This window comes from Kitasatospora sp. NA04385, from assembly GCF_013364235.1.
Taxonomy (GTDB): Bacteria; Actinomycetota; Actinomycetes; order Streptomycetales; family Streptomycetaceae; genus Kitasatospora.
This window is the reverse complement of the sequence record NZ_CP054919.1, coordinates 2710172-2823221: the sequence shown is the minus strand read 5'-3', so window position 1 is coordinate 2823221 and position 113050 is coordinate 2710172. Positions and strand designations below refer to the sequence as shown.

Here is a 113050-nt window from a genome sequence, read left to right as displayed (position 1 = left end):
GGTCGGAACGCCGATCGGCCCCGGCTACGGGACGCCCGGCGGGGTCGGGACGCTGCCCGGGGTCGGCTCCGGCGGCGGCGGCACCGGCGGTGGCGGCGGGATCGGCGGCAGCGGTTACCTGCCCGGGATCGGCGGCAGCGGGTACGTGCCCGGTGGCGGCGGCCTCGGCGGTGGCGGCCGGGTCGCCGGCGGCGGGCTGGCCAGGGCCGGCGGTGCCGGTGGCGGTCGGACGGCGGGCCCGGCTCGACGGGCGCGGCGGGCCGCGGCGTCGCGGGCGGTGCCGGTGCGGCCGGGCCGGCGGCGCGGGTGCCGCGGGTGGCCGCGGAGCCGCGGGCGCCGGCGGATGGGCGGCGGCATGCACGGCGGTGCCGGTGGCGGCGCCCGGGGCGGCGCCGGCGGCAAGAGCGCCGGCAGCGGTCTGGTGCGCAAGGCCGGTGGCACGGTGGGCGGGGCCAAGGCCGGCGGTGCCGGCGGGCGGGCCTTCACCGAGGGCGGCTCGGGCATCGGGAAGGGACGTGCTGCCGGGCAGGCGGGCGCGTCCGGGATGCACGGCGGCACCGGCGGTGCGAACAGCAAGAAGAAGAACCAGGGCAACCGCCCCGACTACCTGGTCGAGGACGAGGAGACCTGGCGCGGAGGCGAGGCGAACCCCGGCGTCATCCAGTAGGCGGACGGGGTGGACGGCGGGCGCCGGCGGAGGTCCTCGGGGATCCCCGCCGGCGCCCGCCGCCGTGTGCGGCCGCGATTACCACCGCCGGCCGGGAATTGCGGCAACGGCGGCGGAAAAGGAAAAGGGCAGCGGAATTCACCGGGCGCCGCTCCCGGGGAGAAATCCGGGGGGAGCGGCGACCGGTGAATTCCGGGTGGAGACCATGACGGGAATTGAACCCGTGTAAACCGTTTTGCAGACGGTTCCCTGAACCACTCGGGCACATGGTCATGAGTGGGGCGAGGCGGGACGGCAGGCGCCGACGGGCCTACGGGGAGGGCGGTTGCGGATCAGGCGCAACAGCGACAGGAACACGCGCAGCCGGGACAGGGGGCACAGGTGCGGGGCGCTGCGAGGGCCACCGTCTTCCTGTTCATCGCCATCTCCTGTCGCGTTACGGGCTGCGCCGGTTCGTTCCGGTGAATTCACTATAGCGGGCGGGGGTGGGGCGGCGTCAATATTCTCCGGTGAATTCCGCGTGTCGGCGCTGTGCTACCTTCGGAGTGAGGCGGCCGTTCGCGGCTCCCCCGGACGAGGTGCGTCGTACCCGGCACGACAAGACGGCGCGGTAGGTGGTTCGACTACTGCGGAGGAGTCCGTCGTCATGGCCTGGGTGGTTCTGATCGTCGCCGGAGTGCTGGAGACCGGGTGGGCGGTGGCACTGGAGGCGTCCAAGGGGTTCTCCCGACTGGTGCCGAGCGTGGTGTTCGCGGTGGCGCTGGCGCTCTCGATGGGCGGCCTGGCGTACGCGATGCGGTCGATCCCGCTGGGCACGGGGTACGCCGTGTGGGTGGGCATCGGCGCGGTGGGCACCGCGGTGTACGGGATGGCGGCGATGGGGGACGCGGTGAGCGCGGCCCGGATCACCTGCCTGGTGCTGATCCTGTCCGGAGTGGTCGGGCTCAAGGTGCTGCACTGACGCGACCGCGCCGGCCGGGTGCGGGGACCGGGACCGGGCCCGGGCCCGGCGGGGCTCCGGTTCCCTCCGCAGGTCAGGATCAAAACGCGCCAACGGCACTTACCATGTCGTGGTGACCAGCACCTCCCCGGCCGAAACGGCGGCACCCGCGCATCCGCCCCTCCCCGACGACGGCACCGGCGGGGTGCTCAGCGGCCCCTGGCGGGCGCTGACCCTCGGCATCGTGTCGGTGGTGCTGCTGCTGGCCTTCGAGGCGACGGCGGTGAACACCGCGATGCCGACGGCCGCCCAGCAGTTCGACGGCATCGGCCTGTACGCCTTCGCCTTCTCCGGGTACTTCACCACCACGCTGCTGGCGATGGTGGTCTCCGGGCAGTGGTGCGACCGCAGCGGCCCGCTCGCACCGCTGTTCAGCGGCATCGCGGTGTTCGCCGCCGGGCTGGTGACGGCCGGCACGGCGGTGAACATGTGGATGTTCGTCGCGGGCCGGGCGGTCCAGGGCCTGGGCGGCGGCCTGGTGATCGTCGCGCTGTACGTGGTGGTCGGCCGGGCGTTCCCGGAACGGCTGCGGCCGTCCGTGTTCGCGGCGTTCTCGGCGGCCTGGGTGCTGCCCTCGATCCTCGGCCCGGTGATCTCCGGCGCGGTCACCCAGCACGTCGGCTGGCGCTGGGTGTTCCTCGCCGTGCCGGTGCTGGTGCTGCTGCCGCTGGCCGTGATGGGCCCGGCGCTGCGCCGCACCGAGAAGTCCCAGCCGCCGCTGCAGGCCGGCCCGTACGACTGGCGGCGCACCCGGGACGCGGCGATGGTCGCGGTCGGCGCGGCGCTGCTGCAGTACGCGGGCCAGCGGCTCGACCCCTGGGCGCCGCTGCCCGCCGCGGCGGGGCTGGCGCTGCTCGGCCCGGCGGTGCTGCGGCTGCTGCCGCGCGGCACGCTGCGGGCGGTGCGCGGGCTGCCGACGGTGATCCTGCTGCGCGGGGTCGCGGCGGGCGCGTTCTTCGCGGCCGAGCTGTTCATCCCGCTGATGATGCAGACCCAGCGCGGGCTGTCGGTGACGATGGCGGGCCTGACGCTGGCGCCGGGCGGGCTGTCCTGGGCGTTCGGCTCCTGGCTGCAGGGGCGGCCGGGCGCGGAACGCTACCGGGCGGCGATGATCCGGACCGGTTTCCTGGCGACGGCGGTGGCGATCGGCGGGGCGGCGCTGGTGCTGTTCCCGGCGGTGCCGGTGTGGGTGGCCGCCGTCTTCTGGGGGATCGGCGGCGCCGGGATGGGCCTGGCGATCGCCAGCATCAGCGTGCTGATGATGAAGCTGTCCAAGCCGGAGGAGACCGGCGGGAACTCGGCCGCCCTGCAGCTCAGCGACGCGCTGGGCAACGTGCTGCTGACCGGTCTGGCCGGGGTGCTGTTCGCGGCGCTGGGCGGCGGCGCGGTCGGCGCGGCGGACCACGGCGGGGCGGCGCTGCCGGCGGGGGCGTTCGCCGCGGTGTTCCTGACCATGCCGGTGGTGGCCCTGGTCGGCGCGGTGCTCTCCGGCCGGGCGGGCGCCGCGCGCGGCCGGGCCTGAGGGCCGACGGCCCGGAGCGCCGCGCGGCGGCACCGCGCGGCACGCGCAGCGACACCGCACCGCCCGGACCGCGCCGCCGGACCGCGTCGCACCGCCGCCGCACGGCGCTCCGGCCGGGCCGCGGCCCCGTGCGGAGCGCGACCCGGCCGGAGGCGCGGGGGAGGAGACAGGGAGGGGAGGGGCGGGGGAGCCGGGGCCTACTTGCCGCCCGCCACCACCGGCACGGACGGCGACGCGGCGCCGCCGGCCGGGATGCCGCTCCCGCCGAGGTAGGCGTTCCACCCCTCCTTCGGGGCCTGCCCGGGGGCGAGCGCCTGGAGCTTCTTGAGGACCGCCGGGTCCTGCGCCTCCAGCCACTCGACCAGTTGCCGGAAGGAGACCATCCGGACCTCGGGCTTGCCGGCGATCTGCTTGAGCGTCTCCTCCACGGCGTTCATGTAGATGCCGCCGTTCCACTGCTCGAAGTGGTTGCCGATGATGAACGGCGCCCGGTTGCCGTTGTAGGCGCGGTCGAAGCCGGCCAGGTACGAGTCGCGGGCCTGGGTCTGCCAGAAGGCCTGCTTGCCGGGGTCGCCCTTGGTGTTGTCGCCGGACTGGTTGTACATGATGTTGTAGTCCATCGAGAGCACCTGGAAGCTGTGCCCGGGGAACGGGATGGACTGCAGCGGCATGTCCCACAGCGCGCCGCCGGCGAACTTCTGCGGCCACATCTGCAGGCCGCCGGGGCCCGAGCTGTCGTACTTCCAGCCGCGCTTCACGGCGGTGGGGAGCAGCCCGCGCTGGCCCTCCAGACAGGGGGTGCGGCCGCCGATCAGCTCCTTGCGGTAGTCGAAGGGCAGCGCGGGCAGGTCGGTGTTGCCGGTGTTGGTGCGCCAGTTCATGACGAAGTCCATGGCCTGCTGGATCTCGCTGTCCCACTCCTCGGGGGACCACCGCCCGCCGCCGTTGGCGCCGCAGAAGTGGCCGTTGAAGTGGGTGCCGATCTCGTGCCCCTCCAGCCAGGCCGCGCTGACCTGCTCGATGGTGGAGCGGATGTGCTGGTCGCTGAGGTAGCCGATGTCGGAGGCGCCGACCGAGTGCTGCGGCGGGTGGTACAGCGACTTCTTCGACTCGGGCAGGGTGTAGATGCCGCTGAGGAAGAAGGTCATGGTGGCGTCGTGGTCCTTGGCGAGCTTCCGGAACCGGCTGAACAGCTGGTTGTCGAGCTCGCCGGCGCCGTCCCAGGAGAAGACCACGAACTGCGGGGGCCGCTGCCCGGCCTCCAGCGGGACGGCCTGCGGCTGGTTGGGCTGCGGGCCGGTGTCGGAGGTGGAGCCGTCGCCGATCAGGGTGGCGGGGGGCTTGGGAACGGCGCTGGGGCTGCCGTTCGAGGCGAGGCCGTCGGCCTGGGCGGGCGGGGCGGCGCCCCCGCTCCCGGAGGTGCTCGCGCAGCCCGCGGCGAGGGTCGCGGCGGTCGCCGCACCGGCGGCCAGCAGCGTCCTGCGGGAGAGGGCGTCCATGTCTCACATCCGTTCACCAGGGAGTCAGGGGAAGTCACCGGCCGGATGAACGGTCCATCAGATGAAATGGAGAGATGCGTCGTCCGGGGGAGTCGGCCTCAGCATGGCACGCGTCCGCTCGCCGCGCAGGTAAGCACGGCCCTGGTACGGATGACCGGGGGACGGCGCACCGAAACGCTCACCTGTTCGGAGCACCGGGCCGGGGTGGCGGCGGCCCGGGGGAGTTGACTTGACGTCAGATGGCACGACCCGCCGGTGCGCCGAGGCACCGCACCCGCTCCGCCCGTCCCGCCCGCCCCGTCCGCCCCGCAGACCCGGAGGTCGCACCCGACGATGTGGCAGCCGCTGATCGACGCCTACCGGGACCGGATCGTCGACACCGGGAGGGAGCCGCTGTTCCTGCTGCTGCTCGGCCTGGTGCTGTCGTTCCTGTTCATCCGGCTCAGCACCAGGATGATCCGGGCCCGGGTCCGCTGGTGGCCGGGCAACGTCACCCCGGGCGGGATGCACATCCACCACGTGGTGTTCGGCCAGGCCCTGCTGCTGGTGTGCGGGGTGGCGGCGTTCGCGCTGCGCGGCGACGGCGGCGGCTGGTGGAACCTGCTCGGCTTCGGGTTCGGCGTCGGCGCCGGCCTGGTGCTGGACGAGTTCGCGCTGGTCCTGCACCTCAAGGACGTCTACTGGTCCACCCAGGGCCGCACCTCGGTGGACGCCGTGATGTTCGCCGTCGCCATGATCGGGCTGCTGCTGGTCGGCGAACTCCCGCTCGGCGGCTTCGCCCGGCACCCCGACGGGCCGACCCTGGCCGGGGCGGCCGTGCTGCTGGCGCTGGTGGCGGTCAGCCTGCTCAAGGGCAAGACCTGGACGGGGCTGCTGGGCATCATGCTCTGGCCGCTCGCCCTGGTCGGCGCCGTCCGGCTGGCCCGGCCCGCCAGCCCGTGGGCCCGCTGGCGCTACCGCTCCCGCCCCCGCCGGCTGGCCCGGGCCGAACGCCGCGAGGACCGGATCCACCGCCGCCTGGTCGCCGCCAAGACCACCGCGTACGACCTGGTGGCCGGCACCCCCGACGCCGACCCGGAGACCGAGCAGACCGCCGCCGCGCCGACCCCGGCCGCGCCGACCCCCGCGCCGTCGAACCCGCGCCGCCCGCGCCGGTGCCCGAGCGGCCGCCCGCGCCCTGGCGGCTGCGCTGCGCCTCGGCGGCCCGCTGGTACCTGCGGGCCGCCACCCTGCTCAACCTGCTCGGCGCGCTGGTCGCCCCGTTCCGGGCCCAGGTGGAACGGGCCGACCGGGGCGAGTACTTCACCCCGGTGCTGGTCACCTCCGGCTTCACCACCGCGCTGCTGGCCGGGCTGCTCGCGGTGATGCTGCGCCGCCGCAAGCGGGCCGCCTGGATCACCGCCCTGGTGATCACCGCCGCGCACACCGCCGTCTACGCCCTCGCGCTGGCCTTCCCCGAGTACCGCGCGCACCCGTTCAACTGGGTCTCCGCCGCGCTCACCCTGGCGCTGCTGCTGGCCCTGCTGGCCGGCCGCCCGGTGTTCCGGGTCCGCGGCGGGCGCGGCAACCTGCCGCTGGCCGCCGCCGTGCTGCTGCTCGGCGGGGCGCTGCTGACCGGCCTGGGCGCCCTCGCCGTCCGGCTCTGGCACACCGGCGCGGTGCCCGGCTGGGACGAGGCCGCCCGGTACGCGGCGCTGCGGCTGGTCACCGTCTCCGGCGTGGTCGAGGCCACCGGCGTGGACGTGCCGCGCTGGCTCGACCTCGTCCTCAACCTGCTCGCCACCGCCCTGCTGCTGCTCACCCTGCGGATCCTGCTGCGCTCCCCGCACGGCACCGAGTGGCAGCGCCCCGAGGACGAGCTGGCGCTGCGCGCCCTGCTGGCGCGGCACGGCGGCCGCGACTCGCTGGGCTACTTCGCGCTGCGCCGCGACAAGTCGGTGTGCTTCTCGCCCAGCGGCAAGGCCGCCGTCGCCTACCGGGTGGTGGGCGGCGTGGCGCTGGCCTCCGGCGACCCGGTGGGCGACCCGGAGGCCTGGCCGCAGGCGATCGAGGAGTGGCACCGGCTGGCCCGGGCGCACGCCTGGATCCCCGCCGTCACCGGCGCCGGCGAGCGCGGCGGCACCGTCTACGTCCGGACGGCCGGGCTGCGCGCGCTGCACCTGGGCGACGAGGCGGTGGTCGACCCGGTCGGCTTCACCCTGGAGGGCCGGGAGATGCGCGGCCTGCGGCAGACCTGCCGCCGGGTCGAGCGGGCCGGGTACGCGGTGCTCCTGCGCCGCCACCGGGACGTCCCGCCGGAGGAGTTCGCCGACCTGGTCCGGCTGGCCGACGCCTGGCGGCACGGCCGCACCGAGCGCGGCTTCTCGATGGCGCTGGGCCGGCTCGGCGACCCGGCGGACGGCGACTGCCTGCTCGCCCAGTGCCTCGACGGGGCCGGGCGGACGGCCGCGCTGCTGTCCTTCGTCCCGTGGGGCGCCGACGGGCTGTCGCTCGACCTGATGCGCCGGGACCGGGAGTCCGACAACGGGCTGGTCGAGTACACCGTCGCCGCGCTGCTCGGCCGGGCCGCCGAGTTCCGGGTGGCCCGGGTGTCGCTGAACTTCGCGATGTTCCGCGAGGCGTTCGAACCGCGGCTGGGCGCCGGGCCGGTGCTGCGGCTGTGGCGCGGGGTGCTGCGCTTCCTGTCCCGGTGGTGGCAGCTGGAGTCGCTGTACCGGGCCAACGCCCGCTACCGGCCGGCCTGGGAGCCGCGCTACGTGCTGTACGAGAAGCCCTCCGAGCTGCCCGCGATCGGCCTGGCCAACGCGCTGGCGGAGGGCTTCCTGACCAGGCCCCGGCTGCGCCGCGGCGGCCGCCGGCCCTGACGGCGCGTCACCGGCCGCGTCACTCGGACAGAACCCACGGGGTGCTGCAACCTCGGGCGCCGGGTGAACTGGGCGGGTCGGGGTCAGGGTCGGCGGGCGGTCGGAGGGCGTGCGGTGGGCGAGCGGACGTGGACGGGGGCGGTGGCGGCCGCGACCGCCGTCGTCACGGGGGCGTGGATGCTGCACGGCGGGCTGGCCGGCACCCTGCCGCCGGCGCCGGTCGCGGCGCAGGCGTACGACGGCACCCCGGTGGGCCCGGCCGTCCCCGCGCTGCCGCCCTCGCCGCCGGTCCGGGTGCGGATCCCGGTGCTCGGGGTGGACGCCCCGGTGGCCCGGCTCGGCCTGGACGGCGAGGGCCGGCTGCAGCCGCCCCCGGAGGAGGACCGCAACCTGGCCGGCTGGTACCGGGACGGCGCCGCCCCCGGCTCCAGCGGGACGGCGGTGCTGGCCGGGCACGTGGACAACGCGCACGGCCCGGCGGTGTTCTACCGGCTGGGCGCGCTGCACAAGGGCGACCAGCTGGAGGTCTCCCGGGCGGACCGGGCCAGCGCCTGGTTCCAGGTCGACGGCGTGGAGGTCTACCCGAAGAGCGGGTTCCCGGACCGCAAGGTGTACGCGGCCACCCCGGACGCCCAGCTGCGCCTGATCACCTGCGGCGGCAGCTTCACCCGGGAGGGCGGCTACGACGGGAACGTGGTGGTGTACGCGCACCTGGTGCGCACCCAGCGGGCCTGAGCGGCCGCCGTCCGGACGGGGCGTGCGGGGCGTCCCGCCGGGACGGCGACCGCTCAGGCCAGCAGCTCGGCGAGCGCCCGGTCGCAGTCCAGGTGGCGCAGCTCCTGTCCCTCGGGCACCACCAGGTGGCTGTGCCACAGGAAGCGGCGCAGCTCGGCGCGGTCGAACTGGAGCAGCGCGACGCCCTCGGGGGAGCGCAGCTCGACGACGGTGCGCCGGCCGGACGCGGGGCGGATGTGCACGTCGCCCTCGCCGCTGGGCAGGTCGAGCCCGGAGGCGAGCAGCTGGCGGGCGAACACCCACTCCACCCCGTCCACCCCGTCGGCCCCGGCGGCTTCGCCGAACGGGTCGTCGGCCGGGTCGGGGAGGGCGCCCAGCGGGCCGTCGGACGCGCCGACCGCCTCCAGCGCGTACTCGGCGGGGAAGACCATCCGGACCGCCAGCGGGTCGTCGGCGCGGTACCGCAGGGTGACCCGCAGCAGCGCGGAGCGGTGGGTGCTGACGATCAGTCGGGCGTGGGTGGTCTGCTCGACCGGCGCGGGCGCTGCGGACACGGCGGTTCCTCCTGAGGGCGTGCTGGTGCGGATGCGACCGGTGTCGCCTCCCGCTGATGGAGAGTCACGAGGGACGGAAACCATTACGCCGGTTCCGAGCCCGATTCAAGTGACCTGCATCACACCCGAACGGGTCGGTCCGGGCGTTCCGGACCGCCGGGAACGGCCATTCCACGGGCGGCGGCCGGGCTGCCGGGCCGCCGCCCGGGCGCCGCGCGGCCTCCGGCGAATCACCCGTTCGGCCACATCGGGGGGAGCGCCGGCCCCGCCGTGTGAAGGTGCGGTGACAGTCGTACGAATCCGGTGGGACGCGCGCCACAGGGGCGTGCCGCGGCGGCCGGCGAGCCGCGGGAAGGGGCTAGGCTGGGCGGGTTCCACGACCGCCCGCCGACCGCGGGGGCAGGGCCTCGCACAGGCTCTGACCTGCGACGACCCCGTTCGGAGACCGTGACTACCGCCGCCTCCTCCTCGATGGCCCCGCTGTTCTCGCACGCCGACAGCACCCACCCCCGCCCGAGCGGCACCTCCGCCGCCGCGCACCTCTCCCCGGCCTTCCCGGGCCGCGCCCCCTGGGGCACCGCCGCCAGCCTGCGGGCCTGGCAGCAGGGCGCGCTGGACCTCTACATCGAGAAGCAGCCCCGGGACTTCCTGGCGGTCGCCACCCCGGGCGCCGGAAAGACCACCTTCGCCCTGACCCTGGCGTCCTACCTGCTGCACAACCACCTGGTGCAGCAGGTCACCGTGGTGGCGCCCACCGAGCACCTGAAGAAGCAGTGGGCCGAGGCCGCCGCCCGGATAGGGATCCGGCTCGACCCGGCGTACTCCTCGGGCCCGCTGTCCAAGGACTACCAGGGCATCGTGATCACGTACGCGGGCGTCGGCGTCAACCCGATGCTGCACCGCAACCGCACCGAGGCGCGCAAGACGCTGGTGATCATGGACGAGATCCACCACGCCGGCGACTCCAAGTCCTGGGGCGAGGCCTGCTTCGAGGCGTTCGAGCCGGCCACCCGCCGGCTCGCCCTCACCGGCACCCCGTTCCGCTCCGACACCAACCCGATCCCGTTCGTCCAGTACGAGGCGGGCGGCGACGGCATCCGCAAGTCGGTCGCCGACTACACCTACGGCTACGGGCACGCGCTGGCCGACCACGTGGTCCGCCCGGTGATCTTCCTCAGCTACTCCGGCAACATGCGCTGGCGCACCAAGGCCGGCGACGAGCTGGAGGCCCGGCTCGGCGAGCCGATGACCAAGGACCTGATCGCCCAGGCCTGGCGCACCGCGCTCGCCCCGCAGGGCGAGTGGATCCCGGCCGTGCTCCAGGCCGCCGACCGGCGGCTGACCGAGGTCCGCAAGGGCATCCCGGACGCCGGCGGCCTGGTGATCGCCACCGACCAGACGGTGGCCCGGGCGTACGCCAAGCTGCTGCGCGAGATCACCGGCGAGAAGGTCACCCTGGTGCTCTCCGACGAGACCGAGGCCTCCCGGCGGATCTCCGACTACGCCGAGGGCACCTCGCGCTGGATGGTCGCGGTCCGGATGGTCTCCGAGGGCGTCGACGTGCCCCGGCTGTGCGTCGGCGTGTACGCCACCTCGATCTCCACCCCGCTGTTCTTCGCCCAGGCCGTCGGCCGCTTCGTGCGCGCCCGCAAGCGCGGCGAGACCGCCTCGGTGTTCCTGCCGACCATCCCGATGCTGCTCGGCTTCGCCAACGAGATGGAGCTCCAGCGCGACCACGTCCTGGACCGGCCCAAGAAGGAGGGCGAGGGCCTCTTCGACGAGGAGGACCGGCTGCTCGCCGAGGCCGAGAAGGCCAACGACGGGGCGGACACCGGCACCGAGGAGTTCTCCTACGAGGCGCTGGGCAGCGACGCGGTCTTCGACCGGGTGCTGTACAACGCCATGGAGTTCGGCATGCAGGCGCACCCCGGCAGCGAGGAGGAGGAGGACTACCTCGGCATCCCGGGCCTGCTCGAACCCGACCAGGTGCAGATGCTGCTCCAGAAGCGCCAGCACCGGCAGATCCAGCGCTCCAAGGCCAGGCCCGCCGAGGAGGCCGACCTGCTGGAACTCCCCGCCGAGGAGCGCCCGGTGGTCACCCACCAGGAACTGCGCGAACTGCGCAAGGAGCTGAACGCGCTGGTCGCCGCCTGGCACCACCGCACCGAGCAGCCGCACGGCAGCATCCACAACGAGCTGCGCCGGCAGTGCGGCGGCCCGCTCACCGCGCAGGCCACCGCCAACCAGCTCAAGGCGCGGATCGCCCGGATCCGCGAGTGGGCCACCCAGGGCTGAGCCCCGCCCGGCCGTCGCGTCCGGCCGCCCCGCCGCCCCGACCGGGTGCCGACCGGTCGGGGCCGCGCCCAGATATCGGACACTCGTGCGTTCGCGCCGCGGGCTATGTGCCCCTTGTTCCGTTTTGTCATCACGACTTCCCATCGATGACGCCCGAATTTTGGACAACCACTTCCACCGGGCGCCCCCGTTCACTAGCGTCTCCCCACACTCATCCGGGCCCCACCCGCCGGCCCGGCCGGGTGTCGCGGAGTCCCATGCCCTGCCGATGTCGCCCGGGCCGGCCTCCCGCGCTGGAACACCCTCCCCGCGCGCGACCAATTCCGGTGCGGCCAAAGGCAGTTCTGCCGTAAGGTCGGACCTGCCGCGGAAAGGACCTGGCGCCTCGTGACTGCTGAGACTTCCCAGACCCTGGACAGGGGTGTCCGGGTACTGAAACTGCTCGCCGACTCCGAACGCGGGCTCACGGTGACCGAACTGGCGGCCCGGCTGGCCGTCAACCGCACGGTGGTCTACCGCCTGCTCGCCACCCTCGAACAGCACGGCCTGGTCCGCCGGGACATCGGCGGCCGGGCCCGGGTCGGCCTCGGCGTCCTCCGGCTCGCCCACCGCGTCCACCCGCTGCTGCGCGAGGCCGCGCTGCCCGCGCTGCGCTCGCTCGCCGAGGACCTGGGCGCCACCGCCCACCTCACCCTGGTCGACGGCAACGAGGCGCTCGCCGTCGCCGTGGTCGAACCGACCTGGACGGACTTCCACGTCGCCTACCGCACCGGCCTGCGCCACCCGCTCTCCGAGAGCGCGGCCGGCCGGGCCATCCTGGAGGCCCGCAGCTTCCCCGGCCAGCGCCGCCCCGAGCAGGGCTGCGTGATCACCCGGGCCGAGGAGCAGTCCGGGGCCAGCGGCGCGGCCGCCGCGCTGATCGGCCTCAGCGGCATCGAGGGCAGCGTCGGCGTGGTGATGCTCAACGGCCTCGTCCCGGAGCGGGTCGGCCCGCGGGTGATCGAGGCCGCCACCGAGGTCGCCGACGCGCTGCGCTGAGCCCGCCGCCGCACCGCGCCGGGCCCGCACGGGTACCGGGGTGTGTTTGGATGCGGGGGTGGCTTCCCAGAACCTGCCCCCGGTCCTGACCTCCCCGCGCTCCCGCGCCCTCGGGCTGTGCGCGCTGCCGGTGCTCGCGCTGTTCGCGGTGGCCGCGTTCGTGCCGCTGCCCTACACCCTGGAGTCGCCCGGCCAGACCGCCGACACCCTGGGCACGTACGAGGGCGCCCGGGTGATCACGATCAGCGGGGCGGAGCAGCGGCAGACCTCCGGGCAGCTGCGGGTGGTCACCGTCAGCGCCACCAACCCGGGCGTGCGCAACACCCTGTGGGACACGATGGCGGCCTGGGCCGACCCGGAGAAGGCCGTGGTGCCCACCGACGAGGTCTACCCGCAGGGCGACCCGGCGAAGGCGGACGAGGCGACCCAGCAGCAGATGACGCAGTCCCAGGACAGCGCCACCCTGGCCGCGCTGGGCTACCTGCACCTGTCGCCGGAGCAGGTCCGGGTGCGGATCGACCTCGGCCAGATCGGCGGGCCGAGCGGCGGGCAGATGCTGGCGCTGGGCATCATCGACAAGATCGCCGGGGACGGCAAGGGCGGCGACCTGACCGGCGGGCGGAACGTGGCCGGCACCGGCACGGTCGACGCGGACGGGCGGATCGGCCAGGTCGGCGGCATCCCGCTGAAGACGCAGGCGGCGCACGCGGCCGGGGCCACGGTGTTCCTGCTGCCGCGCAGCGAGTGCGCGCAGGGCAAGGTCAACACCCCCGACGGCCTGCAGCTGATCCCGGTGGACACCCTCTCCGACTCGGTCGCCGCGCTCCAGGCGCTGAACGGCGGCGGTGCGGTGCCGCACTGCTGACGGCCCGTCGCGTCCGGCGGGCCCGCCGGACGGATGGGACCGGGCGTGGCACCCCCGTGCGCCCGGCCCTCGTGCTCTTCTCTCTCTTCCCCCGGGGAGCGCGTCCGGGCTACAGCCCGAACGCGGCCGTCACCAGGTCGTCGCCGACCCGGGCGCGCAGTCGTGCGGCGATCTCCGGTAAGCGGTGGGCCTGGGTCATCGGCAGCGACACCGCGATCGCGGCCAGCCCGCTGCCCAGCACGATCGGGACCGCCGCCCCGGCCGTGCCCAGCGTGTACTCCTGGTACTGGGTGATCGGCGCGGCCCGCTGCGGCCCGTGCCGGGGCAGCAGCGGCAGGTGGGCGGGTTCGCGCAGGGTGTAGGGGGTGAACGGCACCATCGGGTAGCGGGTCAGGTGGCGCCGCCGCTCCTCGGCGGACATCAGGGCCAGCAGCGTCTTGCCGGCCGCGTGGGCGTGCGCCCCGGCCCGGAAGTGCCGCGGATCGGCGGTGGGCGCGCCGGGGGCGGGCGCCGCCGCGACCAGATCGACCTCGCCGTCCTTGTACCGGGCGAAGTGCACGGCGGCGGACAGCTGGTGGGCGATCCGGCCGAGCAGCCCGTCCAGCCGGGACCGGCCGGCGGCCGGGCTCTCCACCCGGTCCCGGGTCAGGCCGGAGACCGCCGGTCCGGTGCAGTAGAGCCCCGCGCGGCGCTCCAGGTAGCTGTCGTGCACCAGGGTGCGCAGCAGGTGGTAGGTGGTGCCGAGGGCCAGCCCGGTGTCCCGGGCGAGCTGCTTGGCGGTGGCGCCGGACGGGTGCCGGGCGGCGGCCTCCAGGAGCCGCAGGGCCCGTTGCGCGGACGCGATCAGGGTGGTCTGCGGCTCGGTGACCCGGCTCATCGCTGGGCCTCCCCCGGTCGAACGGCCCGCCGGGGGGCCGGTGCTGACGGTGGGACGGCTGGCGGGCACTCGGGGAGTGCGGTCCATGTGCTCATGGCTGCGATCTTCGCCTGCACGGGCAGGAGGCATATGCCAATGGATCCCCGGCAAGGGGAGGAGCGCCAGGACGGACGGGCACCGGCGCAGGGTCAGCGCCCGGCCCCCGGCTGCGTCCCCGGCTGCGCCTCCGTCCGGCCCCCCGTCCCGGCCGCCTGCTCCACCAGCGGCAGCACCCGGTACGGCACCGGGTTCTCCAGCGCGATCGCGGTGGACGCCCGGACGATCCCGTCGAACCCCACCACCCGGTCGATCACCCGCTGCAGGTCCGCGTTCGAACGGGCCACGATCCGCACCAGCATGTCCCCGTGGCCGGTGATGGTGTGCAGCTCCAGCACCTCCGGCACCGCCGCCAGGTGCGCCCGGACGTCCGCGCCCTGCCCCTGCGAGATCTCCAGCGTCGCGAACGCCGTCACCGGGTAGCCGAGCGCCGCCGGGTCCACCTGCGGGCCGAACCCGCCGATCACCCCGCGCGCCTGCAGCCGGTCCAGCCGGGCCTGCACCGTGCCGCGCGCCACCTGCAGGCGGCGCGAGCACTCCAGCACGCCGATCCGCGGCTCCTCGGCGAGCAGCCGGATCAGCCTGCCGTCCAGCGCGTCGATGGCGTCGGGCTGCGGGGGCACGGGCGGCTCCGGGGGAGTGGTGCGGACGGGTCGGGGCTCCGACCGACATTGTGCGGTCGGCGCGGCCCGTGCGTCAGCCCGGCGGACGGTCAGTTGCCGACGACGAAGGTCTGCACGTCGGGCTCGTGCCCGTTCCAGGACACGAACACCATCGAGGCCCGGTCGTCCTTGGAGAAGCTGACCTGCATCCACTGGTCGCCGTGCCAGACCTGCACCGACCAGCCCGGATCCGGCACCGCCGACACCAGCCTGGCCTCGGTGGGCCGCTGGTCGAGCGCCACCCGGCCGCCCAGCACCGGATAGCTGTGCACCGTGCTGGGCGGGCTGCTGCTCCGGCGGGCCGGGGTGGTGGGCCGAGCGGACACCGTCGCCCCCGCGCCGGACCCGCCCCCCGTCCCCGCGCCCGGCGTCGGGCTCGGGTCCGGGTCGGGCGTCGGGCTCGGGGCCGCCGCGGAGGGCGGCGGCGGACCGCTCGGGGAGACCGGCGGAGTCGTCCCCGCCGGCGGGGACGAGGCCACCGAGGGCAGCTGAACCGCCGCCGGCTGCTCGAAAACCGTGTCGACGAGCACCGCGTGCACGCCGAGCCAGGACAACGCCACCGCCGCTCCGGTGGCCGTCGTCCAGGCGCCCAGTTGAACCAGTCCGCTCCGCATCGCGGGCCCATCCTGCCGTACGAATGTCACGGCCAGGTCAGTGGGCCGGGATATCCGCAGAAACCTTGTGGAAAAAGAGCGCGCAGCTTCAGGGAAGCTCAAGGGACGGCCTCCCGCGGGGGTGGTCGGGGCCACCCGAGGTACAGACCACTGGGCCGCGATGCCGTACCGTGCAGCCCCATGGCAACAGTGCTTGTGGTCGAGGACGACCCCTTTGTGCGTTCCGCCCTGATCCGCCATCTGGCCGACACCGGCCACGCCGTGCGCTCCGTCGGCACCGCCCTGGAGGCCCTGCGCGAAGTCGCCCAGGTCGGCTGCGACCTGGTGGTCCTCGACCTGGGCCTGCCGGACCTGGACGGCAGCGAGGCGCTCAAGATGATCCGGGGCCTGACCAACGTCCCGGTGATCATCTCCACGGCGCGGGACGACGAGGCGGAGATCGTCCGGCTGCTGAACGACGGCGCCGACGACTACCTGGTGAAACCTTTCTCCGGTGAACACCTGACCGCCCGGATGGCCGCCGTCCTGCGCAGACTGGGCGGCGGCGCCCTGACGGCCCCGCAGATCCTGCGGGTCGGCGGCCTCGCCATCGACCCGCAGCGCCGCGAGGCCCTGCTCGACGGGCAGCGGCTCGACCTCACCCGCCGCGAGTTCGACCTGCTGGCCTTCCTCGCGGCCCGCCCCGGCGTGGTCGTCCCGCGCAAGGAGATCCTGGCCGAGGTGTGGCGGCAGACCTACGGCGGCGACCAGACCATCGACGTCCACCTGTCCTGGCTGCGCCGCAAGCTCGGCGAGACCGCCTCCAGCCCGCGCTACCTGCACACCGTGCGCGGCGTCGGCGTCCGCCTGGAGGCGCCCTCCGGACCGGCCGGGTGCACGACGTGAAGCGCATCCTCCGCTCGTTGCGCTGGGCGATGGTCAAGGCCGCCATCGCCGGCACCGTCATGGTCGCGCTCGCCTTCCTCATCCCGCTCGGCCTGATGGTCCAGCAGACCGCCCGGGACCGGGCGTTCACCGCCGCCGAACGGCAGGCCGCCGCGCTCGGACCGGCCCTCGCCATCACCACCGACCAGCAGGCCATCGCCAAGGCCATGGCCTCCACCGACGCCGGCACCCAGGACCGGCTCGCCGTCCACCTGCCCGGCGGCATCACGGTCGGCAACGCCCGCACCGAGAACGACCAGCTGCCCAGCACCGGCAACCAGGGCATCACCCGCACCGTCCGGGCCGGCACCGCCCGGGTCGACGGCGGCTACGTGCTGCTGCAGCCGGTCGCCGTCGACGGCGGCGGGATCGCCATGGTCGAGGTGTACGTCCCGGACGCCGACCTGTCGCGCGGCGTCGGCACCGCCTGGCTGGTGCTCTCCGGCGTCGCGCTCGCCCTGGTCGCGGTGTCCGTCGCGGTCGCCGACCGGATGGGCACCCGGATCATCCGCTCCGCCCGCCGCCTGGCCACCGCCGCCCGCTCGCTCGGCTCCGGCAACCTCACCGTCCGGGTCCCGGTCGAGGGGCGCGAGGCGGCGGGCGCGCCCGAGGAGCTCCGGGAGGCCGCCTACGCGTTCAACGCCATGGCCGACCGGGTGGTCCACCTGCTCGCCGCCGAACGCGAGCTCGCCGCCGACCTGTCGCACCGGCTGCGCACCCCGCTCACCGTGCTCCGGCTCAACGCCGCAGCCCTGGGCGAGGGCGACGCCGCCGACGCCACCCGGCACGCGGTCTCCCAGCTGGAGCGCGAGGTCGACCAGATCATCCGCACCGCCCGCCGCGACCCGGTGGACGCCCCGCCGGTCGCCCTCGGCTGCGACGCCGTCGAGGTGATCCGGGACCGGGTCGCGTTCTGGTCCGCGCTCGCCGAGGACGAGGGCCGCCCCTGGCAGCTGGCCGGAGACGAGGAGCCGACGCCCGTCCCGGTGCAGCGCGGCGACCTGGCCGCCGCCGTCGACGCGCTGCTCGGCAACGTCTTCCGGCACACCGCCGTCGGCACCCCCTTCGCCGTCGACGTGGTCGCCACCGCCGACGCGGTCACCGTCCTGGTGGGCGACGGCGGGCCCGGCATCACCGACCCGGCCACGGCGATCCGCCGCGGCGCCGGACACGGCGGCGAGGGCTCCACCGGCCTCGGCCTGGACATCGTCCGCAAGCTCGCCGAGGGCACCGGCGGCGAGGTCCTGGTCGGGCGCTCGGCCGTCCTCGGCGGCGCCGAGGTCTCGGTGCGGATCAACATCCGCACCGAAGTCGAACTGCCCCGGCAGCAACGCCGCCGGAGCGGCCGGCTGATCCGCAAGGACTAGCGGGCCCGGGGACGCGACGACGCCGGCACGGGAGCTGTTACCGCGGGGGCGACAGCTCGGTGCCGCGCCCCTCCCTTAAATATGTCCTAAGCGGCGGCCAATGCTGCCTCATGCCGCCCCGGTGCGGACGACCGGGCCCGCCGCCCCGACTAACGTCAGCCGGCACCGGGGTCGGCGACCCCGGACCACGTACGCGAACCGGGGTCCGTCCCACCCCGGGACCCGTACGCGCGCGACCGGGGCCGCTGCGCCCCGGACCGGACGGTGCGGCCACCGCACGTGACCGACACCACCGCGCGCACCGGCACCGCGGCCGCCGCGCCGCCGGAACCGCACCGCCGGCCGACCGCGCCGCGGCCCGTGCCGTTCCCGGCGGACCGGCCCCGAGCTGCGGCCGCCCCGGGCCGGGTCGCCGTCCGGCCGCTCTCCCCAGCGGCCGGGCGGCAGCCCCAGGAGGGGAGCCCGGGGCGACCGCGACCGGTGGCGCCCGCCGACCGTTCGGGTAGTGTCGGCTGCTGGCCCAGCGCAGGTCGACGGCGGACGGAGCAACACAGTGACCACGGTGCAAACGGAACGGGGCACGCCCCCCGGCGGCCCCGCCCGGCCGCCCGCCCCGGCCTGGCAGCGCGCCCTCACCGCCCCCGTCCGCCAGGGCGCCGCCGTCACCGCCGCCCTGCGCGCCGCCCCCCGGCGCCCGCTGCTGGCGGCCGCCGGGATCGCCCTGGTCTCGCTGCTCGGCTACGCCGTGGTGCGGCACCTCGCCGGCACCTCGATGGTCGACATGATCGTCTACCGGGCCGAGGGCGCCGCCGTCGCCGACGGCCACGACCTGTACGCGCTGCGGGTCACCGAGTGGAACCTGCCCGCCACCTACCCGCCGTTCGCCGCGATGCTGTTCGTGCCGACCACCTGGTTCGGCGTCCCGTTCCTGCGGCTGGCCGTCACCGGCGCCAACCTGCTGCTGCTGGCCACCCTGGCCCACCTGTCCTTCAAACTGGTCGGCTGGCCGCGCCGCGACCTGCGCCCGGTCGGCGTCCTGCTGGTCACCGGACTGGGCGTCTGGCTGGAACCGGTCTTCACCACCCTGCGCTACGGCCAGATCAACCTCGCGCTGGCCTGCCTGATCCTCTGGGACCTCACCCGCCCCGACTCCGCCCGCAGCAAGGGCGTGGCCATCGGCATCGCCGCCGGCATCAAGCTCACCCCCGGCCTGTTCGCCGTCTACCTGCTGATCACCGGCCGGGTCCGGGCCGCGCTCACGGCCGGCGCCACCTTCGTCGGCACCTTCCTGATCGGCGCGCTGGTGCTCCCCGACGCCACCCGCGGCTACTGGACGAAGTACATGTTCGACTCCAGCCGGGTCGGCAAGACCGTCATCGTCGACAACCAGTCGCTGCGCGGCACGGTCGCCCGGCTGCTGCACGTCGAGACCCCCGGCGTCGTGGCCACCCTGCCCACCGCCCTGGTCGCCGTCGCCGGGCTCTCCATCGCCGTCTGGGCGCACCGCAGCGCCCGCTGGTCGCCGCGCGCCGACGCCTGGAGCGTGTGCGTCGCCCTGGTCACCGCCGTGCTGGTCTCCCCGATCAGCTGGACCCACCACTGGGTGTGGTGCGTGCCCGTGCTCGTGCTGCTCGCCGCCGAGGCCGCGCACGAGCGCTCCCGCCCCGCCGCCGTCCGGCGGCTGCGCTGGCGGCCGATCTTCGGCCTGACGCTGCTCGGCTTCCTGTCCTTCGCCATGTGGATCGTCCCGCACAAGGGCGACCTCGACCTGCACCTGTCGGTGCTCAAGCAGTTCCCGGCGAGCGTCTACCCGCTGATGGGCCTGTGCTTCCTCGCCGTCGCCGCGCTCCGGGTCCGCTCCCGGCGACGCGCAGGCGGCGCCCCGCCGGTGCGCGTCCCCGCCCCGCGCACCGACCCGGACGGGCTCGACAGCTCCGGCGCGCAGAAGGCCCCCGCGGCCCGCTGAACCCCGGCGGCGGCGTCGTTGGCCTTCGCGCCGTTCGTTTCCCCGCCCTTCGCCTTCGGGCCGTTCGTTTCCGTGCCGTCCGGGCGGCTGTCCGTCTCCGGGCGTCCGGGGCCTCCCGACGGCGGGCGCTCCGGGGGACGGCCGGGCGGGCGGGTCGGACCGCACCGCGTCCGGACCTGCACCCGTACCCGCGCCCGTACCCGCGCCCGGACCGGCCGTGCGCGCCCCCTCACGCCAGCAGCTCCGCCAGTGAACCGTCCAGGTCCATCGCCTCCAGCTCCGCGCCCGGCGGCACCAGCCGGTGCGCCCGCTCCAGCCAGGCCGCCACCGTCGGCAGCGGCGCCTCCAGCAGCGCGTCCCCCGCCGGCGAGGTCAGCGCCATGCACAGCACGCTGCGCCGCCCCGACCGGGTCGGCCAGATCCGCACGTCGCCCTGACCGCACGGCCGGAACGTCCCCTCCACCAGCAGCTCCCGGGCGAACACCCAGGTCACCGGCGTCCCGCTGTCCAGGTGAAAGGTCACGTACACCGCGAACGGGTCGTGGCTCCCGTACGACAGCCGCGCCGCCACCGGGACGCTGCGCTCCGGCGACAGCACCAGTTCCAGCTCCAGTTCCTGCTCCACCACTCCGGTCGACTGCCCGGCCATCGTCCTCACCCTCTCCGCCTCGCGGGGCCGCCGTTCGACCCCCGCACCAGCCGAGAGCGCGGGCCGCGCGGACTCTTACACGGGTTCCGCGAGTTCCCGCGGAACTTTTTTCCGGCGGCCCCCCGCAGAACCTTTTCCGCCCCGCCCCGGTTGTTCCGGACGGGAACACCGGCACACCGGGGCCGCCCGACCGCGGCTCCGCCCCGCCCCCGGAACGGCCCCCGCCGCCCCGGGCGCACCCGCAGTACCACGTGTGCCCGCTCGTTTCACGAGTTCCGGTGAACCCGGGGGACGAGGTCGTTCGAGGTACTACCCTTTGTGACTGCCCGGCGACTCTCCGCCCGCGGCTCCCCCACGCACGTCCGCACACCCGCACGCCGCGGTGCCGGTACGAAGGAAGACGCAATGACGGACCGGCCCTCCACCACCGGCGCGACCCTCGCCGGGGACGCCGGAGCACCCGGCTACTACCCCGACCCCTCGGTGCCCGGCTTCCTCCGCTACTGGGCCGGCCACGCCTGGGTCCCCGGCACCAGCCGCCCCGCACCCGGCCCCGGCGAGCCGCTCGACCCGCCGCGCTTCGTCGCCCGCTACCTCAGCCCGCCCCCCTACAGCCTCCCGCCCGGCCTCACCTTCGCCGCCCCCGCGGACCCGGCCGCGCCGCTGGTCGAGACCGGCCCGATCTACTTCGACGAGACCGGCGCCCAGGCCGTCTTCACCATGCCCGCCCACCCCGAGCCCGGGGCCGGGGGACCGGGGGCGGGGGCCGCTCCGGGAGCCGTTCCGGGGGCGGTTCCGGGGCCGGGTGCGGCGGCCGAGCCCGGGCCGGGGGAGCTGGAGGTCCGGCCCCGCCACCAGGTGGAGTCGCTGCGGCCGGTCGGTCCCGCCGGTCCGCTCGGTCCCGCCGGTCCGGTCGCGGCCGGTTCTGCCGAGGTGACCCCGTGGGCGGTCGCCGGGAACGGGCTGCAGCCGGTCGCGGTCGAGTCCTGGGCCACCGCGGCCGCGCTGCGCCTCGGCAGCGAGGACGGTAGTGGCGGCCACCCGGGGCTGCCGGCCGGTGCGGTGGTCGCACCGCGGAAGGGGCGCGGTGCGCGGGTGGCCGGGGCGGGTGGCCCGGAGGCGCGCGAGGCGGAGTCCGTGGCTCGGCCGCTGGAACTGCCCGTGCAGGCAGAGCCGGAGCCGGTCGCGGGCGGGACGTCCGGGCCGCGGGCCGCCCGGCCGCTCGGCGGGACGCCCTGGCACGGAGGCGGCGCCGGGGACGAGGCCGGGGACGGTTCGGTCGGGATGGCGGCCTCGCCCGGGGCGCTGTTCGAACCGGTGCCGGTGCCGGTGCCCGCGCAGTCGCAGCAGTTCGCCGGGCGACCGGCGTCGGAGCCGGTGTCGGAACCGGAGCCGGTGTCGGAGTCGGCGGCGGAAGCGTTGCCGCAGCCGAGGTCGGCCGACTCCGGTTCGGGGTGGCGGGCCGATCCGCAGGCGCAGCGCGGACTGATGGAGACCGGCGGGGCGCCGCGCTGGGTGTCCTGGGGCGTCGACCCGGAGTCCGGCCAGACCGATGAGGCCGATGAGGCCGAGGTCGAGGCCGCCGCTCCGGTCGAGACCGGGCCCGCGGGCGGGGACGCGGACGGCGGCGGGCCGGAGGCCGAACGGCCCGGGCGGGAACCGCGGGCGGCGCACGTCACCAGTGAGCGGGTCCGCCCGCCGCGCCGCGCCGAGCAGACCCGTCCCGAGCAGACCCGTCCTGAACAGCCCCGTCCCGAGCAGGCCCGCGCGGAGCGGCCCCGTACCGGCTCCTCCGCCCGCCGTTCCGCTCCCGCCACTACTCCCGCTGCCGGGAAGCGGCGTCCGGCGGCTCCGGCGCAGGTGAGCGCGGGGGTCGGGGCGCGGACGTTCGCGTGGCTGGTGGACGCTGCGGTCACGGTGGTGGTCGGCGCGGCCGTCGCGGTGCCGCTGGCCGCGACCGTACGGGCGCACGTCCAGGCGAAGATCGACCAGGCGGCGCTGGCGGCCAGCATGACCGGCCGGCAGCGCCAGGTCTGGCTGCTGGACGGGACGGTGCTGGGCCGGGTGGGCGTGCTGCTCGGGGTGCTGCTGGTGTTCGGCCTGCTGTACCAGGTGCTGCCGATCGCCCGGACCGGCCAGACTTTCGGCAAGCGGATGGCCCGGGTCCGGGTGGTCGCCGCGGGCGGTACGGGCGCTCCCGGTTTCGGCCGGTCGCTGGTGCGCTGGCTGGTGCGCGGGCTGGGTACCGCCGTCCTGCTCGGCCCGGTCGCCGCGCTGCTGGACCGCCCGGCCCGGCGCGGCTGGCACGACCGGGCGGCCCGGACCAGGGTGGTGCGGGCCGAGCGCGGCTGACGCCGGGTCAACCGGCCGCCGTCGCCGCCGGGATGGCCCGACCGTCCGGAAGCCTGCAAAACGGACAGAAACGGATCAAATATCCCAACATCGTAGTATTCGCGGTGTTCTACTCGTGCCATGAGCACCAGCGACCCGTCCGGAACCGAGCCGGAGGAGGGCGGCCGGCCTTCCTTCGACAAGCAGCCCCCGTCGTCGGGCAGCCCGTACGACACCCCGCCCGGCTACGGCGGCCAGTACGGCGCGCCGACCGGCCCGGGCTCCCCGTACGACAACCCGCCCCCCGGCTACGGCCCCCCGCCCGGCGGCCCGGCCGGACCGGGCGGACCCGGTGACCCGTACGGCTCGCCCTACGGCGCGCCCGGCCCCGGCCCCGTCCCCGGGATGCCGCCGCTCGGCGGCTGGGGTTCGCGCATCCTCGCCCGGCTGGTCGACTACGTGATGGTGCAGGTGATCGCCATCGTGGTGCTGCTCCCGTTCCTGCACTTCAACGAGCAGAGCGGCTGGGTCGGCTCGTTCTGGCTCAGCGGCGCGCTCTACCTGGTGTACGAGGGGCTGATGCTCAGCCGGGACGGCCAGACGCTCGGCAAGAAGCTGATGAAGGTCCGGGTCGCCATGCTCGCCGACGGCTCCTCCCCCACCCCCTCGGCCGCCTGGACCCGCGCCGCCGTCTTCATCGTCCCCGCGCTGATCTGCTGCGGCGGCCTCTGGTGGGCGGTCGACGGCCTGTTCGGCGTCTTCGACAAGCCCTACCGGCAGTGCATCCACGACAAGGCGGCCAAGACGGTGGTGGTCTCGACCGCCTGACACCCGCGCACCACCTGGGCCCCGGGCCTGCGGCAGCCGTTGACCTGCCGCGGGCCCGGGAGTCTTTGCGCGTCCGGGCACCTTCGCGCGTCCGGGAGCCTTCGCGCGTCCGGTGTGATGCGTCCGGTGTGATGCGTCCGGTGTGTGTCGGTGTCTTCGTCTTCGGCCTGCGCCGCGGGCCCGGCTAGCGCGACTGGTGCGCGTACGCGCGCTGCCGGGTGGCGGTCGGTTCGGGCTGGGCCGGCTGCCCGCCCCCGGCCGATCGGGCGGGCGGGGCGGCCGGTGCGACGCGCTGCGCCCGGCGGCGGGCGGCGGTGGGGGACAGCAGCACGGCGGACAGCGTCCCGAGCGCGACGGCGAAGGCGACCAGCACTGTGATCCGCCACACCCCCGACTCCCCGGACACGGCGAGCAGCGCCACCGCGGCGACCACCGCGACCAGCGTGCCGACGCCCAATTGCACGGCACTGAAACGGCTTCCGGACACCAGCGCGGAAGCCCGGGACGCGGTGACGGCACGGGACGGAACAACGGGGCGCGGCATGGCGGTCGACCCTTCGCGCGGAGGGAGCAGGAGCAGGGGAGCAGTAAGTACAGCCTAACCGCCGGGAGTTGACCTACTCCGGGGCACGGGGGGCGCACGGACTCACACCCCGGCAGCGCGCCGCCCCGTCCACCACCCCCGGCACCGCCCCCGTCCGCCCGCTACCGTGCCTACGGGGAAACGCACCGAACGCCACGGACACCACCCACGGACACCACCCAGGGGCCCCTCCCCGTCCCCGACCACCGGGAGCCGCCATGACCGTCCCCGCCGACTGGCCCGCCACCGCGGAGGCCGCCCGCGCCGAACAGGAACGCCTGCGCCCCCTGGTCGTCCCCGAGGGCCCCGAACCCCCGCGCCGCCCCGGCACGTTGATCGCCGGTGTCGACGTCGCCTACGACGACGAGCGCGACGTGGTCGCCGCCGCGGCCGTCCTCCTCGACTACGCCACCCTCGACGTCGTCGAACAGGCCACCGCCGTCGGCCGGGTCGCCTTCCCCTACCTCCCCGGCCTCCTCGCCTTCCGCGAACTCCCCGCCGTCCTCGACGCCCTCGCCCGCCTCACCCGCACCCCCGACCTCGTCGTCTGCGACGGCTACGGCCTCGCCCACCCCCGCCGCCTCGGCCTCGCCAGCCACCTCGGCGTCCACACCGGCCTTCCCACCCTCGGCATCGCCAAGAACCCCTTCACCTTCACCCACCGACCCCCCGGCGACCACCGCGGCGACTGGACCCCCCTCCTCGACGGCCCCGACCCCGTCGGCCGGGCCCTGCGCACCCGGCAGGGCGTCAAGCCCGTCTTCCTCTCCGTCGGCCACCGCATCGGCCTCGACGAAGCCACCGCCGTCACCCTCGCCCTCACCCCCTCCTACCGCCTCCCCGAAACCACCCGCCGAGCCGACGCCCTCTGCCGCCAGGCCCTCGCCGCCACCACCCCCGCCCGCTGATCCCACCCACGCCCACCAGGGGGCGTGTTGACCGCCCGTCGTATGTGTTAGACATAGAGGTTGGAGCCAACTTTCTTTCAGGCCCCAGACGGTCGAGCGGGCAGTCGCGCGGGGCGGCAGGTACGGGGGAGGTACGAGACACATGAGTACGAGCGGCAACGGCTTCGAGGTCGAGGTCGACAACCTGCGGGCGTTCGCGGCCCAAGTGCGCGGCTTGCTCAGCGAGTTCGAGGGCAGTGCTGCGGGTTCGGCGGTGTACGGCTCGAGCGGGGTCAGCTCGGCGGCGTTCGGTAGTTTCGCGGAGGCGCAGGACTTGTACAAGCGGTACGAGAACGTGCGTACCGAGCTGAGCAAAACCCTGACGGACATCCAGAAGGCCATCGATATCGCGCAGCAGAACGCGGACCACACTGCGGCGAACTACGAGGAGCACGAGCAGGACACCCGTCAGCGCATGACACTGGCGCATGACGGATGGGCCACCACCTGGAACCAGGCCGATCTGGACGCGAGCCAGAAGGCCGCGGCCACGCCGCCTAATCGTCCCGCGAACACGGCGAGGCCGCAGTGGTGACAGGGCGTAAGACCAAGGAAGCGGACAGGGGACGGGGTGTTGCACGATGAGGATGATGGATCAAGGCGGTGGTGGCGGCGGCACCGATTTCTCCGCGCACAGCCACGGCGAAATGGTCTCCATGGTCAATTCGATGGATTCCGGTTCGATCATGGCTGCCGCCGATCCCTGGCGTCGCGCCCATGAAACGCTGACTCGCATCCAGGCGTCGCTGAAAACTGCCACGGGTGACGCCACCAGCGCTTGGCAAGGCGATACCAGCGATGCCTTTCACTCGCACATGACCACGCTGGCCAACAACGTCAGTGTTCTGGCCGCGTACGCGGACAACACGGCCACCGCTTTGCAGTTGATGTCTGCGGCGGTCGACCAGGCCAAGGCTGACATGCCTGAAGTTCCTGGTTTCTGGGACAAGGTCGGCGACGGCATCAGCGATGCTGCAAAAGAGTCGGTCGGGATCGACGACGAGGATACTCGGCAGACCATTGTCGAGTCGCGGAAGCAAGAAGCAGTCGGTGTCATGCAACTGCTCGCCGCTAGATACACGGCGGCTGCCGGCCAGTTGAGGTCTCCCGGTGGGATCATCGATGACCAGAAGAAGGAACTGACCCCGCCGGACAACGGCGGATCGGCAGCTGTCATCGCAGCGATCGCTGGTATCGGTACCGGCATCTCGCAGTCCAGCGGGCGAGTGAGCGGCTCTTCCGGGTCGCAGACCTCGCTCAAGAGCTCGTCCAGCCGGACGCCGCAGACCCCGAAGATCCAGCCCACTGTGGTCCGCCCGACCGATGCGGGGATTTCGGGCGGTACGGCCAACGCCCTTCCCCAGCCGAAGGGCCCGGGCACGGGCATCGACGGCATCCAGGGTGGTGCCCAGGGCGGCGTTCGCGGTGGCACTGTGACGGCCGGTAGCCCCGGTGGTCTGCAGGGTCCGGCCGGTGGCGGCGGGAGCGGACTGGGCGGCGGAGGCGGCACCGGTGGTGGCCTGATCGGCCACGGCGGGGGAACCCTGGCCGGTGGTACCGGTCTTGGCGGTGGCCGTGTCGGCTTCAACGGCAACAGTGTTTCGAAGTCCGGAACGTTCGGTGCCAGTGGCCTGGGCGGCAGCGGTGCGGGCGCGGGCGGTACCGCGGCCGGCGGCGTCGGCGCCGGTGGGCGTGCCGGTGGCATGGGTGCCGGGGGCCTCGGCGGTGGCGCCGGTGCCGGCGGTGCCGGTGGCGGCGGCCTGAAGGGGCGCTCCGGCGGCGGTCTGACCGGCAGGGCCGGCGGTGTCGTCGGTGAGGCCGCGCAGGGCGGTGCCGGCGGGCGGGCGTTCTCCCAGGGCGGGTCCGGCATCGGCCGGAGCCGTTTCGGACAGCAGGGCGCGGCCGGTGGTGCCGGGCAGGCCGGTGGCGCGGGTCAGGCCGGTGCGGCCGGGCACGGTGCCGGAATGGCCGGTCACGGCCAGGGCAGCAAGCGGGCCAAGAAGGCCACGTCGGACCGTCCGGACTACCTGGTGGAGGACGAGGAGACCTGGGCCTCCGGCGGGAACGCCAATCCGAACGTGGTGGAATGACGTTCGGTCAGTAGAACAGTCGGACATTACCTGGCCGCCCTGCAGATCCGAGGGTCTGCGGGGCGGCCGCTCAACGAGGGGTGACGAGGCTTGACGACCAGTCGATCCGTGCGCGGTCTGGCCGTGCTCGCTGCCGGAGCCCTGCTGTGGGGTGTGAGCGCAGGTCCTGCTGCAGCGGACCAGGACCGCGAATCGCAGTGGGTGTTGAAGAACTACAGTCCGGCCGAGAAGGTCTGGCCCATCAGTCAGGGCGAGGGGGTGATTGTCGCCGTCATCGATACTGGCGTCAATGCCAATCACCCGGACCTTGCTGGGCAGGTCCTCCCGGGCATCGATTTCACCGGTTCCAGCGGGGACGGCCGGACTGACACCAACGGTCATGGCACTGGCATGGCCAGCAATATTGCCGGGCACGGGCACGGTGACAACGCGGGAGTGATCGGACTCGCGCCCAAGGCCAAGATCCTTCCGATCAGGATTCAGACCGATCAATTCACCAATGTGAACGATCAGTCGCATGACGCCGAAGCCATCCGATTCGCGGTCGATCACGGCGCCAAGGTCATCAACATGTCCTACTCCGGTGCTGATCCATATGCCAAGGGCTACAAGGAAGCGATCGCCTACGCAGTCCAGAAGGACGTTGTCCTCGTAGCGGGTTCTGGAAACAGCCCGGGATTCCCGATCGGCTATCCGGCGGGATCTCCGGGTGTGGTCGCGGTCTCGGGAGTCGGGGAGGACGGCGAGATCTGGTCGGATTCGACTACGGGGCCGCAGGTTACGCTCGCGGCTCCGGCCGACAACATTCACAGCGCGGGCCTCAACCAGGAGTACCGGACCGCCTCGGGTACCTCCGACGCGGCTTCTTTCGTTTCGGCGATTGCCGCGTTGGTGCGTTCGAAGTATCCGAGTCTTTCCGCGGGTCAGGTCATCAACCGGCTGACCAGCAGCGCCGTTCAGCCGGAGGGCAAGGGCCCGTTCCCGAACGACAAGTACGGCTACGGCATCGCGTCTCCGTCCAAGGCGCTGGCCCCCAACTCCGCGGTGGACAACGGGCCGAAGGAGAACCCGTTGTTGAAGCGGGCGGAGCCCAACGGGGGTACGACTGGCGCCTCCGCCGCGCCGTCCTCTCCCGCGTCGAAGCCGGCGTCGGACGGTGCCAAGTCGCCGTCGGCCGGGGGTGGTTCGGCGGCGCCGCAGGCGAGTGGTGACTCGGGGGGCAAGGACAGCAACAGCGGGATGCTGATTGCGATCGGTGGCGGTGTCGTCGCTGTGATCGTGGTCGTGTTGATCGTCGTCATGGTGCGCCGTTCCAAGAACGGCAACGGCGGTGGTGGTTCCGGCGGGTCCGGTGGTTCGGGTGGGCCGGGGGCGTCCGGTGGGCCCGGTGGGGCGGGGTACGGGTACCAGCAGGGGGTGCCGCAGTCGGCGGGGTATGGGTATCCGCAGGGGCAGCAGCAGGCGCCAGGGTATCCGCCGCAGCAGGGTGGGCAGCCGGGGTATCCGGTGCAGCCGCCGGCGGGTGGGAATCCGTACCAGAGCTGAGCTGGTCGGGAAGTGGGGACGGCCCTTCGCGGGGTTGCCGGGCTGGGGGAGCCGGTGGTTCTGCGGGGGCCGTTCCGCGTGTAGGGGGTGAGATGGGGGACACGCCCTCGGATGGGGGAGGGTGTTCGGGCGGGGTGGGGGTGGTGGGGTAGGAGATGGCGGAAGTGTGGTCGTCGATGCCCGGAGGTGGGTGCTGTGGTGCGGTGGAAGCGTGCGGTGGCGGGGTTGGCCGTGGTGGTGGCGGGAGTGGTGGGGGCGCCGGGGGCGGCGGTGGCCGAGGGGGTGCAGAACGAGCAGCAGCAGGTGGTGTGTTCGCAGCTGTTGGACGGGTTCCTGCCGGGGCTGGTGCCGACCTCCGCGCTGTGTGCGGTGACCGTGCCCGGGCAAGGCTGAGCCCGCCGGGGGGGGGGGGGGGGAACGTAGGGTTGGTCGGCATGGACGAGTGCTACGCGTGCGCCCGGGAGGGCGAGTTCGAGCGGTTGCCGGCGTACGAGCGGATCGCGGTGGACGAGCACTGGCGGGTGGTGCACGCGGTGGACTGCGCGCTGCCGGGGTGGCTGGTGCTGCTGCCCCGGCGGCACCTGGAGTCGGTGGCGGAGCTGACGGAGGCGGAGGCGGCGTCGCTGGGGGTGTGGCAGGTGCGGTTGGCGCGGGCGCTGGAGGCGGTGACGGGGTGCCGGAAGGCGTACGTCGCGCAGTTCGGGGAGGCGGCCGGGTTCGCGCACGTGCACTTCCACGTGGTGCCGCGCGGGGCCGACCTGCCGGTGGAGCTGCGGGGGCCCCGGGTGTTCGGGTTGCTGAAGGCGGGGGAGCGGGCGGTGCCGGCGGAGCGGATGGACGAGCTGGCCGGGAGGCTGGCGGCCGCGCTGGCGGGGTGAGCAGTGGCGGGGTGAGCGCTGGCGGGACGGGCGGTGGCGGGATCTCGATGGTCGGCGGCGGTCGTGCCGCTGGTGGGGCGGTCGGCGGGTCGGCCATCCTGGGGGGCATGATCACTCCTGACACCAAGGACTGGACCTGGGTCCTCGAACGTCCCTGCGCCGACTGCGGCCTGGACACCCCGGCGGTGGCCTTCGAGGCGGTGCCGGGCATGATCCGGGCCAACGCGGCGGCCTGGGTCGCCCTGCTGGACGGCGGCGGCGGCAGCAGCGGCGGCCGTGACGGTGACGGCGCCGGGACGGGGCTGCGCGAGCGTCCGGCGCCGGAGGTGTGGTCGCCGCTCGAGTACGCCTGCCACGTCCGGGACGTGTTCCGGCTGTTCGACGTGCGGCTGCGGCTGATGCTGGCCGAGGACGACCCGCTGTTCGCCAACTGGGACCAGGACGCCACCGCCGTCGAGGAGCGCTACGCGGAGCAGGACCCGGCCGTGGTGTCCGCCGAACTCGCTGCGGCGGCCGAGCAGTTGGCGCTCTCCTTCGGCTCGGTGTCGCCCGCCGCCCGGCAGCGCACCGGCAGCCGCAGCGACGGGGCCCGGTTCACCGTGGAGTCGTTCTCCCGCTACCTGATCCACGATCCGGTGCACCACCGCTACGACGTCACGGGGGAGCGGCACCGGGCGGGTTGAGCCGGATTCAGGGGTGGAGGGCGGGGTCGTCCTTCGCCAGGGTCCACGCGGGCAGGCCGTGCGGCCTGGCCTCGGCGAGCACCTCCTGCGGGCCGGTGCCGAGCCGGGCGGTGAGCAGGAAGCGGTGCGCGCTGCCGACCCGGCGCGGTTCGAAGGCGAGGTGGAGGAACGGCGCGGACGGGCCGGAGGCGGCCGCGAGACGCGCCAACTCGCCCTCCACGGTGCGCCACTCCTCGGCGGGAACGTACTGCCGCATGACCGAGTGCCAGACCACGGTCAGCGTGCCCGCGGCCGGTTCGACGCCGCGCAGGAACGCGGCCGCGCCGAGCGCGTCGACCGGGGCGGGCGTCTCGGCGGCGAGCGCGAGCGCGCCGTTCAGCCGCTGCACGCGCGGGAGTTGGTCCGCCCAGAGGTAGGAGCGCAGGGCCAGCGCGCCCTCGGCGGAGCGCGGGTCGATCGGGGCCGGGTCGCAGCCGCGCCGGTCCGTCACCCGCTGGAGCGGGGCGTCGCGCAGCCAGGCAGGCGGCTCGCCCCGCCAGGCGTCGGCGAGGACGACGGGGGAGTCCGCCGGGCCGTACGAGAAGCCCTCCGAGGTGCAGCGGAACCGGTCGGCGAGGAGGTTGAGGCCCGCGCTGGAGCCCAGTTCGCGCAGCCGCACCGGCAGGGGGCCGACGGGGGAGGCGAGTTCCCGCTGGGCCCAGGCGAGGCCGGTGAGCAGCAGGTTGGCCCGGCCGACCTCGTTGGTCTGCGGCGGGCGGGTCAGCCACTCGCGGACGAACGGCAGGTGGGCGGCGACCGCGGCGCGGAAGGCCGGCCAGGGGGCGTCCGGGTCGGCGGGGTCGAAGCGGCCGCCGACGCCGGGGTAGTGCGCGGCGAGGTCGGGGGCCAGGCCGGACAGCACCAGGGCGTGGACGGCGCCGAGCAGGCGCAGGGCGATGGCGTCCGGGCCGGGGGCGTCCTCGTGGCCCGCGATCGCCGCCGCGCACGGCCCGCCCGCGGCGAGGTCCCCGGCGGCCCGGCGCAGCAGCGCGGCGGACAGCGGGGAGCCCAACTCGGCGCAGGCGTCCGCCTGGTGGTGGAACATGGCCACGGCGTGGTCGAAAGGCATCGCGGATCTCCGTCCTCGGCGGCTGTGGCGGGCCGTGCCGGCTGTGGGCTGTGGGCTGTGGCGGCCGGGACCGGCCGTCCGGGCGGGGGCGCTTGGTCGGTGGGACGCCCGGTCGGTGGGGGTGCCCGGTCGGTGGGGGCGCCCGCGGGCCGGCCCGGCCGGGGCGGCCGTGATGCGGTGGGCCTCCTCCTTCACCGACATCCTTCGCCGACCGGAGGGGCCCGGGTAGTGCGCCACGCGTGATCTTGCTCACCGGTGCTTCGGGTGCGGCCGGTCCCGGCGGGAGCGCCCCGCTCGCGGGGGTGCGCCACGGGCGGGCGGGGCGCCGGTGGGGCGTGCGGCCAGGCCCGTACGCTCCCGAAAGCACCGGGGGCAGGCGCCGCGGGCCGGTCTCCGGTGGCGGTTCACCGGTCGGCGGAGCGCCTGCGGTGGGTCTGGCGGAGCTGGCTGGTGATGCTGGCGGTGTCGCCGCCCACCACGTCCGCGATCTCGGGGGTGGCCAGGCCGACCACGTAGTGCAGGATCGCCAGGTCCTCGTCGCCGTCCACGTCCGGCCGCAGGCCCTCGGCCCCGGCGGTGCCGTGCTGCTCGGTGACGGTGTCGCGCAGGATCTGCCAGGCCTCGGCGGCCGGATTCGGGCTCTCCAGGACGGTGGGCCACACCGAGGCGATCGCGTGCAGGGCGAGCCGGACCACCCGGTGGGCGGCGCCGGGCTCCTGGAACCAGACCCGGGCGTAGCTCTGGTAGCGGGGTTCGTGCAGCTCGCAGAAGGCGGCGAACTCGACGGACACGCGCGGAAGTTCGGTGGACCGATCAGCGGATGCCGAGTCTGCGGCCGGGACATGACGGTCAGTCACATCAGCTGCCTCTCGATCTGGGTCCGGACGGGGAGCGTCAGCGCTCACTCTAGGCCCTCGGGCGGCTGCTGTGGGTGACAAGTCTGCTGAGATGCCCGGAGCCGGACCCGATTCGGGCCGTTGTGTGACGGCACGTCAGCAAATGCCGCGCGCCGGGCGCAGTTGCGAGGGCATCGCACCTGGTCAGAGGTGGTACATCGACAGTGGCTGCAGGGGAGTTGGTGTGCCACTGTAAGCCCTATGGGTGAACGCTGGAACGGCGACGGGTCTCACCTCCAGGGGCGAATCCCGGGCCACGGGCATGACCACCATCACACACCGGACGGGCCGGACCGCCCCGGCCACGAGCCGCTCGACCACCACCACCCGCACGGCGGCACCGCCCCGGGAGCCGGGACCCCCACCACTCGTCGGCGTGCGGAACACCACCACGCGCCCCCCGCCGAAGAACACCACCGGCACGGCCACGGCCACGGCCACGGCCACGACCACGGCGATGACGACGGCCACGGCCACGGCCACGGCCGCCCGGGCCTGCGGCACCGCCTGGCGCACCTGCTGCGCCCGCACGCGCACGACGCCGCGGACCGGGTCGACGCGGCGATGGAGTCCTCCGCCGAGGGGCTGCGCACGCTCTGGGTCTCGCTGCTGGTGCTGGCCGTGACGGCCGCCGCGCAGGCGGTGATCGCGGCGCTGTCGGGCTCGGTGGCGCTGCTCGGCGACACCGTGCACAACGCCGCGGACGCGCTGACCGCCGTCCCGCTGGGCGTGGCGTTCCTGCTGGGGCGGCGGGCGGCGAACCGCGGCTACACGTACGGGTACGGGCGGGCCGAGGACCTGGCGGGCGTCGCGGTGGTGCTGGCGGTGGCGGCGTCCTCGCTGGTCGCGGGGTGGACGGCGGTGCAGCGGCTGCTGCACCCGGAGCCGGTGGGGCACCTGTGGGCGGTGGCCGGGGCGGCCCTCGCGGGGTGCCTCGGCAACGAGTGGGTGGCCCGCTACCGGATCGCCACCGGCCGCCGGATCGGCTCGGCGGCGCTGGTCGCCGACGGCCTGCACGCCCGCACCGACGGGCTGGCCTCGCTGGCGGTGCTGCTCGGCGCCGGCGGCGGCGCGCTGGGCTGGCGGTACGCGGACCCGGTGGTGGGGCTGCTGATCACGCTGGCCATCCTGGGCGTGCTGCGCGGCACGGTGCGCGAGGTGGGGCGGCGGCTGATGGACGCCGTCGACCCGGCGCTGCTGGACGCGGCGGAGCGCGGGCTCGCCGCCGTGGACGGGGTGCGCGGGGTCGGCGCGGTGCGGATGCGCTGGATCGGGCACGCGCTGCGCGCCGAGGCGGACGTGCTGGTCGACCGCACGCTGACGGTGGTGGCCGGGCACCAGGTGGCGGAGGCCGCCGAGCGGGCCCTGATCCGAGCCGTCCCCCGGCTGCTCGCCGCGACCGTGCACATCGACACCGTGCGCACCGACGCCGGGCACATCGACGCCACGCGCACCGGCGCCGGGCACATCGACGCCACGCGCACCGGCGCCGAGCGCACCGGCGGGGTCGGCCGGGCCCCGGCGGAGGCGGCCTGACCCCGTCCCGGGCCCGTCGGGGCCGCGGCGTACAGCTGACGTACCGTCAGAAGGCCCGCGAGCGGGGCTTTCAGGCCCGTTCGCGGGCTCCCGCAACTCCTGGGGCCCGCGGGGCCCCCGGGGCGCCACGAGGCCGCCCGGCGCCGTTCCGGTCCGCGCGCCCGCCGGGCCGCCCGCCGCCGGCCCGCCGACGGCTGCCGCGGCCCCGGCCGGTGCTCAGCGCTCGTGCGCCGCCCGCACCGTTCGGGCCCCGCCGGCCGCCCCGGCCGCCCGGTTCGCCGCCTCCGCGGCCGCCAGCGCCGCCGCGCTCGGCGGCGCGCACCGCGGCCGCCACGCTGTCGGGCTCGCGCCGGGTCTGCTCGGGGATGCCGGCGTCGCGGCGGTCGGTCCGGACGGTCGCCTCGCCGGCCTCGGCGCTCTCGCGGGCGGCCAGGTAGGCCTGCACCGCGGCGATGCCGTAGACCGGCTGGATGAGCTGGTGGCCCTTGAAGAAGGGCCGGGCGGGGGCGAATCCGGCAGCGGCCACGAGTTCGCGGATCTCGGTTATCTCCGCCTCGCTGCGGGCCGTGAAACGGACTTCCCAGCCTTTCTTGTACGCACGTCCGTCCTCCCCGCCTCGTCTGGCGGGATCCGGTTGGCGGACGTAGCCGGGCAGGCGGCCGAGCCGTAGTCGGGCGGCGCGCTGGGCTGATGTCTCGTCGCGGGGCATGTGCCCGATGGTAGGCAATTCGCGGTGGTGGCCGACGCCGGGGGGCGTGACGGTGGGTGTGTGATCGATCGCCGGTGGTCAGATCGCGCAGGTCGGCGGTTCGGACTCGACGGGATCGCAATGCTGTGTCGATCCGACGAGAACCGGATGTTGGAAAACAAGTCCGATCTATTACGACAACAGAGTGAACAGGCGGTACGCCGAATGGGTGAGGGTATGGTGACTTTAGTGCGGGCTAGTCCCGGTTTGACGACGGTTGGGTAACAGGTCGTCAGGTCGGGCGTCGGGTGTCAGGCGGTCGGGGGAACGTGGAGGTCATGAACCACCGCATCCCGCAGCAGCCCGTGTCCCTCGAAGAGCTCGCCCGCCGCCAGCAGAACGTGGTGACGGCCAGTCAGCTCCGCGCCCGCGGCGTCCCCGCCCGCATGGTGAGCGAGCACTGCCGCAGCGGGGGGCCCTGGCAGCGGCTGCTGCCACGGGTCTACCTGCTGCAGGAGAGCGCGCCGACGCCCGAGCAGCGGATGTGGGCCGCGCTGCTGTACGCGGCGCAGGACGGCCGGGCCGAGGCCGGGGCCCGCGAGGGCGCGGTGATCACCGGCGCGGCGGCGCTGGCGCTGTACGGGTTCGTGTCGGTGCCGCGGCTGCCCGCGGTGCTCGGGGTGGGGGTGCTGGTGCCCCGGCAGCGCCGGCTGCGCGACGCCGGGCAGGTGCGGATCCGGCGCACCGGACGGGAGTTGGAGGCCCGCTCGGTGCACGGGCTGGCGGTCGCCCCGGTGGCCCGGGCGGTGGCGGACGCGATCAGCGAGTGGACCGAGCCGGGCGGGTCCGGGTCCGGCGGGTCGGCCCGGGCCTGCTGCGGGCGCTGCTGCGCGAGGCGCTGGCCGGGCGCGGGGGCGGCTGCGCGGCGCGGGAGCTGCTGGCCGAGCTGGCCGAGGCGCGGCTGCTGGAGGTGCCCCGGGTGCGGGCGGCGGTGGACGAACTGCTGGCGGCCCGCCGGGACGCCGCGTCCGCCGAGCTGGCCGCCCTGGCGGCGGAGCTGGGGCTGCCGCTGCCGGTGGCCGGTCCGGAGCTGCGGATGCGCGGCGGCACCTACGTCGCGGTGCCGGACCTGTACTGGCCGGAAGCGGCGGTGGCGGTGGAGGTCGACTCCGAGCTGCGCTGCGTCAGCGAGGGCGAGGCGGCCTGGGTGCGCGGCGGCCAGCACCGGATGGAGTACCTGGGCGTGCGGGTGGTGTACGTCTCCTCGTCCCGGCTCGCCGCCGAGCGGGAGGCGGTCGGCGGCGAGCTGGCCGAGGCGTACCGGCTCGGCGGGGAGGACGTGGTGGAGCTGCGGATCACCGGGCAGTGAAGCCGGGCGGTGCAGCCGGGCGGGCCGGTCGCCGGGCCGGTCGGCGGTCAGCCGCGGACGATCGGGGTGCCGGTCAACTCGACGCCCGCGGCCCGCAGTTCGTCCAGCGCGGTGGCGGTGGTGGCGGGGGCGACCCCGGCCGTCAGGTCGAGCAGGACGCGGGTGGCGAAGCCCTCGCGGGCGGCGTCCAGGGCGGTGGCGCGGACGCAGTGGTCGGTGGCGATGCCGACCACGTCGACGTCGGTGACGCCGCGCTCGTTCAGCCAGTCGGTGAGCGTGCCGCCGTGCTCGTCGAAGCCCTCGAAGCCGCTGTAGGCGGCGGCGTGCGCGCCCTTGGAGAAGACCGCCTCGACCGCGCCGGAGGTCACCGAGGGGGCGAAGTTGGGGTGGAAGCCCACGCCCTCGGTGCCGGCCACGCAGTGCGCGGGCCAGGAGCGGACGTAGTCGGGCTCGGCGGCGAAGTGCGGGCCGGGGTCGATGTGGTGGTCGCGGGTGGCGACGATGTGGGCGTAGCCGGGGGCGGATTCGGCGATCAGGTCGGTGATCGCGGCCGCGACCTCGGCCCCGCCGGCGACGGGAAGGCTGCCGCCCTCGCAGAAGTCGTTCTGCACGTCGACGACGATCAGGGCCCGGTGCATGGCTGGCTCTTCTCTCGTGGGTTCGTTGGGAGCCGGGGCGCGGTCCGAAGCCGGGGGGTCTCGGTCGCGGTGGCGTCAGGGCGGCCCGGGCGGGCCCGGGCGGTACAGCGGTTGGCACTCTAGGCAGTGCCGGGGCGGGCGCGGAAGTACCGGCGGGCAAAGCCCGGGAGCGCAGGCGGGCGAAGCCCGGGAGGACCGGCGGGCCCGCCGGTCCGGCTCCGGTTCAGCCGGCGTACCGCTCGGTGGCGATCACCGGCTCGCCGCGGGAGAGCTGGGTGGCCGACAGCGGCAGCGCGGCGCGGGCCCGGCGGTGGCGCTCGCGGGCGGCCTCCAGCGGTTCGCGGCCGACCACCCGGCCGTCGGTGATCAGCGGGACGTGCAGCAGGTGCGGTTCCAGCTCGGCGGGGACGGGGCCGGTGCCGACCACCTCGGCCTCGGCGACGCCGTCCCGGTCGGGGCGGCGGGCGGCCCACTTGCGGCCGCCGACGCTGCTCTTGCCGCCGGCCGAGCGCTTGGCGACCGGCACCAGCTCGCCGCCGGGCACCGACTCGCGGGCGACCAGCTTGTAGACCATCGCGCAGGTCGGGTGGCCGCTGCCGGTGACCAGGCTGGTGCCGACGCCGTAGCCGTCGACCGGGGCGGCGGCCAGCGCGGCGATGGCGTACTCGTCCAGGTCGGAGGTGACGATGATCTTCGTGCCGGTGGCGCCGAGCTCGTCGAGCTGGCGGCGCACCCGGTGGGCCAGCAGGGTCAGGTCGCCGGAGTCGATCCGGACGGCGCCCAGCTGCGGTCCGGCCACCTCGACGGCGGTGCGGACCGCCTCGCCGAGGTCGTAGGTGTCCACCAGCAGGGTGGTGTCGCGGCCCATCGAGTCGATCTGGGCGGTGAAGGCGTCCCGCTCGCTGTCGTGCAGCAGGGTGAAGGCGTGCGCGGCGGTGCCGGTGGTCGGGATGCCGTGGGTGAAGCCCGCCTCCAGGTCCGAGGTGGCGGCGAAGCCGGCCAGGTAGGCGGCCCGGGCGGCGGCGACCGCGGACTGCTCGTGGGCCCGTCGGGCGCCCATCTCGATCACCGGGCGGTCGCCCGCGGCGGCGGTCATCCGGGAGGCCGCGGCGGCGATCGCCGAGTCGTGGTTGAGGATCGACAGGATGACCGTCTCCAGGATCACCGCCTCGGCGAAGCTGCCCTCGACGGTGAGCAGCGGCGAGCCGGGGAAGTACGCCTCGCCCTCGGGGTAGCCGTGCACGCTGCCGCCGAAGCGGTAGTCGGCGAGGAAGCGCAGGGTCGGCTCGTCCACCACCCGCTGGTCGGCCAGCCAGTCGAGCTGCGGCGTGGTGAAGCGGAAGTCCTCGATGGCGTCCAGCACCCGGCCGGTGCCGGCCAGCACGCCGTAGCGGCGGCCGTCGGGCAGGCGGCGGGTGAAGACCTCGAAGACCGAGCGGCGGTGGGCGGCGCCGCTGCGCAGCGCGGCCTGCAGCATGGTCAGCTCGTAGCGGTCGGTGAGCAGCGCGGAGCTGCGGTGCGCGGTGATGGCGTCCATGGGGATGATGCTACTACCACTTAGCGTCAGAGTGACGATTTCTCTCGCGGGGTCCGTGTCGGGGCACCCTGATTCGCTCCGGAGTCCCTCGGATGGAAGCATGGGACGGGGGGAAGCCGAGGTCGACGAGGAGAGACGGACTGTGAGTGTCGCGCCGGTGGAGATCGAGCGCCCGGAGGTGGAGGGGGTTCCGGTCGCGGAACCGGACACGCCGTGGGTGACCATCGTCCACAACGACCCGGTCAACCTGATGAGCTACGTCCAGCACGTCTTCCAGAGCTACTTCGGCTACCCGAAGGACAAGGCGCGCCGACTGATGATGGACGTGCACCAGAAGGGGCGCGCGGTGGTCTCCAGCGGCACCCGCGAGGAGATGGAGCGCGACGTGCAGGCGATGCACGGCTACGGCCTGTGGGCCACCCTGCAGCACGACTGACGGCCCGTCACCCACCATCCACGAGGGACTGATTCCACACACATGGCCGGTTTGTTCGAGAGTGCGGGCAACGGCGGCGCGGCGATCGCGCTGGACGAGTTCGAGGCGTCCATCCTGCGCTCGCTGGAAGTGCAGATGCTGGAGCTGATCGGGCCGCCGCCCGGCGGGGAGAGCGACGACCCGCTGGCCGCGCTGTTCGCCGAGGGCCCGAGCGAGGCCCCCGGCGACCCGGCGCTGCTGCGGCTGTTCCCCGACGCGTACGGTGGCCCGGGCGCCCCCGAGGACCCGCGGACCGCCGAGCGCTCCGCCGAGTTCCGCCGCTACACAGAGCTGGACCTGCGGGCCCGCAAGCGCGAGGACGCGCTGTCGGTGGTCCGGGCGCTGGACGGGCTGGGCGGCGCGGGCGGGGTGCTGGAGGTCAAGCCGGCCGAGTTCCCGCACTGGCTGGGCGCGTTGAACGACCTGCGGCTGACCCTGGGCACCCGGCTGGAGGTCACCGAGGAGGACGAGGAGGGCCTGTACCGGCTGCCCGACTCCGACCCGCGCAAGCCGCTGGTGATCGCCTACCTGTGGCTGGGCGCGCTGCAGGAGAGCCTGCTGGAGGCGATGGCGGGCTGATCGCCCGCCCCGCTTCCCTCCTATGGTCCGATTCATCGCCCGGCGCCCGGATATGAGCCGATCCGGGGCTTTCACGTGGTTCACTGCTGCCTCCCCGGGAAGACGGGGGCCGCCGGCCGCCCGGTCGGCGCGGACCCGGAGGAGAGGCGCGCGGATGACCCAGCAGGTGACGGACGAGGCGGCCCGGCCGGTCCCCGAGGAGGAGGGCTACCAGCGCGGCCTCGGCGGCCGGCAGATCCAGATGATCGCGATCGGCGGCGCGATCGGCACCGGCCTGTTCCTCGGCGCCGGCACCGCCATCTCCAAGGCCGGCCCCAGCCTGGTCCTCAGCTACGCGGTGGCCGGCGCGGTGATCTTCATGATCATGCGGGCGCTCGGCGAACTGCTCACCTACCGCCCGGTGGCGGGCAGCTTCGCCGAGTACGCCCGGGAGTTCCTCGGCCCGTTCGCGGGCTTCGTCACCGGCTGGACGTACTGGCTGTTCTGGGTGGTCACCGGCATGGCCGAGACCACCGCCGCCGCCGTCTACGTCCGCTTCTGGGAGCCCGGCATCCCGCAGTGGACCACCGCGCTGGCCTTCCTGCTGGTGCTGTACGCCGCCAACCTGATCTCGGTGAAGCTGTTCGGCGAGATCGAGTTCTGGTTCTCGATGGTCAAGGTCACCGCCATCCTCGGGATGATCCTGATCGGCATCGGCGTGCTCACCCTGGGCTTCTCGGACGCCGGGGACACCGCCTCGGTCACCCACCTGTGGCAGGACGGCGGCTTCTTCCCCCGGGGCGTCGGCTCCACCGTGATGACGCTGCAGATCGTCATGTTCGCCTACCTCGGCGTGGAACTGGTCGGCGTCACCGCGGGCGAGAGCGAGGACCCGCAGAAGACCCTGCCGCGCGCCATCAACACCCTGCCGCTGCGGATCGCGCTGTTCTACGTCGGCGCCCTGGTGGTCATCCTGTCGCTGGTGCCGTGGACCGAGTTCCAGCCCGGCGTCAGCCCGTTCGTCGCCGCGTTCGGGAAGATCGGCATCCCGGCGGCCGCCGGGATCATCAACTTCGTGGTGCTCACCGCCGCGCTCTCCTCCTGCAACTCCGGGATGTACTCCACCGGCCGGATGCTGCGCGACCTGGCCCTGCGCCGACAGGCCCCCGGCCGGCTCACCAGGCTCAACGCCCGCCGCACCCCGGCCACCGCGATCACCGTCTCCTGCCTGCTGATGGGCGCCGGCGTGGTGCTCAACTACTGCGTCCCGGAACGGGCGTTCCAGTACATCACCTCGATCGCCACCGTCTGCGGCCTGTGGACCTGGGGCGTCATCCTGGCCAGCCAGCTCCGCTACCGCGCCGCCTGGACCTCCGGCCGGCTGCCCGCGCCCTCCTTTCGCGCCCCCGGCGGCAACTGGAGCCGCTGGCTGGCGCTGGCCTTCCTCGCCCTGGTCGCCGTCCTGATCGCGCTCGACCCGGACGCCCGGATCTCGCTGTACGTCTTCCCCGGCTGGGCGCTGTGCCTGGCCGTCGGCTACGCGGTGCTGCGCCGCCGCGACCCGGCCGCCCTGCAGGGCGGACCGGAGGCCCGGCTCCGCGCGCAGGACGGCGCCTGACGCCTCGCTATCCTGGCCGCATGCTGACCATCACCCGAGAACTGCGCGACCGGATCGTCGCCCACGCCCGCGCCGACCACCCGGACGAGGCGTGCGGCGTGATCGCCGGACCGGCCGGCACCGGGCGCCCCGAGCGGTTCATCCCGATGCTCAACGCGGCCCGCTCGCCCACCTTCTACGAGTTCGACTCCGGCGACCTGTTCAAGCTCTACCGCGAGATGGACGACCTCGACGAGGAGCCGGTGGTGATCTACCACTCGCACACCGCCACCGAGGCCTACCCGTCCCGCACCGACGTGAGCTACGCCTCCGAGCCGTTCGCGCACTACGTGCTGGTCTCCACCGCCGAGGGCACCGCCGAGGAGGACCCCTACCAGTTCCGTTCGTTCCGCATCGTGGACGGCGTGATCACGGAGGAAGACGTGGAGGTGGTCGAGGCGTACGCCGCCTGACCCCGCCCGCCCGGCGACGGGCCGGCCCGCCCCGCGCCCGTGCGGCGGTCCGGCCCGTTTTCTCATGCCTCGGAACGCTGCCGCCCGGATGTCGAGACAAGCATGTCAAAGCGGGGTCGGGAATCTATACGATGAGTCCATGCGTTCCGTCGATGTGAGCAATCAGGCCCCAGGCACCCGCCTCGTGGCGCGCCTGCACGTCGACCTGTGCCGGCTCGCCAGCGCGATCTGTCCCGGCACCGCCGCGCGCTGACCGCCGCCGGCAGGGCCGACCGGCCAGCCGTGCAGACCGCCCGCCCCGTCGCCCCGGGGCCCTCCCCCCTGCCGCGCCCCGCCCGGCCCGGCAACCCGAACTCACTCCACAGGAGCGCAGCCATGGCCATCGAGGTCCGCATCCCGACCATCCTCCGTACCTACACCGACGGCGCCAAGGCCGTCGACGGCAACGGCGCCAACCTCGGGGAGCTCTTCACCGACCTCGACTCCCGCCACCCCGGCATCGCCGCCCGGCTGCTGGACGGCGGCGAGCTGCGCCGCTTCGTCAACGTCTACCTGAACGACGAGGACGTCCGCTTCCTGGACGGCATCACCACCGCCGTCGCCGACGGCGACAGCGTCACCATCCTCCCGGCCGTGGCCGGCGGTATGAAGTAATGCGCTACGACAGCCCGATCGAGGCCATCGGCAACACGCCCCTGGTGCGGTTGCCGAGGCTCTCGGCCGGCGTCCCCGGGAACGAGGACGGCCGGGTCACGCTCTGGGCCAAGCTGGAGGACCGCAACCCGACCGGCTCGATCAAGGACCGCCCGGCGCTGCGCATGATCGAGCGCGCCGAGGCGGAGGGCCGGCTCACCCCCGGCTGCACCGTCCTGGAGCCCACCAGCGGCAACACCGGCATCTCGCTCGCCATGGCGGCCAAGCTCAAGGGCTACCGGATGGTCTGCGTGATGCCGGAGAACACCAGCGAGGAGCGCCGCGAGCTGCTCCGGATGTGGGGCGCGGAGATCATCTCCTCGCCCGCCGCCGGCGGCTCCAACACCGCGGTGCGGATCGCCAAGGAGATCGCCGCCGAGCACCCCGACTGGGTGATGCTCTACCAGTACGGCAACCCGGACAACGCGGGCGCGCACTACGCCACCACCGGCCCGGAGATCCTCGCGGACCTGCCCACCATCACCCACTTCGTGGCGGGCCTGGGCACCACCGGCACCCTGATGGGCATCGGCCGCTACCTGCGCGAGAAGGTCCCGGGCGTGCAGATCGTCGCCGCCGAGCCCCGCTACGACGACCTGGTCTACGGCCTGCGCAACCTCGACGAGGGCTTCGTCCCCGAGCTGTACGACGCCGAGGTGCTCACCACCCGCTTCTCGGTCGGCTCGGCCGACGCGGTCACCCGCACCCGTGAACTCCTCCAGCAGGAGGGCATCTTCGCGGGCGTCTCCACCGGCGCGGTCGCACACGCGGCGATCGGCGTGGCCCGCAAGGCCGCCAAGGCCGGCGAGCGGGCGGACGTGGTGTTCGTGGTCGCCGACGGCGGCTGGAAGTACCTGTCCACCGGCATCTACACCGCCGAGACCACCGAGGCGGCGGTCGAGGCGCTGCAGGGCCAGCTCTGGGCCTGAGCACCGGCGGCACGACCACGGCGCGGCACCCCACCCGGGGGCCGCGCCGTCCGTTCGTCCGATCATCCGCCCACTGTGACATCGCGGTATTTGTCCGTTCCGGATGACCGGTTCGTCACGGAACGGCCACCGCGCCGGTCGCGCCCCGGCCCCCGCCGGGCGCCCCGCCAGGCTGGCGGCGCACCACTGGTACGCCGTCACCTTGGGAGGTGGGCGCGATGCCCGGCCCGGAGCTCTGGTCCTACGTCGAGATCGGCCTGCACATCCGCGTGCAGACCGAGACCGTGCGCAGCTACAAGCGGCACGGACTGCTGCCCCCGCCCGACCGGGTGGACGCCGGAGGCCACCCCCGCTGGTACCCGGAGACGATCCGGGCCTGGGCGCTGGCCCGCCCCGGCCACCGTTAGCACGGCGTTCGAAGGCCCCCGCCCCGTCCTGGTGATTCCGCCCACAGCCCGGCACGGGAGAGGGGGCAAAGTGCCGACCGGCCCTTACCCTCGACAGTCAAAGCACCGACGGAGTCGAAGAACCCCGCCCCGCCCCACCGGCGGCGCGGACGGCCGCGGACGATGGCCCGACGGGGCGGGAAGGGCTCGGCATGAAACTGACCGTGGTGGGGTGCTCGGGGAGCTTCCCGTCCGTGGACTCCCCGTGCTCCAGCTACCTGGTGGAGCACGACGGCTACCGCCTGGTCGTCGACCTCGGCAACGGCGCGCTCGGCGCGCTGCAGAAGTACGCCGGCCTGTACGACGTGGACGCCGTCCTGCTCAGCCACCTGCACGCCGACCACTGCGTCGACCTGTGCGCGTACTGGGTGGCCCGCAACTACCGGGTCGAGGGCTGCCCCGACCCGCTGCCCGTGCACGGCCCGAGCGGCACCGCCGAGCGGCTCGCCCGGGCCTACGACATGCCGGAGAAACCCGGCATGACCGAGGTGTTCGACTTCCGCGACCTCACCGACGGCGCCCGGCTCGCGCTCGGCCCGTTCACCGTCACCGCCGCCCGGGTCAACCACCTGGACTGCGAGGCGTACGGCTTCCGGATCGAGGCCGGCGGCCGCAGCCTGGTCTACTCCGGGGACACCGGCGTCTGCTCCGACCTGGTCGAACTCGCCCGCGGCGCCGACCTGTTCCTGTGCGAGGCGGCCTACACGGACGGCAAGGAGACCTTCGACTCCATCCACCTCAACGGCACCCAGGCCGGCGAGCACGCCGCCGCCGCCGGGGCGGCCCGGCTGGTGCTCACCCACATCCCCCCGTGGACCGACGCCGAGCGCAACCGCCGGGACGCCGCCGCCGCCTTCCCCGGCCCGGTCGAACTGGCCCGGGCCGGAGCCGTCTACGAGCTCTGAACCGGCGTCAGCCAGTGCCGGTAGCGGGCGTCCGCGCCGCTCACCGCGGCCCGGTACGCCTCGCCCAGCTTCTTGGTCAACTCGCCCTCCGCGGAGGGTAGTTCGCGGTTGTCCAGGGAGGCCACCGGCACCACCCCGGCGGCCGTCCCGGAGACGAACACCTCGTCGGCCGCGTACAGGTCCGAACGCAGCAGGTCCTCCACCCGCACCTCCACGCCCAGGTCCCGGGCCAGCGTCAGCAGGGTGTCCTGGGTGATGCCCTCCAGGGCGCCCGCGCTGCCCGGCGGCGTGCGCAGCACCCCGTCGCGGACCGTGAACACGTTCTCCGAACTGCACTCGCTGACCGTGCCGTCCGGGGCCAGCAGCAGCGCCTCGTCGAACCCCGCGTCGCTCGCCTCCCGCCGGGCCAGCGCCGAGTTGAGGTACGGGCCGGTGGCCTTCGCCGCCGGGGGGACGGAGTTGGGGTCGGTGCGCCGCCAGCTGCTGGTCATCAGCCGCAGCCCGCGCTCCGCCGCCAGGTAGGCCGGCCACTCCCAGGAGGCGATCGACACGCTGGTGGGGGAGTGCCGCATGTCCAGCCCCATCGAGCCGTAGCCCAGGAACGCCAGGTGCCGCAGGTAGCACGAGCGGTGGCCGTTCGCCGCCACCAGGGCGAGCGTCGCCGCGGACAACTCCTCCCGGCTGTACGGGAGTTCGATTCTCAGCATGCGGGCACTGCGCTCCAGCCGGGCCAGATGCTCGTCCAGCCGGAACACCGCCGGGCCGTCGGCCGTCTCGAACACCCGGGTGCCCTCCAGCACCCCGGTGCCGTAGTGCAGCGCGTGCGTCAGCACGTGGACGCGGGCCTCCTGCCAGGGCACCAGCGCGCCGTCGAACCAGATCACGGAAGACTCGGGAATCGCCATGGCGACCATCCTGGAGACCGCGGCCCGCCGGGCGAAGGCCCCCGGCCGCGCCGGATCAGGCCATGGCCGACACCGGAGCGCCCGTCTCGCATGCTGAAAACCGCCCGGCGTCCACCGGCCGCGGCCCTAGGCTTCCGGAGGGTGGAGACCAGTACCGCCCTGTACGCCCGCCTGCTCGCCGACCCCGGCCTGCCACTGGACTCCCTGCGCGACGAACTCGGGTACGGGGAAAGCGAGTTCGAGCAGGCGATGGACGAACTGCGCGGCCTCGGGCTCCTCCGGGGGACGACCGCGACCACCAGCGGGGTGGCCGCCGTCTCGATCGACACCGCGGTGCGCCGGCTGCTCGCCGACTCCGACCGCCGCTTCACCGAACTGCTCGGCGAGGCCCGCCGCACCCGGGACCGGGTCGAGCGGCTGCACGCCCACTACCTGCCGCTGCAGACCGGCACCGCCCACGAGCTGGTCCGCGGCGCCGACCGGGTCGCCGCCCTGCTGGAGGACGCCGCCCGGGCCGCCCGCACCGAGGCGCTGTCGCTGCGCCCCGGCCAGGACCAGTCCGAGAACGGCCTGGCCGAGAAGCTCGCCCGGGAGCGGATCGCCCTGGCCCACCGGGTCACCCTGCGCACCATTTACCCCGCCGCCGCCCTGCACCAGGGCGGCGTCCTCTCCCACGTCCAGGCGCTGACCGCGGCCGGCGCGCACATCCGGGTCGCGCACACCCTGCCGCTGTGGCTGATCGTGGTCGACGCGGGCCTGGCCGTGCTGCCCGCGCCCGGGGAGCCGCCGGGCAGCGCCGCGGTGGTGGTCCGCGACCCGGCCGTGGTCGGCGTGGTCCGCGAGCTCTTCGAGCACTTCTGGGCGGCCAGCTGGATCCCGCCGGAACTGCTCGGCCGCACCACCCCCGACGACCGCCACCGCGAGGTGCTGCGGCTGCTCGCGGCCGGGCTCACCGACCAGGCGATCGGCCGCAAGCTGGAGATCTCCGACCGCACGGTGCGCCGCCTGGTCGCCGACCTGACCACGGCGCTCGGCGCGCAGTCGCGCTTCCAGGCGGGCGTGCACGCGGCCCGGCTGGGCTGGATCTAGCGGCCGCGGCGGGGTCGCGCCGGATCGCGGCGGGGGTCACCCGTCCTCGAAGCCGTCGTCGTCCTCGCGGCCCGGCGTCTTGAGGTCGAAGCGCAGGATGACGAACCGGAAGAGCGTGTAGTAGACCGCCGCGAAGCACAGCCCGATCGGGACGATCAGCCAGGGTTCGGTGGCCAGGTTCCAGTTCAGCACGTAGTCGATGACGCCCGCGGAGAAGGTGAAGCCGTGGTGCACGCCCAGCGCCCAGGTGACGGCCATGGACAGGCCGGTGAGCACGGCGTGCAGGGCGTACAGGACGGGGGCGATGAACAGGAAGGCGAACTCGATCGGCTCGGTGATGCCGGTGGCGAAGGAGGTCAGGGCCAGCGAGAACATCATGCCGAGGACGGCCCGGCGGCGCTCCGGGCGGGCGCAGTGGGCGATGGCCAGGGCGGCGGCGGGCAGGCCGAACATCATGATCGGGAAGAAGCCGGACATGAACTGGCCGGCCGCGAGGTCGTGCTGGAAGAACCGGGTCTGGTCGCCGTGGAACTCCTGGGTGCCCACCTTGTACGTCCCGGCCTGCTGCCAGAAGAAGGTGTTGGCGAACTGGTGCAGCCCGAACGGCAGCAGGGCCCGGTTGATCAGGCCGAACAGGCCGGAGCCGAGCGCGCCCAGCCCGATCGCCCAGGTGCTGAAGCGGTCGACCAGGCCGCCGATCGGGCCCCAGCACAGGCCGAAGAGGACGCCCAGCGCGGTGCCGACGAAGGCCATCACGATCGGGACCAGCCGGCGCCCGTTGAAGAAGCCCAGCCAGTCGACCAGCCGGGTGCGGTGCAGCCGCTGCCACAGGATCGCGGAGAGCAGGCCGACCACCACGCCGCCGAGCACGCCCGGGTCCTGGTAGGTGGCCGCGACGTCCCGGCCGGGCAGCTCCTGGTAGCCGGTCTTCGGGAAGGCGGTGAGCACCTGGTGGTAGGTGAGGAAGCCGACCAGCGCGGCGAGCGCGGTGGAGCCGTCGGACTTCTTCGCGTAGCCGATGGCGATGCCCACGCAGAACAGCAGCGGCATCCAGTCGAAGACGGCGTGCCCCGAGGCGGAGAACACCTCGGCCACCCTGGTCCAGCCCAGGCCCTGGTCGCCGAAGACGTCCTCCTTGCCGAGCCGCAGCAGGATGCCGGCGGCGGGCAGCACGGCGATCGGGAGCTGGAGGCTGCGGCCGATCTTCTGGAGGGCCGCGAAGATCCGGGAGCGCAGCTCCCGTCCACCGGGTGCCGACGCCGGCCGGGAGTTCTGCGCGGTCGTACTCATAGCGGTGGTTCCTCACGGCAGCGCGATCCTGGTCTAGACCACTTAAGGCCTCGTTCAGCTTTCTAGCACGGGCCGAACGGGCTCCGGAACCCTCTTAAGGTTCGCGGGGGACAAGCGCTGCGGAATCGAAACCTTGACCCGGTTGACGCCGGATCAATTGATCGGTTGTTCACTCCTTTTGATCCGACGGAAAACAAAACTGTGCCCCCGGACGGGAATTCCTCCCGCCGGGGGCGCCACGGCCAACTGCCCGGTTCAGGCCTTGGTCACGTCCTCGACCTCGTCGTCGTCCTCGCGACCGGGGGTCTTGAGGTCGAACTTCACGATGATGAAGCGGAAGAGCACGTAGTAGACCGCCGCGAAGCACAGGCCGATCGGGATGATCAGCCAGGGTTTCGTGGCCAGGTTCCAGTTGATGACGTAGTCGAGCAGGCCGGCCGAGAAACTGAAGCCGTCGTGGACGCCGAGCCCCCAGGTGATGGCCATCGAGGCGCCGGTGAGCAGGGCGTGGACGGCGTACAGCAGCGGGGCCACGTAGGCGAAGGAGTACTCGATGGGCTCGGTGACGCCGGTGACGAAGGAGGTCAGCGCGACCGAGAGCATCAGGCCGTAGATCTCCTTGCGCCGGTGCGGCTTGGCGGCCGCGGCGATGGCCATCGCGGCGGCGGGCAGCGCGAACATCATGATCGGGAAGAAGCCCGAGGTGAACTGGCCGGCCGTCGGGTCGCCCGCCAGGAAGCGGTTGATGTCACCGTTCACGACCGTGCCGTCCGGCTTGGTGAACGAGCCGAACTGGAACCAGAGGAAGGTGTTCAGCAGCTGGTGCATGCCGATCAGCAGCAGGGCGCGGTTGGCGACGCCGAAGATGCCGGAGCCGCCGGCGCCCAGGTCGGCCAGCCACTGGGAGAAGTCGTTCATGCCGGTGCCGATCGGCTTCCAGACCCAGGCCATCAGCGAGCCGAACAGCAGGCCGACCAGGGCGGTGATCATCGGGACCAGGCGGCGGCCGTTGAAGAAGCCCAGCCAGTCGACCAGCCTGACCCGGTGGAAGCGCACCCACAGCCAGGCCGAGAACAGGCCCATCAGGATGCCGCCCAGGACGCCGGGGTTCTGGTAGACGGTGTTGGCCGCCGTGCCGCCGTTGAAGTCGATGCACTGGTTGCCCTTGAGCACGGTGGGTGCCGGGCAGTCCTCGGGGAACGACTGCAGGACGGCGTAGTAGACCAGGAAGCCGGCCACCGCGGCGAGCGCGGTCGAGCCGTCGGCCTTCTTGGCCATGCCGATGGCGACGCCGATGCAGAACAGCAGCGGCAGGCCCAGCGAGGAGTTGAGCAGCGCACCGCCCGCGGCGCCGATCGCGGTGGCGACGTTGTCCCAGCCGAGGCCGTCGGCGCCGAAGATGTCGGGCTGGCCGAGGCGGTTCAGGATGCCCGCGGCGGGCAGGACCGCCACCGGCAGCTGCAGGCTGCGGCCCATCTTCTGCAGGCCGCCGTAGAAGGTGTGCCACCACGTGGACTGGTGCGCCGTGGCGCCTGGTGAACTCATCGTCGGCCCTCCGCTGCCGTTCCCGTCCCCCTGGGGGGTTCATCCGTGCGCGGGGCCAGGAACACCGGCGGACCGTCCTGCGTTGTCCCGGGTACACCTAGGATTGGTGTAGACCATTTTCGCGGCAGTGGCGGTCCGCGGGTTCGAGAACCCGATGATCGCCATCCTGCGGCGGCCCCGCACCCGGCCGCGCGCGGAGATAGCCCGAAAGTGAACTAACGTGGCATACCGGCAGGAATCGGGTGATGCTGGTCGCGTCGTCGGAAGGCGCGGCAGACTGATCCCGGGTCACCTCCGGCCGGCACCACCGCACACGCAGTACGGCACCCGGCGACCGACCGCCGGAGCGCCGAGACAGAGGGAGAAAGACCATGGCCAGCAAGGCTGAAAAGATCGTCGCCGGTCTCGGCGGAATCGAGAACATCGACGAGGTCGAAGGCTGCATCACCCGGCTGCGCACCGAGGTCCACGACGCCTCCAAGGTCGACGAGGCGGCGCTCAAGGCGGCCGGCGCCCATGGTGTGGTGAAGATGGGTACGGCCATCCAGGTCGTCATCGGCACCGATGCCGACCCGATCGCCGCCGAGATCGAGGACATGATGTGAGCTGAGCCTCCCCGCAGGCCCGCTCCACCCGAACGGCCCGCCGCCGGAGACCACCGGCCGGCGGGCCGTCGCGCGTGCGCCCCCGCCGGGGCCCCGGCGCGGAACCGATACGCTCGGGGCATGTCTCGCATCGACGGCCGCACCCCCGACCAGCTCCGCCCCGTCACCATCGAACGGAACTGGAGCAAGCACGCCGAAGGCTCCGTCCTGGTCTCCTACGGCGACACCAAGGTGCTGTGCACCGCCAGCGTCACCGAGGGCGTCCCGCGCTGGCGCAAGGGCAGCGGCGAGGGCTGGGTCACCGCCGAGTACGCCATGCTGCCCCGGGCCACCAACACCCGCGGCGACCGCGAGTCCGTCCGCGGCAAGATCGGCGGCCGCACCCACGAGATCAGCCGGCTGATCGGCCGCTCGCTGCGCGCCGTGGTCGACCACCGGGCGCTCGCCGAGAACACCATCGTGCTGGACTGCGACGTCCTGCAGGCCGACGGCGGCACCCGCACCGCGGCGATCACCGGCGCGTACGTGGCCCTGGTCGACGCGGTCTCCTGGGCCCGGGAGAAGAAGCTGCTGCGCGCGAAGGGCCGGCCGATCACCGGCGGCGTCAGCGCGGTCAGCGTCGGCATCATCGACGGCGTCCCGATGCTCGACCTCCGGTACGAGGAGGACGTCCGGGCCGAGACCGACATGAACATCGTCTGCACCTCCGACGGCCGCTTCGTCGAGGTCCAGGGCACCGCCGAGGGCGCCCCCTTCGACCGGGACCTGCTCAACCGGCTGCTCGACCTCGGCAGCCTGGGCTGCGCCGAGCTGGACGAGATCCAGCGCAAGGCGCTCGAACTCTAGGAACCGCGGTGGGCTGAACGGCCGTCAGGAAGGGTGGGCGGGCCCGGGAGTGCTGTACAGGCACGCGGGCCGAGCCTTAACGTTCGGGGTGAGCCCGCACACCCTCCTGGAGGACTCGCCGATGCAGCAGCCGCTGAGCATCAACCGCACCACCGTGCTCGCCGTCGCCGCGCTGGCCCTGGTCCTGCCGCTGAGCGCGGTCAGCTGCTCGGCCGCCGAGAAGGCGCTCAGCTGCGCCAACACCGCGGTGCAGATCAGCACGCACGTCGCCCAGCTCGGCCAGGCCTTCAACAACGCGGACCAGGACCCGGCCGCCGCCGGGCAGGCACTGCAGAACCTCAAGGGCGACGTCGACAAGCTCGGGCGCAACTCCGGCGACGCCGACCTGGGCAAGGCGGTCGACGACCTGCAGACCCAGATCGACAACGCGCAGAAGGCCGTGGACGCCAACCAGGTGCCCGACCTCGGGCCGCTGGGCAGCGCCGCGGCCCGGGTCAGCAAGGTGTGCACCGGCTGACCGGCCGGGGTAGGCGGGAATCGGGGCACCGCGGCACTAGGCTGGCGGCATGACCAAGCGACTCGTTCTCGCCACCCGCAACCAGCACAAGGTCGCCGAGCTGCGCGACATCCTCGGCGCGGCCGGACTGGACGTCGAACTGGTCGGCGCGGACGCCTTCCCCGAGGTGCCGGACGTGCCGGAGACCGGGGTCACCTTCGCCGAGAACGCGCTGCTCAAGGCGCACGCGCTGGCGAAGGCGACCGGGCTGCCGGCCGTCGCCGACGACTCCGGGCTGTGCGTGGACGTGCTGGGCGGGGCGCCCGGCATCTTCTCCGCGCGGTGGGCCGGGCGGCACGGCGACGACAAGGCCAACCTGGACCTGCTGCTGGCCCAGCTCGGCGACATCGCCGCGGAGCACCGGGCCGCCTCCTTCGCCTGCGCCGCCGCGCTCGCCCTGCCGGACGGCACCGAGCGGGTGGTCGAGGGCCGGCTGCACGGCACCCTGCGCACCGAGCCCGCCGGGACGGGCGGCTTCGGCTACGACCCGGTCCTGCAGCCGCTCGGCGAGAGCCGCACCTGCGCCGAGCTGACCGCCGCGGAGAAGAACGCGATCAGCCACCGCGGGCAGGCGTTCCGCTCGCTGGCGCCGGTGGTCGCCGAACTGCTCGGCTAGGAACGGACATCCGAAGAGGCCCGCCCCGGGGAGCCGGGGCGGGCCTCTTCGCGCGTGGATGCGCCGGTGCGGCCTGAGGGACTCGAACCCTCACGAGATCTCTCTCACGGGCACCTAAAACCCGGGCGTCTGCCAATTCCGCCAAGACCGCCGATACGTGATGTCCGCCATGCTACTGGCCCGTCGCGCGGGCGTGCACCACCCTTTCGGGCGGCCGCTCGGGGTGTTCCGGCTTGTTCAAGAATTGGTACAGACCTATTGACCGGTGTGGTCCAGACCACGTACGTTCGCGCCGATCCGCGGAAATCCGGGTCCCGGGCGGTGCGCAACGGCCGGGCCCAGGCACGTCTTCCTCCCCCACGGCGTCCGGCCCCCCACGCCGGGCGCGAGCATTGGAGCGACCCATGCCCGAACGCGCCACAGCCGCGCGCTCCGCCGCCCGCCCCGGGCGGCGTCCGCTGAAGGCCGGCACCGCGCTGGCGACCGCGACCGCCCTGGTGGCCGGAGCCGCCGGACTGGTCACCGTGATCGGCGGCTCCTCCTCGGCCGCCACCGTCAACCTGCTCGCCAACGGCGACTTCGAGAGCGGCACGCTGTCCGGCTGGAACTGCTCGGCCGGCCTCGGCTCGATCACCTCCACCGCCCCGCACGGCGGCGGCAAGGCGCTGCAGGCGGCGGCCTCCGCGTCGGACACCGCCCAGTGCTCGCAGACCGTCGCGGTCAGCCCGGGCACCACGTACAGCCTGAGCGGCTGGCTGAAGGGCAACTACACCTACCTGGGCGTCACCGGGACGGGCACCACCGACACCAACTCCTGGGGCTCCAGCGCCGACTGGGCCAACCGCAGCACCACCTTCACCACCGGCGCCTCGACCACCTCGGTGACGGTCTACACCCACGGCTGGTACGGCCAGGGCACCTACTACGCGGACGACCTGGTCCTCACCGGCCCCGGCGGCTCCGGCTCCACCAGCCCCTCGGCGAGCGCGAGTTCGAGCACCAGCCCGAGCGCGTCGGCCAGCGCGAGCGCCTCGGCCTCGGCGTCGGCGAGCCCGTCCTCGTCCGCCAGCGCCTCCGCCTCCGCCTCCCCCTCGCAGAGCGCCTCGCCGTCGGCCTCGGCCTCGCAGACCGGGACGCCGGGCGGGGACGGGGTGGTGACCACGCCGACCGGCCTGACCGCGAGCGTGTCGGGCACCTCGGTGACGCTGAAGTGGAACGCCTCCACCGACAACGCGCAGAACGGCAACAGCGCGGTCTACCGGATCTTCACCGGCGGCACCACGAACCAGACCGCGACCTCGATGGGCACCTCGGTCACCGTCTCCTCGCTGCTGCCGAACACCTCGTACTCCTTCACCGTGCAGGGCTACGACAAGGACGGCCACAGCAGCGGGTACACCGCGCCGGTGACCGTGACCACCGGGGCGGCCCCGAGCGGCGCGCTGAAGTCGGCGTACTTCGCGCAGTGGGGCATCTACGGGAACAAGTACTACCCCTCGACGATGGCCGCCACCGGCGCGGCGAGGGGGCTGAACACGATGACCTACGCGTTCGCCAACATCAACCCGTCCACGCTGAGCTGCTTCGAGACCATCAAGGCCGCGGACACCAACGACAACAACCCGAACGCCGGCGACGGCGCGGGCGACGCGTTCGCGGACTACCAGAAGGGCTACACTGCGGACATCGCGGTGGACGGCACCACCGACGCCTGGACCCAGCCGCTGAAGGGCAACTTCAACCAGCTGCGCGAACTCAAGGCGAAGTACCCGAACCTGAAGATCACCATGTCGCTGGGCGGCTGGACGTACTCCAAGTACTTCTCCGACGCGGCGGCCACCGACGCCTCGCGCAAGAAGCTGGTCTCCTCCTGCATCGACATGTTCATCAAGGGCAACCTGCCCTCGATCCAGGGCGACGCCACCGGCGGCACCGCCGCGGCGATGGGCATCTTCGACGGCATCGACATCGACTGGGAGTACCCGGCCTCCGCGGGCGGCCACACCGGCAACCACTACACGGCCGCCGACACCGCCAACTTCACCGCGCTGCTGGCCGAGTTCCGCAACCAGCTGGACGCGTACGGGCAGACCGTCGGCAAGAAGTACCTGCTCACCGCGGCCCTGCCGTCCGGCCAGGACAAGATCGCGCTGCTGCAGACCGACCAGATCGGCAAGTACCTGGACTACGGCAACGTGATGTCCTACGACATGCACGGCGGCTGGGACGCGACCGGCCCGACCAACCTGCAGGACCCGCTGTACGACAGCCCGAACGACCCGAGCAACCCCGTCGCCCCGGGCACCCAGAAGTACACCGTGGACAACGCGGTCAACGCCTACCTGAACGGCGCTCCGGCGTACGGGATCAAGGGCGGCTTCCCGGCGAAGAAGCTGGTGCTGGGCGTGCCGTTCTACCTGCGCGGGTGGACCGGCGTGCCGGCCGGCTCGAACTACGGCCTGTACCAGACCGCGACCGGCCCGGCGGCGGCGCAGGGCACCAGCCAGACCGCGGGCGTGGCGTTCTGGAAGGAGCTGGCGGCGGCCGGCAAGACCACCGGTTCCTCGGTGCACTGGGACCCGACCACGCAGAGCTCGTGGATCTACGACGGCACCAGCCTGTGGACCGGTGACACCCCGCAGGCCATCGCGGCGCGCGGCGCGTACGCCACCTCCAAGGGCCTCGGCGGCATCTTCGCCTACTCGCTGGAGGCGGACGACCCGTCCGGCACGCTGGTCAACGCGATGACCGGAAGCATGAAGTAGCGTCAGCCTCCCCCCGCCAGGGCCGGATCGTCCGACTGCGGACGGTCCGGCCCTTCATATCAAGTTGGTACAGACCTGTTGACGTGGATGGTCCAGACCTTTTAGGTTCGGCGGAACTTCCCCCACAGGTGCGCGGCTTCCCACGGCCGCGCGCACGACACTCCCTCCAGGAGGACCGAGTGTTGATCCGAAACAAGGCGGAGCAGCGTCCCACCGCTGCGGGCCGCCACCTCAAGGGCCGCAAGGTGGCGTTCGCCGCCACCGCGGCCGCGGGGCTGGCGGGCCTGCTGATGGGCACGCTCGGCGTGGCCCCGTCCGCCGCCGCCGTCGACAACCAGTCGTGTCGCCCCGACGGCATGTACACCACGCCCGGTGTCGACGTCCCGTACTGCAACGTCTACGACACCAGCGGCCGCGAGCAGATGGGCGCCGACCACCAGCGCCGCGTCATCGGCTACTTCACCAGCTGGCGCACCGGCAAGGACGGCACGCCCGCCTACCTGGTGAACAACATCCCCTGGGACAAGGTCACCCACCTCAACTACGCGTTCGCGCACGTCGCCTCGGACAACACGCTGTCCGTGGGCACCGACGGCCCGAACAACGCCTCCACCGGGATGACCTTCCCGGGCGTGGCGGGCGCGGAGATGGACCCGGCGTACTCGTACAAGGGCCACTTCAACCTGCTCAGCAAGTTCAAGAAGCAGTACCCGAACGTCAAGACCATGATCTCGGTGGGCGGTTGGGCCGAGACCGGCGGCTACTTCGACGACTCGGGCAGCCGGGTCAACTCGGGCGGCTTCTACTCGATGACCGTCAACGCGGACGGGTCGGTCAACCAGGCCGGCATCAACACCTTCGCGGACTCGGCCGTCTCCTTCATCAAGAAGTACGGCTTCAACGGCGTCGACCTCGACTACGAGTACCCGACCTCGATGAAGGACGCGGGCAACCCGCTCGACTACTCGCTCTCCAACGCCAAGCGCGCCTCCCTGATGAAGGGCTACGCCGCGCTGATGAAGACCATGCGCGAGAAGCTCGACCGGGCCTCCGCCGCCGACGGCAAGTACTACCTGCTGTCGGTCGCCGCCCCGTCCTCGGGCTACCTGCTGCGCGGCATGGAGACCTTCCAGGTCACCCAGTACCTGGACTACGTCAACATCATGTCGTACGACCTGCACGGCGCCTGGAACAAGTACGTCGGCCCGAACGCCGCGCTGTACGACGACGGCAAGGACGCCGAGCTGGCGGCCGCCAACGTCTACGGCACCTCGCAGTACGGCGGCATCGGCTACCTGAACACCGACTGGGCCGTGCACTACTTCCGCGGCGCGATGCCGGCCGGCCGGATCAACCTCGGCGTGCCGTACTACACCCGCGGCTTCCAGAACGTCCAGGGCGGCACCAACGGCCTGTGGGGCACCTCCTCCACCACCAACTGCCCGGCCGGCTCCGGCCTGACCACCTGTGGTGACGGCGCCGTCGGCATCGACAACATCTGGCACGACCTGGACGACAAGGGCAAGGAGTCGCCCGCCGGCTCCAACCCGATGTGGCACGCCAAGAACCTGGAAGCGGGCGTCCTCCCGGACTACCTGTCCAAGTACGGCGTGACCGACACCGCGCTCAAGGGCACCTACAGCCGCAACTACAGCTCGTCGCTGGTCGCGCCGTGGCTGTGGAACGCCGACAAGAAGGTCTTCCTGTCGACCGAGGACGACCAGTCGATCGGCGCCAAGGCCGACTACGTGGTCAACCAGGGCGTCGGCGGCGCGATGATCTGGGAGCTGGCCGGCGACTACAAGTGGGACGCCACCGCCAACGGCGGCAAGGGCGAGTACGTCCAGGGCAACACCATGACCTCGCTGCTGTACGACAAGTTCAAGTCGGCCTCGGCGTACGGCGCGACCCGCTCCACCATCGCGCTGCCGCAGCAGACCCTGCCGATCGACGTGTCCTTCACCGACTTCGCGCTGGGCGACAACAACTACCCGATCAACCCGAAGATCCACATCGTCAACAACTCGACCACCACCCTGCCGGGCGGCACCGAGTTCCAGTTCGACTACTCGGTCTCCGCGCCGTCCAACGCCGCCGACCAGTCCGGCTTCGGCTCCAAGGTGATCCGGGCGGACCACACCGGCAGCAACGTGGGCGGCCTGAAGGGCGTCTACAACCGGGTCTCGCTGAAGCTGCCGACCTGGCAGACGCTGGCGCCCGGCGCCTCGGTGGACGTCGCGTTCGTCTACTACCTGCCGGTCTCCACCCCGTCCAACTGGACCGTGAACGTCGGCGGCACGCTGTACGGCATCAACGGCGACTTCACCCGCGGCACCACCGCGGGCACCGCCTCGCCGTCCGCCTCCGCCTCCGCCTCCGCGTCGGCCTCCGCGTCGCAGTCGGCCTCGCCGTCCGCGTCGGCCAGCGCCTCGGCCAGCCCCTCCAAGTCGGCGTCCCCGTCGGCCTCGGCCTCCGCCTCGCAGTCGGCCTCGCCGTCCGCGTCGGCCACCGCCGGTGCCTGCACGGGTGCCCCGAGCTGGAACGCCGGGACCACCTACGCCACCGTCACCAAGGTGTCGTGGAAGGGCCACTACTACCAGAACAAGTGGTGGACCGCGGGCGAGGACCCCTCGCTGAGCGGCGCCTGGGGCGTCTGGACGGACCTCGGGGCCTGCTGAGCCTGATCCCGAGTCCATGAACGGCGGTGGCGGTCGACCCGGTCGGGGGGTCGGCCGCCACCGCTCCTTTTCGCACCCGCCGGGCTACTGGCCGACCTTGAGGTCCTTCAGCAGCTTGGCCACGTGGCCGGTGGCCCGGACGTTGTAGAGCGCCCGCTCCACCCGGCCCTGCTCGTCCACCACGATCGTCGAGCGGATCACGCCCTGGTAGGTGCGGCCGTAGTTCACCTTCTCGCCGTACGCGCCGTACGCCTCCAGCACCTCGTGCGCCGGGTCGGACAGCAGGGTGACCTTCAGGCTCTCGCTCTCGCGGAACTTCCCGAGCTTCTCCGGCTTGTCCGGCGAGATGCCGATCACGTCGTAGCCCGCGCCCGCGAACACCTCCAGGTTGTCGGTGAAGTCGCAGGCCTGCTTGGTGCAGCCCGGGGTAAGCGCCGCCGGGTAGAAGTAGACGATCACCTTGCGGCCGAGGTGGTCGGCCAGCGACACCTCCTTCCCGTCGGCGTCGGGCAGGGTGAAGGCGGGGGCGGTGTCGCCCGCCTGCAGGCGCTCGCTCACTGTGCTCGGTTCTCCTCGGGAGCTGGACTGGTGGTCGTGGGGCCAACCTACCCCCGTTGGTGGGTGGCGCTGCGCGCCCGCGGCGGTGAGCTGACAGACTGTCGGTGGAGAAGAAGTACCTAGCGGTAACAGAGATGGGGTGGCCCCAGTGGCAGCGAGCGGCAAGGACACGTCGGCACCGCGTACGACGGCCCAGATCGAGGCGGACATCACCGGGAGCAGGGACCGGCTCGCCGCGACCCTCGACGAGCTGGCCATGCGCGTCCACCCGGCCACCGTCGCCGCGCAGGCCAAGGCCAAGGTGCGCGCCACCGTCGAGCAGAAGGCCGGGCAGGCGTACGTCGCCGCGAGCGGGGCCGTCGAGCAGGTCCGGTCGAAGTTCGTGGACGAGGAGGGGCGGCTGCGGACCGAGCGGGTGGTGCCGGCCGCGCTGGTCGGCGTCGGCGTGGTGCTGCTGATCGCCTCGGCGCGGCGTCGGCGCAAGGGCTGACGGCACGTCGCGGCGGGGCCCCGGGCAGGCGCCCGGGGCCCCGCCGCCGCATTCCGGTCCGGTACGGTCGGGGCGTGAGTGAGAACGACACCCAGAACACGGCCGCAGCCGGTGAGGACGCCCCGCACGGGCGGCACGACCGGCTCGGGGAGAAGCTGCCGATCCGGATGCTGCACGACCGGGTGCTGGTGAGGACCGAGACCGGCGAGGGCGAGCGGCGCTCCACCGGCGGCATCCTGATCCCGGCCACCGCCGAGCTGTCGCGGCGCTGCGCCTGGGCCGAGGCGGTGGCCGTCGGCCAGAGCGTGCGGTCCGTGGAGCCGGGCGACCGGGTGCTGTACGACCCCGAGGACAAGCTGGAGGTCGAGGTCCGCGGCGCGACGTACGTGCTGCTGCGCGAGCGCGACCTGCACGCGGTGGCGGCCGGGCGGTTCGGCGACCTGGAGGGGTCGACCGGGCTGTACCTGTAGGGCCCGTAGCACCCGGAGCCGCGCCCCGCCCGTCCGCGCCCCGGCCGGAAAACGGGGTGCGGGCGGCCGGGCGGCGGGCGTAGCTTGGTGGGTCGTTCAGGTGCGGGTGATTGTCGACAAGGAGACAAGTGTGCGCGGCGGTGTCTACTTATCGGTGGCCCGGGGGGCGTTCCGCCGGTACTCGACGTACCGGGCGGCGACGGTGGCCGGGACGGTCACCAACACCGTGTTCGGGGTGATCCTGGCCTCCACGATGCTCGCCCTGTGGCGGGCCAGGCCGGGGCTCGGCGGGTACGACGCCGCGCAGGCGGTCACGTACATCTGGATCAGCCAGGGGCTGCTGGTCACCGTCGCGGTGTGGGGCGGCGGGTTCCAGGACGACCTGCAGGCGCGCTTCCGCAGCGGGGACATCGCCGTCGACCTGTACCGGCCGGTGGACTTCCAGGGCTGGTGGCTGGCCACCGACCTGGGCCGGGCCGGCTACCAGCTGCTCACCAGGGGCGCGCTGCCGATGCTGGCGGGCGCGGCGCTGTTCGACCTGACCCTGCCGGCCGACCCGCTGGTGTGGGCCGAGTTCCTGCTCGCCGTGGTGCTGGCGGTGCTGGTCAGCTTCGGGCTGCGCTTCCTGGCCACCCTGACCGGCTTCTGGCTGCACGAGTCCGAGGGGGTGCGGGCCGTGATGACGGTGGTGTCGATGTTCTTCTCCGGCATGCTCCTCCCGCTGGCGCTCTTCCCCGGCCTGCTGGGCGAACTGGCCCGGGTGCTCCCCTTCTCGGCGATGGTGCAACTGCCCGCCGACGTGCTGCTGCGCCGCCGCACCGGCACCGGCCTGCTGTCCCTGTACGGGTTCCAACTGGCCTGGGGCGCCGCCCTGCTGGCGTTCGGCCGGGCCGGGCAGGCGCTCGCGGTGCGCCGGGTGGTGGTCCAGGGTGGCTGAGCCCCTCAGGGCCGCCGCGGCGCGCGCGGGCTGGGCGCTCCGCTCCTGGTGGCTGATCACCGGGATGTGGGTCCGCTCCACGATGGCCTACCGGACCTCGTTCGCGCTGTCGCTGGCCGCCAACACGCTGGTCACCTTCCTCGACTTCGCGGTGCTGCTGCTGATGTTCGCCCACACCCGGCAACTGGCCGGCTGGACGCTCGCCGAGACCGCGTTCCTGTACGGCACCTCCTCGTTCGCGCTCGGCACCGCCAACGTCCTGGTCGGCTCGGTCGGCGGACTGGGGGAGCGGGTGCGCTCCGGCAGCCTGGACACCATGCTGATCCGGCCCGCCCCCGCGCTGGCCCAGCTCGCCGCCGAACGCTTCTCGCTGCGCCGCCTGGGCCGGCTGCTACAGGCCGTCGCCGTGCTCGGCTGGTCGCTCACCGCGCTGGACGTGCACTGGACCTGGGACCGGGTGCTGATGGTCCCCGTGCTGCTGCTGTGCGGCACCGTCATCTTCTGCGCGCTGTTCGTCGGCTGCTCCTGCGTGCAGTTCTGGTGGGGCGACGCCGCCGAACTGCAGAACGCCGTCACCTACGGCGGCGCCACCGTCCTGCAGTACCCGCCCACCGTGTTCGCCCGGGAGCTCGTCGCCGGCACCGTCTTCGGCGTCCCGCTGGCGTTCGTCAACTGGCTGCCCGCGCTGCACGTCCTGGGCCGCACCGACCCGCTCGGGCTGCCCGCCGCCTTCCGGTTCGCCTCGCCGCTGGCCGCCGCGCTGTGCGTGCTGGCGGCCGGGCTCGCCTGGCGGACCGGACTGCGCGCCTACCGCTCCACCGGAAGCTGAGAGAAGGGGAACCATGGCCGTGATCGAGGTCGAGGACGTCCGGCGGAGCTTCACCGTCCGGACCCGGCAAGGGGGTTGGCGGCGGGAGAAGCGCGAGGTGCGGGCCGTCGACGGGCTGACCTTCGCCGTCGGGGAGGGCGAGTGCGTCGGCTACATCGGGCCCAACGGCGCCGGGAAGTCCACCACCGTCAAGATGCTCACCGGCATCCTGGTGCCCAGCAGCGGACGGCTGCGGGTGGCCGGCGTCGACCCGGCCGCCCGCCGGGCCGAACTCGCCCGCCGGATCGGCGTGGTGTTCGGCCAGCGCACCACCCTGTGGTGGGACCTGCCGCTGCGCGACAGCTACGAGCTGGCCCGGCGGATCTACCGGATCCCCGACGCCGGGTACCGGGCCAACTTCGACCGGTGCGTCGAACTCCTCGGCCTGGGCGAGCTGCTGGACACCCCCGTGCGGCAGCTCTCGCTCGGCCAGCGGATGCGCGGCGACCTGGCCGCCGCCCTGCTGCACGACCCCAGCGTGCTGTACCTGGACGAGCCCACCATCGGGCTCGACGCGATCAGCAAGGCCAAGGTCCGCGAGTTCCTGCGCGAGACCAACCGGGACAAGCGCACCACCGTGCTGCTCACCACCCACGACCTCACCGACATCGAGCAACTGTGCGGCCGGGTGATGGTGATCGACCACGGCCGGCTCGTCCTGGACGGGCCGCTGGAGCGGCTGCACGAGATCGGCGGCAGCGAACGCACCCTGGTGGTCGACCTCGCCGGGGAGCACCCGCCGATCGACCTGCCCGGCGTCCGGGTCGCCCGCACCGAGGGCCCCCGCCAGTGGCTGGCCTTCCCCGCCAAGCAGAGCGCCGCCCCGATCGTCGCCGCCGTCGCCGAGCGCTACCCCCTGGTCGACCTGTCGGTGCGGGAACCCGCGATCGAGGACGTCATCGCCCGGATCTACGCCGGCGGCCCGGCCGCCGCCGCCCCCGTCGGCTGACCCGCTCCGGCGCCCGAACCGCCGCTGTTCGGACCGCCGTTACCCGAACCGCCGCTCTCACTCGTTCGGGTGGCGGAAGTGACCAGTCGGCCGGTACGGGAGTTGACAGCTCGTGACCGAGCAAGGACCGGACGTCAGCGTGGTGATCGCCGTCCACGACACCATGCCCTACCTCACCACCTGCCTGGACTCGCTGGTGGGCCAGAGCATCGGACCGCAGCGGATGGAAGTCGTCGCCGTCGACGACGGCTCCAGCGACGGCAGCACCGAGGAGCTGGCCCGCTACGCCGCCGCCCACCCCGGGCTGTTCCGCACCGTGCGGCAGCCCGCGTCCGGCGGCCCCGCCAGACCCACCAACCGGGGCACCGAACTCGCCCGCGGCCGCTACCTGCTGTACCTCGGGTCCGACGACTGGCTCGGACCCGAGGCGCTGGAGCGGATGGTCGACGCCGCCGACCGCTGGGAGTCCGACGTGCTGATCCCCAAGCAGGTCGGCGAACACGGCCGGGTCGTCCCGCAGGGCATCTTCGACCGCACCGCCGAGCAGGTCGGCTTCACCGACTCCGCGCTCGCCTGGGCCCTCGGCGACACCAAGCTGTTCCGCCGCGACCTGGTCACCGCCCACGGGCTGCGCCGCCGCGAGGACCTGGTCATCCACTCCGACCAGCCGTTCACCCTCGGCGCGCTGCTGCACGCCCGCAAGGTCTCGGTGCTCGCCGACTACGACTACTACCACCTGGTGCTGCGCCGGGACCGCTCCAACGTCACCCACCGGGCCGGGCCGATGGACCGGCTGCGCGGCTTCACCGCCGCCCACGAGGTGCTCGACCGGTCCGCCCTGCCCGACCCGGCCCGGGACGCCGTCCGGGCCCGCTACTTCAGCTGGGACGTCCCGCAGCTGCTCCAGGCCCCCTTCCTGGACGAGCCGCCCGCCCTGCAGCGGCGGATCGTCCAGGAGATCGGCCGGTTCACCGAACGGCACTGCTCGCCCGCCGTGTTCCGCACCCTGCCCGTCCCCGCCCGGCTGCGGCTCGCGCTGGCCCGGCGCGGCGAACTGCACGCCCTGTGCGACCTGATCGCCTGGGAGCAGGACCACGGCGAGGCCGCCCCCGTCCGCCGCGGCTCCCGGCTCTACGCCGCCTACCCGGTCTTCCGCGACCGGCGGCTGGGCCTGCCCGACGCGCTGTTCGAGATCGGCCGGGCCCCCGGCCCCGACGGCTGGCGCCGCCTGGTCCCCGCACCGCTGCGCCGCGCCCGGTGGGCGGTCAAGCGCGCCCTGCGCCGCGCCCGGCGGCACGGCCTGGCCGCCGCCCTGCGCGGAGCCGCCCGGTGAACGCGCGACCCCAACGGCCCCTGGACGTCTGCGTGGTGGGCCTCGGCAAGATCGGCCTGCCGCTGGCCGTCCAGTACGCGGGCAAGGGCCACCGGGTCACCGGCGCCGACATCGCCCCCGGCACGGTCGCCGCCGTCAACGCCGGCCGGCCGCCCTTCCCGCGCGAGGCCGACCTCGCCGAACGGCTCGCCGGGGAGGTCGCCGCCGGCCGGCTGCGCGCCACCACCGACACCGCCGCCGCGACCGCCGGGGCCGACGCCGTGGTGATCGTCGTCCCGCTGGTCACCGGCCCCGACGGCACCCCCGACTTCGGCCTGCTGGACGCCGCCACCGACGCCGTCGCCGCCGGGCTGCGCCCCGGCACCCTGGTCAGCTACGAGACCACCCTGCCGGTCGGCACCGTGCGCGGCCGCTTCGCCCGGCGGCTGGAGGCCGGCTCCGGGCTGGCCGCCGGACGCGACTTCGCGCTGGTGTTCAGCCCCGAACGCGTCCGCACCGGGCGGGTCTTCGCCGACCTGCGGCGCTACCCCAAGCTGGTCGGCGGCATCGACGGGGAGTCCACCCGGCGCGGCGCCGAGTTCTACCGGGCGGTGCTCGACTTCGACCCGCGCCCCGACCTGCCGCGCGGCAACGGCGTGTGGGAGCTGTCCGGCGCGGAGGCCGCCGAGTTCGCCAAGCTCGCCGAGACCACCTACCGGGACGTCAACATCGCGCTGGTCAACCAGTTCGCCCGGTACGCGGACCGGGTCGGCGTCGACCTCGCCGAGGTCATCGACGCCTGCAACTCGCAGCCCTACAGCCACCTGCACCGCCCCGGCATCGCGGTCGGCGGCCACTGCATCCCGGTCTACCCCCGGCTCTACCTGTGGAACGACCCGGGCGCCACCGTGGTGCGCACCGCCCGCGAGGCCAACGAGCAGGTCCCGGCGTACGCGGTCGGCCTGCTGGAGGGCGCGCTCGGCCCGCTGGAGGGCGTCGCCGTGACGGTGCTCGGCGCCTCCTACCGGGGCGGGGTCAAGGAGACCGCCTACTCCGGGGTGTTCCCGCTGGTCGAGGCGCTGCACGCGGCCGGGGCCCGGGTCGGCGTCAGCGACCCGCTGTACCCGCCGGAGGAGTTGGCCGCGCTCGGCCTGCCGCCGGACGAGGGCAAGCCCGCCGCCGCGCTGGTCGTCCAAGCCGACCACCCCGAGTACCGGGACCTCGGCGCGGTCGACTTCCCGGGCGTGCGGGTGCTGCTCGACGGCCGCCGGGTCACCGACCCCGAACGGTGGGAGGGCGTGCGGCGGATCGTGCTCGGCGGGGGCGGCTGAGCGGCGGGGGCGCCGCGGCCCCGGCCCCGGACGGACGGATGTGCGGGGCGGCTGCCTTTTCGGGCGCGCGGTGTGCCAGGCTGGCGGGGTGAGCACGGACCAGACGGCCCCAGGAGTCAGCTTCACCGCCGCCGACGAGGAGAAGCGGCGCGGTGTGCGGAAGATGAAGACCGTCGCGACCGGGCTGCTCGCCCTGGCCACGCTGGTGTTCGCCCTCGCCACCTGGGCGAAGGCGTCCGGCGCGGGCGCCTGGGCCGGGTACGTCGCGGCCGCCGCCGAGGCGGGCATGGTCGGCGCGCTCGCCGACTGGTTCGCCGTCACCGCGCTGTTCCGCCGCCCGTTCGGGCTGCCGATCCCGCACACCGCGATCATCCCGACCAAGAAGGACGCCTTCGGGCGCTCGCTCGGCGACTTCGTCGGCGACAACTTCCTCTCCGGGCCGGTGGTCCGGGCCCGGCTCGGCCGGATCGGGGTGTCCCGGCTGCTCGGCGAGTGGCTCCGCGCGCCCGGCAACCCCGAGCGCGTCACCCACGAGGCCGCCGCCGCGCTGCGCGGCCTGCTGGAGGTGCTCCGCGACGAGGACGTGCAGGCCGTGGTCGCCGAGGCGGTCACCCGGCGGGCCGCCGCCACCTCGGTCGCCGAACCCGCCGGGCGGCTGCTCGGCCGGATCGTCGCCGACGACGGCCACAAGGGCGTGGTCGACCTGGTGGTGGCGCGCGCCCACGACTGGCTGGTCGTGCACCACGGCGAGGTGGTCGCCCGGGTCACCGCCAAGACCCCGGGCTGGACGCCGAAGTTCCTCGATCAGCAGGTGGGGGAGCGGGTCTACAAGGAACTGCTGCGCTTCGTCGGCGACGTCCGCGACGACCCGGTCCACCCCGCGCGCGGCGCGCTCGACAACTTCCTCGCCGACTTCGCGCGCGAGCTCCAGCACGACCCCGCCACCATCGAGCGGGTGGAGCGCGCCAAGTCCGACCTGCTGGCCCGCCCCGAGGTGCAGGACCTGATCGCCTCCTCGTGGGCGGCCGTCCGCGCCCTGGTGCTCAACGCGGCCGAGGACGAGGACAGCGAGCTGCGCCGCCGCCTCACCGAGGCGCTGCGCACGCTGGGCAGCCGGCTCGCCACCGACGGCCGGCTCCAGGCGAAGACCGACAGCTGGCTGCTGAACGCCGTCGACTACGTGGTCACCAACTACCGGGAGCAGATCACCTCGCTGATCTCCGACACCGTGGCCGGCTGGGACGCCGCCGACGCCTCCCGCAAGATCGAGGCCAACGTGGGCCGCGACCTCCAGTTCATCCGGATCAACGGCACCGTGGTGGGCGCGCTGGCCGGCCTGCTCATCCACACCGTCAGCACGGCGCTCGGCGGCTGACGGCCCGCCCGGACGGGGCGCGCGGCGGGTTAGCATGCGAGGTCTGTCCGGGTCCGGGTGAAGTAGACGGGAGCGTGCCGTGGTCGAGGGTGTCCAGGGGATCGAGGCGTTCATCGCCGCCATGCCGAAGGCGGAGCTGCACGTGCACCACGTGGGTTCGGCCTCGCCGCGGGTGGTCGCCGAGCTGGCGGCCCGGCACGCCGGGCGCAGCCGGGTGCCGACCGACCCGCAGGCGCTCGCCGAGTACTTCACCTTCACCGACTTCGCGCACTTCATCGAGGTGTACCTGAGCGTCGTCGACCTGATCCGGGACGCCGAGGACGTCCGCGCGCTGACCTACGGCGTCGCGCAGGACATGGCCCGGCAGAACATCCGGTACGCCGAGCTGACCGTCACCCCGTACTCGTCGGTCAGCCGGGGCATCCCCGACGTCGCCTTCATGGAGGCGATCGAGGACGCCCGGCTGTCCGCCGAGAAGGACCTCGGCATCGTGCTGCGCTGGTGCTTCGACATCCCCGGCGAGGCCGGGCTGGCCGCCGCCGAGGAGACCGCCCGCCTCGCCCTCGACCTGGCCCCCGAGGGCCTGGTCTCGTTCGGGCTCGGCGGCCCCGAGATCGGCGTGCCGCGCCCGCAGTTCAAGCCGTACTTCGACCGGGCCCGGGCGGCCGGCCTGCACAGCGTGCCGCACGCGGGCGAGTCGACCGGCCCCGAGACGGTGTGGGACGCGATCCGGGTGCTCGGCGCGGAGCGGATCGGCCACGGCACCCAGTCGGTGAAGGACCCGGCCCTCGTCGACCACCTCGGCGAGCACCGGATTCCGCTGGAGGTCTGCCCGACGTCCAACCTGGCGACCCGGGTGGTCGAGCGGATCGAGGACCACCCGATCCGGCAGATGGTCGACGCCGGGCTGCTGGTCACCGTCAACAGCGACGACCCGCCGATGTTCGGCACCGACCTGAACACCGAGTACGCCCTCGCCGCGAAGCTGCTCGGCCTGGACGAGGCCGGGGTCGCGGCGCTCGCCCGCAACGCCGTCGAGGCGTCCTTCCTGGACGCGGCGGGCAAGCGCCGGCTGACCGGCGAGATCGACGCTCACCTGGCGGGCTGGCCCACCGCCTGAGCCCCCGGACGGCCCGCACCCCCGGCGGCCGGACGGTGCAGGTACCACCGCTCGGCCGCCGTCCAGGCGGTGGAGGTCAGCAGGTAGAGACCGCCCGCGAGGGGCAGCAGCAGCGCGAACAGCGGGGTGCCGAAGGCCAGCCAGCGCAGCGGACCGGCCGCGGCGCCCTTCGCGGTGGCGCCCTTCGCGGGGGCGCCTAGCAGGGCGGCCTCCTTCGCGCGGCGGACGTTGCACCAGGCCAGCGCGAGCAGGGCCGCCTCCAGGACGGCGAACACCGCGAACTGCGCCGGGGTGCGGGCCGCGGTGGGGTGCACGGCGAGCGGGACGCCCGCGAGGGTCGCGTCCAGCAGGTGGCCCGGGGCGGTGGTGAACAGGCGGTACATCACCGAGAAGAACGGCGCCTGCAGCAGCGCGGGCAGCAGCCCCGCGAACGGGCCGACGCCCTCGGCCCGGTGCAGGGCCAGCAGTTCGCGGTTCAGCCGCCCGGAGTCCTGGGCGTGCCGCTCGCGCAGCCGCGCCACCTCGGGCGCGAGCCGCAGCCGGGCCCGCTCGGCCCGGGCCGCCGACCGGGCCAGCGGGTGCAGGGCCGCGCGGACGGCCAGGGTGAACAGGACGATCGCGACCGCGCCGGGGACGACGGTGGCGAGGGCCGCGACGGCGGCGTGGGCGAGGCGGACGGCGGGGTCGAGGAAACTCAGGACGGACACGGGGCTCTCCGGAAGTCGACGGTGCTCGGACGACGGTGCTCGGAGGGCGGACGCACGGAGGGGACCCGGTAGCGCCACGGACGCACGGGCGCGGGCGCACCGGCACGCGGCCGTACGGCGGGTACGGACGTGCGGGTGCGCGGGCGCGCCGACGGGCGCGGCGGAGCGGGGAGCGGGCGGACCAGCGCGTTCGCGCGGGAGTCCGGGGAGTGCGGAGGAAGGACGGACGGGCCCTCAGGCGGCCGCGGGCCGCCGTCCCGGTGCGGGGCGCGCGGCCGGGGCGTCCGGGTCGCGCGGGAGAGGTAGGCCGTGCGGTAGGCGCGGCGGCGCAGGGCGGCCGCGTGCACGGCCGCGGGGGTGCGGGCCCCCGGGAGGCCGACCGTGGTGAGGGTGACGGCGACGGCGGCGGTGAGCAGCAGCAGCGCGGCCGCGGTCAGGGCGCCGGGGCCGGTGAGCAGCTCGCCGGTGAGGACCCGCAGCAGCGCGAGGAGCAGCGGCGTGACGAACACGGTGCGCGCCTCCTCGGGTCGGGTCGTCCGGGACCGATGGTACGTCAACGGCTGGGCGCCGGGGGCGGGTTCCCGGCGCTCCGGGTGCGGTCGGCGGGGCCCGCGGCCCCGGGGGAGCGGGCCCCGCCGCCGGGGCGGGTCAGGGGAGGCGGACCACGGAGGCCGTCGCGGCGGAGGCGCGGGCGGCCTCCAGGACGGCGAGCGCGGCGACCGCGTCGCGCGGGTCGACGGGCGGCGGGGTGCGGTCGGCCAGCGAGGCGGCGATGCCCGCGTAGAACGCCGGGTAGTCGCCCGGGTCGGTGGTGACCGGCTCGGCGTCGCCGTCGCTGCCCAGCAGGCCGTACGCGGCCGGGTCGTCGTCGCCCCAGTGGGCGTCCGGCCCGCCCGGGCGGCGGCCGGCCCGCAGCGCGGCCTCCTGCGGGTCGGTGCCGAACTTGACGTAGCCGGCGCTGTCGCCGAGCACCCGCAGGCGGGGCCCGGCGAGCGGGGCGAGGGCGCTGGTCCACAGCTGGGAGCGGACGCCGCCGGTGTGGGTCAGCGCCAGGAAGGCGTCGTCGTCGACCACCGCGCCGTCGCGGCGCACGTCGATCTCCGCGTACACCGTCTCGACCGGCCCGAACAGGGTCAGCGCCTGGTCGACCAGGTGGCTGCCCAGGTCGTACAGGGTGCCGCCGACCTCGGCCGGGTCGGCGAGCTCGCGCCAGCCCGGCTTCGGCTTGGGGCGGAAGCGCTCGAAGCGGGACTCGAAGCGGTGCACCCGGCCGAGCCGGCCCTCCTCGACCAGGCGGCGGACGGTCAGGAAGTCGCCGTCCCAGCGGCGGTTGTGGAACACCGACAGCAGCAGGCCGGACTTCTCGGCGAACTCGCACAGGTCGCGGGCCTCGGTGCTGGTCGCGGCGAGCGGCTTGTCGACCACGGTGGCCAGGCCCGCCAGCAGGGCGGTGCGGGCGAGCGGGACGTGGGTGCGGTTGGGGGAGGCGATCACCACCAGGTCGAACCGGTCGGCGTCCTCGAACAGCTGCTCGGGGGTGTCGAGGGCGTGGGCGCCGGGGTGGTCGCGGTGCAGCCGGGCGCGGCGGTCGGGGTTGGCGGTGACCACCGCGTCCAGCCGGAGTCCGGGGGTGGTGGCGATCAGCGGGGCGTGGAAGGCGGAACCTGCCAGGCCGTAGCCGATCAGGCCGACGCGGAACGGGGCGGAGGGCGTGCTGCTCATGCCCTCAACTCAACCACCCCGGCTCCCCGGACGGTGGGATCAGCGGTCGTTCCCGGGGCGGCGCCGACACAGCACCACGAACGCCGCACCCGTCAGCAGCAGCACCGACCCCAGGGACAGCAGGACCCCGTCGGCGGTCGCGTCGCCGCCGCCGGTCCGGGCGAGCTGCCGGTCGGAGGGCGAGGGCGAGGGAGTGGGGGAAGTGGTGGCGGAAGCGGTGGGGGAGGCCGCGGGGGTGGGGCTTGCGTCGGCGGCCCGGGCGGCCGGGGCGCCGAGCAGGGCGGCGGCCGCCAGCAGGACGGCGGCGGTGCGAACGGCGGCGGTGCGGCGGACGGAGGCCATCGGGGGCTCCCTTGCGTCGTGCGGAGAGGGTGTGTCCGGGACGCTAGCCAGCCGGAGCGGCCGATCTGACGGTACGTCAGGGTAGTTACGGGCGGCTTAAGGCCGCGTTGAGGTGCCCCGGACCGGGGGTGGCGGTCCGGGGCCGGCCGGTCACGCGCCGTCGGCGAACAGGACGGTGGCGGCGCGGTGGGTGTCGGTGTACTCGCGGACGGCGGCGATCCGGCCGTCCCGGACGGCGTCCGCGTCGCCGCGGGCCACCGCGGCCACGTAGTCGGCGACGACGGTGCGGGGGTCGGTGCTCATGGCGGATCTCCTGGTCGGGAAGGTCAGGCGACGGTCAGGACGGTGTTGCCGCGCACCCGGCGGCCGCGCAGGTCGGCGATCGCGTCGGCGGTGCGCCGCCAGTCGTCGACCAGGCCGAGTTCGGGGTGCAGCCGGCCCTCGGCGGTCAGCCGGACCAGGGTGTGCAGGTCCGGGCCGTCCGGGTGGTCGACGTCCGCGTAGCTGAAGTGCCGGACGGTCGCCGAGACCGGGCCGTTCAGCAGGGCGAAGAAGTCCAGCCGGACCGGCTCGCGGGAGGCCTGCCCGAACCAGATCAGCCGCCCGCGCGGGGCCAGCAGCGCCAGCGCCCGGGGCAGTTCGGCCCCGCCGGTGGATTCCAGCACCAGGTCGTACGGGCCGCGCGCGCCGGCCACCTCGTGCACCACCTCGGCGGCGCCCAGCTCCCGCAGCCGCTCCCCGCGTTCGGGGCTCGCGGTGACGGCGGTCAGCCGCGCCCCGGCGGCCGCGGCCAGCTCGGTCAGGTAGTGGCCCACGCCGCCGGACGCCCGGTCAGCAGCAGCCGCCGCCCGGTGACCGCGCCCGCGGTGCGCAGCAGCCGCAGCGCGGTCAGGCCCGCCAGCGGCAGCGCGGCGGCCGTCGGCGCGTCCAGCCGCTCGGGCAGCACCGCCAGCGCGTCCGTGCGCACCGCCGCGTACTCCGCCCAGCCCGCGCCCGGCGGGTGCCCCACCACCCGCTGCCCGACCGCCGGGCCGCTGCCGTCCGCGGCGGCCTGCACGACCAGCCCGGCGACGTCCTTGCCCGGCCGCCAGCCCGGCGGCGGGGCCTCCAGCAGGAAGGTCTCGCCCCGGTTCACCGAGAACGCGTCGACCTTCACCAGTACTTCGTCGGGGCGCGGCTCGGGCTGCGGGAGCTCGGCGAACTCGACCGTGCCGCGGGCCGGGACCAGTGCCTTCATCGGACGACTCCTCTGTTCCGGTGGTCCGTCGGGTGATGACCCCAGTCAACGGCCCGGGCCCCGGGAGGGTCCAACAACCGGAACGCCCGTACGACAACCGGCGGTTGTCGGCGATGATGGGGCGATGGACGATCCGGACCTCCGGCAGTTGCGGGCCTTCGTCACCGTCGCCGAACAGCGCCACTTCGGGCGCGCCGCCGAGCGGTTGGCGATCAGCCAGCAGGCCGCCTCCAAGCGGATCGCGGCCCTGGAACGGGAGTTGGGCGTCCGGCTGCTCGAACGGGGCCCGGCCGCCGTGCGGCTCACCGAGGCCGGACAGCAGTTGCTCGCCCCCGCGCGGGCCGCGCTGGCCGCCGGACAGGCCGCCGTCGCCGCCGTCCGGCAGCGGTCCGCGCCCGCCCGGCTGGACGTCTGGGGCCACCTGTACGAGCCGCTGCGCACCGTGCGCGAGGTGCTGGCCGCCGCCCCCGGGCTGACCGTCGAGGTCGGCCCCGCCCGGGACCTCGGGGCGGTCGCCGGCGCGCTGGCCTGGCGAGAGCGCCGCCGGGTTCGGCCGCCACCAGCCGGGCGCCGAGCGGAGTCGGCGCACCGGCTGGTCCGGCTGGAACCCGTCGACGTGGTGCTGCCGGCCGGCCACCCGCTGGCCCGCGCCGACCGGCTGCGCCCGCCGACCTGGCCGCGCTGCGGCTGGTGCTGCCCGCCGACCCGGCCCGGCTGGACTTCCTGGCCCGGTTCGGCGAGCGCTTCGGCGTCCCGCTGCTGCCCGGCGAGGCCAACCTCGGCCTGGCCCACCTGCTGGAACGGGTCGGCGCCGTCCCCGACGGCTGCACCCTGCTGCCCGCCGAACTCCCGCTCGCCGTCCCGCCCGGCCTGACCGTCCGCCCGCTCGCCGACCCCGTCCCGCTGTACGCCTGGTCGCTGGTCTGGCACCGCGAGCGCCCCCACCCCGCCGTCCCCGCCCTGCTGCGCGCCTTCGCCGACCGCGGCCGCGACCGCCGCTGGCTGGAGTACCGCCCCGACCGCGACTGGCTGCCCGGCGCCGACGCCCGCGACCTGGCATGACGGAGGGCCCCGGCGCGGCGCGCCGGGGCCCTCCGGGGCGGGTCAGACCAGCTCGACCAGGTCGGCGATCGAGTTGACCACCTGGGTCGGCCGGTACGGGAAGCGGTCGACCTCGGAGGCGTGGGTCAGGCCGGTCAGCACCAGGAAGGTCGACATGCCCGCCTCCATGCCGGAGACGATGTCGGTGTCCATCCGGTCGCCGATCATCGCGCTGTTCTCCGAGTGCGCGCCGATCGCGTTCAGGCCCGCGCGCATCATCAGCGGGTTCGGCTTGCCGACGAAGTACGGCTCCACGCCGGTCGCCTTGGTGATCAGCGCGGCCACCGCGCCGGTCGCGGGCAGCGCGCCCTCGGCGGACGGGCCGGTCTCGTCCGGGTTGGTGGCGATGAACCGGGCACCGTCGTTGATCAGCCGGACGGCCTTGGTCATCGCCTCGAAGGAGTACGTCCGGGTCTCGCCCAGCACCACGAAGTCCGGGGCGGTGTCGGTCAGTACGTAGCCGGTGTCGTGCAGCGCGGTGGTCAGGCCGGCCTCGCCGATCACGTACGCGGTGCCGCCCGGGCGCTGGTCGTCCAGGAACTTCGCGGTCGCCAGCGCGGACGTCCAGATGTGCTCCGCGGGCACGTCCAGGCCCATCCGGGCGAGGCGGGCGTGCAGGTCGCGCTGGGTGTAGATCGAGTTGTTGGTGAGCACGAGGAAGGGCTTCCCGGACTCACGCAGCCGCTTGATGAAGGCATCGGCCCCGGGGATCGGCACGCCCTCGTGGATGAGGACTCCGTCCATGTCGGTCAGCCAGGTCTCGATGGGCTTGCGGTCTGCCACGTGGGTGTCTCCTTGGTCTTGCACAGGTCGAACGATCTTCGTGATCGCTCCGACCGGACACCACTGGCCGGTCGGGCGCCACAGGCTGCCCCAACGCCGATCAGCCTAGTCGTCCGGGCCGGTCGGCCACAGGGGCGTCCGCGCACGTCCCGCCGCTCGCCGGCCGCGGCGGCGCCCGCCGACGGCGCGGGCTGTCGGCGCGACTGTGTAGCGTTCACCGCGGCGGGTCCGGGACGGGCCCGCTCGACGGTTACGAGTGAGAGCGGTCGCCGTGCGGCGCGGCCGGTGGGAGGTACAACGTGACGGAGCTGGCCGAGACGTCCACGGGCGGCGCGCCGGAACTGCCCGAGTCCTGGCGGGCGGTGCTCGCCGAGGAGACCGGCAAGCCCTACTACGCGCAGCTGACCGAGTTCCTGGCCGCCGAGCGCGCCGAGCACGAGGTGTTCCCGCCCGCCGGGCAGGAGTTCTCGGCGCTCGCCGCGACCGCCTACCAGGACGTCGAGGTGCTGATCCTCGGCCAGGACCCGTACCACGACAACGGGCAGGCGCACGGCATGAGCTTCTCCGTGCTGCCGGGCGTCCGGACGCCGCCGTCGCTGCGCAACATCTACAAGGAGCTGGGCACCGACCTGGGCCTGACCGTCCCGGACAACGGGTACCTGATGCCGTGGGCCGAGCAGGGCGTGCTGCTGCTCAACGCGGTGCTCACGGTGCGGGCGCACGAGGCCAACTCGCACAAGAACAAGGGCTGGGAGAAGTTCACCGACGCGGTGATCAAGGCGGTCAGCGCCCGCGAGGAGCCCTGCGTGTTCGTGCTGTGGGGCGGCTACGCGAAGAAGAAGCTCCCGCTGATCGACACCGAACGGCACGTGGTCGTCCAGGGCGCGCACCCCTCGCCGCTGTCGGCGAAGCTGTTCCTCGGCAGCAAGCCGTTCTCGCAGATCAACGAGGCGCTGGAGGGCTTCGGCCGGAAGCCGATCGACTGGCAGATCCCGAACCTGCAGAAGTGACCGGCCGGGGCGGCAGGGGGAGTCCTCCCGCCGCCCCGGAACCCCGGCCGGTCCGGATCAGGCCAGGACCGGGGGTTCGGTGGCGGCCCGCACCCGGTCCAGGGTGACGCCGTCGGCGAGGGAGACCAGCCGCAGGCCCGCGGGGGTGACGTCGAGGGTGGCCAGGTCGGTGACGACGCGGTGGACGACGGCGCGGCCGGTGGCGGGCAGGGACAGCTCGTCGACCAGCTTGGGGGTGCCGTCCTTGGCGGTGTGCTCCATGACGACGATCAGCCGGCGGGCACCGTGCACGAGGTCCATCGCGCCGCCCATGCCCTTGACCATCCGGCCGGGGATCATCCAGTTGGCGAGGTCGCCGCGGGCGGAGACCTGCATCGCGCCGAGCACCGAGACGTCGATCCGGCCGGAGCGGACCATGCCGAAGGAGAACGCCGAATCGAAGTACGCCGCACCGGGGTTGACGGTGACGGTCTCCTTGCCGGCGTTGATCAGGTCGGGGTCGACGTCGGCGTCGGCGGGGTAGCGGCCGGTGCCCAGGATGCCGTTCTCGGAGTGCAGGACGACGTGCACGCCGGGCGGCAGGTGGCCCGGGATCAGGGTGGGCAGGCCGATGCCGAGGTTGACGTACTGGCCGTCGCGCAGTTCGCGGGCGGCCCGCGCGGCGAGCGCCTCGCGGGGGTCGGTGGCGGCGGTCATCGGGACTCCTCCGGGGTGGCGGGGCTGCTGACGGTGCGCCGCTCGATGCGCCGGTCGGCGGGGTCGGCGGCCACGATCCGGTCGACGTACACGCCGGGCAGGTGGACGGCGTCCGGCGGGATCCCGCCGGGCTCGACGATCCGGTCGGCCTCGACCAGGGTGATCCGGCCGGCGGTGGCGCACAGCGGGTTGAAGTTGCGGGCGGCGGCGTGGAAGACGCAGTTGCCGTGCCGGTCGGCGACCTCGGCGCGGACCAGGGCGAAGTCGGCCGTGATGGCCTCCTCCAGCAGGTAGCGGCGCCCGCCGAACTCCCGGACCTCCTTGGGCGGGGAGGCCAGCGCGACCGTGCCGTCGGGGGCGTAGCGCCAGGGCAGGCCGCCCTCCTCGATCTGGGTGCCGACGCCGGCGGGGGTGTAGAAGGCGGGGACGCCCGCGCCGCCGGCCCGCAGCCGCTCGGCCAGCGTGCCCTGCGGGGTGAGCTCGACCTCCAGCTCGCCGCCGAGGTAGCGGCGGGCGAACTCCTTGTTCTCGCCGACGTAGGAGGAGGTCATCCGGGCGATCCGGCCGGAGCGCAGCAGCAGGCCCAGGCCCCAGTCGTCCACGCCGCAGTTGTTGGAGACCACCCGCAGGCCGGTGGTGCCGGTGTCGGCGAGCGCGCCGATCAGGGTGGACGGGATGCCGCACAGGCCGAAGCCGCCGACCGCGAGCAGCGCGCCGTCGGGAATGTCCCCGACCGCGCGGGCCGGGGAGTCCAGGACCTTGTCCAAGGGGGGCCGCCTTTACCAGGGGAGGAGGGGCTGACTGCCGCACCACCCTCCCCGCGGGCCCCGGGGCTTTCCATGGCGGTCGCCGCCATGCGGCGGGCCGGCGCCATGTGCCCGCCGCACACCCCGGGCCGGGCACCACCGCGACATGGCGGCGGGCCACACAGTGCAGGCGGCCGATGCATGTCCCCGCCACATGTCGTCCCCGGTGGCGCGCCCCTACGGTTCCGGCATCCCACCAGCACCCGCACGTCAGGAGCCCCCCACCATGTCAGTCACGGACGCCACCCACAGACGCCCCGTCCGCCGGTTCGCCGCGCTGGCCGCCTGCGTGCTGCTCGCCGCGGGCTGCGCGAAGGCCGGCACCGCGGGCACCTCGGCCGAGGCCGGTGGCGGCGGGGGCGACGGGAGCCCGGTCAAGGTCGGCCTGGTGTACTCGAAGACCGGCCCGCTGGCCGCGTACGGCAAGCAGTACCTGGAGGGCTTCAAGGCGGGCCTGGCCTACGCCACCAAGGGCACCGGCGCGGTGGACGGGCACCCGGTGGAGGTCACCGAGCAGGACGACGCGGGCGACCCGGCCAAGGCGGTCTCGGCGGCCAAGGACCTGATCGGTAAGAACGTGCACATCCTGGCGGGCTCGACCGCCTCGGGCGTGGCCCTGCAGGTCGGCCCGATCGCCGCGCAGAACAAGGTGCTGTTCATCTCCGGCCCGGCCGCCGCCGACAAGGTCACCGGCCTGAACAAGTACACCTTCCGCTCGGGCCGCCAGTCGTACCAGGACACCAGGGCGGCGGCCTCGTTCATCGGCGACGCCAAGGGCAAGAAGGTCACCGTGCTGGCCCAGGACAACGCCTTCGGGCAGGCCAACGTGGCCGCCGTGAAGGACGTGCTGGGCGGCGAGGGCGCGAGCGTGGACGCCGTGCTGGCCCCGCCGTCGGCCACCGACCTGACCCCGTTCGCCACCCAGGCCAAGGCCGCCAAGCCCGACCTGCTGTACGTGGCGTGGGCCGGCGACACCGCCTCCGCGCTGTGGACCTCGCTCAACCAGCAGGACGTGTTCGCCGCGACCAAGGTGGTCACCGGCCTGGACGTGGCCGCCTCCTACCCGCTGTTCGGCCCCGCCGCCGAGAAGATCGACTTCCTGAACCACTACTTCGCGGGCGCGGCCGGCGGCACCGAGGCCGAGCTGGCGATGACGGACGCGGTCACCAAGGCGGGCTCCAAGCCCGACCTGTTCACCCCCGACGGCTTCACCGCCGCCCAGATGGTGGTGCACGCGCTGGAGGCCAACAAGGGCTCCGACGCCGACACCGACGCGCTGGTGAAGGCCCTGGAGGGCTGGAGCTTCGACGGCGTCAAGGGCCGGCTGACCGTCCGGGCCGAGGACCACGCGCTGCTGCAGCCGATGTTCCAGGTCAAGCTGACCGGCACCGGCGCCGACGCCCGGCCCACCGCAGAGAAGATCCTGAGCGCCGAGCAGGTCGCCCCGCCGGTCGCCAAGATGGCGGGCTGAGCGGCATGGCCGCCCCCGCCCCGGTCCTGCGGCTGGACGGCCTCGGCTGGTCCGTGCGCGGCGTCCCGATCGTGCAGGACGTGAGCCTGGAGGTGGCCGAGGGCGAGTTCGTCGCCTTCATCGGCCCGAACGGGGCGGGCAAGACCTCCCTGTTCAACCTGGTCTCCGGCCTCTACCCCGCCACCCACGGCTCGCTGCACCTGGACGGCGCGGACATCACCGCCCTGCCGGTGCCCGCCCGGGCCCGGCGGGGCCTGGGCCGGACCTTCCAGACCTCCTCGCTGTGGCCCGGCCTCACCGTCGCCGAGCACGTCCGGCTGGCCGCCCAGGCGGCGGCCGGGCCCGGCGCCTCGTACCGGATCTGGCGCCGCGCGGGCCGCTACCGGCAGCAGGTCGAACAGACCCTGGAGCGCACCGGCCTGGCCGACCGCGCCGACGACCTCGCCGGGTCCCTCTCGCACGGCGGCAAGCGCAAGCTGGAGCTCGCGGTGCTGCTGGTGGGCGAGCCGCGGCTGATCCTGCTGGACGAGCCGATGGCCGGCGTCAGCGCCGAGGAGGTGCCCGCGCTGGTCGAGCTGATCCGCTCCGTCCACCGGGAGCAGGGCCGCACCGTCCTGATGGTCGAGCACCACATGGACGTCCTGCTGGGCCTGGCCGACCGGCTCGCCGTGATGCACCACGGCACCCTGCTCGCACTCGACACCCCCGACGCCGTGATGGCCGACGCCACCGTCCAGGGGGCCTACCTCGGGGAGGCGCTGTGACCCAGCCCCTGCTGAAGGTGCGGGAGTTGCGGGTGGTGATCGACGGACTGCACATCCTGCACGGGGTGGACCTGGACGTCGCCGCCACCGGCGTCACCGCCCTGCTCGGCCGCAACGGCGCGGGCAAGACCACCACCGTCAAGGCGGTCATGGGACTCGTCCCGCGCACCGGCGCCGTCACCTTCGACGGCGCCGACATCGGCCGGCTCCCCACCCACCGGGTGGTCCGCCGGGGCATCGGCTACGCCCCCGAGGACCGCGGCGTCTTCGCCCACCTCAGCGTCGCCGAGAACCTGCGGCTGGCCGAACGCGACCCCCACCCCGACTACGACCTGGTCCACGAGCTGTTCCCCGAGCTGAAGCAGCGCCGCCGGCAGGCCGCCGGCACCCTCTCCGGCGGGCAGCAGCAGATGGTCGCCATCGCCCGCACCCTGCTCAACGGAAACCGGCTGATCATCGCCGACGAGCCCACCAAGGGACTCGCCCCGAAGATCGTCACCGAGGTCGCCGACGTGCTCGCCCGGGCCGCCGAGACCGTCCCCGTCCTGCTGGTCGAACAGAACCTCGCCCTGGTCCGCCGGGTCGCCGGCCACTGCGCCGTCCTCGCCGACGGCCGCACCGCCCACCAGGGCGACGCCCGCGCCCTGCTCGCCGACGAGGACGCCGCCCGCCGCCTGCTCGGCGTCGGCGGCCACCGACCGGCCCCCGCACCCGAGGTGACGCCCCGATGAACACCGTCGTCCTGCTCGCCTGCACCGGACTCGGGCTCGGTGCGCTGTACTTCCTGGTCGCCTCCGGCCTCTCGCTGATCTTCGGCCTGATGGACGTGCTCAACTTCGCCCACGGCGCGCTGCTCTCGGTCGGCGCCTACGCCGCCTGGTGGGCCGCCACCGACGGCGGGATGGGCTTCTGGCTGGCCGTCCCGTTCGGCACCCTGGTCGGCACCGCCGCCTCCGTGCTGCTCGAACTCGCCCTGATCCGCCCGCTGTACGCCCGCCCCCGCGACCAGATCCTGGCCACCGTCGGCGTCGGACTCGCCCTGCCCGCCCTGCTGATGGGCATCTGGGGCTCCGACGCCCGCCCCTTCCCGCAGCCCGCCGCGCTGTCCGGCACCGTGGACCTGCTGGGGGCGGCCGTCCCCGTCAACCGCTTCGTCCTGATCGCCGCCGCCCTCGCCGTCCTGCTCCTGCTGCGGCTGTTCCTGGCCCGCACCCGCTACGGCCTGATCGTGCGGGCCGGCGTCGAGGACCGCGCCATGGTCACCGCGCTGGGCATCGACGTCCGCCGGGCCTTCACCCTGGTCTTCGCCATCGGCGGCGCCGCCGCCTCGCTCGGCGGGGCCCTGGCCGGCCTCTACTTCGGCTCCGTCAACCCCTCCCAGGGCACCGGCCTGCTGATCTTCGCCTTCGTGGTGGTCGTCATGGGCGGCATGGGCTCGGTCACCGGCGCCGCCGTCGCCTCGGTCGGCGTCGGCCTCGTCCAGCAGTTCGCCAACTACGCCGCCATTCCCGGGCTGGGGGGCACGGCCGGACTCGGCGACCTCTCGGTGGTCGTCCTGCTCGCCGTCCTCCTGCTCGTCAAGCCCCGCGGACTCACCGGGAGACTCGCATGACCACCCACCTCAAGCGCTGGTGGCCGCTGGCCCTGCTGCTCGCCCTGTGCGCCGCGCCGTACAGCGCCCTCCCGCTGCCCGGCCTGCTCGACGGGCCGCTCGGCAGCCCCGGCAGCCTGCAACTGATCGCCCTGTGCCTGCTCTACGGTGGCCTCGCCACCGGCTACGACCTGCTGCTCGGCCGCACCGGGCTGCTCTCCTTCGGGCACGCCCTCTACTTCGCCACCGGCCTGTACGCCACCGACCTGGCCATGCTGGAGTTCGGCCTCGGCTTCGGGCCCGCCGCGCTGTTCGGCACCGCCTGCTCGGTCGTCCTCGCCCTCGCCCTCGGCTCGGTCTCGCTGCGGGTCACCGGCATCGGCTTCTCCATGGTCACCCTCGCCTTCGCCCAGGCCGGCGCGATCCTGGTGCAGCGCAACCCCGGCGGCATCACCGGCGGCGAGGAGGGCCGGGCCGCCCCCGCCGAACACCTCCCCGACGCGCTGGTCGGCATCCAGAACACCGCCAACCTGTACTGGATCGCCCTCGCCTACCTGGTCCTGGTGCTCGCGGTGGTGCACTGGACGGTCTCCTCGCCCACCGGCCGGATCTGGGCCGGCATCCGGGAGAACGAGCGCCGCGTCGAGGTGCTCGGACTGCGCCCGTACGGCTTCAAGCTCGTCGCGTTCACCGTCTCCGGCGCGCTGGCCGGCGCCGGCGGCGTGGTCTACCTGCTGCTCACCGGCGGCGCGACCCCGCAGGCGGCGAGCTCCGACGCGACGCTCGCCCTGCTGGTGATGGTCGTCCTCGGCGGCTCCGGCACCCGCTGGGGCCCGCTGCTCGGCGGCGTCCTCTACACCTGGGCCGCGCACCGGCTCGGCGACCTCGCCAACTCCGGCACCGTCGCCGACCTGCCCGCCGTGCTGCGGGTCCCGCTCTCCCAGCCGCTGTTCCTGCTCGGTACGCTCTTCGTCGCCGTGGTCTACCTGCTGCCCGGCGGCCTCGCCAAGCTGCCCGCCCGGCTGCGCCCCGGCCGCACCGCGAAGACCGCCGCCCCCGTCACCGCCGTACCGGAAGGCGCCGCATGACCAACTCCCGGCCCGCCGCCCTGACCGTCCCCGTCGACGGCGGCGACCTCGCCGTCCTGCACTGGCCCGCGACCGTCCCCGACGCGCCCGTGGTGGTCGCCGTGCACGGCATCACCGCCAACGCGCTGGCCTGGGCCGGCCTGGCCCGGCTGCTCGACGGCCGGGTCGCGCTGTACGCCCCCGACCTGCGCGGGCGCGCCGCCAGCCGCGACCTGCCGGGCCCCTGGGGCCTGGCCCGCCACGCGGAGGACGTCGCCGCGCTGATCACCGCCCTGGACGCGGGCCCGGTCCGGCTGGTGGGCCACTCCATGGGCGCCTGGGTCGGCGCCCTCACCGCGACCCGGCACCCCGGGCTGGTCGCCGAACTCACCCTGGTCGACGGCGCCGTCACCTTCCCGCTGCCGCCCGGCGTCGGCGAGCAGGACGCGCTGGCCGCCGTCCTCGGCCCGGCGCTGGCCCGGCTCTCGATGACCTTCCCCGACCGCGAGGCGTACCGCGCGTTCTGGCGGGCCCACCCCGCGTTCGACCCGTGGACCGCCGAACTCGACGCCTACACCCAGCGCGACCTGGTCGGCGAGGCCCCCGCGCTGGTCTCCTCCTGCGTCCACGAGGCGATCACCACCGACGGCGCCCAGGTCCTGCTCGACCCGGAGGCCGCCGGCGCGATCCACCGCCTGACCGTCCCCACCCGCTTCCTGTACGCCGAGCGCGGCCTGATGGACGAGCCGCAGGCCCTCTACGACACCGACCGGCTGGCCGCGGCGGGGGTCGGGCTCCCGGCCGAGCCGGTGCCGGGCACCAACCACTACTCGATCATCTGGTCGGAGAGCCTGGCGGCGGCACTGCGCTAGGGCTCCGGGCATCCGGGGCTCCGGGCGGGCGGAGGGGGGACGACCCCCCCCGGCTCCGCTCCCGCTACGCGCCCAGGAAGGCCTGCCAGCCGCCCGCCGGGGCCTGGCCGACGTTGAGGGTGCGGAGCTTGCGGAGGGTGGACTGGTCCTGCACCTCCAGCCACTCGACGAGCTGCTTGAAGGAGACCAGGCGGACGTCGGGCTTGCCGGCGATCTGCTTGATGGTCTCCTCGACGGCGTCCATGTAGATGCCGCCGTTCCACTGCTCGAAGTGGTTGCCGACGAAGAACGGCGCCCGGTTGGTGGTGTAGGCGCGGTTGAAGCCGGCCAGGTAGGAGTCCCGGGCCTGGGTGCGCCACTGGTCGTACTTGCCGGGGTCGCCCTTGGTGGAGCCGCCCGACTGGTTGGCGAGGATGTTGTAGTCCATCGACAGGACCTGGAAGTTGTGGCCGGGGAAGGGGACGCCCTGCAGCGGGAAGTCCCAGATCTTGCCGTCCTGGACCTTCTGCGGCCAGATCTGCAGGCCGCCAGGGGAGCTGGCGTCGTACTTCCAGCCGAGCTTGGCGGCGGTCGGCAGCAGCGCCTTCTGGCCCTCCAGGCAGGGGGTGCGGCCGCCGATCAGCTCCTTCTTGTAGTCGAAGGGCAGCGGGTCGACGTCGGTGAAGCCGGTGTTGGTGCGCCACTCGGTGACGAAGGAGACCGCCTGCTGGATCTCGCTCTCCCAGTCCTCGGGGCTCCACTTGTTGACGCCGTTGTGGTCGGAGCGGGTGGAGCAGAAGTGCCCGTTGAAGTGGGTGCCGATCTCGTGGCCGGCCAGCCAGGCCTGGCTGATCAGCTTGATGGTGTTGCGGACGGCGTTGTCGGAGAGGAAGGGGATGTCCGAGGCGCCGACCGGGTGCTGCGGCGGGTGGTAGAGCGAGGACTTCTCCTTCGGCAGGGTGTAGATGCCGGAGAGGAAGAAGGTCATGCACGCCTTGTACTCGTCGGCGAGCTTGAGGAAGCGGGTGAACTGGCCGTCGTCGGTGGCGCCGGCGCCGTCCCAGGAGAAGACCACGAACTGCGGCGGCGCCTCACCGGGCTTGAGCTTCTCGGCGGCGGGCTGGTGCGGCTGGCCGCCGGTGTCGGCGGTGGAGCCGTCGCCGAGCGGGGTGGCCTTCACCGTGGGCTGCCCCGAGCCGGGGCCGCCGGTCGCGGAACCGGCGGCGTCGGCGCCGGGACGGTTCCCGGTGCCGCCTCCGCTGCTGGAACAGGCGGCGACGGCGCCGAGGGCCGCCGTGGCCGCGGTGGCGGTCAGCACTGTCCTGCGCGAGATGCTGCTCATGGTCTCCCCTGCCACGGTGGGCGCGATCAGAAGGAACTCCGGGCGCCGACGGGCGGATCCGGAGGTCAACTTCTGGCAAAATCGGACAATTTGACGGTATCGCCACCCAAGGATGGCATGCCCGAGGGGGTCGGTCCAACGCCGTCCGCCCTCAACCGGTCATCACGCGGCAAAGCTCCGGGCGGCTCCCGCCGGGGCCGCCCTGTTGCCGTTCTGGGACAGAGGACGCCGGAGAACGCCGAGGTCGCGACCCCGGGCGCGCTACTCGGCCTCGACCAGGACGGCCAGCCGGCGCCGCCGCCGGACCAGTTGCACCACGGCCGAGCTGATCGCGGTGGCCGCCAGGCAGGAGATCGCGAAGCTCAGCCACGCGGTGTCGAACCAGTGCTGGTTCAACCAGCCCAGGGTGACGATGTACGCCGCCCACACCACGCCGGCCACCGCGGACCAGCGCAGGAAGGTCCACGGCCGGTGGTTCGCCGAGTGGCCGACCGCCACGTCCAGCACCGTCCGCCCGGCCGGGACGAAGCGCGCGATGATCACGATCGCGGCGGCGGCCCGGCTGGTGGTGCGGCCGGTGAGCGCCCGCTGCACCCGCTCCACGCTCTCCGCCAGCCGGGGCCGGCGGGCCAGCCCCCGGTGCACCGCGGGCGCGCCGCGCCGGGCCAGGTTGAGCAGCAGCAGGTCGCCGAGGAAGGAGGCGACGGCCACGCCGGCGGCCAGCAGCAGCGGCGAGCCGCCGACCTGCCCGGTCTTCAGCACGGCCAGGATCACCAGCGTCCCGCTGGGCAGGAAGGGCAGGAAGGCGTCGCCGAGGACGGCGACCAGCGCCAGTGCGCAGTACCAGGCCGGTCCGACGATGGCGTTCGGGTCCACGGTGTCTCTCCCTCCAGCACGCCCGGGGGGAGCAGCTGCAACGGGGGACAACGCTAGCGCGGGCAAATTTCATGGCATGAAGCACCCCCGTGTGGCATACCGCACACGGGCCCGGGCACGGCGAGAGCCCCCGGGCGGGGTGCCGCTCCGGGGGCTCGTGGGATCGAACGACGCTGGTCGAGCCCGTCGATCTGTCGCTGGTGCACGGAACCGGTACGTGTTCCGCGCCGATCACCAGCCTGCCCCATCCGGGCCGCCGGTTCGAGCACCGGACCTGGCGACTTCTCGCTGTGGCGTGAAGTCGCCACGCTGCGTTGCCTGCTGGCGCACCGTCAGCGAACACCCCGGCGCGCCGCCCCGGCGGGCCGCCGCGGGGCCGGTCGCGGGGCGGGCCGCGGGGCGGGTCGCGGGCGGCGGGAACAGGCCGGACGGCGCGCGGGTTGTGCTCCCACGAACGCCCGGGCACCCGGCCGGGGCAGCAGGAGGACGCACCGCATGAGCACCGCACCGGAGCCGACCGCCCCCGAGACCGACCCCCGGGCCGCCGCCCCGGGCACCGCGGGGGACGCCGTCCGCGGTGCGGCCGCGGGCCGCGCCCCCGCCCCGCTGTCCATCCTGGACCTCGCCACCGTCGGCACCGGCCACACCGCGGGCGAGGCGCTCGCCGCCACCACCGAACTGGCCCGGGCCGCCGAGGGCTGGGGCTACCACCGGTTCTGGGTGGCCGAGCACCACGGCATGCCGGGCGTCGCCTCCTCGGTGCCCGCCGTCCTGCTCGCCCACCTCGGCGCGCACACCACGACGCTGCGCCTGGGCTCCGGCGGCGTGATGCTGCCCAACCACGCCCCGCTGGCGATCGCCGAGCAGTTCGGCCTGCTGGAGGCCCTGCACCCGGGCCGGATCGACCTGGGCCTGGGCCGCGCCCCCGGCACCGACCAGGCCACCGCCCGGGCGCTGCGCCGCGGCCTGGCCGACGGCGCGGAGGACTTCCCGCGCCAGCTCGCCGAGCTGCGGCACTTCCTGGACGGCGACTTCCCGCCCGGCCACCCGTACGCCCGGCTGGAGGCGGTGCCGCGCTCGGCCTCCCGTCCGCCGCTGTGGCTGCTCGGCTCGTCCGGGTTCAGCGCCCAGCTGGCCGCCCGGCTCGGGTACCCGTTCGCGTTCGCGCACCACTTCAGCGCGGCCAACACCGTCCCCGCGCTCGACCTGTACCGGGAGGGCTTCACCCCGTCCGAGGTGCTGGAGAAGCCGTACGCGCTGATCGGGGTCAGCGCGGTGGCCGCCGAGAGCCGGGAGCGGGCGCGGTGGCTGGCCCGGTCGGCGGGCCTGGGCATGCTGCGGCTGCGGCAGGGCCGCCCCGGGCCGATCCCGACCCCGGAGGAGGCCGCCGCGCACCCCTACACGCCCGCCGAGGAGGACTTCCTGGAGTCCTGGCTGGCGAACGTGGTGCTCGGCACCCCGGCGGAGGTCGCCGAGGGCCTGGAGGCGCTGCGGCGGCGCACCGGGGCGGACGAGCTGATGGTCACCTCGCACATCCACGGGCACGAGAACCGGCTGGCGTCCTACGGCCTGATCGCCGAGGCGTACGGGCTCACGGCCGCGGGCTGAGCGCGTCCAGCACCGCGAGCTGCTCGGTGACCCGCTCCGCCGACCAGGTCCGCACCCAGTCGGCGAAGTCGCCGATGTAGGCCCGGGGCACGGACTCGATCCGCATGATCAGCGCCAGGTAGATCCGGTAGAGCGCGAGCCGGGCCCGCCCGGCGTCGTCCAGCTCGAAGGCGGGGTCGACCGAGCGGTAGCCGGCCACCAGGTCGGCGTCCAGCTCGGCGGCGCCCAGCGGGTCCAGGCCGACCAGCTCGGCCAGCGGGTCGCCGAAGAACGCCCGCTCGCCGTCGATCACGCCGGTCAGCTCCCAGCCGCCGTCCGCGCCGGGGGTGAGCAGCAGGTTGCCCTCCCAGGCGTCGAAGTGCACCAGGGCCGGGCGGCGGACCTCGGCCAGGGCGGCCGCGAAGCGCTCCGGCAGGGCCCGCAACTCCTCGACCGGGGCGGGCAGTTCGACGCCGTAGCGGTCGGCGTCGGCGAGCAGTGCGCCGAACATCGCGGCGAACGCGGCGGGCCAGCTGTCGGCCGACAGGCCCGGCTCGGGCTGCGGGTAGCCGTAGCGCTCCCCGGTGGCCCGGGCCACCCCCGCGGCCCAGGCGCCCAGGGTGCGGCGCAGCCCGGCCCGGTCGGCGTCGGAGAGCCGCTCGCGCAGGCTGTCCCAGGTGGCGCCCTCCACGAAGCCGAGCAGCAGCCACTCGCGGGTGCCGGCGTCCCCGTCCGGGTCGTGGTGCAGCACCTGCGGGACGGCCAGGCCGGCGTCCGCCGCCAGCGCGTGGAACAGCCGCTCGGTGCCCAGCAGCCCGCGCTCGTGCGCCAGGCCGGGCGTGCCGGGCGGCGGCGCGCACTTGAGCACCAGCCGCCGCCCGTCGGTCAGTTCGAGCATCCGGGCGGCGTTGTACAGGCCGCCCGTCATCGAGGTCTCGGCCACCACGCTCGCCCCGTCGAGCACCGCGTTCACGCGTTCCATCGGCCCTGCTCCCTCCGCACCGGAAAGGCCGCGGTGCTACCGCCGCGGCTGGTCACGGAGTATCCCGGCGATCACCCCGGGACCGCCAGGGCGGCCGTAGTACCAGCCCTGGGCGGTGTCGCAGCCGGTCTGCCGCAGCCGCTCGGCCTGGGCGGCGTGCTCGATGCCCTCGGCGGTGACGGTCAGGCCCAGGGCGTGCGCCAGCTGCACCATCGCGCCGACGATCTGCTCGTCGGCGGCCCGCCGCGGGCCGTCCGCGCCGGGCGCGGACTCGCGGAACGCCTCGATGAAGGTGGCGTCCAGCTTGAGCGCGTGCACCGGCAGCCGGGACAGGTAGGCCAGGTTGGAGTAGCCGGTGCCGAAGTCGTCGATGGCGATCCGCACGCCCATGTCGGCCAGCGCCTGGAGGGCCTGCAGCGGCCGCCCGCCCGGGCCCAGCAGCGCGCTCTCGGTGATCTCCAGCTGCAGCAGCGGGGCGGGCAGCCCGGTGCGCGCCAGCACGTCCGCGACGTCGGCGACCACGTCGGAGTCCCAGATCTGGCGCGGCGCCAGGTTGACGCTCACCAGCACCGGCTGCCCGGGGAACTCGGCCAGCCAGCGCCCGGCCTGCCGGCAGGACTCCTCCAGCACCCACTTGCCCAGCTGCACGATCGCCCCGGACTCCTCGGCGAGCGGGATGAACCGGTCCGGCGGCAGCAGCCCGTACCGGGGGTGGTTCCAGCGCACCAGCGCCTCCGCGCCGTGCACCGCGCCGTCCGCCAGGCCCACCAGCGGCTGGTACTCGACGGTGAACTCGCCGCGCTCCACGGCCGGGCGCAGCGCGGTGGCCAGTTCGTGCCGGGCCAGCTGGTCGGCGCCCCGGTCGCGGTCGTACAGCGTCCAGCGGGCGCGGCCGTCGGACTTCGACCAGTACAGGGTGGAGTCGGCGTCCCGGATCAGGTCGGTGGGGGTGGAGCCGTGCACCGGGCGCTCCACCACGCCGATCGAGGCGGTCACGGTCAGCCGGTGCCCGGCCACCTCGAAGGGACGTTCCAGGGCGGCCATCAGCGCGGCGGCCAGCCGGGTCAGCTCCTGGTGGCCGCCGCTGCCGGTGACCAGCACCGCGAACTCGTCGCCGCCCAGCCGGGCCACCAGCCGGCCCTGCTCCCGGGCGAACCCGTGCTCCAGCCGGGCGGCGACGGCCACCAGCAGCTGGTCGCCGACGTGGTGGCCGAGCGTCTCGTTGATGGCCGCGAAGCCGTCCAGGTCGACGTAGCACAGCCCGATCCGCCGCTCGCCGCCCGCCGGCGCCGGCCCGTCCGGGCCGCCCGGCTTGAACGCGGCCTCCAGCCGCTCGTAGAACAGCGTCCGGTTGGGCAGCCTGGTCAGCGGGTCGTGGGTGGCCTGGTAGGCGAGCCGGTCGCCGAGCTGGCGGCGCTCGGTGACGTCCTCGACCATGACCATCGTGTAGTACGGGTCGCCGGCGCCGTCCCGGATCAGCGAGACGGTGACCCGGCCCCAGACCTCCCGGCCGCCCCGGTGCTTGAGCCGCTTCTCGGCCCGCATCCGGTCGCGCTCGCCGCGCACCAGTTCGCGGTAGCGGCCGCGGGAGGGTTCCTCCGGGTCGATGATCTGGTGGATGTGCATGCCAGGGAGTTCGGCGACCTCGCGGCCCAGCATCGCCGCGAACACCGGATTGCCCTCGATCACCAGGTCGTCGGAGCCGATCAGCGCCATGCCGATCCCGGCGTCGGCGAACGCGGCCCGGAACCTGGACTCGCTGGCCCGCAGGGCGGCGGCCAGCCGCTCGGCCTCGGTGTCCGGCGGGGCGCCGCAGGCGACGCACGGAGCGGACCCGGCGGGTCCGGTTCCCGATCCCGGGCGCGGTGTTTCGGGCTGCCCACCCCGATGGTGTGCGTCGGCCCCGAGGTTCCGGCCCGGCACGGCACGCTCCCGTCCGCTGCTGCCACTGGTCGCACCGGCCACCCCTCACGGACGGCGACCGGCCCGGCGGCCCGCGCCCGCTCGGCGGCCCCGGGCCGGTGGCCGGGGAGCAGTCGGCGGCCTCGGGCCACGCCCGCCGATCATAGGCCGCCGGTGTAACTGTCCGCGACCGCCGCCAGGGTGATTGGTGAGCCTTGCCCGGAGATGCCCGTAACGTTCCGTGGGAATCGGGGCGTGAACCGACCGAAGGGTGGGACGGCGGCCCGGGAGCGGACGACGAAACCCCCGGTGGGCGCCGCGGAGGCGCCCGCCGGGGGAGTGCGCCCCCGCTCACGCGCCGTGACCGGGCGTGCGCGGGGGGCGGTCCGGCCGGTCGGCCGGACGGGGGATCAGGCCAGGCTCGCCGACAGCGTGATGGTGGTGCCGGCCAGCGCCTGGCTCACCGGGCAGTTCGCCTTGGCGTCCTCGGCGGCCTTCACGAAGCCCGCCTCGTCCAGGCCCGGCACCGTCCCGACCACGGTCAGGTGGATGCCGGTGATGCCGGTGCCCGGCTGGAAGGTCACGTCCGCCTTGGTCTCCAGCTTGGTGGGCGGGGTGCCGGCGCCGCTCAGGCCGTGCGAGAGCGCCATCGAGAAGCAGGACGAGTGGGCGGCCGCGATCAGCTCCTCCGGGCTGGTCCTGCCGTTCGCGGCCTCGGCCCGGGACGGCCAGGACACCGGGAACTCGCCGACGCCGGAGGAGTCGAGGGTCACCAGGCCCTTGCCGTCGAGCAGGTTGCCCTCCCACTCGGTGTGCGCGGTGCGGGTCGTCGCCACGATCAGGTACCTCCCATGAGATGCGGACAGCGTCGAACTGCTGTACCGGCGGCCGGACTTCCGGCCCCGGCCCGCCCAGCCTACGGCCCGCACCGCGCCCCGGTGGACGAACGCCGCGCGGAGCGGCGCACTCCGCGCTCCGCCGCCCGCGCGGCGGCTCGCGGACCGTCCGGAGCGGCGTCCCAAGTACCGTCCCAAGTGCCGTCCCACATGCCGGAACGCGCAGGTGATCGGGGCGGACGCGGCCTGCCCGCCCTGTTAGATTGGCCGTTCGCCACGCCCGATCGCCCACCCGTAATCCCGCATCGGAGCCACCCCACATGACGGACCAGCCCACCCCCTCCCCGGCGGGGATCGACGACGCCGTGCGGGCCGAGCTGACCCGCCTGCGCGAGTCCATCGACAACATCGACGCCGCCGTCGTCCACATGCTCGCCGAACGCTTCAAGGCCACCCAGCAGGTCGGCCGGCTCAAGGCCGAGCACCACCTGCCCCCCGCCGACCCGGCCCGGGAGGCCCGCCAGATCGAGCGGCTGCGCGAACTCGCCCTCAGCGCCAACCTGGACCCGGTGTTCGCCGAGAAGTTCCTCACCTTCATCATCGCCGAGGTGATCAGGCACCACGAGGCCATCGCCAAGGAGGCCTGACCGCCCACGGGGGTTGTCTGCTCCGGGTAAGAGCCCGATTTCGCGCTGCCCCCGGCTCGGGTTAGCGTGCTGTCCTTGCCAAGGAGGCGGTGTCGGTGGCGGTGGCGGTGACCGAGGGGACCACGCAGGAGCGGCGTCCGCGCAGGCGGCGGCCCTGGTACGTGGAACTGCCCGTGATGATCGCGATCGGCCTGGTCATCGCCGTGCTGATCAAGACCTGCCTGTTCCAGATGTTCTCCATCCCGTCCGGCTCGATGGAGAACACCCTGCAGGTCGGCGACCGGGTCGCGGTCAACAAGCTGGCCACGCTCACGGGTTGGAAGCCCGAGCCGGGCGAGCCCGTGGTGTTCAAGGACCCGGGCGGCTGGCTGCCGCCCGCCCCCGAGGGCGGCAACGCCTTCACCCGCACCGTCCACTCCGGCCTCAGCGCGGTCGGCCTGCTGCCGCCCGGCGACGACTACCTGGTCAAGCGGGTCATCGCGGTCGGCGGCCAGACCGTCGCCTGCCACGGCAGCACCCTCACCGTCGACGGGAAGACCGTCGCCGAGCCCTACCTGCACCCCGGCGACGACTCCTGCTCCGGCATCGACTTCGGCCCGCTCACCGTCCCGGCGAACCACGTCTGGGTCGAGGGCGACCACCGCAGCGACTCCGCCGACTCCCGCTACCACCGCGACGGGCCGGACGGCGGCGCCGTCCCGGTCGCCGACCTGGTCGGACCCGCCAGCGCCGTGGTCTGGCCGTTCAACCACTTCACCTGGTTCGGCTGGACGGGCCGCTGAGCCGCCGAGCCGGGCCCGGTGCGGCCCGGCGTACGATGAGCCGGTGTTCATCCTCGAACTGACCTACACCGCCCCGCTGGAGCGCGTCGAAGCGCTGCTGCCCGCCCACCTGGCCTGGCTGGAGCAGCACTACGCGGCCGGCACCTTCCTCGCCTCCGGCCGCAAGGTCCCCCGCGACGGCGGGGTCATCCTCGCGGTCGCCGCCGACCGCGCCGCCGTCGAAGCGGTCGCCGCCACCGACCCCTTCGTCCCGGGAGGCGTCGCCGACTACCGGATCACCGAGTTCATCGCCACCACCGTGGCCCCCGCCCTCGCCGCCCACCGCGAGACCCTGCCGTCCTGAGCCCCGACCGACCCCGGCGCCCGGTCCGTCCGGCTCAGCTCCGGCTCGCCGACTGGGCCGCGAACGCGCCCGCCAGGACGAGTGCGCCGCCGGCCAGTTGCGGGGGGCCCAGGTGTTCGCCGAGGAGGAACCAGGCGAGCACGGTGGCGACCACCGCCTCCAGGTTGGCGACCACGCCGGCGACCGGTGGGGACAGGTGCTGCACGGAGACCACGCCGGTCAGGTAGGCCAGGACGGTGGCGACCAGCACCATCCACAGGGCCGGGACGAGTGCGGGCAGCCGGTGGCCGTCCATCGCCACCGAGCGGCCGAGCAGCGACCAGTCGGCCTCCCAGGGGCGGGTGGCGGCGGTGAGCAGGACGGCGCCGATCAGCAGGCCGTACGCGGAGAGCGCCAGCGGGTCGACCGGGCGCTCGCCCCGGCGGCCCGCGTCGGCGAGCACGAAGTACCCGACCTGGCAGCAGGCCGCGCCCAGGGCGAACAGCACGCCCAGCGCGTCGAAGGACAGGCCGTTCCAGACCTCGACCACGCAGGCCAGGCCGGCCACCGCGACGCCCGCCCCGGCCGTCGCCCGCCGGGAGACCGGTCGGCGCTGCACCAGCCGGACGTAGGCGATCAGCAGCGGCGGGCCCAGGTACTCGATCAGCAGGGCGACGCCCACCGGGATGCGCGAGATCGCCGCGAAGTAGCAGGCCTGCACGCCCGCCACCGCCAGCAGCCCGAACCCGAGCAGCAGCCCGGGCCGCCGCAGCACCGCCTCCCGGTGCCGCCAGGCCACCGGCAGCAGCACCAGCGCGGCCCCGGCGACCCGCAGCCACACCGTGTGCGCGGGGGAGAGCCCGGCCTCGATCAGCGGCTTCGCGGCCGTCCCCGACCCGCCGAAGGCGACCGCCGAGACCAGCGCCAGCGCCAGCCCGAGCGGGACCGCCCGCAGGACGGCCGCGGCCGGTGCGGGGCCGGGCCCGCGGCCGGTGTCGTGGCCGGTGGGGGCCGGGCCCGCAGTCGGGCTCGGGGCGGGTGGCGGCGGGGCGTCGACGGGAACGACGGAGGGGTCCGGGCTGCTGCGCATCGCCGCATTGTGCCAGCCCGGACCCCTCCGCCGTAAGGCGTCAACCCTCCTGTTGGTCCTGGTTGCCGAGCAGGCCGCCCGCCCCGCCGAGGCCCGGCGCGGTGCTGCCGGACGGGCTGCGGCCGGCCCCGCCGCTGGGCCGGGCCGAGGGGTGCGCGAGGGCTGCCGCTCGTCCTCGCCGCCGTCGCCCGTGCCCGCGCTGCCGCTGGGCCGGGCCGAGGGGGTGCGCGAGGGCCGGACGTCCTCGGCCGACGGGGAGGGCGAGGCGCTGGCGCTGCCGGTCGGGGACGGGCTGTCGTCGGGCGTCACGGAGGGGCTCGGCGTCGCGGACGGGGTGCTCGCCGCCGGGGCCCGGCTCGGCCCGGCGAAGTCGCTGACCGACTGCCCGGCCAGCGCCGACTTCATGTAGGCCGTCCAGATCTGGGCCGGGTACTTGCCGCCCGCCGCGCTGCCGGTGCCGCCGACGCCGTCCAGGCTGACCTGCTTGCCGGTGCCCGGCTCCTGCCCGAACAGGCCGACCACGGTGACCAGCTCGGGGGTGTAGCCGGCGAACCAGACCGACTTGGAGTCATCCGTGGTGCCGGTCTTGCCGGCCGCCGGGCGGTTCAGCGCGGCGGCCCGGTAGCCGGTGCCGCCCTGGTCCTCGATGACGCCCCGGAGGATCGCGGTGGTCGCCCGCGCGGCGTCCTTCGAGATCGCCCGGGTCGCCTTGTGCTCGGGCAGCGCGACCTGCTCGCCGCCCAGCTCCAGGCCCTTCACCAGCCACGGGGTGATCTGCTGCCCGTCGTTGTCCAGGGTGGCGTACGCCCCGGCCAGGTTCAGCACGCTCGGGGTGGCCGTGCCCAGCGGGATCGAGGCGAGCGCCTTGAGGTCCGGCGTGTCGGCGGGCAGGCCGAGCGCCACCGCGGTGGAGCGGACCTTCTCCAGCCCGGTGTCCTGCGCGAGCTGCGCGAACACCGAGTTCACCGACCAGTCGGTGGCCTGCTGGAGCGAGATCTGCCCGTACGAGTGCTCGCCCTCGTTCGGCGGCGCGTACGGGACGCCCTTCGCGCCGCGCACCGGCCGCCGGTTGGTGCCGTCGTACACGGTGTCGGCGCCGATCCGCTCGCCGGACTGGGTGCGCGCCCCGGAGTCCAGGGCGGCGGCCAGCGCGATCGCCTTGAAGGTGGAGCCGGCCGGGTAGTCGGTGCGGGTGGCGTTGTCGATCCAGTGCTTGGTGGCGTCCGCGCCGCCGTACAGCGCCAGCACCTGCCCGCTCCTCGGGTCCACCGACGCCGCGCCGGCCTGGGCCGCGGCGTCGGCCTTGCGGCTGTCCGGCTTGAGGTTGGCGGTCAGCTGGCTCTGCACCGCGTCCTGGAGCTGCTGCTGCTTCTTCGGGTCGACGGTCAGCGTGATGGTGTAGCCGCCCTGGGCGAGCTGCGCGTCCGAGACGATGCCGTGGTCGGTCAGGTACGAGGTCGCCGCGGCCACCAGGTACCCGGCCTGCCCGGACAGGCCGGGCGCGGACTTCGGCGCCAGCACCTCGGGGAAGGCGGTCTGCTGCCGCTCCTCGGCGCCCAGCCACTTCTTCGCCACCATGCCGTCCAGCACGTAGTTCCAGCGCGCCATCGCCTTCTGCTTGCCGGCCTCGCTCGCCGAGGAGACGTCGAAGGCGCTCGGCGCGTTCAGCAGCGTCGCCAGGTAGGCGCCCTGCGCGGCGGTCAGCTCGCTCGCGTCCACCCCGAAGTACGCCTGCGCGGCGGCCTGGACGCCGTACGCGCCGCGGCCGTAGTACGAGGTGTTCAGGTAGGAGGAGAGGATCTCGTCCTTGCTCAGGGTCGCGTCGACCTTGATCGCGATGAACACCTCCTTCACCTTGCGGCTGACGGTCTGCTTCTGGTTCAGGTACGCGTTCTTTACGTACTGCTGGGTGATGGTCGAGCCGCCCTGGGTGGAGCCGCCCGAGGCGGTGTTGAACGCGGCCCGGGCCATGCCCTTGAGGTTGACCGCGCCCTCCGAGTAGAAGTTGCGGTCCTCGGCGGCCAGCGCGGCGTGCTGCGCCTCGGCGGAGACCTTGTCCAGCGAGACGTTCTGCCGGTTGGTCTGGCCGGTGCGGGCCAGCACCGAGCCGTCCGCGTACAGCCAGGTGTTGGACTGCGCGGTGGCGGCGGCGTGCGCGTCCGGCACCTTCACCAGGGCGATGCCCAGGGCGAACAGCCCGACCCCCAGCAGCAGCGAGGCGGCCAGGCCGAGCAGGGTGATGCGCCAGGTGGGTATCAGCCGGCGCCAGCCGGTCCGCTTCTTCCGTTCACGGGGCTTTCGAGGCAACGGAGACCTTCCCGCAGGCCCCGGACGGGCTGCTCGCTCGGGCGACGGCGTGAACCTCGCCAGCCTGACTGATCGACTTGTCAGATGTTAGGGACCTATGTCCCATTTCTCCTAAGACGATCTTTAAATACCCCTTAGCTTCACATCCTCCCCCTTCTCAACGAGCGCGCCGCGCAGGGGACATGGCGGCGCGGCCGGAAAACGACGAAGGCCCCTCGCTCTCGCGAGGGGCCTTCGACCTGTCTGTGCGCCGCCAGGGACTCGAACCCCGGACCCGCTGATTAAGAGTCAGCTGCTCTAACCAACTGAGCTAGCGGCGCGTGCTGACGGGGAGAACACTACACGCTCCCCGACCTGCGGTGAAACCGGCTTCTCCGGGCGGCCCGGGACGGTGCTCCGGAACGCCGCCGAAACGCCGAGAGCCTCCCCGGAGGGAGGCTCTCGACCGTCTGTGCGCCGCCAGGGACTCGAACCCCGGACCCGCTGATTAAGAGTCAGCTGCTCTAACCAACTGAGCTAGCGGCGCCTGCTGACCCGGAGAACACTACACGGCCCGGCCCGTCCGCCGAAATCGTGACCGCCCGACCACGCGGCGTCGCTCAGCGCGGCGGCGGCAGCCGGTTCAGGAACACCTCGAAGGCGGTGGGCCGCACCGCGTTCGCCCCGTCGAACGGGTAGTTCATCTCCTTGATCGCGATCAGCGACAGCGCGATCAGCCCGGCCAGGCTGAGCACCATCGCCAGGTGCGCCCAGGTGTTGGACAGCCCGAACAGGAAGGTGAACGCCACGGTGACGACCGCCCCGGCGATCAGCGCCGCCCACAGCAGCGGCGGCACGCAGTCGGCGATCAGGTTCAGCCGGGCCCGCCGCTTGCTGGCCAGGCCGTCCACGTGCTGGATCACGTTCTGGTAGATCGCCGCCTGCTGGTCGCCCTGCGGGTCGAACGACAGCGCGGCGTCGCGGATCCGGTACATCAGCGCGGTCGCCGCCGGATCGCTGTGGTGGTCGGCCATCTCGCCCCACTCGGTGTCCACCACGGCGTGCGCGTAGGCGAGCGTCAGCCCCTCCAGCGCCGCCCCCTCCGGCAGCGGCATCTGCCGGGACATCCAGTACACCCCCGCCAGCTCGTCCGCCTCCTCGAAGGTGGTGACCTTCGCCGTCGAGGCGTTCTCCCACACCACGATCACCACGAACGCCACCAGCACCGCGTAGAACGCCCCCACCGCGGCGAAGATGAACCCCGCCACGTCGTTGCAGTTCTCCCGGGCCGGCACCGACGCGTACTTCTGCACCAGCAGCATCCCGGCCGCGGTCCCCACCAGCGTGCCGGCCATGACCACCACGTCGATCCAGTTCACGACCACCCCCGCTGCTCCCGGTGCACGCCTGTACGCATACGGTCATCACACCGCGCGGCCCCGCCCCCGGGCGACCGGGGCTAGTCCCAATGCCACGGCCCGGCCCGCCCCGGGATCCGCCCCGGGATCCGCCCCGGAACCCGCCCCGGGGCCCGCCGTAAGCCCGTGCGAAGCTCCTCCCGTGTCCGCCACGAAGCGCTTCCGTGCCCTGCCGACGGCCGCCGCCGCCACCGCCGCCGCGTTGGTCCTGGTCGGCTGCTCGCCGTCCGGTTCCGCCGCCGACCGCACCGGCCTGACCGCGGGCGGGGGCGGGGTGGCCACCGCCGCCCCGGGGCACCGGGAGCAGGCGCCGGACGTCTCGGGCACCCTGCTGGCGGGGGGAGGGGTGAAGCTCTCCGACTACCGGGGCAAGGTGGTCGTCCTGAACCTCTGGGGCTCCTGGTGCAGCGCCTGCCGGGCCGAGGCGCCGGGGCTGCAGGAGCTGTGGGAGAAGTACCGGGACCGGGGCGTCCAGTTCCTCGGGATCAACACCAGGGACAGCGACCCGGCCAACGCCGTCGCCTTCGAGCGGAACAAGGGCGTCACCTTCCCCAGCATCTACGACCCGGACGGCACCCAGATCCTCCGCTTCCCCAAGGGCTACCTCGACCCGCAGTCGATCCCGACCACCATGGTGATCGACCGGGACGGCCGGGTGGCCGCCCGGGTGCTCGGCGGCCGGAGCCCCGACGTCATCGACGCCATGATCCGGCCGGTGCTCGCCGAGCCGGCGTCCGGCGGCCCGTCCCCCGCGGCGGCCGGCCCGTCCTGAGGTGCGCGGCCGGCCGGGTCAGGCGGCCGGGTGCAGGCGGACCGGCCAGGTGGGGAGGGTGCGGGAGGGGTCGTCGAGGCAGGCGCCGGTGCGCAGGTCGAAGAGGCGCTTGTGCAGGGGCGAGGAGACGGTGGGGGTGCCGTCCACGCTGCCGGTGATGCCGTCGGCGATCGCCCAGGCGTCGGCGAAGGGGTCGCGGTTGCCGACGGCGAGGAGTTCCCCGGCGGCGGTGCGGAAGACCGCGGCCTGGTCGCCGCCGGGCAGCAGGACGGCGGTGCCGGAGTCGGGTTCCAGTTCGAGGGCGTCGCAGACGGCGATCCAGTGGCCGTCCGGCGTGCCCAGTTCGACGGTGCGGGCCCGTTCGGTGCGGTGCATGGCGGCGGCTCCCCTCGGCGCGGGCGGGTGGGGTCTCCTGCTTCGAACGCTACGTCCGGGGGGCGGGTGCGGGGCAGGGGGGAAGGGCCCGGTCCGGCGGGACGTTCGTCCCGCCGGCCGGACCGTCCGTGGTGCGGGGCGCCGGGCGGACGCCGGGTGCGCTGTCGGGCAGCGCGGTGATCACGAGGAGTTCGGGTCCTGCGGGCCCCGGGAGCCGCCCCGGGTCCCACCCTCGTCCTTGACCTTCCGCGTTGCCCGCGAAGCGCCCTCGTCGTCCGTCCATCCGCGGAGGAATCTATCGGTCGAATCCGGACAGACAGGACAATCAACGCAACACGCGCCGAAATGGGCCAAGTTGTCACTCGGATCGCGCACTGCGGCGTCAACTCTGCCTGACGGTTCATCACAACGGGTGGAACCGGGACGATCGGCGTGCCGTGCCCGGTGCGTGCGCCGCCGGTTCCGGGCTGCCAGGATCTCCGGTGTCCAACTTCCCTGCCGCGCCCGCCCGCTGCCGCGCGGCCCGCGCCGAAGGCAGAGCGATGAGCACCGCCCCCGACCCCTACCGCCCGGTCCGTCGGATGCTGGCCCGCGACCGGGACGAGTCCCACCGGGTCTCCACCCCGCTCGAGTTGTTCTTCGACCTGTGCTTCGTGGTGGCGATCTCCCAGGCGGGCCGCGAACTCGCCCACGCCCTCGCCCAGGGCCACCTCGCCCACGCGCTCACCGGGTTCACCATGTCCTTCTTCGCGGTCTGGTGGGCCTGGATGAACTTCACCTGGTTCGCCTCCGCGTACGACGTCGACGACGTCCCCTACCGGCTGACCACCCTGGTGCAGATCACCGGCGTGCTGGTGCTCGCGGCCGGCGTCCCGCGGATCTTCGAGGACCAGGACCTGGCGCTCGGCGTGGCCGGGTACGTGCTGATGCGCCTGGCCATGGTCACCCAGTGGCTGCGCGCCGCCCGCGGCGAGAGCGGACCGGCCCGCACCTGCGCGCTGCGCTACGCCGCCGGGATCGCCGTCGTGCAGGTGTTCTGGGTGGTGCTGCTGTTCCTCCCGCACGGCGCGCAGGGCCCGCTGTTCCCGGTCGGGGTGCTGGCCGAACTCGCCGTCCCGGTCTGGGCCGAGAAGGACGAGCCGACGCCCTGGCACCGGCACCACATCGTGGAGCGCTACGGCCTGTTCACCATCATCGTGCTCGGCGAGACGGTCGCCGCCGCCACCGTCGCCATCCAGACCGCCCTGGACGAGCACCGGGCGGTGGCCGAACTGCTGCCGATCGCCGCCGGCGGGCTGCTGGTCTGCTTCGGCGCCTGGTGGATCTACTTCGCCGACGACAGCCACGACCACCTGCGCGACAACCGGCAGGCGCTGCCCTGGGGCTACGGCCACTACGTGGTCTTCGCCTCGGCCGCCGCGATCGGCGCCGGCCTGGAGGTCGCCGTCGAGCACGCGGTCGGCGCCGCGCACGTCTCGGCCCGGGCCGCGGGCGCCGCCGTGACCGTCCCCACCGCGCTGTTCCTGTTCACCGTCTGGCTGCTGCACGCGCGCCACCACAAGCGCGGCGCCGCCCGGCCGATCCTGCCGCTGGCCGCGCTGTCGGTGCTGGCTGCGACCCTGGCCGGGGAGGCCGCCGTGCCGATCGCCGGTCTCCTGGTGGCGCTCGCCGTCGCCGCCGGCCTGACCCTGTCCGCGAAACGGAGCTGACCGTGCGCCTCGAAGACCTCCCGTACGCCCACCTGCTGCAGCGGCACACCGGCCCGCTGCGCCCCGACGGCCGCTACGACACCGTGCACTTCGACGACCTGGCGCTGACCGGGCAGTTCGGCGGCGCGCACTTCCTGGAGTGCGCGTTCACCGGCGTGCGGGTCGAGGAGGCGAAGCTGCGCCGGGCCGGGTTCAACGAGGTGTGGGTGCAGGGCGCGCGGATGGTCGGTGTCGACCTCGCGGAGAGCGAGTGGCAGGACGGCGAGGTCGAGGCCAGCGTGCTCGCGGGCGTCTCGGCGTACGGCTCGGCGATCCGCCGCACGGTGTTCCGGCAGTGCAAGCTGGAGGCGGTCAACCTGCGCGGCGCGGTGCTGCGCGACGTGGTCTTCGAGGACTGCCTGCTGCGGGACGTCGACCTCTCCGACGCCAAGCTCACCGACGTCTCCTTCCCCGGCAGCACGCTGGACGGAGTCCGCCTGCGCGGCGCCGCCCTGAAGAACGCGGACCTGCGCACCGCCGCCGCCCTGGGCCTGCCCGACGGGCACCTCGGGCTGCGCGGCGCGCTCATCTCGACGACCCAACTGCTCGACCTCGCCCCGCAGTTCGCCCAGGCGCTGGGGATCACCGTGCGGGGCTGAAGGAGCCGCCGTTCACCTGCCGGCCGTCGTTTCCGCGGTCGGTGAACAATCCGCCAATCCTTGCTCCGGGGCATGACCCGGCGGCCCGTCCCGGGTGAGGATGCTCGGCGTCCGGCACGAAGGTGTCTGGACAACATCACCAGCAGCCGAGGGGACGGGCGGGTCGAAGTGGCCGAGCTGAGTCGTAGGAAGTTCATGGCGTGGTCGGCGAGCGCGGCGGCCGGGGCGGCCGTCGCGGGGACGGCGGTGGGGGCGGGCGCGTCGCCCGCCGCCGCGGCCGCCGCGGGGGCGACCGGGACGCTCGCGGACGCCAAGCACATCGTGATCCTGATGCAGGAGAACCGCAGCTTCGACCACTACTTCGGGATGCTGAAGGGCGTGCGCGGCTTCGCCGACCGGGCGACCATCCAACTGTCCGGCGGCTACAGCGTCTTCAACCAGCCGAACGCGCTGAGCCGGCAGTACCCGTGGCAGTTCTCGGCGACCAAGCCGGCCGGCGGCGCCGACCCGGAGCGGCTGGCGCAGTGCAACGGCGACCTCGCGCACGGCTGGAGCGACCAGCACAAGGCGTGGAACGGCGGGAAGATGGACTCCTGGGTGGCCGCGAAGGGCAACGTCCGCACCCTGGGCTACCTGACCCGCGCCGACATCCCGTTCCACTACGCGCTGGCCGACAACTGGACGGTCAACGACGCCTACCACTGCTCGGTGATCTCGGCGACCGGCCCGAACCGCACCTACCACTGGTCCGGCCAGATCGACCCGGCGGGCACGGCGGGCGGCCCGGCGTACGACGGCGGCGACGAGTCCGGCCTGAAGTGGCAGACGTACGCGGAGGCGCTGGAGGCGGCCGGGGTCAGCTGGAAGGTCTACCAGAACGCCGCCGACAACTACGGCGACAACGCGCTGGCGTACTTCACCCGGTTCTCCTCGGCCCCGGCGGGCAGCCCGCTCGCGGTCAAGGGCATGGGCTCGGTGCCGAAGGTGACCGGGCGGACGCCGGACGACATCGTCGCCGCGATCAAGGCGGACGTGCTGGCCGGGACGCTGCCCCAGGTGTCCTGGATCGTGCCGGACCAGGCGTCCTCGGAGCACCCGTACGCCACCCCGGCCGACGGCGCGCACTTCGTGCACAACGTGCTGGACGCGCTGAACGCCGACCCGGCGGTGTTCGACTCCACGATCCTGTTCCTCAACTACGACGAGAACGACGGCTTCTTCGACCACGTCCCGCCGCCGGTCGCTCCGGCCGGCACCGCGGGCGAGTTCTACAACGGCACCAACATCGGCCTGGGCTTCCGCGTCCCGATGATCGCCGTCTCGCCGTGGAGCCGCGGCGGCTGGGTCTCCTCGGAGACCTCCGACCACACCTCGGTGCTGCGCTTCCTGGAGCGGTGGACGGCCGCCCTCGGCAAGCCCGCGACCTGCCCGAACATCTCGGCCTGGCGGCGGAAGGTCACCGGCGACCTGACCGGCATGTTCGACTTCGCCCACCCGGTGTACGGGATGCCCGCGCTGCCGGACACCTCGCAGACCATCGGCCTGGCCGCCTGCGGCCCGCTGCCCAACCCGGCGCCGGTGAACAACCAGCTGCCGGTGCAGGAGCCGGGCACCCGCCCGGCCCGGGCGCTGCCGTACCAGCCGGTGGCCAACCTGGACCACCTGGAGTTCGGCTCCGGCGGGGTGGCGAAGGTGTGGATCGCGATGGCCAACCAGGGCGGCGCGACCAGCCACTTCGCCGCGTACGCCAACGCCTACCGCTCCGGCGGCCCGTGGCAGTACACGGTGGACCCGGCCGGGGCGACCAGCGACTTCTTCAACTGCGGCACCGGCTACGGCGCGGGCAAGTACGACCTGACGGTGGTCGGCCCGAACCGCTTCCTGCGCCGCTTCACCGGCGACACCACCGCCTCCGGCAAGAACGCGGCCGTCACCGCGACGTACGCGCCCGCGCCGGACACCGGCAGGCTCGCGCTCTGGTTCGAGCTGGCCAACACCGGCGGCTCGGCGGTGACGTTCACCGTCACCTCGAACAACTACCGCACCGACGGCCCGTGGACGTACGCCGTCGCGGCGGGCGCGAGCACCCGCGACTACTTCAACGCGGTGGCGTACAGCAACGGCTGGTACGACTTCACGGTGACGGTCAGCGGGGACGCGAGCTGGTCGCAGCGGTTCACCGGCCACCTGGAGACCGGCGCGGCGTCGGTCTCCGGCTGACCGGGCGGACGGCGGGTCAGACGGCGTGCAGGCCGTGCGCGGCGAAGGCGTCGCGCGCGGCCCGCACCTGCTCCGGGGTGGGGACGGGGGTGCCGGCGAGGACGAACTCCCGGCCCAGCGCCGCCCACTTGGCCGCCCCCAGCTTGTGGAAGGGCAGCACGTCGACCCGGGAGACGTTGCCCAGCGAGGCGGCGAACGCGGCCACCCCGTCGACGTTGTCGGCCGGGTCGGTCAGGCCGGGCACCAGCACGAAGCGCACCCACACCTCCTTGCCGAGGTCGGCCAGCCGGCGGGCGAAGTCCAGCGTCGGGTCGAGCCGCTGCCCGGTGACCTTCCGGTACAGGCCGCGGTCCCAGGACTTGACGTCCAGCAGCACCAGGTCGACGTCGGCGAGCAGCGCGTCGCTCGCCCGGGCGCCGAGGAAGCCCGAGGTGTCGAGCGCGGTGTGCAGGCCGAGTTCGTGCTTGAAGCGGTGGAACAGCTCGCCGCTGAAGTCGGGCTGGAGCAGCGGCTCGCCGCCGCTGACGGTGGCGCCGCCGCCCGCCGCGTGCAGGAACGCGGTGCACTTGGCCGCCTCCGCGACCACCTGGTCCGCGCCGGTGCGCCTGCCGTTGCCCATCCGCATGGTGTCGGGGTTGTGGCAGTACAGGCAGTTCAGCGGGCACCCGGCGAGGAACACCACGAACCGGGTGCCCGGGCCGTCCACGCCGGTCGACAGGTCCCAGGAGTGCACCGACCCGCCGGCGGCCGGGCCCACCGGGAGTTCGGCGGGGAGCAGGACGGTCATGGCGGTGCCTCCTGGGGTCCGTCGGCGGGCGCTCAGAGCGAGCCGTGGAAGGTGCGGTTGACGACGTCGAGCTGCTGTTCCCTGGTCAGCCGGACGAAGTTGACCGCGTAGCCGCTGACCCGGATGGTCAGCTGCGGGTACTGCTCGGGGTGCTCCATCGCGTCGAGCAGGGTCTCCCGGTCCAGCACGTTGACGTTCATGTGGAACCCGCCGACGGCCGTGTACCCGTCCAGCACGCCCGCCAGGTTGCGCACCCGCTCCTCGGGGGTGCGGCCCAGCGCGTCGGGCGTGACGGTGTTGGTCAGCGAGATGCCGTCCTCGGCCGCGTCGTACGGCAGCTTGGCCACCGACAGCGAACTGGCCACGTACCCGTGGGTGTCGCGCCCGTTCATCGGGTTGGCGCCGGGCGAGAACGGCTGCCCGGCCCGCCGGCCGTCCGGGGTGGCGCCGGTCTTCTTGCCGTACACCACGTTCGAGGTGATGGTCAGCACCGACTGGGTGTGCTCGGCGCCCCGGTAGGTCGGGTGCTTGCGCACCTTCCCCATGAACTCCTCGACCAGCCGGACCGCCAGCTCGTCGGCCCGGTCGTCGTTGTTGCCGTACGCCGGGTACTCGCCCTCCACCTCGTAGTCCACCGCGAGGCCGCTCCCGTCGCGCACCGGGCGGACCTTCGCGTACCTGATCGCCGAGAGCGAGTCCGCGGCCACCGACAGCCCGGCGATGCCGCAGGCCATGGTGCGGCGCACCGCCCGGTCGTGCAGCGCCATCTCCAGGCGCTCGTAGGCGTACTTGTCGTGCATGTAGTGGATGACGTTCAGCGCGTGCACGTACGTCTCGGCCAGCCACTCCAGCTGCTGGTCGAAGCGGGCCAGCACCTCGTCGTAGTCCAGCACCTCGGACTCGATCGCCCCGGTGGCCGGGCCGACCTGCTCGCCGGACTTCTCGTCCCGGCCGCCGTTGATCGCGTAGAGCAGCGTCTTGGCGAGGTTGACCCGGGCGCCGAAGAACTGCATCTGCTTGCCGACCTCCATGGCGGAGACGCAGCAGGCGATCGCGGTGTCGTCGCCGAAGCGCGGGCGCATCAGCTCGTCCGACTCGTACTGCACGCTGGAGGTGTCGATCGACACCCGCGCGCAGAACTCCTTGAAGCCCCGCGGGAGCCTCGGCGACCAGAACACCGTCATGTTCGGCTCCGGCGCCGGGCCCAGGTTGTACAGCGTCTGCAGGTAGCGGAACGAGGTGCGGGTGACCAGCGGGCGGCCGTCCGCGCCGATGCCGCCGATCGACTCGGTGACCCAGGTCGGGTCGCCGGAGAACAGCTCGTCGTACTCGGGGGTGCGCAGGAAGCGGACGATCCGCAGCTTGATGACGAAGTCGTCGACCAGCTCCTGGGCCCGCTCCTCGGTCAGCACGCCCGCGTCGACGTCCCGCTGCAGGTAGACGTCCAGGAAGGTCGAGGTCCGGCCGAGCGACATGGCCGCGCCGTTCTGCTCCTTCACGGCCGCCAGGTAGGCGAAGTACAGCCACTGGACCGCCTCCCGGGCGTCCCGCGCGGGCCCCGAGACGTCGTGCCCGTAGCTCGCGGCCATCGTCTTCAGCTCGCCCAGGGCGCGGATCTGCTCGGCGATCTCCTCGCGCTCCCGGATGGTCTCCTCCAGCGCGCGCGGGTCGGCGGGCGCGGCGTCCAGGGACGCCTTCTCCTCCCGCTTGGCGGCGATCAGCCGGTCCACGCCGTACAGGGCGACCCGCCGGTAGTCGCCGATGATCCGGCCGCGCCCGTACGCGTCCGGCAGGCCGGTGACGACGCCGGCCTTGCGGGCGGCCCGGATCGCGGGGGTGTAGGCGTCGAAGACGCCCGCGTTGTGGGTCTTGCGGTGGACCGTGAAGACCTTCTCCAGCTCCGGGTCGACCGGGTACCCGTAGGTCTCCAGCGCGCCCGCGACCATCCGCCAGCCGCCGTTGGGCATGATCGCCCGCTTCAGCGGGGCGTCGGTCTGCAGGCCGACGATCAGCTCGTTCTCCCGGTCGACGTACCCGGGGGCGTGCGCGGTGATGGTCGACGGGGTGTCGTACGAGACGTCCAGGACGCCCTTGGCGCGCTCCTCGGGGAACAGCGCGGCGATCCTCCGCCAGAGGGCCGAGGTCCGCTCGGTCGGACCGGCCAGGAAGGCGCCGTCGCCCTCGTACGGGGTGTAGTTCTGCTGGATGAAGTCGCGGACGTCGATCGCGTCCCGCCACAGGCCGCCCTTGAAGCCGTCCCAGGCACCGCTCCGGGTGCGCTCCGGGTGCTGCCGCTGCTGCGAGGTGGTCATCTCGGGTGTCCCTTCTCAGTTCTGTTCGCCGTAGTAGGCCCGGGTCATCAGCCGCTGCATGTCGGCCAGCATCGGCATCCGCGGGTTGGCCGGCGCGCACTGGTCCTCGTAGGCGTTCATCGCCTGCTGCGGCAGCGCCGCCAGGAAGGCCGCCTCGTCCACCCCGGCCTCCTTGAAGGAGCGCGGGATGCCCGCCCGGTCGCGCAGCTCCTCGACCGCCGCGGCCAGCGACGCCACGCCCTGCTCCGGCGTCCCGGCGGGCAGGCCCAGCGTCCGGGCGATCTGCCGGTAGCGCTCCGGGGCCACGTAGCTGCGGTACTTCGGCCAGCTGGTCACCTTGCCCGGCGCCGACCCGTTGTAGCGGATCACGTGCGGCAGCAGCAGCGCGTTGGTGCGCCCGTGCGCCACGTGGAAGGTCGCGCCCAGGGTGTGCGCCATCGCGTGCACCACGCCCAGGAAGGCCGAGCCGAACGCCATGCCCGCGATCGTGCCCGCGTTGTGCATCTTCTCCCGCGCCACCGGCGCGTTCGGCCCGTCGACGACCGCCGCCTCCAGGTTCTCGAAGATCAGCCGGATCCCCTGCAGCGCCAGGCCGTCGGTGAAGTCGTTGGCGTACACCGACACGTACGCCTCGATGCAGTGGGTCAGCGCGTCGAAGCCGGAGTCCGCCGTCACCGCCCTCGGCAGGTCGGTGGTCAGCGCCGGGTCGACGATCGCCACCGTCGGGGTCAGCGCGTAGTCCGCCAGCGGGTACTTCTGGCCGCTCTCCGGGTCGGTGATCACCGCGAACGGGGTCACCTCGCTGCCGGTGCCCGAGGTGGTCGGGACGCACACCAGCTTGGCCTTCTCGCCCAGGTCCGGGAAGGCGAAGGCGCGCTTGCGGATGTCGAAGAACTTCTCCTTCAGGTCCGCGAACTCGACCTCCGGGTGCTCGTACATCAGCCACATCACCTTGGCCGCGTCCATCGGCGAACCGCCGCCCAGGGCCACGATGGTGTCCGGCCGGAAGTCGCGCATCAGCTCCGCGCCCCGCTCCACCGTGGCGATGCTCGGGTTGGGCTCCACGAAGTCCACCACCCGCACCTCGACCGGCTCGGTGCGCCGCGACAGCACGTCCCGGATCCGGTCCAGGTGCCCGATCTCCACCATCGTCCGGTCCGTCACCACGACGACCCTGCGGGCGCCGCGCATGTCGGTCAGGTACGTGATCGAGTTGCGCTCGAAGAAGATCTTCGGCGGGACCTTGAACCACTGCATGTTGGTGTTGCGCCGCCCGATCCGCTTGATGTTGACCAGGTTCAGCGCCGAGACGTTGCCCGACACCGAGTTGTGGCCGTAACTGCCGCAGCCCAGGGTCAGCGAGGGCATGAACGCGTTGTAGACGTCGCCGATGCCGCCCTGCGAGCTCGGCGCGTTCCAGATGATCCGGCAGGCCTTCACCGCCGTGCCGAACTCCTCGGCGAACGCCGCGTCCTCGGTGTGCACCGCCGCCGAGTGCCCCAGGCCGTTGAACTCCACCATCCGCGCGGCCAGTTCCAGGCCCTGCGCGCGGCCGTCGGCCCGCAGCACCGCCAGCACCGGGCACAGCTTCTCCCGGGTCAGCGGCTCCGCCTCGCCCACCTCGCCGACCTCGGCCAGGACGACCGAGGTGTCGGCCGGGACCTCGAAACCCGCCGCCGCGGCGATCTCCGGCGCCGACCGCCCGACCACCTCGGCGTTCAGCCGCGCGCCCGCGCAGTCCGTTCCCTCGCCGACCCCGAACACGTACCGCTCCAGCAGCGCCTTCTGCTCCGGCGTCGCCAGGTGCGCCTTCAGCTTCCGGAACTCCGCCAGCGCCGCGTCGTACACCTCGGCGTCCAGGATCACCGCCTGCTCGGAGGCGCAGATCATCCCGTTGTCGAAGGACTTCGACAGCACGATGTCGTTCACCGCGCGCCTGAGGTCCGCGCTCTTCTCCACGTACGCCGGCACGTTGCCCGCGCCCACGCCCAGCGCCGGCTTCCCGCACGAGTAGGCCGCCCGCACCATCGCGTTGCCGCCGGTGGCCAGGATCGTCGCGACGCCGGGGTGGTTCATCAGCGCGCCGGTCGCCGCCGTCGACGGCCGCTCGATCCACTGCACGCAGTGCGCCGGGGCGCCCGCCGCGACCGCCGCGTCCCGGACGATCCGGGCCGCCTCCGCCGAACAGCGCTGCGCCGCCGGGTGGAAGCCGAACACGATCGGGTTGCGGGTCTTCAGCGCGATCAGCGCCTTGAAGATCGTCGTCGAGGTCGGGTTGGTCACCGGCGTCACGCCCGCGACCACGCCCACCGGTTCGGCGATCTCGGTGATCCCGTCGATCTCGTCGCGGGAGACCACCCCGACGGTCTTCATCCGGTCCATCACGTGGGTGACGTTCTCGCAGGCGAAGACGTTCTTCACCGCCTTGTCCTCGAACACCCCGCGCCCGGTCTCCTCGACGGCCAGCGCCGCCAGCCGGGTGTGCGCGGCCAGCGCGGCCAGCGAGGCCTTCTTCACGATCCGGTCCACCTGCTCCTGGGTGAAACCGGCGTACTCCGCCAGGGCCGTGCGGCCGTTGCGGACCAGCACGTCGACGGCGGCCGCCTCCTGCTGCGCATCGGTGCCGGGGGTGTCGGTGGTGCCGGTGGTGCCGGGGGTCGGGGGCTCTCTGCGGGACATGGCGCGCTCACCTCTTGGGGGTGCGGCTGCGGGGCGCCCCGGCGGCGCTGCCGGGACCGGCTTGACCACACCACTGTCCGTCCGGACGGCGTGAGGCCGCTACGGCCGTTGGGCGCGCCCGGCCCGGGACCAACAGCCCTTTCCGCCGTGCCCTGCGGCCCTGCGGCCCTGCGGCCCTGCGCCGGACGGGCGGAGCTCCGGATGCGACCCGTCCGGGCCGGTGCGAGGGTGGACGCAGCCCGTTGTCCGCGACATCCGAGGAGGAGACATGGGCATGAGCGACCAGTTCAAGGACAAGGCGAAGGACCTCGCCGACCAGGCCAAGTCGGCGCTCGGCGACCACGGCTCCAAGGCCGAGGACGCCGAGCAGAAGGCCCGCGAGCAGGCCGAGGGCACGATGCCGCACGGCCAGGAGCCCGCGGACGACCAGCAGCAGGAGGGCGAGTCCTCCTGAGCGGCCGCCGCGTGGGACGGACCCGGACCGGGTCCGTCCCACGCGGCGTACCGTGGCAGGAGGGGGACGCCCACCCGAGGAGGAGACCATGGGCATCTTCGACAGGTTCCGCCACAAGGCGGCCCCGGCGGACGCCGCGCCGCCCGACTCGACCGAACGCGCCGCACTCGCCCACGACGGGGCCCCGGACGCCTTCGGGGACGGGGTCGAACGCGCCCGCGACGACGCGGAACGCCGCATCCGGCAGGAGCGCGAGGACCGCGAGGCCGCCGCGAACATGACCGCCGAGGGCGACCCCTGGGGCTGACCCCCGGAGCCGGCCCCGCGCACCCGGAACGCCGGTGCCCGCCACGGGCACCGGCGTCCGCGCGCCGTGACGCGCCGGTGGCGGCGGGCGCACGGACGCGCGGCGCACGGCACACGACGTACGGCGCACGGACGTCGGGCCGGAAGCGTCCCTGCCGCGCGGGGACGGGCCCGGGGAGGGCCGGCCGACCCNCAGCGCGCCCCGCACACCACCCGGCGACGTCCTGCGCCCGGCCTCGGCGTCCGCCGCCGCTCGCGGCGCAGCGGCCGACCCGGCGTCACCGGGCGGGCGGCGGGCCCTGGCGGTAGTAGGCCACGATCGGCGCACCGGCCTCGGCGAACAGCGCGGGCCCGTCCCGGACGAGCTCGGGCCAGTCGCCGGAGGCCGGGTTGAGGCCCACCAACTGCTCGGTGGACAGGGCGAACACCACCCGCCCGAGACCGGAGCGGACCAGGGCGCCCGCGCACATCCCGCACGGCTCGCAGCTGGTGTAGAGGGTGGTGCGGGCGGCCTCGGCCGGGTCGAGCTCGCGGGCCGCCCAGCGGGCGAGCTTCAGCTCCGGGTGGGCGGTGACGTCGCGGTCGCGTCGCACGGTGTTGTGCGCCTCGGCGAGCACCGTGCCGTCGGGGGCGGCCAGCAGCGAACCGTACGGCGCGTCCCCCGCGTCGACGGCCCGGGCCGCCAGGGCGACGGCACGGCGCAGCAGGACCTCGTCGGCGGGGGTGATCACGCGGTCTCCTTCCGGTGGGCGGCCACCGCGGCCAGGTCCCGCCAGGCCGCCTCCGGCCTGCGGGTCTCCTCCGGGTCGCCGTGGTAGGGGTCGAGGACCACGGCCTGCGCGCCCAGCGCGCGCAACTGCCGCAGGTCGTCCAGTACTTGTTCCAGGGTGCCGGTCCCGGCGGGCCGGTCGGCCCCGGTGGCCGGCGCCGGGGTCAGCCGGAACGCGATCCGCGGGGCGAAGCCGGGCAGCGGGTGCGCGGCGAGCACGTCCCGCATCTCGGGCAGGGTCAGCCGCAGCGGGTGCCAGGCGTCGCCGAACCGGGCGGCCCGGCGCAGCGCCGCCGGACTCCGCCCGCCCACCCAGACGGGTGTCCCGGCGGGCCCGGACTCCCGCAGCACCCGCAGGCACGCGTCGGTCAGCCGCCCGCGCTCGGCGAACGGCACCCCGAGCGCCGCGAACTCCTGCCGGGCCCAGCCGACCCCCACGCCGAGCACCAGTCGGCCGCCGCTCAACCGGTCCAGGCCCGCGGCCATCCGGGCGGTCAGCAGCGGGTCGCGGTACGGCAGCACCAGCACCGTGGTGCCGAGCCGCACCCGGGTGGTCTGCGCGGCCAGCCAGGACAGCGTGGTGAACGGCTCGTGGAAGGGCTCCGGGTAGCGCTCCGCCACGTCCGGGGTGACGGCCACGTGGTCGGACACCATGAGCAGGTCGTATCCCAGCTCCTCGACGGTCCGCGCCCACCCGCGCAGCACGCCGGGATCGGTGCCGGGTCCGAAGTTCGGTACGTTGACGCCCAGTTGCATGCGGCGAGGCTATCCGGGCAAGCGGCAGCCGGTGAATGGGCGATTCCCGGTGTTCGATCCCTTCCGCCGTGGATCCACCGGTAGCATCGCCGGATGGCCGGGGACCTCGACGACATCGACTGGGCGATCATCGGGCAGTTGCAGGCGGACGCCCGGCTGCCGATCAGCGAACTGGGCCGGCGGGTGAACCTCGGCGCCTCGGCCACCGCCGAACGGGTGCGCGCCCTGGAGGCCAGGGGCGTCGTCACCGGCTACCACGCCGCGGTCGACCTCGCCCGGATCGGCTACCCCGTCCTGGCCGTCGTCCGGCTGAAGTACCCCGGCAGCCGTCACCAGCCCCTGCACCGGCTGCTCGCCGAACGCCGCGAGATCCTGGAGTGCCTGCGCACCACCGGCGACGACTGCTACACCCTCAAGCTCGCCGCCACCTCCATGGAGCACCTGGAGACCCTCGTCGACGAACTCTGCACCTTCGGCTCCACCACCACCAGCGTCGTCTACCGCCAGACCCTCCCCTACCGGGGCCCGTCCCGCCCGCACTGAGCCCCGCGCGGCGGGTCTCAGGGGCGGGGCGGCAGCGGGGGGCGGCGGAGGTCGGGGCGGGGGGTGCCGGGGGGCGGGGGAGCGGCGGCGGGGGTCGCGGTGAGGAGGGTGAGGGCGAGGTCCACGGCGGCGGCGAGGTCGGTGTGCTCGCCGCGGGCCCAGTCGCGCGGGGTGCGGACCACCTCGATGTCGGGGTCCACGCCGCGGTTCTCGACCGAGAAGCCGATGCCGTCGGTGAACCAGCTCGCGTTCTTGGGGACGGAGATCTGGGTGCCGTCGCCCAGCGCGTGGCGTCCGGTCATGCCGACCACGCCGCCCCAGGTGCGGCTGCCGACCACCGGGCCGAGGGCGAGCGTCTTGATGGCGGTGATGATGACGTCGCCGTCGGAGCTGGTGGCGTGGTCGGCGAGGGCGACGACCGGGCCGCGCGGCGCGTCGCGGGGCCAGCGGACGGGCTGTCGGCCGCGGGTGAAGTCCCAGGCGAGGACGCGGCGGTGGAGCTTCTCCAGGACGAGTTCGGAGACGTTGCCGCCCGCGTTGCCCCGGACGTCCAGGACGAGCGCGGGGCGGGCGAGCTCGGAGCGCAGGTCCCGGTTGAACTGGGCCCAGCCGGAGCCGCCGAGGTCGGGGATGTGCAGGTAGCCGCACGCGTCGTCGCTGAACTCCCGCACCAGCTGCCGCCGTTTGGCGACCCAGTCCTGGTAGCGGATGGGGCGTTCGTCGGTGAGCGGTGTGACGGCGATGCGCCGGGTGCGGCCGTCGTGGCGGACGGTCAGTTCGACGGTGGTGCCGCCGGTGCCGGCGAGCAGCGGGGTGGGGCCGCGGACCGGGTCGGGCGGGCGGCCGTCGACGGCGAGCAGCTCGTCGCCGTCGTGCAGGCCGTGACCGGCCAGCGGGGCGCGGGCCTTGGGGTCGGAGGACTCGCCGGGCAGGATCCGGTCGACCAGCCAGCGGCCCTCGGGGTCGCGGTGCGCGTTGGCGCCGAGCAGGCCCAGCGGCTGCTGGGCGATGGCCGGGCCCTCGCCGCGGCGCGACGGGGTGACGTAGGCGTGCGAGGTGCCGAGCTCGCCGAGGAGTTCGCGCAGCAGGTCGGCGAAGTCGTCGGGGGAGGCGATCCGTTCCAGCAGCGGCGCGTACTGCGCGGTGAGGGCGGGCCAGTCGAGGCCGCACATGCCCTCGTCCCAGAACTGGTCGGCGACGATCCGGGCGGCCTCGGCGTAGGACTGCCGCCACTCGGCGGCCGGGTGCACGGTGTGGGTGATCCGGCGCAGGTCGACGGCGAGCGGGGCGCCGGGGGCGGCCAGCGGGTAGAGCTTGAGCGCGCCGCCGGAGAACACCGAGAGCGCCGAGCCGTCCGCGGAGACCGCGAAGCCGTCGAGCTGCTCGACCAGGGTGGTGCGGCGGCCCCGGGCCAGGTCGAAGTGCTCCAGGGCGGGGCGGCCCGAGGTGTCCTCCGGATTGGCGAAGGTCTGGCCGAGCGCGCCGGAGATCGGCCAGCGCAGCCACACCACGCCGCCGCGCACCGCGGCCGTCGCCGAGTACTTGGAGGCGATCACCGGGAACGGCACCAGCCGCTTGCCGAGCCCCTCCTCGTCGACGTGCACGGTGCCGTCGCCGGTGGCCTCCTCCGGGTCCAGCCCGATCGGCGGGCGGCCCTCGGCGGGCGAGGCGAACGGGGACGGGGTGTCGGCGGCCAGCGGCACCAGGTAGGGGCGGCAGCCGAGCGGGAAGGACAGGTCGCCGGTGTGCACGTCGTGCACCGGGTCGAAGCCGCGCCAGGACAGGAACACCAGGAAGCGGCCGTCCCGGGTGAACACCGGGTGCTCGTCCTCGAAGCGGCCGCCGGTGACGGCGACCTGGTGCTCCGGCCGGTCGGTGCGGGCCAGCCGGATCGCCCGCAGCGAGCGGCCCGCGACCGGCTCGGACCAGGCCAGCCAGCGCGAGTCGGGGGAGAAGGACGGGCTGGAGACCGGTCCGAACCGGGACGCGGCGACCTCGGTGACCGCGCCGTCCGCGGTGTCCACCAGCAGCAGCCGGCCGTCCGAGCAGGCCACCGCGAGGCGCCCGCCGTCCGGGGCGGCGGCCAGCTCCTGGACCCGGCCGATCCGGCCGCCGGCGATCCGCCGGTGCGGGGGGCGCTCGTCCGCGGCGTCCTTGCCGGGCAGCGCGGCGATCTCGATCGCGTCCTCGCCGTCGGCGTCGGTCACCCAGGCGGCCTGGTTGCCGTAGCCGAGCACCAGCGGCAGCCGGCAGCGCACGCCCGGGGTGTCGGCCAGCGCCCGGGCCGGGCCGTCGCGGTGGGTCAGCCAGTACAGCGAGCCGCGCACGTTCAGCACCCCGGCCCGGCCGGTGGCGTCGCAGGCCAGGTCCTTGACGTTGTTGGCGGCGCCGACCTGGTACGGCCGCCGTCCGGCCCGGGCGCCGCCCAGCGGGACGTCCAGGCGGCGCGGCGCGGGGGCGTCCAGCGAGTCGAGCAGCCAGACGTCCCCGGCGTGCTGGTAGACCACCCGGACGCCGTCGCCGGCGGCCTCCCGGGCGTAGTACGAGGCGTGGTCGGTGTGCCGGCGCAGGCCGGTGCCGTCCGGGCGGACCGAGTACAGGTTGCCGACGCCCTCGTGGTCGGAGAGGAACGCGATCCGGGTGCCGTCGGCGGCGGCCACCGGCATCGGCGAGGCCAGGTGCCCGGGCAGGCCGGGCAGCAGCAGGTCGTGGTCCACCCAGAGCCGGCCGGTCGCGCCGCCCCGGTAGCGCTTCCAGAACGCGGGCTCGTGCGGCGCCGCGTCGGTCAGCAGCACCGTGTGCCCCTCGCCGACCTGGGCGTCCGCGACCGGCCCCCACGGCAGCCGCCGCCCCGGCGCGCCGTCGGGCGGCAGCTCCCACGCCCAGGCGTAGTGCGCGAACGGCTCGTGGTACGAGGTCACCGCCAGCACCTCGCCGTTCGGCAGCCAGCCGCGCACCCGGGTGTCCTGGCTGCCCCAGTACGTCAGCCGGGTCGCCGGGCCGCCGTCCACCGGCGCGGTGAACACCTCGGGCGTCAGCGCGAACCAGCTGGTCCACGCCAGCACCGAGCCGTCCGGCGACAGCCTGGGGTGGCTGACCCTGGTCCGGTCCGCGCTGACCCGCCAGGCCCGGCCCACCCCGCCGTCCGGCGCCAGCGGCGCGACCCAGACGTCGTCCTCGGCGGTGAAGGCGAGCAGACCGCCGCGTACATGGGGGTACCGCAGGTATCCGGACACCCTTCCATGGTTCGATCAGCCGCCGGGGCCCGCAAACGCGACCCGGGAACGGCGGGAGGGGAACGCGGCGGATCTGGGCGGGGGAGCCGGCGGTGCCGGCGGCCCCGCGGCGCCCGGCGCCCGACGGGGCGGCGGCCCGGGGCGGGGCCCCGGCGGGTTCCGGGAGCGGCTGACGGCGGGTCACTGAACCGTGCTCTCCCGTCCATTGACAGGGGGGAGTCACAGCCGCTTCAGTGGTCTAGTCCAACTCCCCGGGTGGGTGCCGGTGCGGCGGCACGCCCCGGCCGGGAACCCCACAGCCCGGCGGGACGGAGGAGGGCGTCCCCCACACAGAGGCAGGAGCATCCCCACATGCGTACTCCCCGCAGGAAGCGGCTGCTGGCCGCCGGAACGGCCTGGGCGGTGGCGGCCGCGGGCGCCGTCGCGCTCAGCTTCGGCCTGGCCGGGTCGGCCTCGGCCGGCGAGTTCCTGGTCAACGGCGGTTTCGAGGCCAACTCGCTGAACCCCTGGACCTGTACCGGCTCGACCGGCTCCGTGGTCACCGGCCACGCCCACACCGGCACCTACGCGCTCGCGGGCGCCGCGTCCGCGTCCGACACCGCCCAGTGCACCCAGACCGTCGCGGTCGCCCCCAACACCACGTACACGCTCAGCGCGTACGTCAACGGCGCCTACGTCTACCTCGGCGTCAACGGCGGCACCTCGACCTGGACGCCGAGCACCGGCGGCGCCTACCAGAAGCTCTCGATCAGCTTCACCACCACCGCCACCCAGACCTCCGCCACCGTGTTCACCCACGGCTGGTACGGCCAGGGCACCTACTACGCGGACGACGTCTCGCTGGACGGCCCCGGCGCGCCGGCCTCGCCCTCCGCCAGCGCGAGTGCCAGTGCGAGCCCCTCCAAGTCGGCCTCGCCGTCGCCCTCGGCCTCCGCCTCGCCCTCCGGCAGCCCGTCCACCTCGGCGTCGCCCTCCGGCAGCCCGTCCACCTCCAGCTCGCCGACCACCCCGCCGCCGCCCGGCGGCCACGCCCTGGTCGGCTAC

The 113050-nt window shown here is 74.2% G+C and carries 107 protein-coding genes, 4 tRNA genes, 2 pseudogenes and 1 riboswitch (2 of these 114 cut by a window edge); of the genes and pseudogenes, 69 read left to right on the top strand and 44 right to left on the bottom strand.

Translation table 11 applies throughout. The features are described 5' to 3' along the window. A protein-coding gene (locus HUT16_RS39230; RefSeq protein ID WP_176188203.1) for a WXG100 family type VII secretion target crosses the window boundary here: on the top strand, positions 1–667 show its 3' portion. The gene continues 863 nt to the left of window position 1, outside the view; 667 of the gene's 1530 nt are visible here — the last part of the coding sequence; its start codon lies beyond the left edge, outside the window; it ends in the stop codon at positions 665–667. A gap of 197 nt (positions 668–864) precedes the next feature. On the opposite strand, the gene HUT16_RS12335 is transcribed toward HUT16_RS39230, so the two are convergent. Continuing rightward, positions 865–939 (bottom strand) — tRNA-Cys (locus HUT16_RS12335). Positions 940–1214: 275 nt separating this feature from the next. Continuing rightward, positions 1215–1279, top strand: a riboswitch (guanidine-III (ykkC-III) riboswitch). 34 nt (positions 1280–1313) lie between these two features. Between HUT16_RS12335 and HUT16_RS12330 the strand changes: the two genes are divergently transcribed. Next, positions 1314–1628, top strand: a complete 315-nt coding sequence (locus HUT16_RS12330; protein WP_176188201.1) for a multidrug efflux SMR transporter — start codon at positions 1314–1316, stop codon at positions 1626–1628. Positions 1629–1740: 112 nt separating this feature from the next. Then, positions 1741–3189: an MFS transporter gene (locus HUT16_RS12325; RefSeq protein WP_176188199.1), complete on the top strand. Its 1449-nt coding sequence runs from the start codon at positions 1741–1743 to the stop codon at positions 3187–3189. Positions 3190–3386: 197 nt separating this feature from the next. Here the strand turns inward: HUT16_RS12325 and HUT16_RS12320 are convergent, their stop codons facing one another. Continuing rightward, positions 3387–4688 (bottom strand): hypothetical protein, encoded by a 1302-nt coding sequence (locus HUT16_RS12320; protein WP_176188197.1) that lies wholly within the window; start codon positions 4686–4688, stop codon positions 3387–3389. A 1154-nt stretch (positions 4689–5842) separates the two neighbouring features. Between HUT16_RS12320 and HUT16_RS37375 the strand changes: the two genes are divergently transcribed. Both HUT16_RS37375 and HUT16_RS12310 read left to right on the top strand, forming a co-directional pair. Next, positions 5843–7552 (top strand): phosphatidylglycerol lysyltransferase domain-containing protein, encoded by a 1710-nt coding sequence (locus tag HUT16_RS37375; protein WP_254897781.1) that lies wholly within the window; start codon positions 5843–5845, stop codon positions 7550–7552. A 114-nt stretch (positions 7553–7666) separates the two neighbouring features. Further along, entirely contained in the window at positions 7667–8287 is a 621-nt protein-coding gene (locus tag HUT16_RS12310) for a class F sortase (RefSeq protein ID WP_176188193.1), read from the top strand. A 53-nt stretch (positions 8288–8340) separates the two neighbouring features. Here the strand turns inward: HUT16_RS12310 and HUT16_RS12305 are convergent, their stop codons facing one another. Then, a complete protein-coding gene (locus HUT16_RS12305; RefSeq protein WP_254897780.1) occupies positions 8341–8841 on the bottom strand; it encodes an SsgA family sporulation/cell division regulator in 501 nt (166 codons plus the stop codon). A 471-nt stretch (positions 8842–9312) separates the two neighbouring features. Here HUT16_RS12305 and HUT16_RS12300 point away from each other — a divergent pair, with 471 nt between their 5' ends. The 3 genes from HUT16_RS12300 (at position 9313) to HUT16_RS12290 (ending at position 13039) form a co-directional block, all read left to right on the top strand. After that, the gene (locus HUT16_RS12300; RefSeq protein ID WP_176192634.1) at positions 9313–11136 is read left to right on the top strand and encodes a DEAD/DEAH box helicase; all 1824 of its coding nucleotides are present in this window, start codon (positions 9313–9315) and stop codon (positions 11134–11136) included. Positions 11137–11523: 387 nt separating this feature from the next. Then, a complete protein-coding gene (locus tag HUT16_RS12295; RefSeq protein WP_014135981.1) occupies positions 11524–12174 on the top strand; it encodes an IclR family transcriptional regulator in 651 nt (216 codons plus the stop codon). 58 nt (positions 12175–12232) lie between these two features. After that, positions 12233–13039: a hypothetical protein gene (locus HUT16_RS12290; protein ID WP_176188188.1), complete on the top strand. Its 807-nt coding sequence runs from the start codon at positions 12233–12235 to the stop codon at positions 13037–13039. A 109-nt stretch (positions 13040–13148) separates the two neighbouring features. Here the strand turns inward: HUT16_RS12290 and HUT16_RS12285 are convergent, their stop codons facing one another. From HUT16_RS12285 to HUT16_RS38130, 3 genes are all read right to left on the bottom strand, one after another. Further along, entirely contained in the window at positions 13149–13916 is a 768-nt protein-coding gene (locus tag HUT16_RS12285; protein WP_176188186.1) for a helix-turn-helix domain-containing protein, read from the bottom strand. 188 nt (positions 13917–14104) lie between these two features. Beyond that, positions 14105–14635, bottom strand: coding sequence for an Lrp/AsnC family transcriptional regulator (locus HUT16_RS12280; protein WP_176188184.1), 531 nt, complete (start codon positions 14633–14635; stop codon positions 14105–14107). Between the two features lie 89 nt (positions 14636–14724). Then, positions 14725–14946 carry a hypothetical protein gene (locus tag HUT16_RS38130; RefSeq protein ID WP_254897779.1) on the bottom strand — a complete coding sequence of 74 codons (222 nt, stop codon included), beginning with the start codon at positions 14944–14946 and terminating at the stop codon, positions 14725–14727. Position 14947: 1 nt separating this feature from the next. On the opposite strand from HUT16_RS38130, the gene HUT16_RS38125 reads away from it, so the two are divergent. The 4 genes from HUT16_RS38125 to HUT16_RS12260 all read left to right on the top strand — a co-directional run bounded on the left by HUT16_RS38125 (position 14948) and on the right by HUT16_RS12260 (position 19545). Next, on the top strand, positions 14948–15166 hold the full coding sequence (locus tag HUT16_RS38125) for a hypothetical protein (protein WP_254897778.1): 219 nt from the start codon (positions 14948–14950) through the stop codon (positions 15164–15166). 302 nt (positions 15167–15468) lie between these two features. Then, positions 15469–16173 (top strand): response regulator transcription factor, encoded by a 705-nt coding sequence (locus tag HUT16_RS12270; RefSeq protein WP_176188180.1) that lies wholly within the window; start codon positions 15469–15471, stop codon positions 16171–16173. 17 nt (positions 16174–16190) lie between these two features. After that, positions 16191–17579, top strand: a complete 1389-nt coding sequence (locus HUT16_RS12265) for a HAMP domain-containing sensor histidine kinase (protein ID WP_254898292.1) — start codon at positions 16191–16193, stop codon at positions 17577–17579. A 562-nt stretch (positions 17580–18141) separates the two neighbouring features. Next, positions 18142–19545 (top strand): glycosyltransferase 87 family protein, encoded by a 1404-nt coding sequence (locus tag HUT16_RS12260; RefSeq protein WP_254897777.1) that lies wholly within the window; start codon positions 18142–18144, stop codon positions 19543–19545. A 229-nt stretch (positions 19546–19774) separates the two neighbouring features. Here the strand turns inward: HUT16_RS12260 and HUT16_RS12255 are convergent, their stop codons facing one another. After that, positions 19775–20194 (bottom strand): SsgA family sporulation/cell division regulator, encoded by a 420-nt coding sequence (locus tag HUT16_RS12255; RefSeq protein WP_176188174.1) that lies wholly within the window; start codon positions 20192–20194, stop codon positions 19775–19777. 405 nt (positions 20195–20599) lie between these two features. Between HUT16_RS12255 and HUT16_RS12250 the strand changes: the two genes are divergently transcribed. Both HUT16_RS12250 and HUT16_RS39225 read left to right on the top strand, forming a co-directional pair. Then, positions 20600–22546 (top strand): RDD family protein, encoded by a 1947-nt coding sequence (locus HUT16_RS12250; protein WP_176188172.1) that lies wholly within the window; start codon positions 20600–20602, stop codon positions 22544–22546. 120 nt (positions 22547–22666) lie between these two features. After that, a complete protein-coding gene (locus HUT16_RS39225) occupies positions 22667–23353 on the top strand; it encodes an RDD family protein (protein WP_176188170.1) in 687 nt (228 codons plus the stop codon). Between the two features lie 184 nt (positions 23354–23537). On the opposite strand, the gene HUT16_RS12240 is transcribed toward HUT16_RS39225, so the two are convergent. Further along, positions 23538–23810 (bottom strand): hypothetical protein, encoded by a 273-nt coding sequence (locus HUT16_RS12240; protein WP_176188168.1) that lies wholly within the window; start codon positions 23808–23810, stop codon positions 23538–23540. Positions 23811–24154: 344 nt separating this feature from the next. On the opposite strand from HUT16_RS12240, the gene HUT16_RS12235 reads away from it, so the two are divergent. From HUT16_RS12235 to HUT16_RS12205, 7 genes are all read left to right on the top strand, one after another. Then, positions 24155–24844, top strand: coding sequence for an endonuclease V (locus HUT16_RS12235; RefSeq protein WP_176188166.1), 690 nt, complete (start codon positions 24155–24157; stop codon positions 24842–24844). A gap of 142 nt (positions 24845–24986) precedes the next feature. After that, positions 24987–25418, top strand: a complete 432-nt coding sequence (locus HUT16_RS12230; protein ID WP_176188164.1) for a hypothetical protein — start codon at positions 24987–24989, stop codon at positions 25416–25418. 46 nt (positions 25419–25464) lie between these two features. Beyond that, positions 25465–26973 carry a WXG100 family type VII secretion target gene (locus tag HUT16_RS39220; RefSeq protein WP_176188162.1) on the top strand — a complete coding sequence of 503 codons (1509 nt, stop codon included), beginning with the start codon at positions 25465–25467 and terminating at the stop codon, positions 26971–26973. 108 nt (positions 26974–27081) lie between these two features. After that, the gene (mycP, locus tag HUT16_RS12220) at positions 27082–28518 is read left to right on the top strand and encodes a type VII secretion-associated serine protease mycosin (protein WP_176188160.1); all 1437 of its coding nucleotides are present in this window, start codon (positions 27082–27084) and stop codon (positions 28516–28518) included. Positions 28519–28716: 198 nt separating this feature from the next. Beyond that, the gene (locus HUT16_RS12215; RefSeq protein ID WP_217712054.1) at positions 28717–28911 is read left to right on the top strand and encodes a hypothetical protein; all 195 of its coding nucleotides are present in this window, start codon (positions 28717–28719) and stop codon (positions 28909–28911) included. 41 nt (positions 28912–28952) lie between these two features. After that, positions 28953–29396 (top strand): HIT family protein, encoded by a 444-nt coding sequence (locus HUT16_RS12210; RefSeq protein ID WP_176188156.1) that lies wholly within the window; start codon positions 28953–28955, stop codon positions 29394–29396. A 107-nt stretch (positions 29397–29503) separates the two neighbouring features. Further along, entirely contained in the window at positions 29504–30079 is a 576-nt protein-coding gene (locus HUT16_RS12205) for a DinB family protein (RefSeq protein ID WP_176188154.1), read from the top strand. Between the two features lie 7 nt (positions 30080–30086). On the opposite strand, the gene HUT16_RS12200 is transcribed toward HUT16_RS12205, so the two are convergent. Continuing rightward, entirely contained in the window at positions 30087–31187 is a 1101-nt protein-coding gene (locus HUT16_RS12200; protein ID WP_176188152.1) for a DUF2332 domain-containing protein, read from the bottom strand. A gap of 404 nt (positions 31188–31591) precedes the next feature. Then, complete coding sequence (locus HUT16_RS12195; protein WP_176188150.1) at positions 31592–31978, bottom strand: hypothetical protein; 387 nt, start codon at positions 31976–31978, stop codon at positions 31592–31594. Between the two features lie 306 nt (positions 31979–32284). Between HUT16_RS12195 and HUT16_RS12190 the strand changes: the two genes are divergently transcribed. Next, a complete protein-coding gene (locus tag HUT16_RS12190) occupies positions 32285–33619 on the top strand; it encodes a cation diffusion facilitator family transporter (RefSeq protein WP_254897776.1) in 1335 nt (444 codons plus the stop codon). Positions 33620–33689: 70 nt separating this feature from the next. On the opposite strand, the gene HUT16_RS12185 is transcribed toward HUT16_RS12190, so the two are convergent. Next, on the bottom strand, positions 33690–34145 hold the full coding sequence (locus HUT16_RS12185; RefSeq protein WP_176188148.1) for a hypothetical protein: 456 nt from the start codon (positions 34143–34145) through the stop codon (positions 33690–33692). Positions 34146–34645: 500 nt separating this feature from the next. Here HUT16_RS12185 and HUT16_RS39720 point away from each other — a divergent pair. After that, positions 34646–34768: pseudogene (locus HUT16_RS39720) on the top strand (type IV toxin-antitoxin system AbiEi family antitoxin domain-containing protein); the annotation flags it as partial. 41 nt (positions 34769–34809) lie between these two features. Here the strand turns inward: HUT16_RS39720 and HUT16_RS12180 are convergent. Beyond that, positions 34810–35052 carry a hypothetical protein gene (locus HUT16_RS12180; RefSeq protein WP_176188146.1) on the bottom strand — a complete coding sequence of 81 codons (243 nt, stop codon included), beginning with the start codon at positions 35050–35052 and terminating at the stop codon, positions 34810–34812. Between the two features lie 81 nt (positions 35053–35133). Here HUT16_RS12180 and HUT16_RS12175 point away from each other — a divergent pair, with 81 nt between their 5' ends. Then, a complete protein-coding gene (locus tag HUT16_RS12175; protein WP_176188144.1) occupies positions 35134–35676 on the top strand; it encodes a hypothetical protein in 543 nt (180 codons plus the stop codon). A gap of 47 nt (positions 35677–35723) precedes the next feature. On the opposite strand, the gene HUT16_RS12170 is transcribed toward HUT16_RS12175, so the two are convergent. Further along, positions 35724–36314 (bottom strand): isochorismatase family protein, encoded by a 591-nt coding sequence (locus tag HUT16_RS12170; RefSeq protein ID WP_176188142.1) that lies wholly within the window; start codon positions 36312–36314, stop codon positions 35724–35726. A gap of 223 nt (positions 36315–36537) precedes the next feature. After that, positions 36538–37851, bottom strand: a complete 1314-nt coding sequence (locus tag HUT16_RS12165) for a nicotinate phosphoribosyltransferase (protein WP_176188140.1) — start codon at positions 37849–37851, stop codon at positions 36538–36540. Positions 37852–37993: 142 nt separating this feature from the next. On the opposite strand from HUT16_RS12165, the gene clpS reads away from it, so the two are divergent. The 9 genes from clpS to HUT16_RS12125 all read left to right on the top strand — a co-directional run bounded on the left by clpS (position 37994) and on the right by HUT16_RS12125 (position 43927). Continuing rightward, the gene (gene clpS / locus HUT16_RS12160) at positions 37994–38287 is read left to right on the top strand and encodes an ATP-dependent Clp protease adapter ClpS (protein ID WP_176188138.1); all 294 of its coding nucleotides are present in this window, start codon (positions 37994–37996) and stop codon (positions 38285–38287) included. A gap of 42 nt (positions 38288–38329) precedes the next feature. Beyond that, positions 38330–38905 (top strand): DUF2017 domain-containing protein, encoded by a 576-nt coding sequence (locus HUT16_RS12155; RefSeq protein WP_176188136.1) that lies wholly within the window; start codon positions 38330–38332, stop codon positions 38903–38905. A 154-nt stretch (positions 38906–39059) separates the two neighbouring features. Beyond that, the gene (locus HUT16_RS12150; protein WP_176188134.1) at positions 39060–40502 is read left to right on the top strand and encodes an amino acid permease; all 1443 of its coding nucleotides are present in this window, start codon (positions 39060–39062) and stop codon (positions 40500–40502) included. A gap of 20 nt (positions 40503–40522) precedes the next feature. Next, positions 40523–40954: a Mov34/MPN/PAD-1 family protein gene (locus HUT16_RS12145; protein ID WP_176188132.1), complete on the top strand. Its 432-nt coding sequence runs from the start codon at positions 40523–40525 to the stop codon at positions 40952–40954. Between the two features lie 139 nt (positions 40955–41093). Then, on the top strand, positions 41094–41207 hold the full coding sequence (locus HUT16_RS39715) for a putative leader peptide (protein ID WP_310794779.1): 114 nt from the start codon (positions 41094–41096) through the stop codon (positions 41205–41207). A 122-nt stretch (positions 41208–41329) separates the two neighbouring features. After that, positions 41330–41608 (top strand): MoaD/ThiS family protein, encoded by a 279-nt coding sequence (locus HUT16_RS12140; RefSeq protein WP_176188130.1) that lies wholly within the window; start codon positions 41330–41332, stop codon positions 41606–41608. Further along, positions 41608–42576 carry a PLP-dependent cysteine synthase family protein gene (locus HUT16_RS12135; protein WP_033215780.1) on the top strand — a complete coding sequence of 323 codons (969 nt, stop codon included), beginning with the start codon at positions 41608–41610 and terminating at the stop codon, positions 42574–42576. The genes HUT16_RS12140 and HUT16_RS12135 overlap by 1 nt, the downstream gene beginning before the upstream one ends. A 218-nt stretch (positions 42577–42794) precedes the next feature. After that, positions 42795–42983, top strand: coding sequence for a MarR family transcriptional regulator (locus tag HUT16_RS12130; RefSeq protein WP_176188128.1), 189 nt, complete (start codon positions 42795–42797; stop codon positions 42981–42983). Positions 42984–43174: 191 nt separating this feature from the next. Further along, positions 43175–43927: an MBL fold metallo-hydrolase gene (locus HUT16_RS12125; protein ID WP_176188126.1), complete on the top strand. Its 753-nt coding sequence runs from the start codon at positions 43175–43177 to the stop codon at positions 43925–43927. Here the strand turns inward: HUT16_RS12125 and HUT16_RS12120 are convergent. Continuing rightward, a complete protein-coding gene (locus tag HUT16_RS12120; protein WP_176188124.1) occupies positions 43915–44832 on the bottom strand; it encodes a branched-chain amino acid transaminase in 918 nt (305 codons plus the stop codon). The genes HUT16_RS12125 and HUT16_RS12120 overlap by 13 nt on opposite strands. Positions 44833–44973: 141 nt before the next feature. Between HUT16_RS12120 and HUT16_RS12115 the strand changes: the two genes are divergently transcribed. Further along, positions 44974–45921, top strand: a complete 948-nt coding sequence (locus HUT16_RS12115; protein WP_176188122.1) for a helix-turn-helix transcriptional regulator — start codon at positions 44974–44976, stop codon at positions 45919–45921. 36 nt (positions 45922–45957) lie between these two features. On the opposite strand, the gene HUT16_RS12110 is transcribed toward HUT16_RS12115, so the two are convergent. Together HUT16_RS12110 and HUT16_RS12105 are read right to left on the bottom strand one after the other, a co-directional pair. Then, a complete protein-coding gene (locus HUT16_RS12110; protein WP_176188120.1) occupies positions 45958–47211 on the bottom strand; it encodes a PTS transporter subunit EIIC in 1254 nt (417 codons plus the stop codon). Positions 47212–47466: 255 nt separating this feature from the next. Then, positions 47467–48756 carry a PTS transporter subunit EIIC gene (locus tag HUT16_RS12105; protein WP_176188118.1) on the bottom strand — a complete coding sequence of 430 codons (1290 nt, stop codon included), beginning with the start codon at positions 48754–48756 and terminating at the stop codon, positions 47467–47469. A 371-nt stretch (positions 48757–49127) separates the two neighbouring features. On the opposite strand from HUT16_RS12105, the gene HUT16_RS12100 reads away from it, so the two are divergent. From HUT16_RS12100 to rdgB, 4 genes are all read left to right on the top strand, one after another. Then, complete coding sequence (locus HUT16_RS12100; RefSeq protein ID WP_014135942.1) at positions 49128–49361, top strand: glucose PTS transporter subunit EIIB; 234 nt, start codon at positions 49128–49130, stop codon at positions 49359–49361. Positions 49362–49481: 120 nt separating this feature from the next. Continuing rightward, positions 49482–50207, top strand: a complete 726-nt coding sequence (gene rph / locus HUT16_RS12095; protein WP_176188116.1) for a ribonuclease PH — start codon at positions 49482–49484, stop codon at positions 50205–50207. Positions 50208–50328: 121 nt separating this feature from the next. Further along, positions 50329–50724: a hypothetical protein gene (locus tag HUT16_RS12090; RefSeq protein ID WP_176188114.1), complete on the top strand. Its 396-nt coding sequence runs from the start codon at positions 50329–50331 to the stop codon at positions 50722–50724. A 49-nt stretch (positions 50725–50773) separates the two neighbouring features. Next, the gene (gene rdgB / locus HUT16_RS12085; RefSeq protein ID WP_176188112.1) at positions 50774–51379 is read left to right on the top strand and encodes an RdgB/HAM1 family non-canonical purine NTP pyrophosphatase; all 606 of its coding nucleotides are present in this window, start codon (positions 50774–50776) and stop codon (positions 51377–51379) included. 67 nt (positions 51380–51446) lie between these two features. On the opposite strand, the gene HUT16_RS12080 is transcribed toward rdgB, so the two are convergent. After that, positions 51447–51530: transfer RNA gene (locus HUT16_RS12080), tRNA-Leu, on the bottom strand. 253 nt (positions 51531–51783) lie between these two features. On the opposite strand from HUT16_RS12080, the gene HUT16_RS12075 reads away from it, so the two are divergent. After that, positions 51784–54144 carry a glycosyl hydrolase family 18 protein gene (locus tag HUT16_RS12075; RefSeq protein ID WP_176188110.1) on the top strand — a complete coding sequence of 787 codons (2361 nt, stop codon included), beginning with the start codon at positions 51784–51786 and terminating at the stop codon, positions 54142–54144. Between the two features lie 290 nt (positions 54145–54434). Beyond that, positions 54435–56822: a chitinase C-terminal domain-containing protein gene (locus tag HUT16_RS12070; protein WP_254898290.1), complete on the top strand. Its 2388-nt coding sequence runs from the start codon at positions 54435–54437 to the stop codon at positions 56820–56822. Positions 56823–56906: 84 nt separating this feature from the next. Here the strand turns inward: HUT16_RS12070 and bcp are convergent, their stop codons facing one another. Beyond that, entirely contained in the window at positions 56907–57380 is a 474-nt protein-coding gene (bcp, locus tag HUT16_RS12065) for a thioredoxin-dependent thiol peroxidase (protein WP_176188108.1), read from the bottom strand. 148 nt (positions 57381–57528) lie between these two features. Between bcp and HUT16_RS12060 the strand changes: the two genes are divergently transcribed. From HUT16_RS12060 to HUT16_RS12020, 9 genes are all read left to right on the top strand, one after another. Beyond that, positions 57529–57870, top strand: a complete 342-nt coding sequence (locus HUT16_RS12060; RefSeq protein WP_176192631.1) for a DUF3618 domain-containing protein — start codon at positions 57529–57531, stop codon at positions 57868–57870. Between the two features lie 167 nt (positions 57871–58037). Then, on the top strand, positions 58038–58340 hold the full coding sequence (locus tag HUT16_RS12055; protein ID WP_051732111.1) for a co-chaperone GroES: 303 nt from the start codon (positions 58038–58040) through the stop codon (positions 58338–58340). A gap of 130 nt (positions 58341–58470) precedes the next feature. After that, positions 58471–59277 (top strand): ABC-2 family transporter protein, encoded by an 807-nt coding sequence (locus HUT16_RS12050; protein ID WP_176188106.1) that lies wholly within the window; start codon positions 58471–58473, stop codon positions 59275–59277. Beyond that, the gene (locus tag HUT16_RS12045; RefSeq protein ID WP_254897775.1) at positions 59270–60106 is read left to right on the top strand and encodes an ABC transporter permease; all 837 of its coding nucleotides are present in this window, start codon (positions 59270–59272) and stop codon (positions 60104–60106) included. Before HUT16_RS12050 ends, HUT16_RS12045 begins: the two co-directional genes overlap by 8 nt. Positions 60107–60119: 13 nt before the next feature. After that, positions 60120–61094: an ATP-binding cassette domain-containing protein gene (locus tag HUT16_RS12040; protein ID WP_176188104.1), complete on the top strand. Its 975-nt coding sequence runs from the start codon at positions 60120–60122 to the stop codon at positions 61092–61094. A 112-nt stretch (positions 61095–61206) separates the two neighbouring features. Beyond that, a complete protein-coding gene (locus tag HUT16_RS12035; RefSeq protein ID WP_176188102.1) occupies positions 61207–62427 on the top strand; it encodes a glycosyltransferase family A protein in 1221 nt (406 codons plus the stop codon). A 20-nt stretch (positions 62428–62447) separates the two neighbouring features. Beyond that, on the top strand, positions 62448–63737 hold the full coding sequence (locus tag HUT16_RS12030; RefSeq protein ID WP_176192629.1) for a nucleotide sugar dehydrogenase: 1290 nt from the start codon (positions 62448–62450) through the stop codon (positions 63735–63737). 88 nt (positions 63738–63825) lie between these two features. Beyond that, complete coding sequence (locus HUT16_RS12025; RefSeq protein WP_176188100.1) at positions 63826–65112, top strand: DUF445 domain-containing protein; 1287 nt, start codon at positions 63826–63828, stop codon at positions 65110–65112. A 121-nt stretch (positions 65113–65233) separates the two neighbouring features. Continuing rightward, positions 65234–66232, top strand: a complete 999-nt coding sequence (locus tag HUT16_RS12020) for an adenosine deaminase (protein WP_176192628.1) — start codon at positions 65234–65236, stop codon at positions 66230–66232. On the opposite strand, the gene yidC is transcribed toward HUT16_RS12020, so the two are convergent. The 6 genes and pseudogenes from yidC to HUT16_RS39215 form a co-directional block, all read right to left on the bottom strand. Then, positions 66205–66939: a membrane protein insertase YidC gene (yidC, locus tag HUT16_RS12015; protein WP_176188098.1), complete on the bottom strand. Its 735-nt coding sequence runs from the start codon at positions 66937–66939 to the stop codon at positions 66205–66207. The two genes, HUT16_RS12020 and yidC, sit on opposite strands and share 28 nt — an antisense overlap. After that, a complete protein-coding gene (locus HUT16_RS12010; protein WP_176188096.1) occupies positions 66927–67448 on the bottom strand; it encodes a hypothetical protein in 522 nt (173 codons plus the stop codon). The genes yidC and HUT16_RS12010 overlap by 13 nt, the downstream gene beginning before the upstream one ends. Positions 67449–67587: 139 nt before the next feature. After that, positions 67588–68661: a Gfo/Idh/MocA family oxidoreductase gene (locus HUT16_RS12005; protein WP_176188094.1), complete on the bottom strand. Its 1074-nt coding sequence runs from the start codon at positions 68659–68661 to the stop codon at positions 67588–67590. A gap of 39 nt (positions 68662–68700) precedes the next feature. Continuing rightward, complete coding sequence (locus HUT16_RS12000) at positions 68701–69003, bottom strand: hypothetical protein (protein WP_176188092.1); 303 nt, start codon at positions 69001–69003, stop codon at positions 68701–68703. Positions 69004–69153: 150 nt separating this feature from the next. Next, a complete protein-coding gene (locus tag HUT16_RS11995; protein WP_176188090.1) occupies positions 69154–69306 on the bottom strand; it encodes a hypothetical protein in 153 nt (50 codons plus the stop codon). A 23-nt stretch (positions 69307–69329) separates the two neighbouring features. Next, positions 69330–70240 (bottom strand): annotated as a pseudogene (locus tag HUT16_RS39215) (zinc-binding dehydrogenase). A gap of 124 nt (positions 70241–70364) precedes the next feature. Between HUT16_RS39215 and HUT16_RS11985 the strand changes: the two are divergent. Continuing rightward, positions 70365–71114, top strand: a complete 750-nt coding sequence (locus HUT16_RS11985; protein ID WP_368662681.1) for a LysR family transcriptional regulator — start codon at positions 70365–70367, stop codon at positions 71112–71114. 230 nt (positions 71115–71344) lie between these two features. Here the strand turns inward: HUT16_RS11985 and HUT16_RS11980 are convergent, their stop codons facing one another. Next, on the bottom strand, positions 71345–72124 hold the full coding sequence (locus HUT16_RS11980; protein WP_176188088.1) for an HAD-IIA family hydrolase: 780 nt from the start codon (positions 72122–72124) through the stop codon (positions 71345–71347). 299 nt (positions 72125–72423) lie between these two features. On the opposite strand from HUT16_RS11980, the gene HUT16_RS11975 reads away from it, so the two are divergent. After that, positions 72424–73134 carry a uracil-DNA glycosylase gene (locus HUT16_RS11975; RefSeq protein ID WP_176188086.1) on the top strand — a complete coding sequence of 237 codons (711 nt, stop codon included), beginning with the start codon at positions 72424–72426 and terminating at the stop codon, positions 73132–73134. Between the two features lie 57 nt (positions 73135–73191). On the opposite strand, the gene HUT16_RS11970 is transcribed toward HUT16_RS11975, so the two are convergent. Beyond that, positions 73192–73830, bottom strand: a complete 639-nt coding sequence (locus HUT16_RS11970) for a 3-oxoacid CoA-transferase subunit B (protein ID WP_176188084.1) — start codon at positions 73828–73830, stop codon at positions 73192–73194. Next, positions 73827–74597, bottom strand: coding sequence for a CoA transferase subunit A (locus HUT16_RS11965; protein WP_176188082.1), 771 nt, complete (start codon positions 74595–74597; stop codon positions 73827–73829). The genes HUT16_RS11970 and HUT16_RS11965 overlap by 4 nt, the downstream gene beginning before the upstream one ends. Positions 74598–74862: 265 nt before the next feature. Here HUT16_RS11965 and HUT16_RS11960 point away from each other — a divergent pair, with 265 nt between their 5' ends. Genes HUT16_RS11960 through HUT16_RS11935 form a run of 6 tightly spaced genes read left to right on the top strand, consistent with a single transcriptional unit; the run spans position 74863 to position 80401 of the window. After that, complete coding sequence (locus HUT16_RS11960; protein ID WP_176188080.1) at positions 74863–76107, top strand: substrate-binding domain-containing protein; 1245 nt, start codon at positions 74863–74865, stop codon at positions 76105–76107. Between the two features lie 5 nt (positions 76108–76112). Then, the gene (locus tag HUT16_RS11955) at positions 76113–76871 is read left to right on the top strand and encodes an ABC transporter ATP-binding protein (RefSeq protein ID WP_176188078.1); all 759 of its coding nucleotides are present in this window, start codon (positions 76113–76115) and stop codon (positions 76869–76871) included. After that, the gene (locus HUT16_RS11950) at positions 76868–77602 is read left to right on the top strand and encodes an ABC transporter ATP-binding protein (protein WP_254897772.1); all 735 of its coding nucleotides are present in this window, start codon (positions 76868–76870) and stop codon (positions 77600–77602) included. Before HUT16_RS11955 ends, HUT16_RS11950 begins: the two co-directional genes overlap by 4 nt. Beyond that, on the top strand, positions 77599–78483 hold the full coding sequence (locus HUT16_RS11945; RefSeq protein ID WP_176188076.1) for a branched-chain amino acid ABC transporter permease: 885 nt from the start codon (positions 77599–77601) through the stop codon (positions 78481–78483). Before HUT16_RS11950 ends, HUT16_RS11945 begins: the two co-directional genes overlap by 4 nt. Beyond that, a complete protein-coding gene (locus HUT16_RS11940; RefSeq protein WP_176188074.1) occupies positions 78480–79550 on the top strand; it encodes a branched-chain amino acid ABC transporter permease in 1071 nt (356 codons plus the stop codon). Before HUT16_RS11945 ends, HUT16_RS11940 begins: the two co-directional genes overlap by 4 nt. After that, a complete protein-coding gene (locus HUT16_RS11935; RefSeq protein WP_176188072.1) occupies positions 79547–80401 on the top strand; it encodes an alpha/beta fold hydrolase in 855 nt (284 codons plus the stop codon). Before HUT16_RS11940 ends, HUT16_RS11935 begins: the two co-directional genes overlap by 4 nt. 64 nt (positions 80402–80465) lie before the next feature. Here HUT16_RS11935 and HUT16_RS11930 read toward each other — a convergent pair whose 3' ends face one another. Both HUT16_RS11930 and HUT16_RS11925 read right to left on the bottom strand, forming a co-directional pair. Further along, positions 80466–81722 (bottom strand): hypothetical protein, encoded by a 1257-nt coding sequence (locus HUT16_RS11930; protein WP_176188070.1) that lies wholly within the window; start codon positions 81720–81722, stop codon positions 80466–80468. Between the two features lie 261 nt (positions 81723–81983). Beyond that, complete coding sequence (locus tag HUT16_RS11925; protein ID WP_176188068.1) at positions 81984–82598, bottom strand: DedA family protein; 615 nt, start codon at positions 82596–82598, stop codon at positions 81984–81986. A 495-nt stretch (positions 82599–83093) separates the two neighbouring features. On the opposite strand from HUT16_RS11925, the gene HUT16_RS11920 reads away from it, so the two are divergent. Further along, on the top strand, positions 83094–84206 hold the full coding sequence (locus tag HUT16_RS11920; RefSeq protein WP_176188066.1) for an LLM class flavin-dependent oxidoreductase: 1113 nt from the start codon (positions 83094–83096) through the stop codon (positions 84204–84206). Here HUT16_RS11920 and HUT16_RS11915 read toward each other — a convergent pair. From HUT16_RS11915 to HUT16_RS11905, 3 genes are all read right to left on the bottom strand, one after another. Further along, positions 84190–85167: a phosphotransferase family protein gene (locus tag HUT16_RS11915; protein ID WP_176188064.1), complete on the bottom strand. Its 978-nt coding sequence runs from the start codon at positions 85165–85167 to the stop codon at positions 84190–84192. The genes HUT16_RS11920 and HUT16_RS11915 overlap by 17 nt on opposite strands. A gap of 36 nt (positions 85168–85203) precedes the next feature. After that, positions 85204–87090, bottom strand: a complete 1887-nt coding sequence (locus HUT16_RS11910) for a bifunctional diguanylate cyclase/phosphodiesterase (protein ID WP_176188062.1) — start codon at positions 87088–87090, stop codon at positions 85204–85206. Positions 87091–87479: 389 nt separating this feature from the next. Continuing rightward, entirely contained in the window at positions 87480–87905 is a 426-nt protein-coding gene (locus HUT16_RS11905; RefSeq protein WP_176188060.1) for an OsmC family protein, read from the bottom strand. 320 nt (positions 87906–88225) lie between these two features. Between HUT16_RS11905 and HUT16_RS11900 the strand changes: the two genes are divergently transcribed. The 3 genes from HUT16_RS11900 to HUT16_RS11890 all read left to right on the top strand — a co-directional run bounded on the left by HUT16_RS11900 (position 88226) and on the right by HUT16_RS11890 (position 89677). Further along, complete coding sequence (locus tag HUT16_RS11900; protein ID WP_176188059.1) at positions 88226–88552, top strand: chorismate mutase; 327 nt, start codon at positions 88226–88228, stop codon at positions 88550–88552. A 95-nt stretch (positions 88553–88647) separates the two neighbouring features. Further along, the gene (gene lepB, locus HUT16_RS11895; RefSeq protein ID WP_254897770.1) at positions 88648–89334 is read left to right on the top strand and encodes a signal peptidase I; all 687 of its coding nucleotides are present in this window, start codon (positions 88648–88650) and stop codon (positions 89332–89334) included. 43 nt (positions 89335–89377) lie between these two features. Then, positions 89378–89677, top strand: coding sequence for a YciI family protein (locus HUT16_RS11890; RefSeq protein ID WP_176188057.1), 300 nt, complete (start codon positions 89378–89380; stop codon positions 89675–89677). Positions 89678–89711: 34 nt separating this feature from the next. Here the strand turns inward: HUT16_RS11890 and HUT16_RS11885 are convergent, their stop codons facing one another. The 4 genes from HUT16_RS11885 to HUT16_RS11870 all read right to left on the bottom strand — a co-directional run bounded on the left by HUT16_RS11885 (position 89712) and on the right by HUT16_RS11870 (position 94411). Then, positions 89712–93053, bottom strand: coding sequence for a transglycosylase domain-containing protein (locus HUT16_RS11885; RefSeq protein ID WP_176188055.1), 3342 nt, complete (start codon positions 93051–93053; stop codon positions 89712–89714). 246 nt (positions 93054–93299) lie between these two features. Continuing rightward, positions 93300–93373: transfer RNA gene (locus HUT16_RS11880), tRNA-Lys, on the bottom strand. A 132-nt stretch (positions 93374–93505) separates the two neighbouring features. Continuing rightward, positions 93506–93579: transfer RNA gene (locus HUT16_RS11875), tRNA-Lys, on the bottom strand. A 73-nt stretch (positions 93580–93652) separates the two neighbouring features. After that, a complete protein-coding gene (locus HUT16_RS11870; RefSeq protein WP_254897769.1) occupies positions 93653–94411 on the bottom strand; it encodes a DUF4239 domain-containing protein in 759 nt (252 codons plus the stop codon). Between the two features lie 181 nt (positions 94412–94592). Between HUT16_RS11870 and HUT16_RS11865 the strand changes: the two genes are divergently transcribed. Further along, positions 94593–95222, top strand: a complete 630-nt coding sequence (locus HUT16_RS11865) for a TlpA disulfide reductase family protein (protein ID WP_176188051.1) — start codon at positions 94593–94595, stop codon at positions 95220–95222. A gap of 18 nt (positions 95223–95240) precedes the next feature. Here the strand turns inward: HUT16_RS11865 and nirD are convergent, their stop codons facing one another. Continuing rightward, a complete protein-coding gene (gene nirD / locus HUT16_RS11860; RefSeq protein WP_176188049.1) occupies positions 95241–95597 on the bottom strand; it encodes a nitrite reductase small subunit NirD in 357 nt (118 codons plus the stop codon). A gap of 542 nt (positions 95598–96139) precedes the next feature. Between nirD and HUT16_RS11855 the strand changes: the two genes are divergently transcribed. The 3 genes from HUT16_RS11855 to HUT16_RS11845 all read left to right on the top strand — a co-directional run bounded on the left by HUT16_RS11855 (position 96140) and on the right by HUT16_RS11845 (position 100164). Continuing rightward, positions 96140–97306, top strand: coding sequence for a low temperature requirement protein A (locus HUT16_RS11855; protein ID WP_254898289.1), 1167 nt, complete (start codon positions 96140–96142; stop codon positions 97304–97306). 2 nt (positions 97307–97308) lie between these two features. After that, on the top strand, positions 97309–97944 hold the full coding sequence (locus tag HUT16_RS11850; RefSeq protein ID WP_254897768.1) for a pentapeptide repeat-containing protein: 636 nt from the start codon (positions 97309–97311) through the stop codon (positions 97942–97944). A gap of 168 nt (positions 97945–98112) precedes the next feature. Beyond that, positions 98113–100164 carry a phosphocholine-specific phospholipase C gene (locus HUT16_RS11845; protein WP_176188047.1) on the top strand — a complete coding sequence of 684 codons (2052 nt, stop codon included), beginning with the start codon at positions 98113–98115 and terminating at the stop codon, positions 100162–100164. 16 nt (positions 100165–100180) lie between these two features. Here the strand turns inward: HUT16_RS11845 and pflA are convergent, their stop codons facing one another. Genes pflA through adhE form a run of 3 tightly spaced genes read right to left on the bottom strand, consistent with a single transcriptional unit; the run spans position 100181 to position 105942 of the window. Beyond that, on the bottom strand, positions 100181–100951 hold the full coding sequence (gene pflA / locus HUT16_RS11840; protein WP_176188045.1) for a pyruvate formate-lyase-activating protein: 771 nt from the start codon (positions 100949–100951) through the stop codon (positions 100181–100183). A gap of 32 nt (positions 100952–100983) precedes the next feature. Further along, complete coding sequence (pflB, locus tag HUT16_RS11835) at positions 100984–103263, bottom strand: formate C-acetyltransferase (RefSeq protein WP_176188043.1); 2280 nt, start codon at positions 103261–103263, stop codon at positions 100984–100986. A gap of 15 nt (positions 103264–103278) precedes the next feature. Next, positions 103279–105942, bottom strand: a complete 2664-nt coding sequence (adhE, locus tag HUT16_RS11830) for a bifunctional acetaldehyde-CoA/alcohol dehydrogenase (RefSeq protein ID WP_176188041.1) — start codon at positions 105940–105942, stop codon at positions 103279–103281. A gap of 274 nt (positions 105943–106216) precedes the next feature. Here adhE and HUT16_RS11825 point away from each other — a divergent pair, with 274 nt between their 5' ends. Both HUT16_RS11825 and HUT16_RS11820 read left to right on the top strand, forming a co-directional pair. After that, a complete protein-coding gene (locus HUT16_RS11825; RefSeq protein WP_254897767.1) occupies positions 106217–106396 on the top strand; it encodes a hypothetical protein in 180 nt (59 codons plus the stop codon). Between the two features lie 88 nt (positions 106397–106484). After that, a complete protein-coding gene (locus tag HUT16_RS11820; RefSeq protein ID WP_176188037.1) occupies positions 106485–106703 on the top strand; it encodes a hypothetical protein in 219 nt (72 codons plus the stop codon). A 277-nt stretch (positions 106704–106980) separates the two neighbouring features. Here the strand turns inward: HUT16_RS11820 and HUT16_RS11815 are convergent, their stop codons facing one another. Further along, the gene (locus tag HUT16_RS11815; protein ID WP_176188035.1) at positions 106981–107433 is read right to left on the bottom strand and encodes a nucleoside deaminase; all 453 of its coding nucleotides are present in this window, start codon (positions 107431–107433) and stop codon (positions 106981–106983) included. After that, positions 107430–108227, bottom strand: coding sequence for an LLM class flavin-dependent oxidoreductase (locus tag HUT16_RS11810; protein ID WP_176188033.1), 798 nt, complete (start codon positions 108225–108227; stop codon positions 107430–107432). The genes HUT16_RS11815 and HUT16_RS11810 overlap by 4 nt, the downstream gene beginning before the upstream one ends. Before the next feature lie 93 nt (positions 108228–108320). On the opposite strand from HUT16_RS11810, the gene HUT16_RS11805 reads away from it, so the two are divergent. Next, positions 108321–108770 carry an Lrp/AsnC family transcriptional regulator gene (locus HUT16_RS11805; protein WP_176188031.1) on the top strand — a complete coding sequence of 150 codons (450 nt, stop codon included), beginning with the start codon at positions 108321–108323 and terminating at the stop codon, positions 108768–108770. 17 nt (positions 108771–108787) lie between these two features. On the opposite strand, the gene HUT16_RS11800 is transcribed toward HUT16_RS11805, so the two are convergent. After that, on the bottom strand, positions 108788–112006 hold the full coding sequence (locus HUT16_RS11800; protein ID WP_176188029.1) for a S41 family peptidase: 3219 nt from the start codon (positions 112004–112006) through the stop codon (positions 108788–108790). 351 nt (positions 112007–112357) lie between these two features. Here HUT16_RS11800 and HUT16_RS11795 point away from each other — a divergent pair, with 351 nt between their 5' ends. Then, positions 112358–113050 carry the 5' end (the start) of a chitinase gene (locus HUT16_RS11795; RefSeq protein ID WP_176188027.1) on the top strand. The gene runs 990 nt beyond the window's last position, so only the first 693 of its 1683 coding nucleotides appear in the window; it begins with the start codon at positions 112358–112360; its stop codon lies beyond the right edge, outside the window.

What these genes read in the sequence shown, in the direction of transcription:
- rph (WP_176188116.1), top strand. Translation starts at nt 49,482, where the DNA reads ATGTCTCGCATCGACGGCCGCACCCCCGACCAGCTCCGCCCCGTCACC.
- HUT16_RS11825 (WP_254897767.1), top strand. Translation starts at nt 106,217, where the DNA reads ATGAGCGACCAGTTCAAGGACAAGGCGAAGGACCTCGCCGACCAGGCC.
- HUT16_RS12270 (WP_176188180.1), top strand. Translation starts at nt 15,469, where the DNA reads ATGGCAACAGTGCTTGTGGTCGAGGACGACCCCTTTGTGCGTTCCGCC.
- pflB (WP_176188043.1), bottom strand. Translation starts at nt 103,263, where the DNA reads ATGACCACCTCGCAGCAGCGGCAGCACCCGGAGCGCACCCGGAGCGGT.
- HUT16_RS11955 (WP_176188078.1), top strand. Translation starts at nt 76,113, where the DNA reads ATGGCCGCCCCCGCCCCGGTCCTGCGGCTGGACGGCCTCGGCTGGTCC.
- HUT16_RS12000 (WP_176188092.1), bottom strand. Translation starts at nt 69,003, where the DNA reads ATGGCCTCCGTCCGCCGCACCGCCGCCGTTCGCACCGCCGCCGTCCTG.
- HUT16_RS12145 (WP_176188132.1), top strand. Translation starts at nt 40,523, where the DNA reads ATGCTGACCATCACCCGAGAACTGCGCGACCGGATCGTCGCCCACGCC.
- HUT16_RS12070 (WP_254898290.1), top strand. Translation starts at nt 54,435, where the DNA reads ATGGGCACGCTCGGCGTGGCCCCGTCCGCCGCCGCCGTCGACAACCAG.
- HUT16_RS11920 (WP_176188066.1), top strand. Translation starts at nt 83,094, where the DNA reads ATGAGCACCGCACCGGAGCCGACCGCCCCCGAGACCGACCCCCGGGCC.
- HUT16_RS12250 (WP_176188172.1), top strand. Translation starts at nt 20,600, where the DNA reads ATGACGGACCGGCCCTCCACCACCGGCGCGACCCTCGCCGGGGACGCC.
- HUT16_RS12255 (WP_176188174.1), bottom strand. Translation starts at nt 20,194, where the DNA reads ATGGCCGGGCAGTCGACCGGAGTGGTGGAGCAGGAACTGGAGCTGGAA.
- HUT16_RS11945 (WP_176188076.1), top strand. Translation starts at nt 77,599, where the DNA reads ATGAACACCGTCGTCCTGCTCGCCTGCACCGGACTCGGGCTCGGTGCG.
- HUT16_RS12205 (WP_176188154.1), top strand. Translation starts at nt 29,504, where the DNA reads ATGATCACTCCTGACACCAAGGACTGGACCTGGGTCCTCGAACGTCCC.
- HUT16_RS12300 (WP_176192634.1), top strand. Translation starts at nt 9,313, where the DNA reads ATGGCCCCGCTGTTCTCGCACGCCGACAGCACCCACCCCCGCCCGAGC.
- HUT16_RS39715 (WP_310794779.1), top strand. Translation starts at nt 41,094, where the DNA reads ATGCGTTCCGTCGATGTGAGCAATCAGGCCCCAGGCACCCGCCTCGTG.
- HUT16_RS11915 (WP_176188064.1), bottom strand. Translation starts at nt 85,167, where the DNA reads ATGGAACGCGTGAACGCGGTGCTCGACGGGGCGAGCGTGGTGGCCGAG.
- HUT16_RS12040 (WP_176188104.1), top strand. Translation starts at nt 60,120, where the DNA reads ATGGCCGTGATCGAGGTCGAGGACGTCCGGCGGAGCTTCACCGTCCGG.
- HUT16_RS12190 (WP_254897776.1), top strand. Translation starts at nt 32,285, where the DNA reads ATGGGTGAACGCTGGAACGGCGACGGGTCTCACCTCCAGGGGCGAATC.
- HUT16_RS12200 (WP_176188152.1), bottom strand. Translation starts at nt 31,187, where the DNA reads ATGCCTTTCGACCACGCCGTGGCCATGTTCCACCACCAGGCGGACGCC.
- HUT16_RS12235 (WP_176188166.1), top strand. Translation starts at nt 24,155, where the DNA reads ATGACCGTCCCCGCCGACTGGCCCGCCACCGCGGAGGCCGCCCGCGCC.
- HUT16_RS11970 (WP_176188084.1), bottom strand. Translation starts at nt 73,830, where the DNA reads ATGACCGCCGCCACCGACCCCCGCGAGGCGCTCGCCGCGCGGGCCGCC.
- HUT16_RS12090 (WP_176188114.1), top strand. Translation starts at nt 50,329, where the DNA reads ATGCAGCAGCCGCTGAGCATCAACCGCACCACCGTGCTCGCCGTCGCC.
- HUT16_RS39220 (WP_176188162.1), top strand. Translation starts at nt 25,465, where the DNA reads ATGAGGATGATGGATCAAGGCGGTGGTGGCGGCGGCACCGATTTCTCC.
- HUT16_RS11810 (WP_176188033.1), bottom strand. Translation starts at nt 108,227, where the DNA reads ATGCAACTGGGCGTCAACGTACCGAACTTCGGACCCGGCACCGATCCC.
- HUT16_RS11900 (WP_176188059.1), top strand. Translation starts at nt 88,226, where the DNA reads ATGACGGACCAGCCCACCCCCTCCCCGGCGGGGATCGACGACGCCGTG.
- HUT16_RS12285 (WP_176188186.1), bottom strand. Translation starts at nt 13,916, where the DNA reads ATGAGCCGGGTCACCGAGCCGCAGACCACCCTGATCGCGTCCGCGCAA.
- HUT16_RS12055 (WP_051732111.1), top strand. Translation starts at nt 58,038, where the DNA reads ATGCTGCACGACCGGGTGCTGGTGAGGACCGAGACCGGCGAGGGCGAG.
- adhE (WP_176188041.1), bottom strand. Translation starts at nt 105,942, where the DNA reads ATGTCCCGCAGAGAGCCCCCGACCCCCGGCACCACCGGCACCACCGAC.
- nirD (WP_176188049.1), bottom strand. Translation starts at nt 95,597, where the DNA reads ATGCACCGCACCGAACGGGCCCGCACCGTCGAACTGGGCACGCCGGAC.
- pflA (WP_176188045.1), bottom strand. Translation starts at nt 100,951, where the DNA reads ATGACCGTCCTGCTCCCCGCCGAACTCCCGGTGGGCCCGGCCGCCGGC.
- HUT16_RS12020 (WP_176192628.1), top strand. Translation starts at nt 65,234, where the DNA reads ATGCCGAAGGCGGAGCTGCACGTGCACCACGTGGGTTCGGCCTCGCCG.
- HUT16_RS12105 (WP_176188118.1), bottom strand. Translation starts at nt 48,756, where the DNA reads ATGAGTTCACCAGGCGCCACGGCGCACCAGTCCACGTGGTGGCACACC.
- HUT16_RS11930 (WP_176188070.1), bottom strand. Translation starts at nt 81,722, where the DNA reads ATGAGCAGCATCTCGCGCAGGACAGTGCTGACCGCCACCGCGGCCACG.
- HUT16_RS11805 (WP_176188031.1), top strand. Translation starts at nt 108,321, where the DNA reads ATGGCCGGGGACCTCGACGACATCGACTGGGCGATCATCGGGCAGTTG.
- HUT16_RS11935 (WP_176188072.1), top strand. Translation starts at nt 79,547, where the DNA reads ATGACCAACTCCCGGCCCGCCGCCCTGACCGTCCCCGTCGACGGCGGC.
- HUT16_RS11995 (WP_176188090.1), bottom strand. Translation starts at nt 69,306, where the DNA reads ATGAGCACCGACCCCCGCACCGTCGTCGCCGACTACGTGGCCGCGGTG.
- HUT16_RS12075 (WP_176188110.1), top strand. Translation starts at nt 51,784, where the DNA reads ATGCCCGAACGCGCCACAGCCGCGCGCTCCGCCGCCCGCCCCGGGCGG.
- HUT16_RS12330 (WP_176188201.1), top strand. Translation starts at nt 1,314, where the DNA reads ATGGCCTGGGTGGTTCTGATCGTCGCCGGAGTGCTGGAGACCGGGTGG.
- HUT16_RS12170 (WP_176188142.1), bottom strand. Translation starts at nt 36,314, where the DNA reads ATGCACCGGGCCCTGATCGTCGTCGACGTGCAGAACGACTTCTGCGAG.
- HUT16_RS39225 (WP_176188170.1), top strand. Translation starts at nt 22,667, where the DNA reads ATGAGCACCAGCGACCCGTCCGGAACCGAGCCGGAGGAGGGCGGCCGG.
- HUT16_RS12135 (WP_033215780.1), top strand. Translation starts at nt 41,608, where the DNA reads ATGCGCTACGACAGCCCGATCGAGGCCATCGGCAACACGCCCCTGGTG.
- HUT16_RS12140 (WP_176188130.1), top strand. Translation starts at nt 41,330, where the DNA reads ATGGCCATCGAGGTCCGCATCCCGACCATCCTCCGTACCTACACCGAC.
- HUT16_RS12100 (WP_014135942.1), top strand. Translation starts at nt 49,128, where the DNA reads ATGGCCAGCAAGGCTGAAAAGATCGTCGCCGGTCTCGGCGGAATCGAG.
- HUT16_RS11855 (WP_254898289.1), top strand. Translation starts at nt 96,140, where the DNA reads ATGAGCACCGCCCCCGACCCCTACCGCCCGGTCCGTCGGATGCTGGCC.
- HUT16_RS12005 (WP_176188094.1), bottom strand. Translation starts at nt 68,661, where the DNA reads ATGAGCAGCACGCCCTCCGCCCCGTTCCGCGTCGGCCTGATCGGCTAC.
- HUT16_RS12230 (WP_176188164.1), top strand. Translation starts at nt 24,987, where the DNA reads ATGAGTACGAGCGGCAACGGCTTCGAGGTCGAGGTCGACAACCTGCGG.
- HUT16_RS12110 (WP_176188120.1), bottom strand. Translation starts at nt 47,211, where the DNA reads ATGAGTACGACCGCGCAGAACTCCCGGCCGGCGTCGGCACCCGGTGGA.
- HUT16_RS12130 (WP_176188128.1), top strand. Translation starts at nt 42,795, where the DNA reads ATGCCCGGCCCGGAGCTCTGGTCCTACGTCGAGATCGGCCTGCACATC.
- HUT16_RS12125 (WP_176188126.1), top strand. Translation starts at nt 43,175, where the DNA reads ATGAAACTGACCGTGGTGGGGTGCTCGGGGAGCTTCCCGTCCGTGGAC.
- HUT16_RS11820 (WP_176188037.1), top strand. Translation starts at nt 106,485, where the DNA reads ATGGGCATCTTCGACAGGTTCCGCCACAAGGCGGCCCCGGCGGACGCC.
- HUT16_RS12210 (WP_176188156.1), top strand. Translation starts at nt 28,953, where the DNA reads ATGGACGAGTGCTACGCGTGCGCCCGGGAGGGCGAGTTCGAGCGGTTG.
- HUT16_RS11960 (WP_176188080.1), top strand. Translation starts at nt 74,863, where the DNA reads ATGTCAGTCACGGACGCCACCCACAGACGCCCCGTCCGCCGGTTCGCC.
- rdgB (WP_176188112.1), top strand. Translation starts at nt 50,774, where the DNA reads ATGACCAAGCGACTCGTTCTCGCCACCCGCAACCAGCACAAGGTCGCC.
- HUT16_RS11985 (WP_368662681.1), top strand. Translation starts at nt 70,365, where the DNA reads ATGGACGATCCGGACCTCCGGCAGTTGCGGGCCTTCGTCACCGTCGCC.
- HUT16_RS11940 (WP_176188074.1), top strand. Translation starts at nt 78,480, where the DNA reads ATGACCACCCACCTCAAGCGCTGGTGGCCGCTGGCCCTGCTGCTCGCC.
- HUT16_RS12165 (WP_176188140.1), bottom strand. Translation starts at nt 37,851, where the DNA reads ATGGACGCCATCACCGCGCACCGCAGCTCCGCGCTGCTCACCGACCGC.
- HUT16_RS12320 (WP_176188197.1), bottom strand. Translation starts at nt 4,688, where the DNA reads ATGGACGCCCTCTCCCGCAGGACGCTGCTGGCCGCCGGTGCGGCGACC.
- HUT16_RS12120 (WP_176188124.1), bottom strand. Translation starts at nt 44,832, where the DNA reads ATGGCGATTCCCGAGTCTTCCGTGATCTGGTTCGACGGCGCGCTGGTG.
- HUT16_RS12150 (WP_176188134.1), top strand. Translation starts at nt 39,060, where the DNA reads ATGACCCAGCAGGTGACGGACGAGGCGGCCCGGCCGGTCCCCGAGGAG.
- HUT16_RS12155 (WP_176188136.1), top strand. Translation starts at nt 38,330, where the DNA reads ATGGCCGGTTTGTTCGAGAGTGCGGGCAACGGCGGCGCGGCGATCGCG.